We start from the raw sequence: 115,343 nt of genomic DNA on the forward strand, positions 1-115,343 counted from the left end.
GCGAAAGATCAGCCAACATTGTCTCCCCGCCGATGGTCCGCTGGCCGATAACCACCGTGGGTACGGCGCCGACCGGAAGGTAGGTGTCAACCCGCGAACCGAATCGAATCAGACCGTACATCTGTCCGGCGCGAACCTTTTCACCCTGATGGACGTCGCACACAATCCGGCGCGCCAGCAAACCCGCGATCTGGACGACCACTATTTCTGTGCCATCCGCGGTGGTGATGAGAAGTGAGTTGCGCTCGTTGTCCTCAGAGGCCTTATCGAGGTCGGCAGAGAGAAACTTGCCGGGATGATAAGCGGCTTTGGTCACAGTGCCGCTAATGGGAATTCGTTGCACATGTACGTCAAGGACCGACAGGAAGATCGACACTCGGGGCCGCGGGGCGGCGCCAAGATTGAGCTCGGCGGGTGGCACCGCGTCTTCAATCAGCGACACAACACCATCGCCCGCGGCGAAGACGAGGTCAGGGCGCTGCGGCGTGACCCGCACGGGAGCGCGGAAAAATGCGGCGCAGCCAGCGGTTGCCAACAAGCCCAGTCGAGTCCACACCTTTCCCGCTGTTTTAAGGCCCACCGCGCGAAAGAGGCTGCGCACCAACAGGGTTGCTCCTGCGACGCCGAACACGATGGGTCGACCACCCGGATGCATCGGCGGAACCGACGAGCGAACCAAAGAGGCTATATGGGCGATGGAGCTGGGTGTGTGGTCGTCGGCCATGGTTGGTCCGGCGGTCCTTTCTTTCGCTGCAGGGGAGATCCTCGAGTAGCGCGCGCGCACCCGCGGATACATCCCCGCGGGTACATCCCGCGGATAAAACACGGCGACCGAAGACGGCCGCCACGCCTAAGCGCACCTCAGTGTCCCACCATTGGCACGCTCGTGCGCGAGACTCGCGCCGCCGATTCCATGCCTAGGCCATTCGGGCACTACCGTTTGTCAGCATGGCAGCCGATCCGCAAATTCTCACCGCAGTGCAGGCCCGTGGCGTCGTTATGCCGATCGGCGGTGCCGAAGACAAGGTCGGCCGCATGACGATCCTGCGTGAAGTGGTGCGGCTGGCTGGGGGGCCTGCGGCGCGGATCGTTGTTATCTCCACCGCGTCCTCGTTGGGCGATGAAATCACGCACGCTTACCTACAGCTCTTTGCCCAGATTGGTGTCACCGATGTGGTGGGGATCCGTCCGGAGAGCCGCGATCAAGCAGGCGACCCGGGCTTGGTGGCCGCGGTCGAACGCAGCACGGCTATTTTCATGACGGGCGGAAACCAGGTCAAGCTGGCCACCGTCGTCGTGGGCACAGCGTTGGGAGCGGCCATCGTCGAGGCTAACTTGCGCGGCGCTGTCGTCGCAGGAACCTCAGCAGGAGCCAGTATCTGCAGCCGTCACATGGTCTCGTTTGGGCCTGGGGGAACCACGCCCAAATTCCGAATCGCGCACGTGTCTGAGGGTCTCGGCCTGCTCGCCGACGTGATTGTCGACCAGCACTTCACCCAACGCAACCGATTTGGTCGGCTCTTCGCCCTCGTTGCGGCGAATCCGGGGCAGTTGGGTGTGGGCGTCGACGAGGACACGGCGGCCATCATCGATTCAGCCGGCGTCCTCGAGGTGAAGGGGCGCGGGGTGGTGACCGTGGTGGATGGCGGTGACGTTGTTACCACTGCCTATACGGCCACCGGCACGCAGCCGCTGATGATTTCGGGCCTGGTGCTGCACACGTTGCCCCGCGGTGCGAGATTCGATACCCGGAGCCGAAAGCTATTGACCGCACCAGGTTTGCCGGACCAGCAGGATCTCACCGGGACCCCTGTGGTGACGACGCTGGCCGACGTCCCGGTGGGTACTCGCCCGCGGACGCGCCGGATCGCGGCTGAGGGCGCGCATATGACGACCGAGCAGTTGCGTCGCCGCAGTGTCTGACCTTTTTTCTAGCAACGACGCTTCCAGCGAGCTAGCGGCCCCCTCTGGCCAGGTACTGTCGCCTCAACGACGATTGCAATCTGCCTGAGAGGTTTGCGCAATGACCGATCTGCCCCGCGCCATCACTATCCGTGAAACCAGGGTGTATCGGGGGCCGAACTACCATTCATACGATCCGGCTGTGCATATGACGGTCGACATCGGCGCTTTGGAATCGGAGCCGACTGATCTGCTGCCCGGCTTCACCGAGGGCCTGGTCGCGCTGCTGCCCGGTCTAGCTGAACACCAATGCTCGCGGGGCCGCGATGGCGGATTCCTCGAGCGTCTCGTCGAAGGCACGTGGGTAGGTCACGTCGCGGAGCACACCGCTTTGGAGATCCAGCGGACCGCTGGCCACGAGATCACCAGGGGTAAAACACGTTCCACCGGCGAGGTGGGCGTGTACAGCATTGTTTACGGATACCTCGACGAAACCGTAGGCACGCTCGCGGGCAAGTTGGCGGTGCGCTTGGTCAACTACCTTGTGGACCCCAACACCGAGGCAACCCACGGTTTTGACTTCCATGCGGAGCACGAAGCGTTTCTGCTGACGAGCCAGCGGGTGGCATTTGGACCCTCGACCCAAGCAATCCTCGACGAGGCTATTGCTCGCGACATCCCTTGGCAGCGAATGAATTCCGCATCACTCATTCAACTGGGACACGGTGTCCACCAGCAGCGCATTCGCGCGACGATGACCTCATTGACATCGTCGCTGGCAGTAGATATTGCCTCCGATAAAGAACTCACCAATCGACTTTTGGCTGCGGCTGGCCTGCCGGTGCCAGCCTCCGATGTGGTGCGCACCGTAGATCGTGCTGTCGACGTCGCAGCGAGCATCGGATACCCGGTAGTGGTGAAGCCACTCGACGGCAACCATGGTCGTGGAGTAGCCATTAACCTGCGCAACGAAGCCGAAGTTCGCGCCGCATTTGACGAGGCCTACGACCAATCGCGGCGGGGCTATGTGCTCGTCGAGTCCTTTGTCACCGGCAAGGATTATCGCGTGCTGGTGGTCGGCGGCAACATGGTGGCCATCGCCGAACGGGTGCCCGCACACGTGATCGGTGACGGAATCCACAGCGTCACCGAGTTGGTTGACATCACCAACTCGGACCCGCGCCGCGGTGTGGGGCACGAAAAGGTTTTGACCCGAATCGAAGTCAACAACGGGGCCATTGAATTGGTGCGCGCCCAGGGCTTCGAAATGACCGATGTGCCCAAGGTCGCCGAAATGGTGAAGCTGGCGTTGACCGGGAATATGTCGACCGGAGGAATCTCGATCGACCGCACCTTCGAGGCGCACCCGGATAACGTTGATATTGCAGAGGAAGCGGCTCGCGTGGTCGGGCTCGACATCGCTGGCATCGACTTTATCTGCCCGGATATCACGGCTCCGGTCCGTGAAACAGGCGGCGGAATATGTGAAGTCAACGCCGCGCCCGGCTTCCGAATGCACACCCATCCCACCATTGGCGAAGCGCAGTACGTAGCAAAGCCGGTGGTGGACTTGATGTTCCCACCGGGAGCCCCGTCACGCATCCCGATTGTTGCGGTGACCGGCACCAACGGAAAGACCACCACCAGCCGGATTATCGGCCATATCTTCCGCGCTATCGGGAAGAAGGTGGGCATGACGTCCACCGACGGCGTCGTCATTGACGATCGGTTGGTGATCCGTAGCGACGCCTCCGGGCCGCGCAGCGCCAAAATGGTATTGCAAAACCCGCGCGTCGATTTTGCCGTGTTCGAGGTCGCTCGAGGCGGAATTTTACGTGAGGGTCTGGGCTACACCAGAAACGACGTTGCCGTTGTTCTGAACGTGGCCCCCGATCACCTGGGTCTGCGCGGCATTGACACCGTAGAACAGTTAGCCAGAGTCAAGCGTGTAGTGGTGGAAGCAGTGCCCAAGAGTGGCTCCGCGGTGCTGAATGCGGACGACCCGTTGGTGGCCGACATGCGGCGGCACTGCTCGGGCGAAATCGTTTGGTTCTCCGTCAAACCCGATAATCGCATGGTCGCCGACCACAGCCGCCGCGGTGGCAAGGCGGTGATCCTGGAAAAGGGTGAGCTGGGGGACCAAATTGTGTTGGTTCATGGCCGCCGGCGGATGCCGTTGGCCTACACGCACTTGCTACCCATCACCTTCGGTGGCAAGGCGCTGTTCAATGTGCAAAATGCGATGGCGGCTGCCGCTGCCGCCTATTGTGCTGGCGCGAATCTGCACGATATCCGGAGTGGGCTCAGGTCTTTCACTTCGTCGTTCTACCAAGCGCCGGGTCGGATGAACTTGACCGAGGTTCAAGGCATCAAGGTCATTGTCGACTACTGCCACAACGTCCCCGCGATGGAAGCGCTGGGCGCATTCGTCGACAGGTTCTTCGAAGATTTGGGGTCCATCGAACGTCCGCAAAAGATCGGCGTGATCGCCACCGCTGGCGATCGCCGGGACCAGGATATGCGCGACCTTGGATACGAGGCGGCTAAGCACTTTGACCGCATCATCATCCGCGAGGACGAACGGGGGCGTGGCCGGAAACTAGGCGCCACCGCCGACTTGATCCTTGAGGGCGCCCGGCACTGCCAAGCAGAAGCAGGCAGGGTCAAGGAAGTCGAGATCGTGTTGGATGAAATTGAATCCACGAAAATAGCGATGCAGTGGGCGAACCCGGGTGACTTGGTGGTCCTATGTGTAGACCGCGCCCGCGCGGTGTGGGACGAACTGCAGTTGATAGGCAACCTCGCACAGGCAGGGACCGACGAAACCTGAGGAGGGTGGGGCGCAGCCGAAACCTGAGGAGGGTGGGCGCAGCCGAAACCTGAGGAGGGTGGGCGCAGCCGAAACCTGAGGAGGGTGGGGCGGGAGCCGAAATGGCCCCCGCCGCGCAGCGTTATAGAAGCCAGACCTCTGCCTGCTCGCCAACTTCTAGCCGTGTCACGTCTTCACCCAGCACGAGGATTGCGTCAGCGCCGGCAAGCCAGGCCAGCAAATGCGAACCTGGGCCGCCCCACGGCTTCACGGTGCCCGCGACGGTGTCCAGCAGCGCCCGCCGAAACTGGCGTTTGCCTGGGGGCGAGTCGACGGCTTCCGAGACAGGAACGGTAATAACGGGTCTGGCGGCGCTCCTGTGCCCCATGGCTTTGCAGATCGCAGGACGCAGGAAAACCTCGAACGAAACGTACGCCGAAACGGGATTGCCCGGGAACGTGACAACCGGCACTCCACGAACCATCCCGGCGCCTTGCGGCCCACCCGGCTGCATGCGGACTTTGACAAAGTCGACGCCTTGGCCAGTGAGTGCGTCCTTCACCACTTCGTAGGCGCCAGCAGAGACGCCCCCGGTGGTAAGCACTAGATCAACGTCGTCTGCAGCGGATGACAATCGCGAGTTAAATTCCGCGGCATCATCAGGAACAAACTGCAGAACCGTTGGAACACCGCCGATTTCGCGGATGGCGGCCGCGAGCATGGTGGCGTTGGATTCGTAAATTTGACCGGGGCCAAGTGGATTGCCCGGTGCGACGAGCTCGGTGCCGGTAGACAGGACCAATACCCGGACCGGTCGGAACACGTCGACGGACGTCAGACCCAAAGCTGCCGCTACGCCGATCTGGGTAGCTCCCATCACCGTGCCGCTGGTCAGCACCACCGCGCCGGCGGTGACATCTTCGCCGCGGCGGCGGAAATGCTGGCCAGCGGGGGCAGCGTCATTGATGGTGACGAAAGCCGTTCCACCATCGGTGAACTCGACCTGGACGATGACCTCGGCGCCCTGGGGGATCGGCGCCCCCGTCATTATCCGGGCTGCTGTCCCAGGGGTCAATGGCGTGGAGTCTGTCTTCCCAGCGGGGATGTCGTCGGAGACAGGCAAGGTCACCGGCAACGCGGTGATGTCGGCCGAACGCACGACGTACCCGTCCATCGCAGAATTATCGAAGGGCGGGAGGTCAATAGGGGCAAGGAGATGAGTTGCCAGGACCAGCCCAGCGGATTCGGCGAGCGACACCGAGATGACGGGCATCCGGGGGAGGAGGTCGGAGATGACCTGTTGGTGTTCTTCAACGGAGCGCATAGATTTTCCGATCCTCGTGCGGGGCAGGTCAACGACGGCAGGTGTGGTGCGCGCGATTACTGCTGGGGCGCGGGTTGGTTTTCGGCAGCAGATTCAGCGGGTTCCGGCAACGTGGGAATAAGGGCATTTATCAGGGCAATTGAGGCTGACGGTGCACCACCGCGCGCAGCGGCGAGGCCGAGTAGATAGCAGGTGAGAGGCCCCGCAATGCGCGTCACGCCGTGGGCGATATCCCGCGTGAGGCCCAACAGGTCGTTGCGCAGGTCTGCTGGGATCGAATCAGGTGGCAGCTCCAGCGCAGAGGTTGCATCGGCTAGCCAGTCTTCAAGGGTGCTCATGCGAGTCAACCTACCGCCGCGCCCTTCCTTGCTCAGACCCGGAGGCGGTCGGTGATTTCTGCAGGTGTCATTTCATGGCCCCCGCGCCGCAGGATTTCGTCCGCCATCTCCCCCCGTTGCTCCAACGCGCAGACAGCAACGGTGGATCCGGGTGGCAAAACCCCTCCCGGGCTCTGGCCGTCAAGAACTGCTTGCAGGGCAAGGAGCTCGTCGTCATAGACGGGAAGCTCAGTGAGACCGCCTTCCGCGGCGCCGGCGCGCCAGAGTGCGGGCAATTCGCCGACCTCTCGCCCTCGCAGGTATTTGGACTTTTCGGCGATCAGCACTCTGTCAGCCGCGTCTGCGGCAATTTTGCCCATAGCGTGGACGGCGTCGTCACTGCGGTCTCCAGGCGTCGAAACGAGCGCGACCAGTTCGCCGCCCGTGCGCGTAAATGCATGGCCGACAGCGAGGAGGGAGGCCACCGAGGCTTCGTTGTGCGCGAGGTCCAGGATCAGAGCTGTTTCGCCCAGGAGGTAGGTGTTGAGTCGTCCGGAATTGTGCGCAACGTCGCCGGCGAAGGTGGCCAGACCCGCACGGATGTTCTCCATATCGCAGCCGATTCCGAGGGCGGCCGCAATCGCTGCGAGAACATTCGAAACGTTGACCTTCGAGGAGCCACCCAGGGTTAGAGGTACCTCATTCACGGGTAACACCGTGCGAGGGTCCAGCCCGTGCTCCAGGACGACGATGGTCCCGTCGACGACGGTAATACCGCGCCCACCAGCCTCGAGAGCCTCTGCGAGATAGGGGTTCTCGCAATCAAGAGAATAGAACCAGGGTCGGGCGCGGCTCACCAGCCGCATCGCGGCGACTAATTCGTCATCGGCGTTAAGTACTGTCCAGCCACTGGGTTTGGTGATCCGAGCGACCACCGACTTGACCTCCGCCAGTTGTTCGATGGTGTGCACCCCGAGGGTGCCGAGGTGGTCGGCGCTGATATTGGTGATGACCGAAACGTCGTTGTAGGGGACACCGATACCGCGGAGAAGGATGCCGCCGCGCGCTGTTTCGGTGACGGCTACCTGGACGGTGGGATCGGAGAGCACTCGCGCGGCGCCACCGGGACCAGACCAGTCGCCGGTTTCGACGGTGACCCCGTTGATCACAATGCCATCGGTGGAGGACCATCCGGGCACGCGTCCGTCGGCCTTGATGAGATGCGAGATCAACCGGGTGGTGGTGGTTTTGCCATTGGTTCCGGTGACCGCGACGATCGGGACCTTCGGCCGCAGCACGGCGAGCACGGGCCCGGGGTTTAAGCCGCGAATCTGGTCGGCTGCGGCGCTGAGGGCAGCGGCCGGCTCCATGCGGCCACCGGTGACGTCAGAGAACACCTGCGCCACCGCGTTTCCGAATGCTTCGGCGATGTCTTGGTGGCGAAACGGGAAGGCGGCGATGACAGTTTCGTCGTCCCCGGGCCTGGAAACGGCAGCGAGCCTGCGCCGAGTCTTGGACGCCACTTTGCGAACGACAGCCGCGGCAAGTTCAGCGGCAACCTCCAGCCGAGCGGGAGTTCCCGGCAGTCCGACGGCGTGGCCGCGGACGCCCAGAGCTCGCTGCCAGCCCAACATCACCTCGGAATCAGCGGCCATCGCTGCGGATGCGTCAAGGGTGAGCTTGACCGCCGGCCGCGGAAAGTAAAGGTTCGGGCCGGTGAGGACGCGAAGTTCCACAGGCGAGCCAGTGGGCGTCATCGGCCTGCCTCCCCATCTGGCTGTAATCCCGAATCCATCCGGGACCGCGAATACTCCAACAGGAAACCAAGCGCGCTCATGCTGATCCTGACTCGTCCATAGCGCGTGACTGTAATGAAAGTCGCCGACATTGTCAGCAGTGGGCGGCACCGAGCTTCCTGCGCAGTTCAAAGGTGCTGATCAGACGGGGAGGTAGCAAGGCCTTTCGTCATTGGGCGTCTCAGGACTTCCGCCACCTTGCACTCTCACCCCTCGAGTGCCAGAATTGGAACTGGCACTCTCCTTACGTGAGTGCCAGTTGAATCGATGAGGCAGCACACCGGCGCGGCGGTTTGGAGTTCGCGTCCAGGGGCCGCCGTCCGTCGCGGGCATCGGCTCAACTGCATCAACACACAAAAATTATGGTGTCACTCCGCCTTCGGCAGTTCTGTCGGATGCGGTCACCGAACCTGGAGGACTAAACCTCATGGCAAAACTGATTGCCTTCAACGAGGAAGCGCGCCGCGGCCTCGAGCGTGGGATGAACATCCTCGCCGACGCTGTCAAGGTCACACTCGGGCCGCGCGGCCGCAACGTCGTGCTGGAAAAGAAGTGGGGCGCCCCGACAATCACCAACGATGGTGTGTCGATCGCCAAGGAAATCGATCTCGAAGATCCCTACGAGAAGATCGGTGCCGAGCTCGTCAAGGAAGTTGCCAAGAAGACCGATGATGTGGCTGGCGACGGCACCACCACCGCGACCGTCCTGGCACAGGCTCTGGTCCGCGAAGGCCTTCGCAATGTCGCAGCTGGCGCCAACCCGCTAGGACTCAAGCGCGGCATCGAAAAGGCAGTGGCGGCCATTTCGGCTCAGCTACTGGCCGATGCCAAGCCGGTCGAGACCAAGGAGCAGATCGCTGCTACCGCCTCGATCTCCGCTGCTGACACCTCCATCGGCGAGCTCATCGCCGAGGCGATGGACAAGGTCGGCAAGGAAGGCGTCATCACCGTCGAAGAGAGCAACACGTTCGGCCTCGAGCTGGAGCTCACCGAGGGTATGCGCTTCGACAAGGGTTACGTCTCCCTGTATTTCGCCACCGACCAGGAGCGTCAGGAAGCGGTTCTCGACGACCCGTACATCCTGCTCTTCGGCGGCAAGATCACCAACGTCAAGGACCTCCTGCCGATCCTGGAGAAGGTCATGCAGGGCGGCAAGCCGCTGCTGATTATTGCCGAAGACGTCGAAGGCGAAGCCCTCGCGACCCTGGTCGTCAACAAGATCCGTGGCACCTTCAAGTCCGTCGCCGTCAAGGCACCGGGCTTCGGAGACCGCCGCAAGGCCATGCTGCAGGACATCGCGATCCTGACCGGTGGCCAGGTCATCACCGAGGACTTGGGCCTCAAGCTCGAGACCGCCGACATCTCCCTGCTGGGCTCCGCCCGCAAGGTTGTCGTCACCAAGGATGAGACCACCATCGTCGATGGTGCAGGCGATGCAGAGCAGATTGCTGGTCGCGTCAACCAGATCCGTAGCGAGATCGAGAAGTCAGATTCGGACTACGACCGCGAGAAGCTGCAGGAGCGCTTGGCCAAGCTGGCCGGCGGCGTTGCAGTCATCAAGGCCGGAGCTGCCACAGAGGTGGAGCTCAAGGAGCGCAAGCACCGCATCGAAGATGCAGTGCGTAATGCCAAGGCAGCCGTCGAAGAGGGCATCGTCGCGGGCGGTGGTGTCGGACTCCTGCAGGCGGCAAACCGTGCGCTCGCAGATCTCAACCTCGAAGGCGACGAGGCCACCGGCGCGAACATCGTTCGCGTTGCAGTCGAAGCCCCGTTGAAGCAGATCGCGATCAACGCTGGCCTCGAAGGTGGAGTAGTGGCCGAGAAGGTCCGCAACCTCCCCGCCGGACAGGGCCTCGACGCCGCGACCGGTGAGTACAAGGACCTGATCGCGGCTGGCATCATCGACCCGGCCAAGGTCACCCGCTCGGCACTGCAGAACGCTGCATCCATCGCCGCGCTGTTCTTGACCACCGAAGTTGTGGTTGCGGAAAAGCCGGAGAAGGCACCGGCCATGCCGGGTGGCGACGGCGGCGGAATGGACTTCTAAGTCCAACCAGCGCTGCGAGATTCACCACGAAGCGGGCCCGGGTTCATCACGAACCCGGGCCCGCTTTGCTGTGCTGTGGGTTGCGGGCCGAGCGGGGGTTGCGGACCGAGCGGTGCGACGTGGGTAAGAAAGACGGTGGTTGCGGGCTATAGCCCACCGCTCGGCGGTCAGAAAGAGACGCACCTAGCTCCAGTACTTCTCGATATTCTCCGCCGAGATTAGCCCGGTGAGGGGTGTCATCCCGCTGGGCGCAGTGGGGTCGGCTTGGGCCAGCGCCGAGGTCACGGTCGCCGGCCTGTTGGCGGAAACCACCCGGCCCGGGTCAGACGCCCCGAGCATGCTCTCCAAAGAAGCCGGTCCAATGGTGCTGAAGGCACTCCTAATACCCTCTCTGGTCAGCGAAGACCCTTCGCACGCGGCGGTGAGGAGTCGTTGCCAGGCTGCGCCAGCCGCGTACCCGGAGAAGGTCATCGGTCCCGGGGAAGATATCCCCTCCGCGAGCAAAACTTTCGCCACGGCAGCCGCGCCCGGATGGTCTGAACCGTAAGCGGGTGTCGGGAGCATCACCTGCAGATGAGCGGCCGAAGCGGCCGAAAGCAGGGTCGGGTCGTACCCATTGACGTCAGTCACGACCAAGGTCGAAGCGGGCAGCGCAGCGGCCAGGTCCGCAGTGGTTGCCGGAGCGGCAAGGGAAAAAACAACAGGCAAGCTCGGAAAATTCGGGGGTGGCGTCTTGCCAGTCGCAGCAACAATCACGTCGATTCCGGCCGAGGCGGCATACCAGCGCAGACCCGCGAGCGCATCCTGCGCTGCCGGGCTTTCGTCGCTGATGACGCCAATCGACTCTGCCGCACCCACCGCCTTCGCCTGCACCAAGTGATCAAGCGTGTTGATAGCCATCACATCTCGCGTCGGGCCGATCACCACTGGGCTGGTCTGGAAAAGGTCAACGGCGATTCCGGCGACCGCCACAGCGGGAATCTGATCCGCACTCATGGTGCGGGCAACGCTCGACCGCGCGGATTCATTTTCCACGCTCATGACGAACCCTAAAACTGACGGACCCATCTCCAGGTATGCCGCCTGCACGTCAGACCCACCGGTATCAATCCTGACCTTCCGCCCGCATACGCCGCCATCGTTGTTAACGGAGCTCGCCCACAAGCTCAATCCGCTTGAAAAGCCTCGGTCTCCGCCAGCGTCCACGAGGGCGCCAATGGCAATCTCGGTGTTCGAAACACCCGGACCAGTAGCCACACCCGGCTGCGTCACCGGTGCCTGAGAGGTCGGGCTGGCCACTGGACCGGGCTGCAACTCGCTTGGCAGAACCGTGGAGGTCGCGAGGGGGTCGCCAGCATCGCGAGGCCCGGTACATGCGCTGGTCGACATGGCTGCCGTAATCACCAGGGCAGAACACATCAGCATCGTCTTCCACACTCGACGGCGCGGGAGCGTAATCACGTCCTCACGGTAGCGTGCTGACCGCTGTCGCAGGCGCCTGCAGCTGCTCAAGCGCCGACGTAGGTGGCCAAATACTGCGCCGTGGTGGTGGACCCAGCAGCTATCAAATCTGCCGGGGTTCCCTCGAAGACCACCCGACCACCATCGTGGCCAGCCCCCGGTCCAAGGTCGATGATCCAATCCGCGTGCGCCATTACCGCCTGGTGGTGCTCGATGACGATGACGGACTTTCCGGAGTCAACGATTCGATCCAGCAACGCCAGCAGGTTTTCGACATCTGCAAGGTGCAGCCCGGATGTCGGCTCGTCCAGAATGTAGACCGCGCTGGCATTGCCCTTGTCGACCAGCTTGGCGGCCAGTTTGAGTCGTTGCCGTTCGCCGCCGGATAGAGTCGTGAGCGGCTGACCAAGGCTGATATACCCCAAGCCCACGTCTACCAGACGTTGCAGGATGCTATGTGCAGCAGTGAGTTTCGCTTCGCCCCCGCTAAAGAATTCCTCCGCTTCGATCACGGACATCGCCAACACCTGGCTGATATCCCTTCCGCCGAAGGTGTATTCGAGCACAGATGCTTGAAACCGATTGCCTTCGCACACCTCGCAGATGGTCGACACCCCGGCCATCATTGCAAGGTCGGAGTAGATGACGCCCGCGCCGTTGCACTGGGGGCACGCACCCTCCGAATTCGCGCTGAACAGTGCGGGGGTAACGCCATTGGCTTTGGCGAATGCTTTGCGGATGGGGTCGAGTAGACCGGTGTACGTCGCGGGGTTACTGCGACGAGAACCCTTGATGGCAGCTTGATCAACCGACACCACCCCGTTCCGATGAACGATCGACCCGTTGATCAGCGAGCTCTTCCCCGATCCAGCCACACCTGTGAGAACTACCAACACACCCAACGGAATGTCCACGTCAACATCTTGAAGGTTGTGGGTGCTGGCCCCGCGAATTTCGAGTGTCCCCGTCGATGTGCGCAGGAGTTCCTTCAGCCCCGCCCGGTCGTCAAGGTGTCGGCCAGTGAGCGTCTTACTCGATCGGAGCGCGGAGACCGAGCCCTCGAAAACAATCTCGCCGCCTTCGGTTCCCGCGCCGGGGCCGATGTCGATCACATGGTCGGCGATGTCGATTACTTCCGGCTTGTGTTCGACGACGAGCACCGTGTTGCCCTTGTCCCGAAGTTGCAGCAGCAGCAGGTTCATTCGAGCAATATCGTGTGGGTGCAGACCTATGGTGGGTTCGTCGAATACGTAGGTAACATCAGTGAGTGATGAGCCAAGGTGTCGAATCATTTTGGTGCGCTGGGATTCTCCGCCGGACAGCGTCCCCGAAGGGCGGTCCAGTGACAGGTATCCGAGACCAATGTCGACAAAAGAGTCCAACGTGTGTGCCAGGGATTTCAACAGCGGAGACATCGATGGTTCGTCGAGCGATCCCACCCACGCAGCGAGGTCGGTGATCTGCATGGCGGAAGCATCCGCGATGTTGACGCCGGCGATTTTTGACGATCTGGCGGCCTCGGAAAGCCGCGTTCCCGAGCATTCGGGGCAGAGGGAGAACGTGACCGCCCGTTCGACGAACGCGCGAATGTGCGGCTGCAGCGAGTCGATATCCTTGGTGAGATAGGACTTTTGGATCGCTGGAATCAATCCCGAATACGTGAGGTTAATGCCATCCACCTTGATCTTGGTGGGTTCTTTATGCAGCAGGTCCGACAGTTGTTTCTTCGTAAAGTTTCGAATCGGCTTGTCCGGATCGAAGTATCCGCAACCGCGAAAAATCCGGCCGTACCAGCCATCCATGCTGTACCCGGGAATTGTCAGTGCACCCTCGTTGAGGGACAACGCGTCGTCGTAGAGCGCGGAAAGATCGATGTCTGTGACGCTGCCACGGCCTTCGCAGCGGGGGCACATGCCACCGGTGATGCTGAAGCTCCTGCGTTCCTTGACGGTTTCGCCGCCTCGTTGGATGGACACCGCGCCAGCGCCGCTGATGGACGCCACGTTAAACGAATACGCCTGCGGTGATCCGATATGCGGTGTGCCCAGGCGGCTGAACAGGATGCGCAGCATCGCACCGGCGTCCGTTGCGGTACCGACCGTCGAGCGGACGTTGGTCCCCATTCGCTGCTGATCAACGATGATCGCGGTGGTCAGTCCGTCCAGCACGTCCACATCGGGACGATCCATCGACGGCATGAACCCTTGAATGAACGCACTGTAGGTCTCGTTGATCATCCGCGTGGACTCGGCAGCGATCGTGGCGAAAACAAGCGAGCTTTTGCCGGAACCGGACACTCCCGTAAAGACCGTCAACCGACGTTTTGGGATGTCGACGTTGATATTTTTTAAGTTGTTGACTCTGGCGCCCTGTACGCGGATCCGGTCGTGGCTATCTGCCAGGTGAGGTGCCTGGCTCTCAGCGATCGCCTTCGTCATCATCAGTGCGCGTGATGTTTAATGGCGTCAGAGTCGCGGTCCACCACCAGAGTGAACTTCTGGTGGTCGGCTAAATCGGTAATTGCCTCGGCCTCCATGGGACCGAAACGGTCTGCTGTTAAACCCGATTCGCCGCTGGCGATGATCCCGGCGAGGATCAACCTGGCCATCTCTGGCGCCACATCCGCCTGCTGCGCCAGCTTTCCAATCGTTGTCACCATCGTGGACTCGTCCGAGTGATAGATGAACGCGTGCAGCACCCCGTCGACGAGCTCGAAATCCGATGGCTCTCGGCTCTCGAGGAGTTCGTCCTTCTCTGGGTTTGTCAGCGGCAGCAGATCAACCGGGTCGGGTACTGGGTCGAGCAATTCCAGCACACCGTCGGATTCGACCAACAGGTTCCAGTCGCACAGCAGGTCAATAAACTCATCCACGGTGGTGACCGCGAGCTTCGGGGAGCGACTACCGAGCTCACCCCAGTTCGCGCGCTGCGTACGCTCACCTTCCAAATACGCGTCGTACCCGCCTTCTTCGGCGAGTTCAAGGTCTGCCGCAGTTTCCGGATCGGCGACCAACCACAAAGGGTCGGAGTCGAGTTCGCGGTAGCCGTGCTCTTCAATATTGAGGGCGATGGACTCGGCGAGTTCGGCGCGGGTGAAGTGCAACCCGCGAGCAGCTTCCGTGATGCTAAACAGCACGCTGGGCGCGATGCTGAACCAGCCGAGCGCCAGCCATTCGTCGAAAATGCCCTCCGCGGCAAGGTCTTCCTCGGTTACTTCGTCATCATCATCGAAGTTCTCGTCTGTGGTGTCCTCGTCCACGGTGGCCTTATTCACAGCCGCGTCATGAGAGTCGTTGGTGCCTTGGCTCATCGTTACTGCTCCTTCGGTGCATCGGGATCGGGTAACGCTGGTCCGAGAAGATCGTCAGCGTCAACAATCCGATAGGCATAACCCTGTTCGGCAAGGAAACGTTGTCGATGAGCAGCGTATTCGGTGTCCAAGGTGTCGCGGGAAACTACAGAATAAAAGTGTGCCTGCCGACCGTCACCTTTGGGGCGGAGCAGCCGGCCCAGCCGTTGCGCTTCTTCCTGACGCGACCCGAACGTCCCCGAAACCTGAATGGCCACAGTCGCTTCCGGAAGATCGATGCTGAAGTTCGCAACCTTGGACACGACAAGGGTGTTGATCTCCCCGTTCCGGAAAGCGTCGAAGAGCCGTTCGCGCTCGGAATTGCGCGTGGATCCTTGGATGATCGGAGCGTCCAACTCGGCGCCCAACTCCTCCAACTGCTCCAAATAAGCGCCAATCACCAGCGTCGGTTCACCCACGTGACGATCCAGAATCGATTGCACCACGGGCATTTTCGTCCGGGCCGTGGCGGCGATGCGGTACTTCTCCTCCGGTTCGGCGATGGCGTATCCGAGTCGCTCGGCATCGGTCAGCGTGACCCGTACCTCGACACACTCGGCTGGAGCTATCCACCCCTGCGCCTCAATGTCCTTCCAAGGGGCGTCATATCGCTTGGGTCCGATGAGCGAAAAGACGTCGCCCTCGCGGCCATCTTCGCGGACCAGAGTCGCGGTCAACCCCAGGCGACGCCGAGACTGCAGGTCCGCCGTCATCCGAAAGACGGGCGCAGGTAACAGGTGCACCTCGTCATAAATGATCAGGCCCCAATCGCGGGAGTCGAACAGATCCAGATGACGATATTCGCCGCCCGACTTGCGCGTCATCACCTGATAGGTCGCGATGGTGACAGGGCGGATTTCTTTGCGTTCGCCGGAGTATTCGCCGATTTCCTCGTCCGTGAGTGATGTGCGGGCAATGAGCTCGCGACGCCACTGTCGGCCGGAAACGGTGTTGGTCACCAAAATAAGGGTGGTGGCACCGGCTTTCGCCATTGCGGCCGCTCCGACCATCGTCTTCCCGGCGCCGCACGGTAGGACCACCACACCGGAACCACCGGCCCAGAACCCATCTACCGCCTGCGACTGGTAATCCCGAAGCTTCCACGTTGATTCGTCCAGCCGAATGTCGTGCGCTTCGCCGTCGACGTAACCGGCTTCGTCCTCGGCGGGCCATCCGACCTTTAGAAGAATCTGCTTGAGGTTGCCGCGCTGCGAAGGGTGGACCACAACGGTGTCGGCGTCGATCCGGGCGCCCAACATCGGAGCAACCTTTTTGTGCCGCAAGATCTCCTCGAGCACCATCCTGTCGTTCGAGACCATCACCAAACCCTGACCGGGAACGGTGCGAAGGACCAATCGGCCGTAACGCCCCATGGTGTCCACAATGTCGACCAGCAACGCTTGCGGCACGGGGAATCTCGACCAGCGGACCAACGCGTCCACGACCTGTTCGGCGTCATGGCCGGCGGCGCGGGCGTTCCACAGGGCGAGCGGCGTGATGCGGTAGGTATGGATGTGTTCGGGGGATCTTTCCAACTCTGCAAAGGGCGCGAGCTGTGCCCGAGCGGCCGAGGCGTCGGGGTGGGAGATCTCGAGGAGAACGGTCTTGTCGGACTGAACGATCAGTGGTCCGTCGGTCACGGGCTTCCTTGCTTGATATCGATCGAACTTGGATTGACGCGGCGAGAAAGGTCCGCGCTGGTGCATGCGCTGCCAGCAGGTTCAACACCGCGGGGTGTCGGATCATTACCGGCGATCTTCCAGTGTGCCCTAAACGGCGCGGCCCAGCTGCGCGAGAGTGTGGTGGTGTCGCACCTACCTATCCACGGCAGCGCCACTGCCATCGCGGCAGCGCCAGCGCCATCAGCGCCATGGATATATTGACGACATGGAAAAGGGCGGGATTACTGGCGGCCCCCCGCGCGCCGAACTAGGCGCGTCGCCTCGCTCGGGCCCCGGATGGAAGGCCATCGAGATTGGTCCCGGCGGCCTGGACCCGGCGCGGATGCGACCTATCTACTCTGCTCCTACCAACCCTGTTGCCGTGCATTCTGTTACTGCCGCACCGAGCGGGGATGCGCCAACGGTTGCGCGGCACGAGAAGTTTGCCCTGTACGCCCACGGCAGCCAGGAGCTGGCGCCGCTCTCGCGCTGGCAACGAATCCGCAGCTCCGAACACCTGGCGACCGGCGTGATCGCGTCGATCGTCCTCGTGTTGGTAGTCGCGGTCGTCTGGGCAACCGCAGCCGCCTCCAAGAAGGTGGTGGATAAGATCGCGGTCGGAGAGTGCCTCTCTGATGGGGGCTTCTCAGTGTCGGAGGTCGGCTGCGAAACGGTCGATGCCTCCTACCGCGTCGTAGAGCGGATAGACGACAGCTCCGATTACACCCGCTGCGACAATGCGTTCGCCGACGCGGTCCTCTCGGCCGAGTCGGCGATCTTGTGTGTGAACTACGTGGTGCGCGTGGGGGACTGTCTGCAAATGCGCGAGCGATCCAAGCTGGGAACCCTTCCCTGCGGCAGCGCCAATGCCAGTGATGTGTACGAGGTGACGGCGGTTCTTGGCAATACCGTGGACTCCGCCGATTGCCCGGCTGTAACGGATCAGGTGCTGGTTCATCCCAAACAATTTGAAGTGATTTGCCTGCGGGCCGTGAGGTAGCGGGCTTCAGGCCTCGTCGGCTGGCCCAGCATCCTGGATGCCCACGATGCGGTGAACGGCGAAGGTTCTCATCTGCTTGCTGAGCCGGTCGAAAGCCGAAATGGTGCCGCCCGAAATGGCGAGGGGTTCTATGAGTCTGCGACTGGTAGCGCCCTCGGTGTTGACATACTCGATCCATACGCTGCCCCGGGCAGTCGCTGCGGCTCGCAGCTCTGCCAAAGCCTCCGTCGGTGATTGGACGCTGACGAGGTTGGAGCTTTCGGCAAATCTCATCCGGGCGACCAACGCGGCGAGCTGTTCGTCATTGGGCGTTGCAGGTTCGCGCCACCGTTGATGCGTCACGAGAGGGGGTTTGGCTCGTGTCACTGTCGCTGGCTTGGTCAAGATGGCGCCGAATTCGTCCTCGGCGGCGGGGGCGAGCCCAGCCTTGCGCAGCTCGACGATCAGCTCATCGAGGCTGGTCCTGGTGATGGCGACGGTGGGGGCGAGCTTACGCAACACTATTCCCACGCTGGCCATGTGCGCGATCGCTTGATCCACCATGACGGTGTCGTCGCATCGCAGGTATGCCTCGCTGTGGCCTGTTCGCAGGACGCCATGCCGGCGGGCCACATCATCAATCAAATAGGTCAAAGCCTGTGGAATGGGGGTGCTGGAATGGTGGTCGAAAAGTTGGTGCAACTCCCCGCGCGAGAGGCCGGTGTCGAGCGCGCGGCGGATGCTCGCGGGGGTCACGCGGTACACGGTGGCGGATCCGGCGGATTCAACTTCGGCTGCCGCGGCCAGCCGGAGCGCCAAGATCGAGGTCAGCCGCCCAGGGGCGATAACGGTGAGGTCGGCTTGCACGAGGAAAGTTTCCAGCGGAACGGGAAGCGATTTCGCCAGCGTCGATGCCACATTCTCTGAACCCTCCAGGAGCGCCCGGCCCGCGCTGCTCAGACTGTTGAATGCCACGATGCCCATAGTGGTGGCTTGACCCAGCACGGTACTGACCACCCGATCACGCCGGTCCGCTCCGCGCAGCGGCGCCTCCCAGGCAAGAACTTGGCCGAGTTGCTCTGGGGTCCACCCGGAACCGGACGGCAGAGCGGCCAGCGGCGCCAATACCCAACGGCGGTCGGCTGGTCCACGCAGCCATGTCAGTTCAGGCGTCAAGATCCCCAAGATCTTGTCGTTGATATCCCTCTTGCCCGCCCGCGCGGGGTCGCGCCGCAAATCGAGCCAGACCTGGACAATTGCCGACCAAGCCTGTTCGTCGGGGGAGGCGAGCCACTCGTCTGCGGTACTGGTGGCAGCCCAGACTTTTAAGCCGCGATTGACCAGTGCGGGGGCGCCAGTGATCAAGCCGCCTGCAGCGAGTACTTCCAGGTAAAGGCTGACCTGAGATTCGTCGGCGCCGAGTTCTTTGGCCAGCTTCTTGCTCTCGCGGATGCCGAGGCCGCCCGCCTTCAGCACCGCGGGCGGCTGCGCAGCCAGCAGGTCTAAAGTGCGATGAAGTTGCCGCAGCAGCTCCAGTGATTGACCCGCCGCGGTGCCGTCAACCGGGTCCTGACCCACAGTGGCCGGATCGGGGCGCACCGGCGCAGCGACAATGGCACCCAACGGGGACTTGCCCCGAAAATGCAGGCCAACTTCGCGAGGGAGTTCAACGCTCCCCGAACCCCTGCTGATCAACAGATCGATGTTTATCAAGTCTCGAACGATGGGCCCGATAGCCGCGCCCGCGCCGACGGATCCGACTGGGGGTCCTTGCGCAAGTCGCTCCAAAATTGCCAACCCGCGTTCGGGGACCGAGGTGAGTTTGGTAGCGACCGATGCAAAGTCCAATGACGTTTCAGGCCCCAGACCCCCGGGGTACGGGCCGAGCGCCTCAGCTACCGACGCGGGAACATATTTGTACGTGCTGCCCCTTGCGAGCGCTAACTTTTCCAGCTCTACCAGCGCCAGCGTGATCTGCTTTTTAGCGGCGCTGCGCCCCAAGAACGCAGCCACCTGAGCTGGCGTCACCGGCTTCGTTGGTGCGCCGAGAACAACGAGCGCGGTCAGGATCTGCACTTCGAACTGGTTGAGATTCTCCATCGCCCGCCACACCGACGGCGGGGTATCGAGTCGCCTAGCCAGGGAAGCCAAGTCGGTGGGTGCGGGCACGGCAAGATCCGGCCGGGCGCGCAGCAACCCAATCAGCTCTGGTTCACCCAGGCCGCGCAGCCAATCTGTGGTGGTGGACATCAACGTCAACGATAGTGGGCCGTCGCCGGAGTGGGTGACTGTGCAATCCGGGCAACGCCCGTCTGGCACCAGGCAGTGGAGTAGGGGACACTGGAAACACGCAGTGCACGAACAAAACTTTGGAGGACTCGGTGGCAGGTAAGCGCAGCAAGGCAGCGGGCGTCGGAGTCGACCCGACATGGCCGGCAGCCGATGACGGTTCGCATCCCGTGAGCGAACTCAATACCGATCGCCAGGGCGCGTTGTCCCCTTTCGGCGACGTCACCTTTCCACTTGACCCGGCGGATCTGCCGTACGTTCACCCCACCACGGTTATTAACCGCTAAGTCCAGCGCTTGGCCCGTGGACCGCTCAGGGCGCGTGTTGCAGTCCGATGTGCGCTGCCCGAACGTGTTGGTGTGACAGGTGCGCCTGCCGATGCCGACTACTATCTTCGGCAGTGCTTGCGGCGTCATCAACTTCGGAAGCGTCGCGCTTTCACACACAAGGAGAACAACTCGATGGCCGTTCCCGGTCCTGGATATTCGATCACCATGCGGATTGCAGCCCCGCCGTCGGCGTCTGCGGCCGGAGATCTGACATCCGAGGTGGGGCGAGCTGGTGGCGTTATCACCGCCTTCGACGTGGTGGAGTCGACCGGCACCCTGATGGTGGTCGATCTCTCGTGCAACGCGCTCTCGCAGGAACACGCGGACGAGATCAAAGCCGCCGTCAACACACTCGAAGGCGTCACTGTCCGCAAGGTCTCTGACCGAACTTTCCTCGTGCACCTCGGCGGCAAGATCGAAGTGACGTCGAAGGTGCCGCTGCGAAATCGCGACGACTTGTCCCGCGCTTACACCCCCGGGGTTGCTCGCGTGTGCATGGCTATTGCGGCCAACCCCGATGACGCGCGTCGGCTGACGATCAAGCGCAACACAGTCGCGGTGGTTACAGATGGCACCGCCGTTTTGGGCCTCGGAAATATCGGACCGGCCGCAGCCCTTCCCGTCATGGAGGGGAAGGCCGCGCTGTTCAAGCGTTTTGCCAATGTGGATGCGTGGCCGGTCTGCCTGGACACCACCGATGTCGACGAAATCGTCCGAACCGTGGAGATTCTCGCGCCGGTGTACGGAGGGATCAACTTAGAAGACATTGCGGCGCCGCGGTGTTTCGAAATCGAAGCCCGCCTCCGCGCCAAGCTCGACATTCCTGTCTTCCATGACGATCAGCACGGCACAGCGATCTGCGTGGTCGCCGCTTTGCGCAATGCACTGCGTGTGGTTAAGAAGGACATTTCGAACTGCAAAATTGTGGTTTCTGGGGTCGGCGCTGCCGGAAACGCCATCATCAGGTTGTTGTTGCTTCAAACACCTGCGGATGTTGTCGCGGTGGATATCAAGGGCATTGTGTATCGGGGTCGGGATGGAATGGATCCGAATCTGGCCGACGTCGCCGCAAAGACGAACCACACCAACCAGTCTGGGACGTTGAAGGACGCTATTGCTGGTGCCGATGTGTTTATCGGCGTCTCCGCCCCGAACATTTTGGTGGGCGACGATATCGCGACCATGAATTCGGATGCGATCGTGTTTGCCCTGGCAAATCCGGACCCCGAGATCGATCCATTGGAAGCGCAAAAACATGCCGCAGTTGTTGCAACCGGCCGCAGCGACTTCCCTAACCAAATCAATAACGTGTTGGCATTCCCCGGAGTATTCCGCGGGTTGCTGGATGCGGGTGCCCGGATAATCACCGACAGCATGCTTCTCGCGGCGGCAGAGGCGATAGCCGATGTCGTTCAGCCGGAGCAGTTGAACGCCTCCTTCATCGTTCCCAGCGTCTTCGATGCAACCGTTGCTCCCGCTGTCGCCGCAGCAATCGTCCGCGAAGCCGCCGACGCGCGCGAACACGTGACGCACGAGGGATTGTCGTCGGTTGCGCACACGAGCGGCGCTACTCCTGACGTCGAGGGCTTCCTCGAATGACGAGCCCTGGCGCGCCGCCAGTGGGCGGGGCGCCAGCGCTTACCCACGTGGATTCCCACGGTGCGGCGCGGATGGTGGACATCACCGATAAGCAGCAGTCAGCGCGACAGGCTGTCGCGACCGGCGTGGTTCGGACTACGACGGAAGTGGTTGGACTTTTGCTCACTGACGGATTGCCCAAGGGCGACGCGCTGATGACGGCGCGCATCGCCGGCATCATGGGTGCCAAACGGACTTCGGATCTGATCCCGCTGTGTCACCCGATCGCTATTTCCGGTGTGACGCTTGACCTTTCGGTGGGTTTAAGTGAGATCGTCATTACCGCCACGGTGAAAACCACCGGGCAAACTGGAGTTGAGATGGAAGCGCTCACAGCGGTGTGTGTTGCCGGGCTGACGGTCCACGACATGATCAAGGCGGTCGACCCGGCCGCAGTTCTCGACGCGGTTCGGGTTGACCGCAAAGAGGGCGGAAAAACTGGGCTGTGGACCCGACCGGAAGGCCGCTGATGGCGCACCGGGCTGTCGTTATCATCTCCTCCACCCGGGCCGCTGCCGGCATATATGACGACGCGACGGGTCCGAAGATCAGCTCCTGGTTGCGCGAGCGCGGCTTTGAGGTCGAAGACGCTCTCGTGGTTTCCGACGGCGCGCCCTTTGGTGCCGCGCTGAAAACCTCGGTGCTGCAGGGTCCCGCGGTGATCATCACCTCCGGCGGCACGGGGATCAGCCCCACGGACGTGACCCCCCAGCTGACGGCAGCGCTGCTCGACTACGAAATCCCAGGACTGGCAGAAGCTATCCGTCGCTACGGGGTGGGAAAGGTTCCCACTGCCGTACTTTCGCGGGGCGTCGCTGGGGTCGCGGGTCGCACACTCGTAGTGAACCTGCCGGGCTCGAGCGGCGGCGTTAAAGACGGTCTTGCCGTCCTCGACCCAGTCCTCGTTCATGCCGTTGATCAGTTGGCCGGTGGTGATCACCGGCGCACCGAAGGCCAGGACACTCCGGGCGGCGTTGATGGCGATGGCGGTGTAGCGATACCCGGTGGCCGCGCCGAAACTGAGCAGCGCTGATGGCGGGACGGGTAGCGCTGTCAGGTGTCACGGACAGCTTGCTGAGCCTCACCGATCATGTCGACGCAGTTGCTGACCCCGCTGCGGGCGCGACTGTGTCTTTCTCCGGAGCCGTTCGAAACCACGACCACGGGCGCGGCGTTGCCGAGTTGGAGTACCAGAGCCACCCCACGGCCGCCGCGATCGTCGCCTCGGTCGCCGCCCAGATCGCGGCCCGAGAAGGTATTATCGCCGTCGCCGTGACCCACCGGGTCGGCAGGCTGAATATTGGTGACATCGCCATCGTCGCAGCGGTTTCGAGCGCGCACCGGCGTGCGGCGTTCGATGCCTGCGCCGACCTCGTGGATGAAGTGAAGAAGCAACTTCCGGTATGGAAGAGGCAGATTTTCAGCGACGGCAGTGACGAGTGGGTCGGCAGCGCCTGAGATTTAGGCCCTGCGATAGGGAGGTTAACAGGCCTTGCGCTGAAACATTTCTCGCCGACGCTTTTGTGGATGCTGTGCGCGGGGCCTACGGTCAATGAGTTCAAGACTCGCTCCGTAGGCGGAAGCACCACCGAACTACAGTGACCGCCGCCTCAGGAGGCGTAACTGCGGGTGCCGTTACGCGTATTTCCTGTCCATCGAACGGTGCGAGAGTAGCGGTGATCCACGCCCATGGAGCAAATCCGTGGTGAGAATGAGAAATGGCCGTAACCCATTGGGGTCACGGCCATTTCTCGCTACGAGAGTTACAGTTTTGGTCCAGGAATGGCGAACGGCAGCTTCTCGCCAGCCTTTTGGGCGTTGAGAGCTACGAAGTAGAGGAACGCAATCGACAGGACGATCGAGGCCCAGATACCAAAGCCCGGTCCGCTGGAAGAATTCGAGCCCATGTCCAGCATGGAGCCGTAGGTGATCTTGCAGGTGGCCAAATCAGTTCCGCTCATGCCGGAGCACACGGAATCCAAAGCGTCTTGCGCCGCGCTGCTCGCGCTGTAGCTGTAGCTGGCAAAGATTTGGATCAACGCAATGATGTACAGCAGTACTGCGCCGGCGGCTGCGAATACAAGATAGAGCGGACGGACTTCCTTTTTCAGCAAGCCCATTGTCAGCTGCAGTGCGTAGACAACGGTGACGGCAACGACCAGCAAAGGTGCAAGCCACCACCAGTTGTGCCAGCCTCCAACGCTGTAACTGGCAGAGGCATAGCTACTCGACACCCAGCCAAAGAAGCTGAAGATGAGCAATAACAGACCTAAGCCGACGACAATCCAGTCACCGGTGCCTACTCGAGACAGGTCGACCGACATCTGCTTTCCGGAGGGAGGTGGGTACCCCTGGCCGGGTGCGGGGTACCCCTGGCCGGGTGCGGAGTAACCAGCTTGGCCGGGAGCGGAGTAACCAGCTTGCGGGGGCGGGAAGCCCTGGCCGGGTGCGGGCGGCGGGAAACCCTGTTGTCCCTGCGGGGGCGGGAAGCCCTGGCCGGGTGCGGGCGGCGGGAAACCCTGTTGTCCCTGCGGGGGCGGGAAGCCCTGGCCGGGTGCCGGCGGCGGGAAACCCTGTTGTCCCTGCGGGGCGGGAAGCCCTGGCCGGGTGCCGGCGGCGGGAAGCCGCTGGGGTTAGAAGCGGACGGATCAGGCACTTGCCCGCCCGTCGCCTGCCAGTCAGACGGCGGCTGAGACATACGTACCTCCAGTTTGTGGGGCGTTACCCAATGGTCTCTTAAGGTCCGATTGATGCGCTTTGCGTACATCAGTCGAGGCTAAGGATAGACCGCCTAGTGAGGTTCGTGTGAGAAGTACGCCAAACCATTACAAACAGTTCAACAAGGAGTACAAGCGTGTTGCTGGCGCTACCGCAACACTCCTGCCCTAGCCGCCAGCGAAGGGCGGCAGTACATCGATGGCTTGGCCGTCGAACACAGGGCTCGTAACCCCATGCACCGCCACCTCATCCAGCAGGAAACTACACCGGGTCAGCACTTCTTTCAGGTCAAGCCCATGGCGCCGCACTGCGACGGCGAGCGCGGTTTCGACAGTGAACGGGGCATGTACGACGACGTATTCTTCGTCAAAACCCACTGCCGCGCGTGCGGCGGCGAAGTAGCGGATGAGAACCTTCACATCCGCGGTTGCAGCAGTCATTTCTCAACCCCCGATCGCGGACATCGGACGGTCAGGCTGGAGAAAAGACGGGTCGTTGATCCCGTGACCTGGAAGTTTGGTCCACATGCCACCGCGCCAAGCAGCGGCGATCTCTTCGTCATGAGCGCCGGACCGTAGGAGTGCGCGCAAATCGGTTTCGGTACTGGAGAACAAACAGTTGCGAATCTGGCCGTCGGCGGTGAGCCGGGTCCGGTCGCAGTCTCCACAAAACGGTCGCGTCACGGACGCAATGATTCCCACGGTTCCACGATCACCGTCCACAGTGAACAGTTCGGCAGGAGAGCCTCCCCGTGCCCCGGCATGCGGTGCCAGCGTGTACCGCGCAGAAAGCAGTTCGGTGATCTCATCAGCGGTGACCATGGTGCTGCGGTCCCAACCGTGTTGCGCATCCAACGGCATCTGCTCGATAAATCGAAGCTGATACCCGTGCTGAAGACAAAATTCGAGTAGGTCAAGAGCCTCATGGTCGTTGACGCCGCGCATCAAAACCGCATTTACCTTGACCGGCAGTAAGCCGGCGTCGGCCGCAGCGGCAAGCGATGCGATGACGTCACCGTGGCGAGGACGACGCGTGAGTTTCGTGAAAGTCTCCGGGTTCATTGTGTCCAAGGAGACGTTAAGTCGATCGAGCCCGGCGTTCTTCAGGTCTACCGCTTTGCGCACCAATCCAAGACCGTTGGTCGTCAGAGACATCTCGGGTCGGTTTGTGAGCGCTGCCACCGATGCGATGAGTTCCACAATGCCCTTGCGCAGCAATGGTTCCCCGCCCGTGAAGCGCACTTCGTTAATGCCCAGCAGATCAACGCCGAGCTGGATCAGTCGCAGTAGTTCGGCGTCGTTGAGCACTGATTCGTTCGGCAGCCAATCTAGGCCTTCGGCTGGCATGCAGTAAGTGCAGCGAAGGTTGCAGCGATCGGTCAGTGATACCCGCAGATCCGTTGCCGCCCGGCCGAATCGATCGATGAGCCCGTCCGATGGTGGCCTGTCGGCGGTGGGTAGATCCTCGAAAAATCCCGGATCGGTGCTGCTGGTGCCCACCGGGCCGCAACTCGTCGAGGAGACGGGATGTGCTGGTGCGCCAAAAGTGGGGACACCCAACGCGACAGCAGCCATAACCCCACACTAACCGGTACCCGGGACTGGACTGATGCATGGCGAGGTTCCGCATGCCCGTGGACGAGCAGGCGTGCCCGAGACGAAGGCCCGACCCGGCACGGGAATTTTCTGTCCCCATGCGCACCATCTGGTCTCGGCGAGGCCTCAATCCCGGGTTGGGTGGGGTATTTGAGCCCGATCAGGGATAACGTGAGGAGTATGTGGACCGAAGCTGACCGTGACAATTGTTTTCGCCGTGTGACAGGTCTGGTGGCTCATCTGCCCCAAACGGAGTCCGGGCGCTGGCACTCGCACTTCAAGGTCTCTGTTGCGGGGAAGCGTTTTGCGTCAGTGCTGGTAGATCACCACGGCGATGGCCGCCTCGCACTTACCTGCAAGGCAGCTCCAGGCGAACAGCAAGCCTTGGTAGAGGCAGACCCTGCCCGTTACTTCGTCCCGGCCTATGACGGCGCCCACGGCTGGGTTGGCGCCTTGCTAGATCCGGAAACCGACCCCGATTGGGATGAGATTTCGGCCCTCCTCGTTCAAGGCTGGCGTGAGGCCGCACCGGTGACGCTGGTGCGGACCTTGGACGCCAGCTCTTAAACCTCTGCCTTCCGGCGCTACGAGGGTTTCCAGCGCTACGAGAGTGCTGGAATTACCTCTTTCTCAAACATTTCTATTCCCGACGTGTCGTAAGCAGACTCGGCGAAGTAAGTGATCGCGTACGTCATCCCCGCGTCCTTGAGCGCGGTGAGGTTCTCCACAATTTGTTCCGGTGTACCAAAGGCGGGCATCCCTCTGAGTCCGGCGATCGTCTCTTCGATTTTCGCAGACGGCAAGAACCCGTCCATTCGATCCCGCATCCGCGCTAACCGGTCTTCGACCTCGCGCTCGGTGGCGCCGATCACCACGTTGTAGTTGGACGAGCGAGTGATTGCAGCAAAGTCTGTTCCAACGGTTTCGCAATGCTTGCGCAAAAGAGCCGACTTGTGTGTGAACCCCTCTAGCGTGCCGTCGAAGTTCGTGTACTGGGCGTACTTTGCTGCCAGCTTCAGCGTCACTTTCTCGCCACCGCCAGCGATCCACAGCGGAACCCCGCCGGGCTGCAAAGGCAACGGATGACAGAGCGCGCCGTCGACCTGGTAGTGCTTGCCAGCGAAGGTCGCCTCGCCGTTTTCCCAGGCCTGCTTCATAATCTGGACGCCCTCATCCAACATCTGAAGTCGGATTTTGGCCTCGGGGAAGCCATAACCGTAGGCGCGCCATTCGTGCTCGTACCAGCCAGCGCCAATGCCCATCTCAAGGCGACCACCGCTGATGTGGTCGATCGTTGCCGCGACCTTTGCCAGGTACATCGGGTTTCGATAACTCATGCACGAACACATTTGCCCGAGTCGAATGCGATCTGTGACGGCCCCGAAAGCCGACATCAACGACCATGCCTCGTGTGTCGCCTCGTGCGTGGGCTGTGGCACCGTGTGGAAGTGGTCGTACACCCACAGCGATTCCCACGGACCCGCATCTGCCCGCTGCGCCAGCCTTTTCATCGTGGGCCATTGCTCGGCAAGGTCGATTCCGACGAGGTCCATCCGCCAGCCCTGCGGGATAAAGATTCCAAATTTCAGTGAGGTCATAGCCACACGCTAGCGCGCCGGGGCGTGTGCGCGTCCGGTGCGGTGCCCTCCCTGCCGCCTGCCCCTTTGGCGTATACATGGCCCATGACATTTTTTCGGATCAGCGAAGCAGCTGGCTTGCTCGGCGTCAGCGACGATACCGTTCGACGATTAGTCGAAAGTGGGCAGCTCACGGCAACTGTGCCCGAAGGTGGCGGCCCGAAGTTACTCGACGGCGTAGAACTTGCCGGCTATGCCCAGCGCGCCGCGTCGGCGACGCAGGATCCCAGCGCGGTCGGCCGTAGTGCCCGAAATCGTTTCGTGGGTGTGGTCACCAAAGTGACTGCGGACACGGTGATGGCTCAGGTCGAGATGCAGTGCGGCCCACACCGGGTGGTCTCGCTAATGTCTAGCGAAGCCGTCCGCGAGCTTGGCCTGGAGGTCGGAACGCTGGCCGTGGCCGTCGTGAAGGCCACCACCGTCATCGTTGAAACTCCCTGATCCTGCTTGTCGGTCCCAGCGTCGATGCCCACGTGCGAACGGTCGATGCCCACGTGCGAACGGTCGATGCCCACGTGCGAACGGTCGATGCCCACGTGCGAACGAGAGAGCCCGAGTGCGGTGCCTCGCTTATCGGGTACAACCTAGTTTTGTCATCGGCGCAAGAAACTCGGTGCGCTCTAGGCGCGCAGTTCGCGCCCGCTAGGGGGTCGCGGACGCGGGCCGGACTACTGCCTTGGTTTGATACCCGCCGACCCGTTCGGATCGGCGGCAGGGGCTGTTGGGTAGCTCGACATATCTGAATGCGTGATGGTTCTCACGCCGACCGTAACGTCTCGGTCTCCGTCTGGTCTCAGGGCTTACCTATTCGGGTCTGCGCACCCCACCCGAAGGTACGTTCTGAGGGTGAGTTTCACCATCGGCTTTGACCTCGATATGACGTTGATCGACCCCAGGCGGGGCATGATCGCGCTTTTCGACGTGATTGCTGCCGAGAGCGGCATCCCATTGGACGGAAAGGCTTTCGCCGCGAGACTAGGGCCGCCTCTGGAGCAGGAGTTCGCCCGCTATGACCTCCCGTCAGCAACCGTGACTGCCCTAGTCGAGCGATTCCGCGAGCTCTACATCGACATTGTGATCCCGCAAACCATCGCTTTGCCCGGTGCGCTGGCCGCAGTCCAGGCGGTGCACGACCGAGGCGGGCGCGTCATCGTCGTGACCGGAAAGTACGGGCCCAATGCCATCGCGCACTTGGATGCGCTGGGAATGAAGTACGGCGCCGTGATCGGCAAGCTGTGGGGCGAAGGCAAGGCCGCAGCATTGCGTGAACATCAGGCTGAGGTGTACGTCGGTGATCATATTGGGGATATGGCTGGTGCCCGGCAGGCGGACGCGATGGCTGTCGCCGTGGCAACCGGTCCCATCAGCGCTGAGAACTTGGCAGCAGCCGGGGCGGATGTGGTGCTGCGCGACTTAACGCAGTTTCCCAGGTGGCTTGATTCCTACCTTCTGGCCACGGTTCACTAAATCTGGCGAAGCCTGCATTTCAGTGAGTCGAGCCATTCGAGTCCCGGTCGTCGTTCCGGTTCTCGCCCCTAAGCGCTTGCGAAGCGCGCCTTTTCGCGCCAAATTTCCTTCTGTTAGCTTTGTCTTTCTGGTCAGCAGCTACCGCTGCCTCGGCACGAGCTACCAACGCGGGGCTGGCTCGTCGCGTTTCCTTAACTACCCCGACCAGGCACACGCCTAGGCCGACGGGCGCGAGCATACACATCACGTTGAGCCAGACCGGAAGGTTCTCGCTGCCGGTGAAAAACAAGGCTAGATCCACCGCGATGGCGACCAATCCCACCGCGAAAACAGCGAGTCCAACCTTGACCAGCGGCGTCGCGTTCCCTCGTCCGGCAGGCCTGTCATGGGTACCTGGCGGGGGTGTACTCGAGGCGCTCACACCGGCCAGCCTAACCGAGAAAACTGGTCGCCCACCCGAGCGCCGGAGCATTACTGTTAAGGAAACGCAGCACACAAGTAGGCTGCGTCGGATTGACCCCGAGCGACGTCTCAAGGGTTGAGTTCGTATCCGCAATCCACTGATAGTCAAGAAGATAGGTGAGCATCGTGCCCAGCGGCCGAGTGAAGTGGTACGACGCCGAGAAGGGTTTCGGCTTCGTATCCCAGGAAAATGGCGATGATGTGCACGTTCGTGCCTCTTGTTTGCCAGCTGGCGTGGCGGCTCTGAAGCCTGGCCAGAAGGTGGAGTTCAGCGTTGCCGATGGACGTCGTGGTCCGCAGGCGCTGCAGGTCTGGCTGGTGGACGCCCCGCCGTCAGTCGTAGCTGCTGTGGCGGCTGCCAACAGGAGGCCGGCCGACGAACTGCATGGCGTCCTCGAAGACGTCATTAAGCTGATCGATTCCAAAATTTTGCCCGAACTGAGTCGAGGCCGGTATCCGGACAAGGCCACCGGAAAGCGAATCGGCGACCTGCTGCGCGCTGTCGCGGGCGAGCTGGACATCTCTTAGCGTCATCGAGCTATCAGCGCCGCCATCTCCCCGGGAGAAGGCGGCGCTGACTGCGTTAAGCGGCTCTCACCTAGGCGGGAGTTACTTCCAGGACCCACAGCTGCGCGGGGGTGTACTCAACACCCCCATCAGTGCCAGCGATGGGGACCAACACCTGAAGGTCAATTTGCGTGATCGACTTGCCCCGCGGCGGCTTGACTACGTAGCTGTAGGTCTTCTCCGTGCGCGTGATCGAGGTGCGCTCGGACTCGTCGCCGTAGGTGACCACCAAAGTCCAGGGGGCGTCGTACAAGCCGCTGGGAATGTTGACTTGGACCCCGTCGCCCGGCCGCAGGGCCAACTTCGCGACAGGACCGTTAAAGACTGGGCAGTCGGGTTCAAGGGTGGCGTTGATATTGCAGTACAAGGCGGGCCCAACGTCGACGGCTTTACCGTTGGCGTACCAGGTCACGGACGGTATCGACGGTGTGCACGCGGTGAGACCGACACTCGCCGCGGCCAGGAAAACCGCTGCCAACGTGCGGCGAATTCGAAGCATCACTACCTGTACCCGTCCTTTCCAGAACGACGAAGTCTCTTGGGTACGCGCCCACCGGCGGGGCGTGGTTCCCGGGACGTGGGCGGCATCACCGAGGGGGGTAGCGCAACGGTGGACGGAGACGATGTTGCACGCGGCGACTTCCCTCGGCGCCAGGGCAAGGTGATCGGTGGGATCAAATAGCGGCCACGCCGCAGGAGCCAGGTGTGGACAAGGCCGATTGTGAGCAGGACAGTCGCGACAGCAAACCCGATGGTGTAGATGGTGTCGTGGGGAAGGTTCAACAGGCCGCCCAGCAAAAGGCCGATAACCCCACCGAACACCCACGCCAATTGGAGCGCAGTCTCCGAGCGACCGAAGGCAGAGGCGCTACTCGCTTCCGGTAAATCGCGCTGAATGATGGAGTCCAAGCAGACCTTGGCAAGCGAGGAGGCGGCGGATCCCACCAAGCCGACCAGCGCAGCAGAGGCCAGACCGGGCATAATCGCGGCGATAATCACCATCACCAGCACCGCCATCAAAGAGAAGATCGATATCGATTCAGGCGAACGCAGGTTCAACTTCGCGCCGAGGGCGTTGCCGATAAATCCACCGACTCCCGCCGCCACACCGACTATCCCCAAAAGCATGAGCTTGGTCAGCCCGCTCTCTGCGGCGTACTCCTGCATGACGACGAACGCGATGAACATTGCCAAGAAGCCGGTTTCGATCCGAATGACGCTGTTGGCCCACAACGTGGTGCGCACGGAAAGCGGTAGCGCGATGGGTCCGGATCTGGTGCCAGGTGCGAGCTGAACGGGAACTTCGCCCTCGGTGGACTCCACCCAAGCCGGGATCTTGATGCACAGGTAGGCGCCTGCAGCGCCGATAATGGCCGTGAACACCAGCGCTCCGGGGGAGCCGAATGCCCACGTCAGCGACGCCGAAACCGCGCCCGCCACGCCTCCAGCGATGAGACCGAAGACGGTCAGTCTGGAGTTGGTGGCAACTAACGTGATCGCCTCCGGGAGTACGCGCGGTGTGAGCGAGGCTTTGAGTACTCCAAAAGATTTACTGAAAACCAACGACGCTAAGGCGCAGGGATACAGCGCCCACGAGGCATCGCCATCTTTGAACGTAAAAATCATCAAGATCGCGAAAACGCCACGACCTGCCAGGGTCGCTGCCAAGGTCAACCGACGACCGGATTGCAACCGGTCCAGGAACGGTCCAATGATGGGTGCGATGAAGGCAAACGGAGCGACAGTGATGAGGAGGTAGAGCAATACCCGGCCGGCACCCTCCTCCGGTTTGACGAGGAATAGCGTGTTGGCCAGTGCTACTGCCAGCGCCGCATCAGTGGCGTAATTCGCCATCGTTGCGTAGGTGAGATGGGAAAGGCCCGACAGGTCTGCGCCGTCTGCGGTGGTGGCTTTCCTGAAGAGCTGGAACCCGCGCTCGGTGATTTCGCGGCTCCGCATTGCTGCGACTCTGGTGACGGTGATCTTGCGGGGCGTGCGACGCGCAGTCCCGTCAGTAGTAGGCCTTCCTACATCCCCCTTGCCAGCAGCGAGCGGCTCGGAATACGGAGGCAGATGCGCACCTCGTGGGCGCGGCGGGCGAGGGCGGCGCGCTGGGTCGGGAACGTGTTGCGGGAAGTCGTTTCCAGCATCGTTGTAACGCGGAAAGTCATCTCCCGCGTATTCGTCCCTGCTGTACTCGTCTTGCCGGTAGTCGTCCCTGCGGTAGTCGCCTCTGGGGTAGTCGTCCCTTGGGTAGGGCGGCTGCAAGTACGGAGCGCTTTCGGCCGGATCCCGTCGGGAATTACCTCGTTGCGGCCGCTGCAGCTGCTGCGGGGCGTGCTGGGGGTCTGAACGCGGATCCTGGTACTGGGAGTACTGGGGCGCTAGCGGTGGTTTCGACGGTTCGTACGCGGGCGCAGCTGTTCGCGGACGCGGCGGGTAATGGTTTTCAGCCGTGGGTTGGTAAGACTCGTAGGTCCGCCCAAGGGGCCTCCCGTGGGGCGGAAGAGATTGCTCTGGCGCGCTGCTTGGCAGTCCGGCTGATGGTTGAGCAGCATTGCGAGGCGGAGTGTCGTGAGCACCGCCGTACTGTCCGTAGCGGGGTCTGGGAAGCGCCGCCGTGTCCTGCTCGGCAAGCGGCACGTGTGCGGCCGGCCTGCCCAGCACAGTGGTGGGGCGATCGCTGTTGTCACTGAGGGGTGCATGGGGCGAGGCTGCTGCCGGGCTGGCGTGGCCGCTGGCGAGTTGATCCGCGTGGTGGGCTTGCTCCTGACGCGTCCAGTCCGCACGACGCCGAGCTTCCTGCTCGGCTGCGAAATCGGGGTCAGGGACATTCACCTTGCCTATCCTGCCTCACAGATCCAACAATTGTGCGTTCGGATGTGGCCGTGGTGCTCGTGGTGCACTCAGGGGCGCGTGTTGTGAAGTCGGATATGAGCCATACGGCATCATGGAGGCTGTGACCTTCGCAGTGGTAACCGCAGACAGCGCCGCCGATCCGCACCCCACGGAGAGCGTGGCCGCGCCGTTGCATCCCCGGGCGAGTGTGCAGATATCCGACACCGCAAGAGATTTGGCGCGGGCTGCGGCTACGGAGGAAGCTCTGCGACCGAGTTCAGTGGGTGATTTTCTCGACGCGGTGAGTGAGGACGACGTAGCAATTTCGGTCCGATTCGCCGTTACCGATGCCGGGTACGCAGGCTGGGCGTGGACTGTCACGGTGGCGATAGTGCCTGATGCGCAGCCCACCATCAGTGAAGTGGTGATGTTGCCGGGCGATGGCGCGCTGCTGGCGCCGGAGTGGTTGCCGTGGAATGAAAGAATTCGGGCAGGGGATCTGGGTGTTGGGGACGTGCTGTTGCCTATCGACAACGACCCTCGACTGGTTCCCGCTTACCTGCAGTCCGACGATCCGGCAATTGAGGACCTCGCCCACGAGCTCGGCATTGGCCGAGTGCGCGTAATGGGTCGTATCGGCAGACAGGACGCGGCGGCCCGCTGGCGCGAGGGCGAATTCGGACCGGACAGCGAAATGGCCAAGGCTGCTCCCGTGACATGTGTGCAGTGCGCGTTTTATCTCCCGCTCGCTGGCTCGCTCGGTGCGGTCGCCGGCGCGTGTGGCAACGAGATGTCGCCGGCAGACGGCAGAGTGGTGGATTCGGCTTACGGGTGCGGCGCCGGTTCGGAAGTGCGTGTGGAGTTGATTCCGTCGGGCTTCGGGGATTCGATGATTGATGAGAACACACTGGACGTGCACCCCAAAATGGTGGTCGATGGGCCGCAGCCCCTGGACGTGGACCCCCGTGAGCGGTTCCCGATTGACGAAGAGCCTGCGGGCGGGCAAGACGAGAACGGCGGCGGCGAGAGCGGCGACGGCGAGAGCGTCGACGCTGCGGAGTGGACAGCTGAGGCTGAGCTCGCCGCCGAAGCTCATACCCATGATGAGGCCGTCCATGGTGCGGGCAACGAAGATTCCTGACTTTGCTGCAGTGGCTGACCCGTTTGGCACAGCCGAGCTTCGGGCGGCGGTGGTGGCCACGTGGCAACGTTCCGTGGCTCGGTTGCGAGAAGACGCTAACGCCGAGGAGTCGTTGGCTTTCGTCGGCTACGCCGGCCGCGTGGTGGTAGAACTGGCCGCGAACGCTGCTGACGCGGCGATCGCTGCGGGAGTGCCCGGACGCATCCGGTTCTCGGTCGTCGACGGCGAACTTCGAGTGGCTAACACCGGAGCGCCGCTGACATCCGAAGGCGTGGCCGCACTTGCCTCCCTGCGGGCCTCAGCCAAACGCGATGCACTGGGGACGGTAGGGCATTTCGGCGTCGGATTCACTGCGGTGTTAGCGGTCTCCGAGGCACCTTCGGTGCATTCGGTGGGCGGGGGTGTGCAGTTCAGCGCGGCGCGAACCGCACAGTGTCTATCTGAATTGGGCTCTGCTGAACTTGACGCCGAAATCGATCGGCGCGGGGGGCACGTCCCGATCCTTCGGCTGCCGTGGCCGGCTGAGAATGTCGCCCTTCCAGCCGGTTTCACCACCGAAGTGCGACTGCCACTACTACCCGATGTGGACGTTGCGGGGTTACTTGCTGGCGTCGGGGATCATCTGTTATTGACGCTGCGAGGCCTCGACATTATCGAGCTGCCTGATCGAGTACTGACCAAATTGGAGCACAACGCCGACGAGATAAGCATTCTCGACGGTGATGTTGAAACGCGATGGCGGCTCAGTACCCGCACGGGACGACTCTCGCCCGAGCTCCTCGGCAGGCAGTTGGTCGAGCAACGAGGCCACGATCGATGGTGGGTGACCTGGGCGACGCCGGTGGGCAAGCGCCTCGGCGACGACGTCCTATATGCGCCGACGCCAACGGATGAGCCTTTAGCACTGCCTGCTCGATTGATGGGTTCGTTCCCCGTGGACGACACTCGTAGGCACCTAGCTGCTGGGGATCTGGCGGACTTTCTGCTGGCAGAAGCCGCCGAGGGTTATCTTCAGCTGATGCGCTCTGCGGAACCTGAGGATAGGTTGGATCTATTGCCCGCAGGCGGCTTTGGGATCAGCCAGATAGACACCGGCCTTCGGTTAGCGATTGCGAGCAAGGCTCGAAGCACTCCGTTGCTGGTGACCGTGAGCGGCGACGCTATTCGGCCAGAGGCCGCGGTGATGATGCCGGGGGCGGCGACGCAATTGCTGGAGCTTGTGGCGGACGCGGTTCCACACCTGCTGCCGGCGCCACGCTCGCTCAGCGATACCGAGGCGATGCGCACGTTGGGTGTTCGCACTCTCACGGTTGCCGAGATGTCCTCGGCTCTTGGGAGTTTGGGCCGCGAGCCGCAGTTTTGGGGCACGCTCTACGAACTGCTTGATTTTGCCTCGCCCGATGATCTTGCGGATCTGCCAGTGCCGACTGCCGACGGTCGTACGGTGCTGGGGGCTAAGAGCGTGCTGCTACCGCCGCCGTCTGGTTTGCCGGCGGGTGGCGCACTTGATGCTTTCGCCGATCTAGCAGCAGCCGTACCTTCGCTCCGTGTGGTGCATCCGGACGCGATAGTAAGCCAGGGTGCCCGACATCTGTTGCGGCGCCTGGGGGCTCAGTCTGCAGACGCGACGCAGATCCTTGCCCAACCTCCGGTCCTCGCGGAGATTGGGCAGCTGCGCTCGGAGTTGGAGGACTACGACCCCGAAGAGGATGACGACCGTTACCTCACGGTCGCGCACTCAGTACTCGGGGTCGTGCTTTCTGGTGGTCGACCCGAGATCGGTACCCTGGCGGATCTGCCGCTAACAAGTTCGGACGGACAGTGGTGGCCCATCTCTGAGTTGCTGGTGCCGGGTTCCTCCTTTGATGAGCTGGTAGACCCGGACGCGGGCGTGCCTTACGTGGACGCCTCGTGGATTCAGACCTACGGACGTGAAACCGTCGTCGCCGCAGGTGCTCTCGCTGAGTTTCGCATTGTGGCAGACGCTGCGGCAGTGGGACCGGACCATAATCTCCCCGATGAAGACCTGTGGTGGGACGAACAGGAAATTCACCACGGACCGATCTATTTCACGGCCATCGCTGATCTCGACCTGGTGGCGAACGAAAAATGGCCGCAAGCACTGAGATTGCTGGGTCAGCGCCGGGATTTGCTTGATTGCCTGCGCGGGCCGCATAGCTATTCTCGGTGGTGGATTTCGCACCATGCCATCCTCGACGGCCGAGCGCCCCGGGAATGGCGGCTGGCTAACGCCCATGATTTAGCCGGTCTTTTCGACGTTTTCCCGCTGCCTCTCGAGCCCGAACTTGCTACAGCCGTGGGAGTCCGTGCTTCTTTGCAGCAGCTGTTGATGCAAGAGCCGCAGGTGCTGCTCGACCGCTTCATTGATCCCGAGCGCACGGTGGCCAGCGCGCTCATCCCGGAGATTACCGCCGGAATCGTTCACGCACTAGCCGGGAATCCGGATATCGACCCGCCCGAGTGGATGCGCACGCTCAGTGGGAAAGTCATCGCGGCAGAGGAGGCCCTGGTCTTGGACCTTCCGTGGCTTGCGCAGGTGCTTGCTCCCGACGAAGTGGTAGCGGGCGGAAGCGACCCCCAGGAGGTCGCGAGGTGGTTGGATTTGGATCTTGCATCGGTGGCGCTTGATGCCGATGCACTGCGGCCCCTAGCTCGTGCTTGCGTGGGGGAGAGTCCGGCAACCAATGCCATCAATTCGGATGCGATTCTGCGGTGCTGGCGCGAACTGGGGGGCGCGGTTGAGACCGACATCCTCACGCGAGTAGGGGTTATCGAGTTCTTGACGGTAGTCGTGGAGGGTGATTCTCACGCGCTCACCTGGTGGGTAGCGGGCGATGAGATGTGGACCGACGGCAGCGCCGCCGGATGGGGAAAACTTCTCGCCCACCTGTTGGGTAAGTGGGAGTTGCGGTCGTGGGCCACCGCAGTGCTGGGCGGTGACCGCGTTGCGTTGAGCGAGTTCGGGTTCGGGTCTGTCACGAAGTAGTGGGCGTGCCCCGGGGGCCACGTAAGAAAATGGGCAACGTAAGAAAATGGGCAACGTAAGGATGGCGTCATGCGGACTTGGCTGACCGAGCAGTTCGATCTCACGGTGCCGGTAGTGAGCGCACCAATGGCCGGGGTCGCTGGCGGCAGGCTTGCCGCCGCGGTGTCCGCCGCGGGTGCATTAGGGATGATCGGCGTGGGTTCGAAGTCAGATCCTGCATGGCTAGACCATCAGATAGATGTGGCTGCCGCCGGCGAAAAGCCTTATGGCATCGGATTAATGGCGTGGTCGTTGAGCCGGGACGCCACCCCGGGTATGGCAGTACTCAAGGCCAGACCAGACCTGGTGTCGATCAGCTTCGGTGATGTTGAACCGTGGGTAGCGCCCATGCATGACAACGGTGTCGCGGTCGCTGCGCAGGCGGGAAACCTCCTAGAAGCTTTCGCCTTGGAGGATATGGGCGTGGACATCATCGTGGTGCGGGGCGCCGAAGGTGGCGGCCATGGGCGTAACGAAGTGGCGACACTCCCGCTGCTGCAAGCAGTTCTGGATAACGTGGATGTGCCTGTGCTGGCTGCCGGCGGCATCGGCACCGCACGAGGCCTTGCCGCTGTTTTGGCGGCGGGCGCGGCGGGCGCATGGGTGGGGACCGCCTTCACGTGTTGCCCCGAGGCGGATACCTTTGCTGCGGCGCAGGACGCGATAGTGGCGGCGGACCTTCACGACACAACGTACGGCCGGATATTTGACATTGTGCAGCATGTGCCGTGGCCCGCAGAATTTGGCGGCCGGTCCTTGCGCAACGAGTTCACTGCCGCGTGGGCAGGCCGCGAACACGAGTTGGAGGCCGGTTCGGCCGCGGCGTTAGCGGCGGGGGATCAAGTGGCCGCAGCCAAGGTGCTGGGTGATACCCGTTACGCGCCAGTGTATGCCGGTCAATCCGCGGGTTTGGTCCAGTCGCGCCGTCCCGCAGCAGAGGTGGTTGCTGACCTAGCCTGTGCGCAAGAGTATCTGCGGGCTGCAGCGGCGTTGGTGGGCTGAGAAGCTACCCCAGGGCGCTTGTCTGGGCGCCGCGTCGACCGCGCCTGGCAGCGCTGCGCTGCCAGCCGTAAATGCCCAACCCCACGAGGCCCAGAATCCAGCCCGTCATGCAGGTCCACAACCAGATCATCGCGTCGCTGTTGCGTAAATCGTCGATAAAAAACAGCAGCACCACGAACGCCACAAACCACAAGATGGTCCCTGGCACCACTACTCGGGTCAATTCGGCTTTGTAGACGGGTAGCGGCGGTGGTCCGGATAACGGCGCAGGAAGGCTGGGCACGTGTGCGCTGTGGGACGTTTCTGGAGGAAGATCGGCGCCGGTCACAGGCTTACTCTAACGGCCCGGACTCGTGAGGGGTGAGTGGTACCGGACCCCGCTCATCCAGCGACACAGGCGTAGGCGCTACAACATGGTCAGCTGAGGATAAAAGTGCTGAGATAGGCTAAACACATGCCGGAAATTGGACCGCTGGCCGCTGATTTGCGGTTTGCGTTGAACCGCATTAACCGCCGATTACGGCATCAAGTCGCCGCCGACGACCTCACGGTGTCGCAGCTTTCCGTGCTGGCCATCCTGAACCGCGAGGGCTTCCAGACTGCCGGGGAGCTCGCAACAAAAGAAAATGTACGACCCCCGTCGATGACGCGAGTGATCGGAGCGCTGGAAGCCGCCGGATTAGTGATGCGCAGCGACAACCCTGCCGATGGTAGGCAGGTGCTGGTGGATCTGACGTCGGAAGGACGGGGGAGGATCACCCTCGAAGTGTTGGCCCGCGAAAAGTGGTTGGCACAACAACTCTCGGAGCTCAGCATCGACGAGCGCCAAACACTTCAAGCCGCAGTCTCCATCCTGAACACGTTGGCCAGCGGCTGATGTCGGTCCGCGAGCCCCGCTAACAATGGCCGAGTTGGTGGAGATTATTGACCCGATGGACCCGCGCCTCGACGATTTTCGGGACCTGACAGTGGCTGATCGAAGGCCGGATCGACCCGGTGGGAGAGGTTTGGTGATCGCCGAGGGGGTCGTCGTGGTCCAACGGTTGCTCGCCTCGCCGTATCCGATCAGATCGCTCTTGGGGGTGCGTCGGCGCTATCACGAGTTGGCCGGGGACCTGGCGGATGTAGCAGTGCCGTACTACTGCGCGAGCGCTGAGGTGATGGCGCAGGCAGTGGGATTCCACCTCAATCGCGGCGTTCTTGCCACTGCGGATCGAGTGCAGTTTGCCGATGCCGGGTCACTTCTTGCACGCTCCCACACGGTTGCAGTCCTCGAGGGGATCGGTGACCACGAAAATATGGGATCGATCTTCCGCAATGCCGCGGCATTGGGGGTTGACGCGGTTCTCCTTGCTGAAGGCTGCGCTGACCCGCTGTACCGGCGCAGCGTTCGGGTGTCGATGGGCAATGTGTTCAAGGTTCCATTCGCAGTTCTGCACGGGTGGGTTGATGACGCCTGCTCGATGCTGCACGCCCATGGATTTACCATCGCGGCGCTGAGTCCCGCGGCTGATGCGATGCCACTTTTCACAGCCGGGCTTGCGGGCGCGCGAGTGGCGCTGTTGTTGGGCTCGGAAGGCCCTGGGTTAACGGACCAATCCATTGCCGCCAGTGACATCAGAGTGCAAATTCCGATGGCCGACGGCGTCGATTCATTGAACGTGGCTACCGCTGGCGCCATTGCTTTTGCCGCCGTCGCGCGGCAGCGATGATGACGCAGGCACCCGATGTGGGTGGGGCGACGGCGTTTTCTCGCAGTGCTACAGGCAAACTATGAATATGCCTGAGAACGAAGTCACACCACGGGGCCCCAACGAGACTTCGTCCGTCGACTGCGCGCTCCCCACACCGACACTTCCGGCGACTGCCGACGGCGTGATTGCAGGAGAAGCGGACAGATTTTTCCTACCCGGCGACTTGGAACCGGGGCCTGCTGTGGCAGAAAACCGACAGCCCGCCGCCGACTGGGAGTGGGTAGAGCAGTGGCGAGCGGGCGGGGAACGAACCCCGTGGGGTCCTGGTCTGGTCCTGGCTGCGTTCGCTGCGGCCATCGTGGCCATCGCGATCTACGTCATTACCGCCGGGCTTTCCGATCAGGTGATATTTGCCATTATTGCCAACGTTGTTATTGCCGGCGGCCTATCACCCGCGCTCTGGGTCGCCAGGACCCTGCCCGTGCTGCGGTGGATATCGCTCGGTGGTGCATGCGGCGCGGTCGTTGCGTGGTGCGCAGTCCTGTTCTTCCCGATTGCGACGTAACCTGCACGGCTTGAACGCTTGTCGTGATCAGACGAGGGAATCTTTCCATGCGGTGTGCAAACCGGCGAACCGCCCGGAACCGGCGATGAGGTCGTCAGGTTTACCATCTTCCACGATCGCGCCCCCTTCCATGACGAGAACGCGGTCGGCAATGGACACGGTCGAGAGTCGGTGGGCGATGATCACCGCGGTGCGCCCCCGCAGCACTTGCTTCAGCGCAGCCTGAACGGCTTGTTCGCTGGGGATGTCCAACGACGCCGTGGCCTCGTCCAGGATAAGCACAGCCGGATCAGCGAGAAACGCCCTGGCGAAAGCGACCAGCTGACGCTGGCCCGCAGATAGGCGTCCGCCGCGCTTGCGGACGTCGGTATCAAAGCCGTCGGGTAGTTTTCGGATAAACGTCGCTGCGCCGATGTGCTCGGCGGCATTTTCGATTTCCGCGCGGGTTGCTTCGGGCCTGCCCAGTGCGATGTTGTCGGCGACTGAACCGGAGAACAAAAATGACTCCTGCGTCACCATAACGATTCCACGCCGCAAGTCGGCAGTGGACAGCTCCGATAAGGCAATTCCATCGAGCATCACGCGGCCGTGGGTGGGATCGTAGAATCGCGCGAGCAACTTGGCAACCGTCGATTTCCCCGCTCCCGTTGCGCCGACAATGGCGACGGTCTGGCCCGCGGGGAGCGTGAGGTCGAACACCGGAAGCACCTCAGTGTCCGAGGTGTAGGAGAAACGGGCCTGCTCGAAGACAACGAGCCCGCGAGGGTCTGTGAGCTCTACCGGGTTGGCGGGTTCGGCGACCTGTGGTTCCTCCTCCAGGAGCCCGGAGAGTTTTTCCAGTGCAGCTGATGCCGATTGGAACGAGTTGTAGAACATGGCCAGCTCATCGAGCGGGTCGTAAATGCGCCTCAGGTAGAGCAGGAATGCAGTGAGCACGCCGATTTCAGTCGCGCCATCGATGACGCGCATCGCGCCGAACACCATGACGATAGCGAGCGAGAGATTGCCGATCAGGCGGACGCCGGGAGTGAAGACCGCCATCGCGATGAGCCCGTCACCGTTGGACTTGGCGTACGCATCGTTTTCTATCCGGAAGATCTTCTCGTTACGCGACTCTCGGCGAAATGCCACCACCGCACGCAAGCCGTTCATTGACTCGGCAAATTGGACGATCAAGGCGGCTATCGACGTCCGGGTTCGCCGGTAGATCGTCAGTGATGTGCGTTGGAACCAACGCGTCAAAAAGAAGATGGGGACGAACGCGACCAACGCTATGAGCCCAAGGGGGGCATCGAGAATGATCAGCGCGACCGACATAACAACCACCGAGAGCAATCCCGATACGAGGTTGTCCACACCCTGGGCGAGCAACTCGCCCAAGGTGTCCAGGTCGCTCGTCATCCGCGAAATGATTCGTCCCGACGTGTACTTCTCATGGAATGACAAGCTCAAAGACTGGGAGTGGTTGAAGACCCTGCCGCGCAGATCCAGCAGCAGGTCCTGAGAAATCCGGCCGCTGATAGCGGTAAAAAGTGCGCGAGTTGCGGCGCTGGCGATACCGGCAGCAAGGTAGGCAAGCAACGCGAATGTGAGTGGGGCTCGATTGCCCGATAGGAGCGCGGGCACCGCAGTGTCGATGGCGTACGCGATCAGCAACGGGCCGGAGAGGGCGGCGACTTGTTCGACGATCACGACTAGGAGCACCACGAGCGCAAGTTTGCGGTGTGGACGAAGCAGCATCCCGAGAAGCTTTCGTGACCGGGCTTGTAAACGCACTCCGACTGTCCTGGTCAGATCGTCGGAGTCCGTGTCCTCCGTCGCTACGCCCCGCCAAGAACGGTCGTCCAGCAGTGGCTTTGCTTGATCCGGGGGCTCGTTATTGCCGCCGCCGTAGTGAATTTCCGCGCTCATCGCTGCTCCTCCGCGAGCTCAATGGACCCGCTTGCGGCAGTTGCGAGGCTCCATTCGTCGACTTCGTCGGGCATGGTGGTGGTCAGTAGCTTGCGGTAGGCGGGCACCGTGGCCAGTAAATGAGAGTGTGGACCGATTGCCGTGATCGCGCCGTCGACCAGCAGCGCCACTTGGTCCGCCATCATCACGGTAGAGGCCCGATGGGCAACCATTAGACACGTGGTGCGCGCCAACACGTTTCGCAGGGCCGCTTCGACGGCGGCCTCCGTATGGATATCCAAAGCCGATAGCGGGTCGTCGAGGACAAGGACCCGGGGGTCCCCGACGACGGCGCGCGCAAGAGCCAACCGTTGCCGCTGCCCCCCGGACAGGCTCATGCCCTGCTCGCCGATCCGGGTATCCAGACCCCACGGCAGGTCGTGCACAAAGTCGGCCTGCGCTACCGAAAGTGCCTGCAGCACGTCATCTTCGGTGCTGTCGGGGCGCCCAAGCGTCACGTTCTCCCGGACGCTCGCTGAAAACAACGTGGGTTCCTCAAAAGCGACGGAAACGGCGGAACGCAGGTCGGGCAACGACAACTCGCGGACGTCGACCCCGTCAAGGGTGATCCGGCCACCGGTGACGTCGTAGAGCCGGTTGACCAATGACGTCAGTACCGTTTTGCCCGACCCCGTTGCTCCCACGACTGCTACGGTCTGGCCAGCGTGCAGGTGAAGAGTGACGCCGCGCAAGAGATCTGGGCTTTCGGGTTTTGCGTCGGCGAATCGGAACCGAACGTCCTCGAAACGCACCTCGCCAGAGGGAGCGCCCGAGTGTTTCGGTGGCAAAGGTACGGGTGTGCCGGGCGATTGAACGGTGATTTCCGCATCCATCACCTCGAAGTACCGCTGGGATGTAGCAGCCGCATCGTTCAACATGGCAAGGAGCCAGCCGATGGAGTCCACCGGCCACCGCAGCATCACGGCGACCGCAAAGAACGCGGTGAGCGTCCCAGCTGACATGGTCCCGTCCGCAATGAGCTGGACACCAAAGAACAACGCGAGGGCAATGGCGATCTCCGGTAGCAAGGTGATCACCGACCACCACACAGCGATGACGCGCACTTTGGCGAGTTCGGTGGATCTCAACTGTGCGGCTTGCGTGAGAAACACTCGTCCGAGATGTGCGGATCGCCCAAACGATTTCAGGATGCGAATGCCGAGTACGGACTCTTCAACAATCGTTGCCAGGTCGCCTACTTGATCCTGGGACCGGCGAGCCAGCAGTCGGTAATTGTTCTCAAAAAATATGCACAGCACTACCAAGGGCAGTGCCGCGCCAACGAAGATAAGTCCGAGTTGCCAGGCCAAGGACAGCAAGATGAGGACTCCGACGACGAGCGTGACGAGATTGACGAACAGAAAAATGAAGCCGAAGGCGAGAAACCACCGGATTCTGGAAAGGTCTGAAACTGCACGCGAGAGTAATTGACCTGATGACCATTTGTCGTGGAAGGACATCGGGAGCGACTGCAATCGGCAGTAGATGTCCTGCCGCATCTTCGCTTCAACCCGCATCGTTGGCCTACTTGAGAGCACCCGCCGGATACCGAAGAGGGCTGCCTCCAGAACGCCGAGTGCGACCATCAACAAGCCAGGACCCCACAACGCTGAAAAGTCTTTCGCTGCAATGGGTCCGTCAATGATCTTGCCAATAACGAGCGGGATGAACAGGCCGCACAATGTAGCTATGAGCGCCGTGATCGCAGACGCGATGAGCGAGGGAAGTGCGGGGCGTACGTAGGGGAGCAGGCGCCTCAGATTTGCCAGGGTGCTGGATCGTGCAGCTACAGGGGCGTTCAAAGGTTCGGTGGCGGGGGTGTGGGAGACATCAGACATAACTTGTTTGAGGCTACGCCGTAGGGCCGACAGTGCTCAACGGATTATCGGCGGCCGCGCTACTCACACCTTGCTACTGGAGGGAGCTGCTGAATGCACCCAGTGCACGCATCTAGTGCCCGGAGCTGCGCACTCCAAGGAGGACGTCTTCCCAGGACGGCATCGCGGGTCGTGCAGGTTTCTTTGCTTTGACACCTTGCTGATCCTCGGTGTGGGCGGGGGCCTTGGAATGCGCGCGATCCGTTGCTGTTGTGCCGTTGTCGGTGGTGTGAGCCAGCGCTGCGGCTACCCGGTTGGCGCCAGCACCAGAACCAGCACCGTCGCTCAGGCTGGCGGGCATGAGCGGCATGGTGGGCGCGGACTCTTCGGCTGCAGTCAGCTGTAACGGATTGGGCAGAGGCCGGCCCGCAGGTGCGGCCGGGACGAGTTGTTCGCGCACCGTCCGGAGCGGCCGAGGAGCTGGATCCATCAGTTCGGTCGCGTTTTCGTCAGCCGCGTTCAGGGATCCCGAGCTAGGACCGGAGAAGGTCCAGCGCGCGGTGTTATCGCTACGGCCAACCTGCCAGGTCAGCTTCAAAATCCAGCCACTGCCCTCTTCGCGGTAGGAATCCCACAGCAGCGGGCCGCCGTGGCCGCGCTCGTGCAGGATTTCGGTCACCATCGCCTCGATGCTGCGCGGGGACACCTCCCCACCAATCACCGGGTGTGCTGATTTCGCCACATCGGCCATTGCTGCGCGCTCCATCAGGACCGGATAAGCGAAACGTTCAATGCGGCTCACATCGCTGCCCGCGAGGGCGGCAACTTCTTCGATACTCGCGCCGGCGCGAACTTTGGCTTGGATATCCCTCGGACGCAGCTGCGGTTCCAATTCAATCTCCAGTTGGCCAAGTCGGCTGACGTCCCCGCGGGCGGCGGCCCGGAGTCGCTCGTCAGCGGGAATGGCGAATTGATCGCCGGACTCGGGCTCTTCGCACACCAAACTGACGCCATCGACAGCAAGGCCGAGCACTCGTAGCGCGCGCATGAATCCCTCCTCCCCACCGGTGCATCCGACCTGCTTTTATCCGGTGTAAGGAAAAACTTAGTCGCGAGAGATGCCACCACCGTCCAGGCGCGCCGTAGGTGTGGCCAGCAGCTGTTGTGGTAGCTGACACCACCGGGTGTCGGGCCCCGGTGGTAGGACTATGAAGATGACACACCACCATGGCGCCCCCACCACAAATGGATGTGACGAGAAGCTGAGTACGCCATTTGACGACCTTGACGCGTACATGGCCCTGCCGCGAATGAGCGGGCTGACGCTGTCCCCGGATGGGACGCGGTTGGTCGTTGGCTGTGCGAGCCTCGACGCAAAATCCACGGCTTACCGCACAGCGTTATGGGAGGTTGACCCAGCGGGCACAGCGCCGGCGGTAAGGCTGACACGAGGGGCCAAGGGCGAATCCGGCGCAGCCTTCACCTGCGGTGGTGACCTGTTGTTCACGGCTGCCAGACCAGATTCTGACGGCAACTCCGAGGACGACGCACCCGCCGGGTTGTGGAGACTGCCCGCAAGGGGCGGGGAAGCCGAACTGGTGGCGTTAATGCCGGGCGGTGTGTCGGGGCTGCGCACGGCGCGCTCGGCTCCCGTACTGCTGGCCAGTACATCGATGCTGGCATCGGCCGTGGATACGGATTCAGACGAGAAACTCCGAAAAGCTCGCAAAGACAACAAAGTTTCGGCCATTTTGCACTCCGGGTACCCCGTCCGCTACTGGGACGCTGACCTCGGACCTGACGCCCCGCACCTCGTGGTGGCAGAGCTGGCCAGAGATACCAGCGAAATAGCGGGCGTGCGCTCGGCGCACCTGACGTTTGCGGACCTGGCACCGGCGCCTGGACAGGCACTGCGCGAGGCGCACTATGACGTCAGCGCGGACGGCTCGATGGTCGCGACCAGTTGGCAGGTTGCCGAAGCCAGGGGCTCTCAGCGCTCGGATCTTATGCTGTTCAACCGGTCCTCGGGTGCGAAACAGGTTCTTGTCTCGGGCGGGAACGCAAGTTGGGGGGAGCCCGCCTTCTCTCCCGACGGTAGCTATGTCGCCTGCGTCAGCGAGTCGGTATCCACTCCGTTACAGGCGCCCGTTATCCGCGTTCATCTGGTGAATGTGGCGGACCGTTCAGTGCGCCAACTGGCGGCGTCCTGGGATCGTTGGCCTGCGAGCATGGCGTGGTTACCCGACGGCACCGGCTTGTTGATCACCGCAGATGACAACGGGCGGTCGCCGATCTTCCACCTGGATCTGGCTTCGGATCACGTCACCCGAATCACCCACGACGACGCGGCATACACCGACCTGCAGGTGGCCCCCGATGGCTCGGCGGTGTACGCGCTGCGATCCTCCTACGCGGCCCCGGCACATCCGGTGCGCGTTGTGTTGGCCGGCGACTGCGGGGTAGTCACCCCCCTTCAGGCTCCGGCACCGAATCCCGACCTTCCAGGGGCCCTGACGGAGGTAGCCACGCACGCCGCGGACGGTCATCCGGTCCGCGGCTGGCTCGCGATGCCCGCCGGCGCCAGTTCCGCGACGCCCGCACCGCTGTTGCTCTGGATCCACGGCGGCCCGCTCGGCTCATGGAATGCTTGGTCGTGGCGCTGGAACCCGTGGCTGATGGTCGCGGCAGGATATGCGGTTCTCTTGCCCGACCCCGCGCTGTCGACCGGTTACGGTCAGGAATTCATTCAACGCGGATGGGGTGCATGGGGTGGCGCGCCTTATACAGATCTGCTGGCCGTCACCGATGCCGCAATTGCTCGGGCCGATATCGATGCGAGCAGAACAGCCGCGATGGGTGGGTCGTTCGGTGGCTACATGGCGAACTGGGTGGCGGGACATACCGATAGGTTCTCTGCCATCGTCACCCATGCAAGCCTCTGGGCGCTGGACCAGTTCGGACCGACAACCGACGCGTCGTACTACTGGGGCCGCGAGATGTCACCGGAGATGAGCGAAGCGAATTCGCCGCACCACCATGTTGGCAAAATCGTGACCCCCATGCTGGTGATCCACGGCGATCGGGACTATCGAGTACCAATCGGTGAGGGGCTCCGGCTCTGGTATGAGTTGATTTCGAAATCTCAACTGCCCATTGACGACGACGGGAAGACTGCGCACAGGCTGCTGTACTTCCCGAACGAGAACCACTGGGTGCTCTCACCACAGCACGCCAAGATTTGGTACGAGGTGGTGCTCGGGTTCTTGGCCGAACATGTTCTTGGCCAGGGCGCGCCCACGCTTCCCGAGCTACTCGGTTAGCGGCGCTCGAACAGCGAGTACACAAGAGCCGCACCGTGCGGCGTAGAGCGCCGCACGGTCCGGCTTGGACGGTTCAGTGTTCGGGTCCTACAGAGCAGCGACGATGTAGTCGATGCATGCTGTCAGGGCCTGCACATCTGACGGGTCTACTGCGGGGAACATGCCGACTCGAAGCTGATTGCGACCAAGCTTGCGATATGGCTCGGTATCAACAACACCGTTGGCGCGCAACACCTTTGCCACCGCAGCAGCGTCCACCGACTCGTCGAAGTCGATGGTTCCGACCACCTGTGATCGCAGCTCCGGATTGCTGACGAACGGGGTGGCGAAAGGTGAAGCCTCGGCCCAGTTGTACAGGATCTGCGACGACTCGCGAGTACGCCCGGTGGCGAAATCAAGGCCACCGCCCGCGTTAAGCCAGTCGAGCTGCTCCGCCAACAGGAACAAGGTGGCGACCGCCGGCGTGTTGTAGGTCTGGTCCTTGGTGGAATTGTCCAAAGCTGTTGCCAGCGAGAGGGATTCCGGGATCCAGCGGTCGGTGGCGTTGATCTCGGCAACCCGGGCCTGTGCGGCCGGCGACATGAGCGAGATCCAAAGGCCACCGTCCGAGCCGAACACCTTCTGCGGCGCGAAGTAGTAGACATCGGTTTCTGAAATATCGACTGGCAAGCCGCCAGCGCCGGAGGTGGCATCGATCAGTACCAGCTGGTCAGCTGTGGCGCCGTGGGGGCGACGAACCGGAACGGCTACCCCAGTCGATGTTTCGTTATGCGCCCACGCATAGACGTCGACATCGGCCTCAAACTCGGCGACGGGAGCGCTGCCCACCTCGGCCGTAATCACCGTGGGATTGCCCAGGAACGGGGCGCCCTTTGCCACTGACGCAAATTTGGCCGAGAACTCGCCGAATGTCAGGTGCTGGGAGCGCTGCCTGATCAAGCCGACTGCGGCCGCGTCCCAAAACGCGGTGCTGCCCCCGTTGCCCAGTACCACCTCGTAGCCTTCGGGCAACGAAAAGAGGTCGGTGAGGCCTGATCGCACCCGGTGAACCACATTCTTCACCGGTGCCTGCCGGTGCGATGTCCCCATCACAGAGGAACCGGACGCTGCCAACGCAGCCAAGGCCTCGGGGCGGACCTTGGAGGGTCCGCAGCCGAAGCGGCCGTCAACGGGTAACAGTTCGGTGGGCACTACGATGGTGGCGGCCTCGGCCATGGATGAAACTCCTCGTCACAGTGATGACAAATGGTGGCGGCTCCGAGCTCGAAGTCGCTAGAACAGTGTCCCACTGGTGTGTGAGGCAGATGTGACTGGTGCCAGCAGGGGCTTAGTCGGCCCTAGCCGAGTTGGCCTCGGTCAGCGGTCCAGCGATGAGAATCTTGATCACCGGTTCGCCCTCTTCGTCGGAGGCGGCAAGGTCGACCTCAGCGTCGAGGCCCCAGTCCCGATCGCCGTCTGGGTCGTCAAAGGCCTGCCGTACTTCCCATTTTTCGGGGAATTCGGTGATGGTGACCAGACCCGCACTGCGCGCCACCGGGCCGATGCCCATCTCGTCGTATTCCTGCCAGTACTCGTCCATCGCGTCTTCCCAATCCGCTTGAGTCCAATCCTCATCCAACAGCGCGAGTGCCGAGTATCGTTCCAGCGCAATGAGTTCCACCCGGCGAAAGAGCGAGTTGCGCACCATGATGGCAAAGGCGCGGTGGTTAGCGGTAACGCCGCGATTGGCGCTCGGCGGGCGCGGACCCGAGTCGGAGTGAGTAAAAAGATCCTCCGGGTGAGCCAGAGATTCCCATTCGTCGAGCAGCGATGAGTCAACACCGCGAACAAGCTCGCCGAGCCAACTAATCAAGTCAGAAAGCTCCTCGGTTCGGGCTTCGGTGGGGACGGTGCGGCGCATCGCCTGGTAGGCATCGGAGAGGTAGCGCAGCACCACGCCTTCCGACCTGGTCAAGCTGTAGAAGGCCACATACTCGGTGAAATTCATTGCCCGTTCGTACATATCGCGGACTATTGACTTCGGCTCCGGCTGGAAGTCGTTGATCCAGGGGTGGCCGATCCGGTAGGAGTCGTAGGCAACCTGGATCAATTCGGCCAGCGGTTTCGGATACTCGATGTCCTCAAGCAGCGCCATGCGCTCCTCGTATTCGATACCGTCAGACTTCATCTGCGCCACCGCTTCGCCGCGGGCGTGGTGACGTTGCGCGGACAGCACGGTGCCCGGGTTGTCCAGGGTGGCTTCGATGAGCGACACCACGTCAAGTCCGTAGTCCGGTGAGTCGACGGCGAGGAGCTCAAGGGCAGCCAACGCCAGCGGCGAGAGCGGCTGATTCAGCGCGAAATCCAATTGAAGATCGGCGGTGAGTTTCCACCGTCGGCCTTCGGAGTCGGGCGCGTCAAGTTTCTCCACGATCCCGGCCGCGAGGAGTCCCCGCGAAATTTCCAGCGCACGTTTGGCATGTTTGAGCTGCCGGACGCGCGGCTCGTGGGACTCCTCGATCAGGTGGCGCATCGATGCAAATGCATCACCGGGCCGGGAGATCACGCTCAGCAGCATGGAATTGGTGACGTTAAAATGGGAGGTGAGCGGTTCGGGCTGGGCGGCAATCAACCTATCGAAGGTGGCTTCCGTCCACGAGATGAAGCCCTCCGGTGGCTTCTTTCTCACGACTCGTTTGCGTTTGACGGGATCGTCTCCGGCCTTGCGCAGCAGCCGCTCGTTTTCGATGGCGTGTTCGGGAGCCAGGATCACAACATCACCTGCCACGTCGAACCCGGCGCGGCCAGCGCGGCCGGCGATCTGATGGAACTCGCGGGCGCTGAGCATCCTGGTGCGAACCCCGTCATACTTCGACAGCCCGGTGAACAGGACCGTCCTAATCGGTACGTTGATCCCGACGCCCAGCGTGTCGGTTCCGCAGATCACCTTGAGTAACCCGGACTGCGCAAGCTTTTCGATGAGCCGACGATATTTAGGCAGCATGCCCGCGTGGTGGACTCCGATGCCGTGGCGAACGAGGCGGGAGAGAAGGCGGCCAAACCCTGCCGAGAATCTGAAATCGCCGATCAGATCAGCGATTTGGTCTCTTTCGGCGCGGGTTGCCACGGTGATGGACAGTAGCGACTGTGCGCGTTCTAGCGCCGCGGCTTGGGTGAAGTGCACGACGTACACGGGCGCGCGGTGCGTAGTCAGCAGCTCTTCCAGCGTCTCCTGGAGCGGCAGCGATACGTAGGAGAACTGTAGCGGGACCGGGCGTTCCACGCCGGTAATGACGGCTGTCTCGGCTCCGGTCTGCTTCGTCAGCTCCTCGGCAAAGAACGTGACGTCCCCCAGGGTTGCGGACATAAGGACGAAGCGCGTCCGGGTGAGTTCCAAAAGTGGAATTTGCCAGGCGACACCCCGCTGTCGGTCCCCGTAGTAGTGGAATTCGTCCATGACGACCATGCCCGCGTCGGTGTCTGGTCCTGTGCGCAACGTGACTGATGCGAGAATTTCTGCGGTGCAACAGATGATGGGCGCATCGGAGTTGACCGAACTGTCGCCGGTGACCATGCCAACGTTGTCGGCGCCGAAAATGGCAACGAGGTCGAAGAACTTTTCGGATACCAGGGCCTTGATAGGGGCCGTGTAGTAGGACCGGCGCCCCGTCGCGAGCGCGGTGAAGAGTGCGGCAGTGGCGATCAGGCTCTTGCCGGAACCGGTGGGGGTAGCCACGATCACGTTGGAGTCGGCCACAATTTCCAGTAGCGCCTCTTCCTGATGGGAGTACAGGGGCAGCCCGCGCGCCATCGCCCAGCGGACAAATATGTCGTAGAGGGCGTCGGGATCGGTGCCGCCGACCTCGTCCACATGATGGGTGGGCGTGGGGATGAGGTCAGCAAGAGTCACGCCGCCAACCCTGCCACACCGATGATGGAGGGTAGGCGGCTCTTCCAGCGCTTCTGCTGCGCCGCAAGGCTGACAATGAAATTGGGCTTCGTGGGTGCGTCGGCTCGTCGTCGGTGGACCCGCGTAGCGTCCTGCGGAGGCGTCGGCGCTGACTCGGGCAAGCTAGCTGCCTACGCAAAGAATGCCAGCAGAGCCTGCAGGCATCACAGGAAAGGTAGTGAGGATGAGCGCTCCGAATGATGATGGCGTGGACTTGGCGAGGATGCGTCGCAGCTACGCCGGCGCAGGATTGGCCGAGGAAGACTTGGCGCAGGACTGGTTAGTGCAATTCCAGTTGTGGCTATCCCAAGCCGTCGCCGGCGGTTTGACGGAACCCAACGCGATGGTGCTGGCCACCGTCGACATTAATGGTGCGCCGTCGGCGCGGACCGTTTTGTGCAAAGGCGTCGACCACACGGGCGTGGTGTTCTACACGAATTACACCTCTACGAAATCGGCGGATCTACGGTCCAATCCCGCGGCAGCGGTGACGTTTCCCTGGATTGATCTACAGCGCCAAGTGCACTTTCGAGGTCTCGTCACCAAAGTCGATGCAGCCACCACCGCTGCCTACTGGCGGACGCGTCCGCGCGGATCGCAGTTGGGTGCGTGGGCCAGCCCCCAGTCCACCGTGCTTGGTTCCAGGCGCGCACTGGACGATCTTCAAACCGCGCTGGAAGTTCGGTTCGGTGGCGGCCCGGATGCTGTTGACGCACCCGCTATCCCTGTCCCACCACATTGGGGTGGATGGCGGCTGATGCCCGAGACTGTCGAGTTCTGGCAAGGCAGACTTTCCCGCATGCACGACAGGCTGCGCTATCGTCTCAACGGCCAAAACACGGACGGCACCGCACGCTGGGTGATCGAAAGGCTGGCGCCCTAACTAGCACCTCGGCACCTGCGGCCCTTCGCGAGCTGCAGGTGCCGGAGCCTGGCTGGTTAGGGCACAATCAGCGCTGGCGGCCGTCACAAACACGGCGAACTGATTAAGGGAGGTTTGTCCATGACGCAGGGCTGGAACGGCGGCACCCAGGACCCGAAGATTGGGCATACCGATGCGGCCTCCCCGACCATGGGTGGGGAAGGGCCGCAACGGGGGTACCCCCACATGGGAGTGCCAGCGGGGAATTCACCGCATGGTGGCCACTCACCAACCGGATACCCTCAGCAGGTATCTGCCCAACCGGGGACAGAGCAGCACCCTTATGCCCAGCCCGGGTATGCCCAGCCCGGGTATGCCCAGCCCGGGTATGCCCAGCCCGGGTATGCCCAGCCCGGTTATGCTCCCGGGTATCAACAGGCGGGGTATTTGCACGCTGCTTACGGACAGCAGTATTCGCCCCTTCCGCCCGAGGCCAGGAAGCCAGGTGTGGTCAACGGCGCCGCGGTGCTCGCTTTTGTTCAGGCTGGAATCATCATCGTTGCTGGAATCGTCGCAGTGAGCGGCGGTAGCGCCTTAAGCAACCTCGACTACAGAACACGCAACTGGCAGGACACCCAGTTGCTCATCATGGGTGTTCTCACGCTGGTTGCGGGTGGGCTGCTGATCGCTGGCGGAGTAGCTGCGTACAACAAGAAATTCGCCCTACTCCTCGGCGGTGCGGGGCTTTCCCTGGCCCTGTCGGTGTGGTGGGCGATTCTCGTCAGCAAGATGCCTTTTGCCAGCACCTGGTTGGTCTGGGTACTGCTCTTGGCGGTGATGCCCATCATCTCCACTGCATTGGTTCTGGGAACGACGGCCCAACGTTGGTCGAAAACCCCCACTGCTTAAGCTCGATAGCGTTTCCAGGACGACAGCCTGCGACACTTTCAGGCACGGAAGGTTTGTGACATGAGTGACCCAGTTCCGATGTCGGAAGATTGGGCGGTCTACCAGGGGGTGGAAGACGGTTTGCGCGCGTATCTGCGCGACGCCGATCTTGCATTGGACGCGATAGCGGGCGTCATAAACCTTGCCGATGTCCAGGCTTTCACCTGCGAGCGGGTTGCGACGACCCGAAGCTGGGGTGAGTCGCTGTGGCAGGAAGTGGCGCTCACTGACGGTCAGCGCTTGATCCTCTGGCACGGGGATGACGAAGAAAGCGACGAGGCTCCTGGCTCGCTGATGTTCACATCATCTGTGCGGACTGTTCCGCTGACAGCCATTGTGGATCAAGGACTTCGGACCCGATACAGCGTCGAGCCCAATGGCATGAGATCCCTTCACGCAGTGATGTTGTACTTGGCGACGCAAACGCCGGAGCGGTCTTTGACCGAGCTCACCGATGAAGCCGGAACGAAGACCGTGCAGTTCGTTGAGACATATCGTTTCTCAAAATCGGTGACCGACGGAGGTAGGGGACAAATGCAGCGACTCACGCAGTTCGGGAGAGCGCTGTCTCGTTTCTCGGGCCAAGGCAGCTGATGGGCGCGGCCACGGGAGCGCAGTTTGTCCTGACCAGAGGTGATGCCCGTGCGCGGGTGGGAGCCGTCGCGGCCGTGCTACGCGAGTTCTCTGTCGCGGGAGTCAATTTCACCGAAACGTGGCCGGAAAACGATCAGACGCCCCACGGTTGCGGCATTGTGTTGGTGCCGTGGCCGAACCGGATCGAAGCGGGTGCGTGGCTGCACGAAGGGAAAAAGCTGCAGCTCGACATCACAGATGTGGGCAACAACTGCGCCATCCACGGGCTGCTTCGCAACACCGCATATACGGCGGTGGAACAGAGCCCGGAATCGGTAACACTGCACGCCAACGTTTTCCCTCAGCACGGCTATCCATTTCAGTTGGATACCAGCGTGACCTACTCGCTCAGTGATCAGGGCCTGCAGGTTACTCACCGCCTACGCAACGAAGGGGCCGCTCCTGCGCCGTTCGGGGTGGGCGCCCATCCTTACCTGAGGGTGGGCGCGTATGACACAGCTGATCTCACGGTGGTGGTCGATGCCGCCAGCTACTTGCCGCTCAACGAGCGGAAGGTCCCGCTGGGTGCGCAACCGGTCAGCGGGACCGAGTGGGATCTGCGGCCTGGGAAGTCGCTTGCCTCGATAGATCTCGATACTGCCTACACGGACCTCACCCCCGTAGATGGCCGCCAACAGGTCACGTTGGGCGCGCCGGACGGCTCCGGAATCCTGCTGTGGGCAGACAAAATCTTTGGCTACATACAGGTCTTCACTCCCCGCGATTTCCCTGTACGTGGGCACGCTGTCGCGGTAGAACCGATGACCTGCCCGGCCAATGCCTTCAACTCGGGCAACGGGCTGCTCTGGCTAGAGCCGGGGGCAAGCTTCGAGGCATCGTGGGGGCTCGCCCCATTCGGTTTCTGATCCAGCCTGGTGGGGTGCTCTAGCGAGCGCCCGTCTTGCGGCCGTGCGCGCTAGTGCTCCACGTCTTGCTGGATGCTCCACGAGCACATGGAACTTCACTCACATGGAACTTCACTTACGAGGTGGAGCTTGCAGGCGAGAAGTGGGGAAACGGATCAGGAAGGGTGATCGGTCGCCCGTTCGGCTACTTCCTTCGCCGCTAATCTGGCAGCGTGTTTTGCGGCCTGCTGAACCTGCTGGCTCGACAACGGTTTGGGCGGACGTGCCGCCCAGCGGCGCAGCGTTTCCTCGCGTTCGGCTTGGTGGTCGATGATTGGCATCGGATAGCCGTTGGGCGGGCCCCCCGGTAGGTCCCAGGGGGTGTGGATCATGGCGCCGGGGATATCGGCGAGCTCTGGAACGAACTTGCGGACGTAATCACCATCCGGGTCGAACTTCAGTCCCTGGGTTATGGGATGAAAGATCCGGAAGAATGGGGACGCCTGCGGCCCGCCCCCAGCGACCCACAGCCAGCCCTGATTGTTGGAGGCAATGTCCCCGTCCACCAAGTAATCCATGAAATGCGCGGCGCCCAACTGCCAGCGCAAATGCAGATCTTTGACGAGAAACGATCCGACGGACATCCGGAGCCGGTTATGCATCCACCCCTGCGTAAGCAGTTGGCGCATCGCGGCGTCGATATAGGGGAATCCGGTTCGTCCTTGTTTCCACGCCTCGAAATGTTGATCTGCCACGGTGCCGGTGTCCCAGGGAAGATCGTCGATGATGGGGTTGAGTGACCACTTCAGCGATTCGGGCTTATGAAACACCAAGTCCGCGAAGAACTCTCGCCAGGCGATTTCACGTCGGTAGGACGCAGGTCCCGTCCCTGGAAGGCCCTTGACATCAGCCAGCAAGGTCCGAGGATGGATGCAGCCCCACTTGAGGTAAGGCGACAACCGGCTGGTGCCTTCATGATCGGGGCGGTTGCGGTCGTCGTGGTAGTCGGTAATAGGCCCGGCGAGAAATTCCTTCCACGTCGCGGCTGCTGCTGCTTCGCCAGCCACAGGAAGTTCGGCGACGGTGCTTAAGTTCGCGTTTGGAACACCGGAAAGCTGGTGCTCCAACAGATCTGCGGGCAGGACGCGGTCAGGAAAGCCTGCCGGATCGAAGACACCATCGATATCAGCCCAGACAATGCCAGAACCCGACCCGGCGGGGCCGCGGTAACCGTGTTCGGTCCAGCCGCCGAAGTAGGGGGTGAACACCGAATAGTTGCTACCGTCCGGCTTGCGAACGCGCCCGGGGGCCACGGCGTAAGGGGATCCCGTTGCCACGAGGGCGACGCCGGAGGTGGCGAGTGCATCGCGGACGCGGTCGTCGCGTTTGCGGCCGTACGGCATGTAGTCAGCGCTGATGTGCACCTCGTCGGCAGCTACCGCGGCGGCGACGGCGGGAACCACCACCACCGGGTCGCCAGTGATAACGAGGAGTTTGCCGCCGATTGCCGCGTCCAAAGCTGCAAGACACCGCAACAGGAACACGGTGCGTGGGCCACCGGCGTCGCGCAGTAGCGTCGGATCGAGGACGAAAAGGCCGACAACATCGTGATTTTCGCCTGCAGCAAGCAACGCTGGGTGATCGTTGATGCGCAGGTCCCGTCGAAACCACAGAATCCGGCGGGGGCTCTCTGTCATCTGCCGCGTCTTTCTCGTCAGTAAAAATGAATCGGTAATTAATTCACTGCAAAATGGTCACCCATGGTGCGCCAGCGACATCGTTCAAGAGGACTCTTGCTGGCGAAATTCCTCCTGTGAAGTGGCACCAAGAAGCTCGTGCCACAGAAATCCTTGGTTCGGCCGGGACTCGTCTCATTGAGCGGAGGTCGAAGGCAATCTGCAATCTAGCCCCGATTCAGTTTCCGGTAAGTCACCAGATCTTCCGGCTCAGCGACCGTCGATCTCCGTGTAATCACGCGCGGTGGAACCGGTATAAACCTGGCGAGGTCGGCCAATTTTAGTCGCCGGGTCTTTGATCATTTCCTGCCACTGGGCGATCCAGCCGGGCAACCGGCCAATAGTGAACAGGGCGGTAAACATGCGATCAGGGAAGCCCATCGCGCGGTAGATCAGCCCGGTGTAGAAGTCGACATTCGGGTAGAGCTTACGTGAAATGAAGTAGTCGTCCGAGAGCGCGATTTCCTCGAGTTGCTTTGCTAAATCGAGCATCTCGTCGTTTCCGCCCAGCTTGGACAACACCTCGTCGGCCGTTGCCTTTACCAGTGTGGCCCGCGGATCGTAGTTTTTGTACACCCGGTGGCCGAAGCCCATCAGCTTGACGCCCGGCTCCTTATTCTTGACCCGGTCGACGAAGGATTTGATGTTGCCGTCGGAGCTCTTGATGGTTGCCAGCATTTCCAACACCTGCTGGTTCGCGCCACCGTGCAGCGGACCCGACAATGCCTGGATACCAGCAGAGATCGAGGCGAACAAATTAGCGTGTGACGAACCTACGAGGCGCACCGTGGACGTTGAGCAGTTTTGCTCGTGGTCGGCGTGCAAGATCAGCAGCTGGTCCAGCGCCTTCACCATCAACGGGTCTGCTTCATAATCCTCGGCCGGAAACCCAAAGCTGAGTCGAAGGAAATTCTCCACCAGGCCGCGGCTGTTGTCCGGGTAGAGCAACGGTTGGCCAACGGACTTCTTGTACGCGTACGCAGCGATCGTCGGGACCTTTGCGAGTAACCGAATGGTTGAAAGCTCCACCTGCTCCTCGTTAAACGGATCCAGCGAATCTTGGTAAAAGGTAGACAGGGCAGATACTGCCGAAGAGAGCACTGGCATGGGATGCGCATCGCGGGGGAAGCCGTCGAAGAAACGCTTGAGATCTTCGTGCAGCATCGTGTGTCGGCTGATGCGTTGTGTGAAGTCTTCTAATTCTGTAGCGGAAGGCAACTCACCCTTGATCAGCAGGTAGCTAGTCTCCAAAAAAGTGGACTTGGCTGCGAGCTGTTCGATCGGATACCCGCGGTAGCGCAATATGCCCGCGTCGCCGTCGATGTAGGTGACGGCAGACGTCGTCGATCCGGTGTTGGTGAAACCGGGGTCCAACGTGATGAGGCCGGTGGTCGACAGTAACTTCGAAATCTCGACACCTGACGACCCTTCGGTGGCGGGCACGACCTTGAGCGGCAGCACCTCGGAACCGTAGGTGAGCGTTGCAGCGTCTGGGCGCTGTTCGGGGGCTGCGTTGACCTCGGACATATGCGTCAAGCCTTTCGTTGGACGACCCACGCTTGACCGGGCTGGCGCGGGGGGTTGCCCAGCGGCCACGGATGAGCGCAACTGCATTCTCTTGGCCTCGAGGTTACTTGCCCGTAGCTCTCCCTGTCGCCGTGGGAGTGCCCAGAGGGGGCTGGGGGAGACCCGAATCACCCCCAGTCTGCAATCGGAGGCCCAAGACTGCCAGAGCCAGCGTCGTCACGTACCGTGGAAATCTGTGACGTGGACCATATTCTCGGGCACCTCACGGAACCTGAAGAGCACAAGATCAAAGGAGCTTCGCATGGGGTTGTCATTGGCCAGCATCCTTGCCGAATCGGCTGCGCGCTTCCCGAAACGGTCCGCTGTCGTGATGGGGCAGGACACCACCAGTTACGAGGACCTGTGGTTGCAGACCCGCAGGTACGCGGCTGTCTTGCGGGATAAAGGCATCAGGCCGGGTGACAGGGTGGCGGTACTGCTGCCGAATGTGCCGGACTTCCCCCGCGCCTATTATGCGATTTTGTCGCTGGGGGCGGTCGTGGTTCCGATCCACGCATTATTGATTGCGCGCGAAATGGCATACGTACTCAGTGATTCCGGCGCAAAGATGCTGATCGCAGCAGGGCCGTTGTTGGCTGAGGGCGCGCCAGCTGCAGAGCAGGCTGGGGTCGACCTGATGGCCGTCATGGGCGGGGAAGGCGTCGATCGGCTTGATATCCTGGCATCTGACGCGGGCCCCATCGACAGTTACGTGGCTCGCGAACCAGAGGACGAAGCTGTCATCCTCTATACCTCCGGTACCACCGGCGCGCCCAAGGGCGCCGTGCTGACACAGCTCAACATGCTGATGAATGCGCAGATTAGCGCATCGACGGTGATCCAGCTCGCGCCGGATGACGTGATCCTAGGGTGCCTGCCGCTCTTCCACTCGTTCGGTCAGACCTGCGCAATGAACGCCGGCTTCTACGCTGGCGCGACGCTGGTATTGCTGCCGCGATTCGAGCCTGCCGCGGCCCTCGACACCATGATGACCGCGGGGGTTAACGTCTTCATGGGTGTCCCGACCATGTACATCGGACTGCTCGCGGCAGCGCGAAATGACGACAGGCGTCCGGTGTTGCGCACCGCTGTGTCCGGTGGTGCGAGCCTGCCGGTGACCGTGATCGACAAATTCGCCGAAGTTTTTAGCGCCGACATCTACGAGGGCTACGGCCTCAGCGAGACCTCCCCGGTGGCAACGTTTAACCAACCCGCCTTCGGCCGGAAGCCGGGCACGGTGGGGCGCGCCATTTGGGGTGTTGATTGCGATATTGCGGCAGCGGAAATCGAGGGCCGGATTGAACTGATGCCACAAGGGGAAATCGGCGAAGTGGTGGTGCGGGGCCACAATATTTTCGCCGGATATCTGAATAACCCGGAGGCCACAGCCGCTGTCAAGGTAGACGGTTGGTTTCGCACGGGCGACCTCGGAACGAAAGACGAAGACGGCTTCATCACCATCGTGGACCGAAAGAAAGACCTGATTCTGCGCGGTGGTTACAACGTGTATCCCCGCGAGGTGGAGGAGATTCTGCTGACCCATCCCGGTGTCGCCCAGGTTGCGGTAGTAGCGGTCCCTGATGCCGAGTACGGCGAGGAAATCTGCGCTGTGGTGGTCCGCAGCGCAGAGGGCAGCGACCTTGACGAATCCAGTTTGATTGCCTGGTCCCAGCTCAATATGGCCAAATACAAATACCCTAGGCGCATCGAATTTGTCGACGCTTTTCCGCTCGGACCGAGCGGGAAGGTGTTGAAACGGGAGATCGTCAAGGGTCTGTGAAGGCCGACGTGAGCCCGCGCACCTAGACAACTCTCATTATTGCGGCGTAGGAGTTGTAGCTGTATTTGCCCAAGGTGGGCAGAGGATGAGGGTTTCGCTACCGATGAAGCACACAAAGTGGTTGGTGTTGGGGTTGGTTCTGGCCTTAGTGGCTGTGACGGGGGTGCTGATTTATCAGAACCGCTCCACGGACACGTCGGCAGCCGGCAGTGACCTGGTCACTGAGACGGTTGTCGTCACGCCCACCGCGGAACTTTATGGCAAGCCGAGCGCGGACGGTACCGAATCGCTGGCACCGGACGCTCCGACGAGCGTGCCCGGGACGTCCATCTCGCCGGTGCCCGCGAGCCCCTCTGCCACTCCCGCCTCCTCTGCCACTCCCGAGGTGTCGGCAGCGCCCTCGTCGCTGGCACCCGGTCAGGTTCCGGCCGATGGATCGCGCAAACCCACGAACATCCCGATGACGAAACTGAAGCCGGGGGAGAAGGCTCCGCAGTTCATCATCTTCTCTTTTGACGGAGTAGGTAGTTCCGAGAAAATCAACGCCTTCATGGATGCCGCTGCGCCCACCAACTCGCGAATGGATGGCTTCCTCACGGACCTCTACCTCCTGACCGACGATAAAGCTGATCTCTACACCGCCCCCGGCGGCACCAAGGGCAAGGCGGCTGCTGGATTCGGGGGCGACGCGGCTGAAGTTATCAAGCGGGTCAACGACCTCAACAAGTTCTATGCGCTGGGCAACGAGGTGGGCACCCATTACAACGGGCACTTCTGCGAACTGGGTGCGAACTGGTCCACCGATCAGTGGAACAACGAAATTGACCAGGCCATGGATTTCTTCCAGAACTGGAAGAAGCTCGATAACCTGCCCGATGCACCGGACCTTGCTATCCCCGTCAGCGAAATCAAGGGGGGGCGTACGCCATGCCTGGCCGGTCGCTTCGACCAGCTGACTCCGGCGTGGAAGAAGCATGGGTGGACGTACGATTCCTCCGGTGAAAATAAGTTCACCGGCATCGCCTGGCCGCAGCAGGAGGACGGCATCTGGCAGTTCCCCATCCCCACCGTGTATTCACCAGGTTTCGACGTTCCGGGCTGGAAAAACCCGCTCGTAAAGGCGATGGATTATAACTTTTGGGCCAAGTTCAACAATGCGGTGAACGACCCTTCGAGCCAGCCCCAGATGACCAAAATTGTGGCTGACACTTATAGCTACATGTACGACCAGGCATATAATGGCAACCGCGCTCCCGTCATTGTGGCTAACCATTTCAACAATTGGAACGGCAACTCCTTCAATCCCGCCGCCCTGCAATTCATGTCTGAGAAATGCGGCCAGCCCGATACGTACTGCGCCACATTTGGCGATGTCATCTCCTGGATGCAATTGCAGGATCCCGCGGTACTCAAGTCGCTGCAAGACGCGGCCCCCGTGGCCGCTGGCCCCTGAGCGAATCGGGCCAGCGCGCCCACATTCGCCACACCGTCTCGTCCCGCGATTGCGCCCGCTCTCTCCATTTAATGGCGATAGCGGCCACAATCGTGCGAAACTGAGGTCCTTCTATAGCTGCGGTGTCGTCGAGCGAAGGATTTAAGAGAGATGAAGCAGTCCAAATGGGTCATCCTGGCGTTGGTGATGGCCTTGGTTGTGGTCACGGGAATTTTGATTTATCGCAACACGGCCACTGATAATTCCGCCTCTGGCCCGCTCGTGACTGAGACTGTGATGGTCACTCCCACACCAAATATCTACGACAAGCCGACAGAAACGGTGTCGTCAGAGCCGCCAGCCACCACCCAGGCGGCCGTGAGCTCAGTTCCTGTTCCCAGCGCCGAGACAACGCCGATTGCATCGGCCGAGACCTCCGCTGCCACGCCGGTTGACGGCTCGCGCAAACCCACCAACATTCCGATGACGAAGTTGGCGCCGGGCGAAAAGCCGCCGCAGTTCATTATTTTTAGCTTCGATGGGGTGGGCAGCAGCCAAAAACTCAACGAGTTTATGGATGCCGCGGCCCCGAATGACGCACGCTTTACCGGATTTCTGACCGGTCTTTACTTGTTGACCGACGATAACAACAATGCCTACACGGCCCCCGGCGCCAGCCAGGGCAGCTCACAGGTGGGTTTCGGTGGCCCCGCCAGCGAAGTCATCAAGCGCGTGACGGATCTCAATACCTTTTACCAGCGCGGTAACGAGGTGGGCACCCACTACAACGGGCATTTCTGCGAATTAGGCCAGAATTGGTCGACCGGTCAGTGGAACGGTGAGTTGAGCCAGTTCTTCGACTACTTCACCAACTGGAAGACCATCAACGGGTTGCCGGATGCTCCTGATCTGGTGATCCCGGCCTCCGAGGTCAAGGGCGGGCGTACCCCCTGCTTAAAGCACACGTGGAACCAGGTCGTGCAGTCCTGGAAAGACAACAACATGACGTACGACTCCTCCGACCCCGCCCCCCGCGACGGTATTTTCTGGCCGCAACGCGTTGATGGCATCTGGGAGTTCTACATGCCGTATATCTACTCACCAGCATTCGGCGGCAAGGTGACCGCGATGGACTACAACTTCTGGGTCAAGTTCAACGGTGCCAAGGAAGAACCGCAAACCCAGCCCGAGCTAACGCAAAAGGTCATTGATACCTACAACTTCATGTACAGCGAGGCCTATAACGGCAACAGGGCGCCCATCTTGGTGGCCAATCACCTGAACAATTGGAACGGCAACTCATTCAACCCGGCTGCCAAGCAGTTCATGTCGGAAAAGTGCGGGCTGGCCAATACTTTCTGTGCCACCTACACCGACGTGATTGCGTGGATGGAGATGCAGGACCCCGCAGTGTTGGATGACTTGCTGAACTCGTTCCCGGTCGCCTACCAGGCCCCCTGACCGCACATCGGGAACTGGCGGCCCCCGTTGGGCGCGTCCTTTGCGTTGGCACGTTAAAGCCGTGAGAACCTGAAACCTGAGCGCTTCACCTGCATGAACCTGAGAAGCGCCTGCCGATTCGGCGCTCGCTGGGCATGTGCGGCGCTGCTTGATCAGGAGCGAAGAGGGTTATGAACCGGGACAGCAACCGCGATACCGATTACCGGGATGAGGATTACGAGCTGGGTGCGTATCCGGAACCGCGGCCCGGTGATTACTTCGGTAGGCCAGGGCGTGGCAACACTGCCGGCAGCGCTGTGGGCGGCGGCCGTCGTTGGTTGGCCGTTGCGGTGGCCTTTGCGCTAGCTGTGACAACAGGCATTCTCATCTCCCAGAGTTCGCGCGAGCCAGAAGCTGTTGCGGCGTCGGATCTTTCTACAGACCCAGTGTCCCTGGCCGCCGATGAATCTCTCGCCGAGCAGCCTTCTGGGGCTGCTGTTCCTGTTGCAGGTGCCCGCAAGGCCACCAACATCCCGATGACAAAGTTGGCGCCGGGCGATAAGGCCCCCCAGTTCATCATCTTTTCTTTCGACGGGGTCGGCAGCCACACCAAACTTGTCGATTTTATGGCGGCCGCTGCGCCTACAAATTCGCGCTTCGTCGGATTCCTCACGGGCCTTTACTTACTCGAGGACAGCAAGGGTGGTCTTTACCATGCGCCCGGGGCCGACCCGGGGTCCTCCGATGTGGGGTTCGGTGGAAATACGGCGGAGGTTCTGACCAGGGTGGACGATTTGAACACGTTCTACCTCGGCGGCAACGAGGTCGGCAGCCACTACAACGGTCATTTCTGCGGTCTTGGAGCCAACTGGTCAACGGCTGAGTGGAACGACGAGCTCGACCAGTTCTACTCCATCGTTGCCAACTGGCAAAGCATGAACGAGATCCCCAATGCGCCTGCCCTCGCGTTTACCGGTGCCGATATCAAGGGCGGCCGAACCCCTTGTCTTGCAGGCAAGTTCGACCAGCTGACGCCTTCCTGGAAGGCGCACAACATGACGTACGACTCCTCGGGCGAAAACGAGTTTAGCGGCATGGCATGGCCTGAGCAGCGAGACGGCATCTGGCAGTTCCCGATTCCGACCATCTACTCTCAGGCCTACGTCGACGCTGGCTGGGGCAACGGCATGGTGAAGGCGATGGACTACAACTTTTGGTACAAGTTCAACGATGCCACCGACGACCCGGCTTCGGCGGCGCAGCTCACTCCCATGGTCCTGTCGACCTATGAGTACATGTACCAGCGGGCCTTTGAGGGCAACCGAGCACCCATCATCGTGGCGAACCACTTCAACGACTGGAACGGCAACTCCTTCAACCCTGCGACCCTGCAGTTCATGACGCAAGCGTGCGGGCAGCCCGAGACCTACTGCGCCACTTATCAAGACGTGATCGCGTGGATGGAACTCCAAGATCCGGACGTGCTCTCGGGGCTGCAGGAACAACGCCCAGTCGCGGACTCCGCCTCGTCCTGAGCTGGCGCAGCTAGCTCGGGTACCTAGGCTTCTGCGGTACGTCACGGCAATGCTGGGAACTGCACGCAGTGCTTTCGTGGAAAGCTAGAGACATGCGGAAATCTTGGTTGCCGAAAGTGCCCGCCAGCACTGCTTCTTGTATGGAAAGCAAACCTGCTACGGCTGGTGCTGGTGATTCGGGCGGGTTTGGACCGCGCGCATCCGCGATGGACTTCAATTCTTGGTTCAAATGCCGCAGCGTGGCCGGCTATGTTCTGGCGGCCGCTGGAGTCGCGGCTGCCGGCTTCGCTAGTTACTTTGTCGCCTCGCTGTGGGGATCACCGCGAAATCAGTTCGATCTGAAGATTTACTACAGTGCGGTGAAATATTGGGTCGGTGGCGGAAACTTGTATTCCTATGCGCAGCCTGACGCAGTGATGGGCACTTTGGGGTTTACCTACCCCCCGTTCGCTGCGACGCTGATGACGCCTATGACTCTTCTCAGTTTGGGCGGGGCGCGGCTGTTTGCAGTGTGCACAATAGTTTTGGCCGTAGTGCTGTTGACTTGGGCCATTCTTGCCCAAAGCGCAGACCTTCGGGGCCCGAGGGGCATTCTCATTGTCGGTACGGTAGCCGCCTTCGGTCTAACGTTGGAGCCTCTTCGGGAAAACGTCACCTACGGGCAGGTAAACACCTATTTGGTGCTGCTTGTTGTAGTCGATCTTGCGGTGGTCTCCCGATACGCCCCACGATGGGGGGGGGTAGGTATAGGGCTTGCGGCGGCCATCAAGATTACACCAGGCATCTTCGTCTTGTACTTGATTGCCACAGGTAGGTGGCGTGCAGCGGGGGTGGCAGTTGGGGCTGCCGCAGCGGCAACACTTCTCAGTGCCATCATCGCGCCTGCGGAAACGTGGGAATACTTCCTGCGCACATTGTGGGACACCTCCAGAGTGGGCTTCCCAGATAGCTTGTTCAATCAGTCGATCAACGGCTTACTCGCGCGCCTAGTTTCTCCCGAGGTGCCAAACAAAATTCTGTGGATCGTTTGCGCTGCATTCATTTTGGCATTCGGATTGTGGAGAGCTAGGCATCTTTTCCGTCTGGGGGATGACCTTGCCGGGGGTGTCATAGTGGGCACAACGGGGTTGTTGATTAGCCCCGTTAGCTGGACCCACCATGCGGTGTGGGCGCTGCCAACCGTCATAGTGCTAGTCATCGTGATCAGTCAAAGGACGAAGGGCTCCCATCCTAGTAGGGGCGGGTGGCTCGGTTCGATTGGCTTGGCCTCATTGGCCATCGCAGCATTCGGATGGATCGTTGAGCCAAGTCGCTACGTTGACGACTTGATACCAGACTGGTCCAGCGCAGGCTGGACATCGCAGCTGTTGGCGTGCCTTCCGACGCTGTGGATGGTTCTCGTTGTCGTGTTTCTTCCCGCGCGCTCATTCGATCGCTATGGGGAGGGTCCTAGTACTCCTCGGCGGTCAGCAGCAGCCACTGCGCCAAGTGCGCCGCGAACGATGCCCGCACCAAAACCCTGACCTGGTCGGCATCTTCGCCCGGTGCGAACCCATCGGTAATCAGGATGACCGCGCACTGGGCCAGCATGGTCTGAGCGCAACCGGTGCCCGTCATCATCGCCAGGTCGAGTGCGCAACCGTGGGCCAACACCCGCCGTGCGTTGCGACCGGAAATCCGGAGTGTGGTGCGGGAAGCCGAAACGTCAGTGACGGCAAACAGTTCTGCTTCGTCGCGGGCCAACATGCCCAATCGCGACGTCAGCTCCGCGGTCCGACCAGGGCCGGCCAACATCAAGAACTCATTGGGACCCAGAGCGAGAAACTCGACGTCGGCGCCCTCGGAGATTTTCCCGGTGCTCGTCGGTAGAGCAGCACCGAACTCCGCTTCCAGTGCGGCTGCGGCACTACCGCCCCGATAAAGACGCAGGTTCAGCATCGTCGTGAGAGGCTGCTCTGCTACCCGGACACCCGTGGCGGGACGTCGAGAAAGCGCTGTGAGGCTGCGATTCCACTCCATCAGGGGTGACTTCGGCAAGCTAGCGGGGCCGTGGAACGGCGCGAGCGGCTCGGGTTCGCCAGCCGGGTCTCCATCTCGACGTAGACCCTCCGGGTCGAAGAGTACTGACGCTGTGACGGTCGCTGGCACGGGGACTCCATCGACCACCGCGTACACGGTGCTGCCCATCCGGTGGTGCCCGTTGATTAACAGAGCGAGAGCAAAACTGGATGCCAAGGCCGCGGAGGGGTAGGAGGACGTGATGTGGCCGAGCATTGCCACTGGCGGCGTCAGTGGGCCCCGGTCATCGACCAGCTGGGAGCCTTCGGGGAGGATCCGAGCCCGGTCGTGGGGAAGGAGCCCCACCAGTTGTTTCCGGTCGGTCCGCTGGTTCTCCGGCCGCGAGTGTGAACGCTTGCCGAGATAGTCGACCTTTTTCTTAGAAACAGCCCAGCCCATCCCCAAATCCTGCGGTGTGATGGTGCCATCGGTGTCCTGACCGATGATGGGGTAACCCTTCTCAGCGCGCAGCACGTGCATGGTCTCAGTGCCATAGGGGGTGAGGCCAATCGGTTCGCCAGCCGCCCAGACACTTCCCCAGAGCGCCGCGGCGTCGAACCACGGCACGTTGATCTCGTAGGCAAGCTCGCCGGAGAAGGAAATTCGCGCCACTCGGGCGGTAAGACCCGCAACCACCGCGTCCCGCCATGCCATAAACGGAAAGTCGACGTTGTCGACGGTCAGATCGGGGGCAAGTGCGGCGAGAAGTGAGCGCGATCGTGGTCCGACCAACGCCATGGTGGCCCACTGCTCGGTCACTGAGGTGCACGCAACCCGAAGGTGCGGCCACTCGGTCTGCAGCCACTCCTCCATCCAGTCCAGGATTTTCGCGGCGTTGCCAGTGGTCGTGGTGACGAGGAAGCGTTCGGTGGCGAGCCGGAACACGGTGCCATCGTCGAGGGTCATCCCGTCGACGTTGCACATCACCCCGTATCGGATGGAGCCGACCTTCAGGGTCGACATCATGTTGGTGTACAGCATGTCCAGGAAGAACCCGGCATCCGGTCCCGAGACGTCGATCTTGCCGAGAGTGGAACCGTCCATGAACGCGACGGTGGTGCGTGCGGCGATGGTTTCGCGGCGAACGGCCGCGTCCATGTGTTCGCCGTCCTTCGGGTAGAACCATGGCCGCTTCCACTGCCCGACGTTCTCGAACTCCGCACCGTGTTCCACGTGCCAGCCGTGGGCGCCCGTGGTCCGCACGGGGTCGTACAGGTCGCCGCGCTCACGCCCGGCAAGGGCGGCAAACGAAATGGAGGTGTACGGGGCCCGAAACTTGGTCACACCCAGCTCGCTGATGTCAACGCCTTGCAGCGCCGCCAATACCGCGCTGGTGACCACTCCGGAAGTCTTGCCTTGATCATGTGCGGTGCCGGCGGTGGTGTACCGCTTGACGTGTTCTACCGAGAGCAACCCGGCGCCGCTAGCGACGGCAATCTCGGCCACGGTGACATCGCGCTGGATGTCGACGTAGTGGCCGTCAAGGGTGCGCGGGTCGACACCCGCCGGGAGCACCGCGTAGAGGGCGGCGGACGGGGCGGAAGCTTCTGGCAGGGTGTCTGCGAGGATGCCCACATCAACAGCATCACCGGCGAAAAGTGCTTGTGCCGCAGCTATTCCCGCTCGGACGGCTTGAGCGTTGGTCCGAGTGCCGGCGACGGAGCCCGCCACCGAGATGGCCTGGGTGGCCTCGCCGGGCACAAAGGCTCCGGTTCCGGGATCGAAGACCGTGTTTCCACCCGATTGGGAGAACAGCTGGACTGCTGGGTTCCAGCCGCCGCTGATAGCCAAAACCTCAGCCGTAATGCGTTGGTAGGAGGCGTTATCCGATCCGGAAGCTGCGCCATTCGCACCGACGAGCACCGCGGACAAAGTCCCCGAGCTGTCGACCTCGGTGCCGGTCACCACCGAATGCGCCAGGACCGTGCCCGTGAAACCCGCGGGCACGGTTGCCCCGGAAGCGCGCGGGTCCACCACACTCACGTTGGCGCCAGCGGCTTGCAGATCTGCAGCAACCCAATAAGCGTCGTCATTTTCGGTGAATACAACGATATTGTCGCCAGCGAGAACGCCGTACCGGTGCAGGTAAACCCGAACAGATTCGGCGAGCATGACCCCGGGCACGTCGTTGCCGGCGAAGGCGATGCTGCGTTCGTGGGCGCCGGTAGCCAGGATCACGTGGCCGGCGCGAATGCGCCAGATGCGTTCGCGGACAGCGTCTTCGCCAAGTCCATGACCGGGATGATCGGTGCGGTGTTCAACGGCGATCAGGTAGTTCTTGTCGTAGTACCCGGTAACGGTGCTGCGCTGCAGGTGCGTCACGGAGGGCAGAGAGACTAGCGCCGACGTCATGTCTGCAACCCAGGCGAGCTCGGCAGGCGTGAGCAGGGCGCCACCTGCTTCTGGTCGGTCGTCGATCAGCAAAACTCGCACGCCTTGGCTGCCTGCCTGCAGAGCGGCGGCGAGACCGGCGGGGCCAGCTCCGACGACCAGCAGCTCGCAGTGGAAGTGAAACGCGTCGTAGCTGGCGGGGTCTGCGACCGTGGCCAGTCGGCCCTGTCCGCGGAGGGACCGCGCGACAAGACCCTCTCTCAGCTCCACGGTGGTGGCAGTCAGCATCGGCTCGGGAAACGGCTCTTCGATCTGAATGATGGCCGTACTTTCCTCGGGGCCCGCGCTGGTGATGCCGCGCGGACGGCCTTTCATGATGGAACTTCCAACGATGCTCACGCCGTTGCCGAGCAAGGCGGAAGCTACAGTGTCGCCAGCGAAACCCTTCAATGGGGCGCCGTCAAACATGAAGGCCAGCGGCTGGTTTCGGTCGATGCGGCTACCGAAGGCGGGAAGGCGGGAGGCGCTCATGCTCGTGCTCCAGGTTGCGGCGTGCCCGCGGGGTAGATGGCGGAGAACTCGTAGGTCACGGTGTCGCGAACAGCGTTGAACCAGCGGCGGCAGCCGGCGGAATGGACCCACCGTTCGGCGAAGGGCCCCCGCGTGTTGTCGCGGTAGAACAGAAACTGCGCCCACTCCTCATCCGTAAGTTCCGCCGAGTTTTCCGGGTAAGCCACATGCGCGGCGCCGCCGTAGTGGAACTCTGTCTCGTCCCGCGGCCCGCATTCGGGGCAGTCGATGAGCATCATGATGTGGGATTCCCCTTTTGCAAGAGCAGTGAAGTGAAGAAACTAATGAGCGACGGCAGCGGCGCCGTGCTCGTCAACGAGGAGCCCGGTGGTGAACCTGTCCAGGCTGAACGGCTGGGCGAGGGGGTGCACAGACCCAGCAGCAATGGTCGCAGCCAGAACGTCGCCTATTCCGGGGGTTGCCTTGAAACCGCCGGTGCCCCAACCGCAATTGACGTAGAGGTTTTCGACGGGCGTTTCGCCGACGATGGGGGAGGCGTCGGGGGTGGTGTCGACGATGCCGCCCCAGGTGCGGAGCACGTGGGCGCGCGCAAAGATGGGGAAAAGTTCGACGGCGGCCGACATTTGACGCTCGATAACGTGGAAGGCGCCGCGCTGGCCGTAGCCGTTGTAGGAGTCGACCCCGGCGCCCATCACGAGTTCGCCCTTATGGGCCTGCGAGACGTAAACATGCACCGCGTTGGACATGACGACGGTGGGATGAACCTGCTCGACAAGTTCAGAAACCAAAGCCTGCAACGGATGCGACTGGATAGGCAGCCGGAAGCCAGCCATTTCCGCCAGCACCGAGGAATTGCCCGCACCGCACAGCGCCACCACGTCGGCAGTAATAGGACCGAGGTTGGTCTGCACCCCGGTCACTTTGCCGCCCGACTGGTCGATGCCTTGCACCTGGCACCCTTGAATCAAATCGACACCGGCTGCGTCGGCGGATCTGGCGAAACCCCAAGCCACGTAATCATGTTTGGCGATGCCGGCGCGCGGCTGATACGAGCCACCCATCACGGGGTAGCGGATGTTATCCGACGTATTAACGATGGGGCATAGCTCGCGAACACCGTCGAGGTCTACCCATTCGGCATCGACCCCGTTCAGCTTGTTGGCCTCGACGCGTCGCTTGGAGTCGCGGATGTCTTGCAACGAGTGGTCCAGGTTCAACACCCCGCGCTGGGAGAACAGGACCGGGTAGTCGAGCTCTTCTTCGAGGGTCTCCCACAGTTTCAGCGAGTGCTCGTAGATGCCGGCGGAGGCGTCCCAGAGATAGTTGGACCGAATAATGGTGGTGTTCCGCGCCATGTTCCCGCCGGCTAGCCAGCCCTTCTCCAGCACCGCAACATCATGAATGCCATAGCGCGTCGCGAGGTAGTGCGCGGTTGCGAGACCATGACCGCCGCCGCCGACTATCACTACCCGGTAGTGCTTTTTGGGCGCGGGGTTGCGCCAGAGAAAGTCGGGATGACCCGGTAGATCTGCCCCGGGGGGTGGTGTCGACATCACGTACTCCTTCACAGCAGTAATCTTTAGTGCAGGAATTTTCACAGCGGGGAACTGGCGAGCTAGCAGCGAATCTTCTTCATCTCCGGGTCGAAGCCGGGTTCGGCGGTGACCACGGCCGAATAGCGGTGTTCGAAATAGCCTACTTCTACAGCGGTTCCGGGTTCCGTGAGCGCTACTGGTAGCCAGGCAAGGGCCAGCGAAACGCCGAGGGTGTAGCTGTACGCGGCGCTCGTGACGTACCCGACTGGTTCGCCGGAGCAGTAGACGGGTTCGTTACCCAGGACCAACGCGTCGGTGGCCGCTGTGTTCGACGCGTTTTCGAGTGCGAGGAGCACCAACCTGCGGGTGACGTGTTTTGCGCGCTCGATCAGCGCCTCGCGGCCAATGAAGTCGCCTTTGTCGAGTTTGACCGCGAACGCCAACCCGGCCTCGTACGGATCGTGTTCGAACGTCATGTCGGTGCCGAAGGACCGGTATCCCTTTTCGATCCGCAGCGAGTTGAACGCACCGCGGCCCGCGGCAATAATTCCATGGGGTGCACCGGTTTTCATCAATAAGTCCCAGAGCGCGAGACCTTGGTCGGCGGTGGTGTAAAGCTCCCAGCCCAGCTCGCCGACGTAGCTCAGGCGCATCGCCGTCACCTCAACGGCGCCGAGGTAGGCCTGCTTGGAGCGGAAGTATGTGAAACCGTCATTCGAGAAGTCGGTGCTCGTGAGGGATTGCACCACATCGCGGGCCTTCGGTCCCCAGATTCCGATACAGCACGTGCCAGCGGTGATATCGCGTATCTGGATGGGAGAGTTCGCGGGCAGGTGGCGCCGGAGCCAATCAATATCCATCGCGCCGTTCGCGCCGATTTGGTAGAGCTCGGTTTCCAGCCGGGCGACAGTAATATCAGACCGGATCCCGCCGTCGGTGTCTAGCATGAGGCAATAAGTCACGCCGCCAACGGTTTTGGCAATATTCGCGGTGACGAGACCTTGCAGGAAATCGGTAGCACCCGGCCCGCTGACCTCGAGGCGCTTGAGGGCTGTCATGTCGTAGATGGCGACATCGTTGCGAGTAATTGCGGCCTCGGCGGCGACGGTGGGTGATGAGAACATGGCAGACCACGGGTCGGGATTCGGGACATGCCAACCGGTGTTGCGATCGGACCTAACGAGATCGTCATTGGCGGTATACCACTGCGGGCGCTCCCAGCCGCTGGCCTCGAGAAACTGCCCACCCAATTCAATCTCGCGCATGTAGAACGGCGAGGTACGCAGCGGCCGCGAATGTTCCATGGGTTGCAACGGGTGCAAAATGTCGTACACCTCGACAAAGTTCTGGCAGTCCTTTGCCAGTACGTAGGCGGGGGCGAGTTGGTGGCGCTCAAACCGGTTGACGTCCAAGGCGTGCAGGTCGAAGCTGCTGCAGTGGCCGTCGATGATCCATTCGGCCATCGCTTTACCCACTCCCGCCGAGTGCGTGACCCATACTGCTTCGGCGACCCAAAACCCTTCCACATCAGGCGACGGCCCGAGGAGCGGCAGGTTGTCCGTCGTGAAGGAGAAGACGCCGTTAATTGCTTCGGCGATCTCGATACCTTGAGCTTCTATGCGGACGGCGGACGGGATGAGCGCGGCGGTCTCGGCGAGCGGGAACTCGAAATCTTCCTGCGTGAACGGCAGGACACTGGGCATCACTTCGCCGCCCCAGGGCAGGAGTTCCTCAGCGGTGAGCGGCATCGGACGGTGCCGGTAGGAGCCAATTGCGATGCCCTCGAAGTTCTCGCGGTAGTACAGATCCGCGTCTTGATGCCGCAGCACCGGCCGGGTGGCTTCTCGCGTGTGGCCGGTGAGACTGGGCAGCGGCTTCGTCCACGCCAATTGGTGCGCCAAGGGAGTAAGAGGCAGCGCCATCCCGACCATCTTGGCGATCTTTGGACCCCAGATACCAGCGCAGCACAGCACGATATCGGCAGGTAGGAATCCGGTGCTGGTTTTTACTCCCGTCACCTTGCCAGCTTCGACGAGAATGTCGAGTACTTCGCAGTTGTCCTTGATGGTCACGCCGCGACTGCGGGCCCGTTCTACCTGCGCTGCAACAGCATTGACGGCTTTTGCGATCCCATCGGTGGGGACGAAGAGGCCGCCGAGCACCATCTCCGGGTTCAGCAGATCCCACATGTGCACAGCCTCTTCGGCGGATAGCAGGCGCGCATCGGGGATACCCCACGACTGGGCGTAGCCAAATCTGCGGTTCAATTCAGCGAGACGTTCTGGTGTGGTGGCGATCTCAAGCCCGCCGACGGCGAGGTAACAGGGCTCGTCTTCCCACTGAAGTGCGGTGAACTTCTCGACCGTATACATGGCGAGGTCGCTCATCACCTTCGTTCCATTCGTCTGGAACACGACTCCGGGGGCATGTGATGTCGAGCCCCCCGCGGCTGGCAAAGTGCCTGCGTCGACAAGCGTCACGTTCGTCCAGCCACGTTCAGAAAGTTCGTCGGCCGTAGAGGCGCCAACGATCCCGCCACCAATGATGACCACCTGCGGTCCAGCCATGATTCCTCCGGGTTACAACGCGTCTACGAGACAACTAGATGGCGTGGTGCGAGTCTGCTTTAACTACGTTCGTCATTGATGTCGGGGAGGGCGGGTTCAGCGGGGCGAACCAGTTCTGTACGGAAGGGGCGATGTTGTGCCAGATGTGCTTGATTTCGCGGTACTCGGCCAAGCCGGTGGGGCCGAGTTCACGCCCGTTTCCCGACTGGCCGAAGCCACCCCACTCTGCCTGCGGCAAGTAGGGGTGGTAGTCGTTGATCCAGACGGTGCCATGCCGCAGGGCTTCGGCGACGCGTTGGCCGCGCCCGGCGTCATTCGTCCAGACCGCGCCGGCAAGCCCGTAGACGGTGTCGTTCGCGATGTGGATGGCCTCAGCCTCGGTGGTGAAAGTCTCCACTGTCAGCACTGGTCCGAAGGATTCGGTCTGAACCACGTCCATTGCAGTGGTGCAGCCGTCGAGCACTGTTGGCAAGTAGAAGAACCCGCTCTCGAACTCCGCTCCTTCGGGCGCCTTGCCGCCGCAACGCAGGATCGCGCCTTCGGCAACACCAGCCTGCACGTAGGCGTCGACCTTGGCCCGGTGTGCAGCCGAGATGAGGGTGCCGGTTTCGGCGTCGTTATCGAAGGGGCCGCCAAGCCTGATGTGCTCGGCGCGGGCGACGACCGCGTCAACGAATGCGTCATGGATTGATTCGTGCACAATAAGCCGTGCGCCAGCGGAGCACACTTGGCCGGAGTGCAGGAATATCGCGGTAATCGCGAAGTCCACCGCGGTATTAAAATCCGCATCCGGAAAAACAATGTTCGGGTTTTTGCCACCGAGTTCCAGCGCGACCTTCTTCACGGTGGTTGCTGCGGCAGCCATGATGGCTTTGCCGGTTTCGAGGCCGCCCGTGAATGAGATCAGGTCGACGCCTGGGTGTTCTGTCAGAGTTGCACCTACGCCGCGACCGGTTCCGGTCACTAGGTTCGCAACCCCGGCGGGCAGGCCCGCCTCTGCGAGGGTATCCATCAGCAGCATGGCCGTTGACGGGGTGAGTTCGCTCGGTTTCAGGACAAAAGTGTTGCCTGCCAACAATGCTGGTGCAACTTTCCAACTGACCTGGAGGAGCGGATAGTTCCACGGGGTGATGAGCGAGCACACGCCGACGGGTGCGACCGTAATGCGGCTGATCGCGTCCGGCCTGCCGGTGTCGACCACTCGGCCCACATCGACGCCTGCACTGGCGGCGTAATACCGGAAAGAGGCCGCGATGTCGTCCATGTCGTACTCGGCTTCGACGAGACGCTTGCCCGTGTCGAGGGCCTCGGCCCGCGCGTAAATCGCCTTATCGCGTACGAGGAGGTCGGCCACGCGCGAAAGAAGTGCTCCCCGTTCGCGTTCCGGGGTACGTGGCCACGGCCCGTCGTCGAAGGCTTTGCGCGCTGCTGCAATGGCAGCCACCCCGTGCTCCGCGGTGGCGTCTGCGACGACGCCTACCAAGGTTCCGTCTGCGGGGCAACGGATCTCGCGGGGTATCGCGCCCACGGCCTCCACCCAGGATCCGCCGATGTAGACCTTCGACACGTCATCTGCTCCTGTTCCAGGTGCACTTGGGCGGCTGCAAGCCGTAGCCAGGAGAAGCATACGTTGCGTATTACGCGACGCATGTGCCTCCAGAGCAACAGCATCCAATCCAGATCAGGGAGTGTCAAGGGGTAGGACAGGTTTTTGACGAAGCTGTAGCCAAATGCGCGAGCCTCTGGCAAGTCAGGTGCGGCGGCCCAAGCGGGGCACAGCGAAACCCATGCGGGCTGAAATCTGGCCTGCAGCTTCCACTACCAGGGCCGCGGTTGCGTCTATACGGTCGGCGGTTAACCGGAAACTGGGTCCAGAAACTGAGAGCGACGCGATTACATCGCCGTCGCCGCCGCGAATGGGCGCGGCAATCGCGGTGAGCCCTTCCTCGAGCTCATCGATGGCGACCGCGTACCCGCGCTTGGCGACGGTGTCGAGTTTGGACCGAAGGGTCTCGGGGTCCAGAACGGTGTGGCTGGTCAACGCTGTGAAGTGTCCGGCGTTGTCGAGAATGGAGTCGATCAGCTCGTCCCGGGCCCGGAGGGATTGGTGGGCCAAGAGCACCTGGCCGTTCGCCGTGGCGTGCAGCGGGTTTCGGCGCCCCACCCAGTTGTGTATCTGAAGTGCGGATGGCCCGGCCACTTGGTCAAGGTAGAGAGTTTCACTATTTGCAAGAATCACCAGATTCACGGTTTCGCCGATGCTGTTGGCCAGATCACCTGTCACATATCGACTTTCCCGAACAACATCGAGGCGGCCGCGAGTGGCTCCGGCCAGTCGAAGGACCCCCACCCCGAGGCGGTACCGACTGTTGTGGGACACCTGTTCTACCAGGCCATGATTTTCGAGCGTGGCCACCAGCCGGAAGGCGGTTGACTTGTGCACCTTGAGAATCCCGGCCATTTCCGTGACGCCCAACTCCCCGTCGGCAGCGAGCAGCTGCAGGATAGTAAGCGCGCGGTCCACCGACTGTACGGAAGCGCCGTCGTTGGTGGAGGCCATGGAAAATATCGGTGTTTTGGCCAGGGCAAACCCTGCTGGCGCGGGTGAATCACTGTTCGGTGGAGGGGTCGCAGGTGTCGCGTTCGGACTGTGGGTCCCGGGTGGCATTCGGGCAGCATATCGCCCCTTGACCGATCCGGAAGGAGACGGAATCATCAGACGGAAGTTGCGCATTGTGCTGTTCGTTGCACGGTGTGCACTGTGGTGTCACGCTGTTTGGACGATCGCAGCGTAGAAAAGTTCGTCACTGCTCCGTCCGAATCTTTTGGAGGTCCCATGTCCCCCGTCCCGCCGCTGGGCGTGAATACATACTGACGCTGACATGCACGGACGGCCCAGGGCTGGTGCACGCCGTCACCGGGTATCTGATGAAGTTCGGCGCAAACATCATGGCCAGCCAGCAGTTTGACGACAGGCTGACAGGAAAGTTCTTCATGCGGGTGCATTTCGACGCGATGGGTGCACCCGTCACATTGGAGGAATTGCGGCACGGCTTCGAGGAAGTATCGCAGGCTCACGCCATGGAGTTCGCGCTCGTCGACGTCGCTACTCCGACTCGGACGTTGATTATGGTTTCCAAGTTCGGTCACTGCCTCAACGACCTGCTGTTCCGGGCACGCGTTGGCACCTTGAATATCGATATTGCGGGGATTGTTTCCAACCATCAGGACTACGAGTCCCTTGCCGCATCCTACGAAATCCCGTATCACCACATCCCTGTTACCGCTGATACCAAGCCAGCTGCGGAGGCTGCGCTGCTTGATCTCATCGACACGGAAAACGTCGATCTGATTGTGCTCGCTCGGTACATGCAGGTGCTGTCAGGGTCTGCCAGTAGGGCACTTTCCGGCCGCGCCATCAACATTCATCACTCGTTCTTACCTTCCTTCAAAGGCGCCAAGCCGTATCACCAAGCGCACGAGCGCGGCGTGAAACTCATTGGTGCCACGGCGCATTACATCAATGACGACTTGGACGAAGGACCCATCATTGAGCAGGACGTGGTGCGCGTGGACCACTATTTTGATCCCGAGGAGTTGGTTGCCGCGGGCCGGGATGTGGAAACCCAAGTGCTCTCGCGCGCGGTCAAATGGCATTGCGAGCGCAGGGTCTTTCCCAACGATGGCCGAACTGTGGTCTTTCGCTAGAACAATCCCGCCGAGCGGTGCCCTATCGCGCAAACGCCGCGCGTTTTCGGTCAACGTCCCACCGCTGAGCGAAATTTTTGGCCGCCATCAGGCGCCGTGACGGTAGAACGGCTCGTGGGAGGGGGCCAGCGGTGCGGCGCCGAGGATTATATCGGCCGCCTTCTCCGCGAGCATCATCACGGGAGCGTAGATATTGCCGTTGGTGACGTAGGGCATCACGGAAGCATCAATCACCCGCAGGCCAGCCGTCCCATGCACGCGTAGGGACTCTGGGTCCGTGACCGCCATCGGATCCGATTCCGGTCCCATCTTCGCGGTGCACGAAGGGTGCAGTGCGGTCTCTGCATCCTCAGCCACCCACCTGAGGATCTCTTCGTCAGTTTCCACTCGCGGTCCGGGGGAGGTTTCGCCGCCGTTGAAGGGCGTCATCGCCGGCTGATTCAAGATGTTGCGCGCAACCCGTATCGACTCGATCCATTCGCGGCGGTCTTGGTCGGTCGACAAGTAGTTGAAGCGCAGCGCCGGGTGCACGCGCGGGTCCTGTGACGTGATCTTGAGGCTGCCACGCGCATCGGAATACATCGGCCCCACGTGGACCTGATAGCCGTGGCCGGTCCGCTTCACCTCCTGGCTGACGCTGCCGTCATAGCGGACGGCGATAGGTAGGAAGTGGAACATCAGGTTGGGGTAGGCGACATCATCATTGGAGCGGACGAAACCACCGCCCTCAAAATGGTTGGTGGAAGCGGGGCCCTTGCGCTGCAGGATCCATTTCAGACCGACGAACGGTTGCCGCCACTTCGCCAGATAGGGCTGCATGGTGACGGGCTGGGTGCACGCGTACTGGATGTACACCTCCAGGTGGTCCTGCAGGTTCTCGCCGACGCCGGGCAGGTCGACCACCGAGGTGATCCCCAGCGCCGAGAGTTCAGCGGCATTACCGATTCCCGAAAGTTGCAGCAGCTGCGGGGAATTGATCGCACCCCCGCACAAAATTACCTCGGCGGCCCTGACGACATGGTTTTTACCGTTGCGGTGGTACTCCACTCCCGTCGCTGTGGTGCCCTGGAAGACCACTCGGTTGGCCCGCGCGCGCGTGAGGACGGTCAGATTCTTGCGACGCATCACTGGGCGCAAATAGGCGCGTGAGGCCGAAAGTCGTTGCCCTCGATACACATTGCGATCGAAAGCGGCGAAACCCTCCTGTCGAAACCCGTTGACGTCGTCTGTGAGGGGGTAGCCGGCCTGCTGCGCGGCAGCAAAGAAGGCGCCGAACAGTGGGTTGGTGGCGGGACCGCGTTCCATGATGAGTGGCCCGGACTTGCCGCGGAACTGATCGTCCGGGGCGGCGGCCAAGCAGTTCTCCATCCGACGGAAATACGGCAAACAATGAGCGAAATCCCAGTTCTCCATACCCTTTTCAGCGCCCCAGCGCTCGTAGTCAAGCGGGTTGCCACGTTGAAAGATCATGCCGTTAATCGATGATGAACCACCGAGCACCTTGCCGCGGGCGTGCGCTATCCGCCTATTGTTCAGGTTCGCCTCTGGTTCGGATTTATAACGCCAGTCGTACAGCGGGTTGCCGCTGGGGAATGTCAACGCCGCCGGCATTTGGATGAAAAGGTCCCAGGGATAGTCGCTGCGGCCAGCCTCCAACACCAGCACCGAGGTTTCAGGGTTGGCGGAAAGCCGATTGGCCAGCACGCTTCCGGCGCTGCCTCCGCCCACGATGACGTAGTCGTAGCTGTTCTTCATCGACGCACTCCCCAGGGTGAACGAGCGGGAAAACTTCTGGCTAACTTTGCACCGGGCAACCTGGTGTTGCCGGTCGGCGCACAGAGGTGATCGCCTATCGTTGCGCTATGGGCAACGACAGCAGCGCGGGTGGTGTGCAGTCTGTAGACCGGGCGATCACCACTTTGGAGATTTTGGCGCGTGACGGCGAGGCCGGGGTGGGCGAGGTCGCTGCGATCCTGGGTGTGCATAAGTCCACAGCCTCCAGGCTTCTCGGCGCTCTCGAGGCTCGTGGCTTGGTCGAGCAAGCCGGTGACCGGGGCAGATACACGCTCGGATTTGGCCTGCTGCGCCTGGCTGGCGCCATTCCGGGGCAGCTCGACCTGACCAAGCAGGGCTCCGCTATTTGTGCCGAACTTGCCGAACAGGCCGGCGAAACGGTCAATCTGGCTGTGCTGCAGGGCAGCCAGGTGGTCAACGTGCACCAGGTGCACGGGCAGTCCACCATTACCGTCAACAATTGGGTCGGCCGACCTACGCCCCTGCATGCAACCTCGTCGGGTAAGGCGCTGCTCGCCGAACTGAGCCACCGCGCGCGGGCCGCACTTCTGGGCCCCGAACTTCAGGCCTATACGCCAGCTACCCTGACTGATCTTGTTGCCCTGCAACAGGAAATAGACGTCGGGCTGAGTAACGGATACGCAGTGACCATCGGCGAGTACGAAGCGGGCCTGAACGCCATTGCCGCGGGAATCCGAAGCTTTGGCGGCGCGATCATAGGGGCGGTTTCGGTGTCCGGCCCTGCCTATCGACTCGGACCGCAAGAGCTGTCCCAGGTAGCGCCCGCCGTAGTCGCGGCCGCCGCCAAGATCAGCGAGCGAATGGGGTATCTGGGCTGACACGGGGTCCACCGCCTCAGGCCAGCGCTTCGGTCACCCAGTCGTGAAACGCGCCGATGTGGTGTTCGTTCGGAACCAATACCCCGCCGTCCTTGTACATCCGGGACGACATCGCTGGCTGGCACCGTTCGCAAGCGTCGAAGTCCTGTCGGTTGACGCGGTCGAAGAGTTCGACAGACTTGGTGAGGTCTTTGCCCGAGGCGACAACGCTGGGAAGGTAGAGCCAATCGCATTCGACGATGGTGCGGTCTGCTGCAATCGGGTACATCCGGTGGAAAATAATGTGGTCGGGGACCATGTTGATGAACACCTGCGGCTTGACGGTAATCGCGTAGTACTTGCGGTCTTGATCCTCGTCGATGCCGGGAAGTACGTCGAGTCCAACAGAGCCGTCAATCGTGAAACCCTTGATTTCAGGGCCGAAGTCGGCGCCGTGGTTGACGTAGTACTGGGCTGCGTAGCCATCGGCGAACTCGGGCAGCACCTCTGTGAGTTCCGGGTGGATGGTTGCGCAGTGATAGCACTCCATAAAGTTTTCGATGATGAGCTTCCAGTTCGCCTTGACGTCGTAGACGATCCGGCGGCCGACGGCGAGCGTGTCGACTTCGTAGTGGTCCAAGTTAGCGACTTCGCCGAGTCGGTCCACCACTTCTTTGAGGACGGTGTCCTCGAACGTCGGTGGGGTATCAGCGAGGCACACCCATACGTATCCGAGCCATTCGCGCACCGCGATCTTGCGCAGGCCATATTCGACACGGTCGACGTCGGGCATCTTCGTCAGATTGGGGGCAGCGATCAATTTGCCCTCAAAGTCATAGGTCCACGCGTGATACGGGCACTGGAAAGCGCGCTTGGCCTCGCCTTCCGGCTCGGTGCAGAGGGTGGCGCCGCGGTGCCGGCAGATGTTGAAGAAGGCATTGATATTTCCATGGCGGCTACGCGTGAGCAGTACTGATTCCGAACCAACCTGGACGGTTTTGAAAGAACCGGTTTTCGGCATGTCGGTGGCGCGGGCGGCACAGAACCACATGGCTTCGAAGATCCGTTCCTGCTCCCGGGCGAAGTACGCCGGGTCGGTATAGGTGTGGCCCGGCAGGGTGGAGATCAACGATTCAGGGAGAATGGTGCTTGGCATTGCGCGCTCCGAAAGTGTTGGCAGAACCTATCGTGGTTGGCTGAAAACTGCTTGCAAAGCTTTGCGGTGCTTAGTGAATGCCCGGGGCTGGTTGAGTCCCAGAACAGCGACGATGCGGCCCTCGCGCCGCCATGTCGCCAGCATATTGTCCGAGCCGAGCTCCCCGTCTTCGATGACGAGTTCGTCTGTGTCGAGTCGATGGCCAGCGAACTGAATCGTCACGCCGTACTGATCGGACCAGAAATAGGGTGCCTTGAGGGTGGCTGGTTCTGCAGGATTGGCCCCGCTCAGCCAGCCCTTGACCGCTAATGCTGGCCGCTGCTGTGAGTCGGTCCAGTGTTCAACGCGATGCGCCCGGCCAAGAGTCGCATCGAACCACGCTGAGCAGTCGCCGACGGCGAACACCCCCGGTGCCGAGGTGGCGCCCTGGGCATCGCACAGCACGCCGTTACCTACACTCAGACCAGAGCTGACCAGCCAGCCCGTCTCTGCGTCCGCCCCAATGCCCGCGACGACGACGTCCGCTGGCAGCACGCGTCCGCTGGCCAGTTCAACTGCGTGGACGCGGTCGGTGCCCTTGAGAGCAACGACGGGGTCGCCGACGAGTAGGTTGACGCCGTTGCGCGAGTGGAGCCCTGCTACGGCCGCTCCGACCTCGATCCCCAACTGGCGAAGCAGTGGTGCGGGAGCAGCTTCGAGTACGGTGACATCGAGGCCGAGACCCTTTGCGGTGGAGGCAACTTCGGCCCCAATAAATCCAGCACCGATGACGACCAGTCGGGCGCCCGACTGCAATTCGGCCTTCAATGAGCGGGCATCGGACAGCGTGCGCAGCGAGTGCACTCCGGACAGTTCGGTGGCCATCCGCCGCGCGCGCGAACCGGTGGCAATGAAGACAGCAGCGCCGCTCACCTTGTCCCCGCTGGCAAGGCTAACAGTGGTGGTAGCGGGGTCGAGAGCGATTGCCTCGGCGCCGAGAATCCAGTCAGCGTCAATCGTTTCGCCTGCCGTCTCTAAACTCAGGTCCGCCTCGGTGGCGGTGCCCGCGAGGTATTCCTTCGACAACGGCGGTCTGTCGTACGGTCGCTCGGTTTCGGCCCCGATGATGCGAATGACGCCCTCAAAACCCTGCTGCCGCAGCGCCTTTGCGGTTGCGTGCCCGGCAAGTGCGGCGCCGACGATGACGGCTGAGGCCTTGGCCGTCATGGCGCCGGCAGGGTGGATAGCTCCACGTAAATCTCGTCGTTGGTCACGGTGACGAGGTGGGTTCGAACCCCGCGCTTGGCCGGAGGTGCGTCCACGACGCCGGTCCGAAGGTTGAATTTGCTGGCGTGCAAGGGGCATTCAACTTCGCAGCCCTCGAGCCAGCCATCGGCGAGGGAAGCATCTTGGTGCGTACAGGTGTCGTCGATGGCGAGCACTTCGCCATTCTCGGTATGGAAAATGGCGATTGGCGGATCGACCTGGGTAATGCGCAGCGCCTCGCCGCGGGGGAGGGCGGCGAGGGAACAGATATGTTGCACGGTGCACACCTCGTTACTGGTGAAGACGTTTTCGGCGTGGTGATGAGGGTTTGAGTACGGCGCACTTTGCGTAGAGCACAACTCGATTCGTAGTACGCAACAGCATCGACTGAGGACACCTTGTCTGTCAAGACGTTTGCGCTGATTGTGACCTGCTGGGAACCGCTCCTCTTGGAGGCCATTGACGGTCTAATCCCCGGTCGGGCCTGAAATCAGGGTGTCGGTCGGAATAGTGCGCAGGCACAGAGCCGTCATACTTGCGCCATGGTTCCGGATCTTGGCAAGTGGTCTTTTCGGCTGCCGCGGGTATTTGCATCGTTGTCGACGGCGATTCCAATTTTGATTCTGGTGATCCTGGAAACTTTGGCCGAAATTTGTTCGGTGATTAACCCATGCAGGCCCGGGCTGGATTCAGTGGGTTACTGGGTAGCAACTCCGACCGTGATGGCGTTGACAGTTCTGATGGTGCTGTGCTTCTTCGCACCCTGGATGGCGGTGTGGTCCAGCTCCGTGTTGTGTGTGGTCGTCGCGGTGACGCCCGGCTTTAGTGTGTACTCACAATGGTGGCTTCTTTTGACGCTGGGACTCGTCGTCATGGGGCTCATCGGTGTCGACGATCGGCGACGTCAGCGGTTCCATGTGGCCAGTTGGGGTGCGCCCCTCGAAAGTCCGCGCCTTCCTGCTGAGGTGGTTCGACGCAACATCGGGCATCGGCGGCCCTGGGGTATCACCGGCTTCCTCATTGCCTCTTGCGCTTTGCTCCTGACCGTTCACGGCGAAGAGCTCGATGCTCAGAGGCTGTTTGAATCCTCTTTCCAGCAAGTTTCCGGCACCGTTGTAGAGCAGGGGGCGGATGGGACCCTGATCGTTGAAAGTGCGGGGGAAAGCTTTACCATCGAGTCTTTGAACGAGAGCTATCCAGTCGGTTCGAAAGTACTTTTCCGGGCCGACCCGGCAACCGGACGCGCAGAGTTGGTGGCCGAGCCTAGCGACCCCAGCTACCTGATGGGGCTGGGCCTGGTCGCACTAGCGGCTGCCGCCTGTCTCGCTGGCCACGAGGCTCTTCGAAGACGGCGCCGTGCATCGCTTCTCCGGGACGGCGGAACGGCAGTGCAGCTGTATAGGCGCACCGACTCGGCCACCACACTCACCTTCTCCTTGGCCGACTCTCCGGAGGCAAAAAAGCACCGTTTCCTCTGTGGCGAGGTGGTGCCGATCGCGACACGGGGCGCCGGAATTGGCGCTGCAGAGTGGCAAGAGTGGCAGCCACCGGAGGTGGATCGGTCCGACCCGGGTGCCGCACCAGAGTCAGGGTGGCCGCGCGATCGCCGAAGCGCCGAATCGGAGGATGTGACGTCCACACCTCTTGGAAACCCCGAGTTGGTGACGGTGATCGGCCGCCTCACCGATGGCTACCCAATTCTTGTGGTGGATGGCGACACGCTGTTCATTTCCGCAGGCGTGGTGCGAGATCCGTGGCGTCTGCGGCGTTTGTTGCCTTACCTCTTCGAACAGGTCCTCAACCCGTTCACTTGGTGGAATTAAATTCATTCGGAACAGGGAGGTGGCTCCGTTAGCGTCAACGGTATGACGACAGCCGAGCACTCCGGGGATCGCGTAAGTGATCCGCTGCGCGTCGCCCCATTTTTGACCCTTGGAGTCCAAGAGCTGTCGTGGCGGTTTTCTCGCTCTTCGGGTCCTGGCGGGCAGGGTGTAAACACCGCGGATTCCCGGGTTGAGCTCAGCTGGAACCCCGCCTCGTCAGCGGCGTTTTCTCACCTCTCGCCGGCGCTGCAGGCACGGTTCTGGATGCAGATTGGGCCCGCCCTCGTCAACGGTGAGGTAACGGTGGCGGCGTCAGAGTTTCGCGCGCAGCTTCGGAACCGGGAGGCGGCCAGGAAACGCCTCGCACAAATCATCGCCCGCGCATTCGCTCCGCCGTCGGCGCCGCGCCGCGCGACGAGACCGTCACGCGGCGCGGTGGAACGCCGGCTTGCGGGGAAGCGGGCACGCGGTCAGACCAAAGCCGGGCGCACAAAACCGTTGCAGGACTAAACGTTTCGGGTCTTCGCATTGGCGATGATGCCATCATGCAGCCACTGGGTGAGCCCGGGCGCCAGGTCTTCATATGTCTTTGTAAACCGCTCGTCCGCGAGATACATGTGCGCCAAGTTGACTTGCATATCGTAGCCACAGTCGTAAAAGACGTTGATGCTGGCGCGATGCTCCTCGGCTATCTCGTTGGCCTCGTTGCTGCCGGGTAGCGCACCAGAATTGAAGACAGCAACCATCCGGGCATTGCCCGCGTCTGTGTCAGCTTTGACCTTTTGCCAGTCGGCTTTGCTGAACGTCGCGGTACGAGCGCTCGACTGCGCCCATGCCTGAGTGTCGCTCCACCTCTGTTTCGCTTCGACCTCGTAAGCGGGGTCGTAGGATTGGCCGAAAATTTCGAACTTCTCCTCGGCGGTGAGTTCAATTCCGCTCATGTGTGTGTTCCTTTCTCGTTCTACGGCTGCGATCATGGCCTGTACGCGACGCAGTCGCTCGGAGAGCAGTGCGTGTTGCCGGTTCAGGTGCTCGATGGGGTTGCTGGAAGCGTCATCGAGTAGGGACGCGATTTCTTCGAGGGGGAATCCGAGTTCCCGGTAGTACAGGATCTGACTCAGCCGGTCTAGCTCTGCAGTGGTGTACTGCCGGTAGCCGGCGGAGTTGCGATTCTCGGCAGGCAGAAGGCCGATCTCGCCGTAGTGATGCAAAGTCCGCACCGTGACACCGGAAAGCTTCGCCACCGCGCCGACGGACATCAGTGTGGGTTCCATTTCTCTCCTCGAATCCGGACCGTTCGGTAGGGCCGGGCAATTGCCTACTGTGCTGCCTGACGTTAGGTCAGGGTCAAGCACAAGGGCAGAAAAGAAATTTCAGTCGTCAACACCGCGCGCCGTCAACGCTTCGCCCAGGGAGTCGGCCGTGCGCAGCGCACGCACCACCGCTGGGGCGGCCAGCGCCACCATCGTCCCGCGGATCCCCGTAATGCCGCGAGCCTTTCGCGCCTGCGAGACGTCGTGCACGATTCCGGCCACCAATGGAATACATCGAATTGTCAGGGCCAACATCAGGCCGACGCGGTCAGGGTCCAGCCCGAAGCGGCGCAGCGGACGAAGAACCCGTTGCACCACATCGAGTATGGCCGTCACCTTGGTCGTTACCGTGACCAGCGCGGCCAGCGCAACGTTGATTACGAGCGAACCCGTAGTCATTACCGCGGTGTGCCAAGTGGCCAGAATCAGCTGAAAGGCCAGTAGTGCCAGCACAACCCAGAGAAGTGGTCGGAGCTGGGCCAGCGCTGTCCGCCAGCCAATTCCCGCCACCCCGTACATCGCCCCCACTACGAGCAGGGCAGCGCCAACCTGCCACGGGCGATCCAACCAGATGACGGCAAAGATCCCGGTAGCGAGCAGCAGCAGTTTTAGTCCGGCCGACATCCGGTGGATCACGGAGGTGCCCGGCTGGTAGAGCCCGATCATGACGGGAGCTCCAAAAGCGCCCGGTAGCGCGAGATGGCTTTTGCTGGAGCGTCATCGCCGGCGACCTTGCCCTCTTCGATAACGATGACGCGGTCGAAATCGGTGAGCAACTCCAATTGATGGGTCACCACCACAACTTGCTCTGGCAGGTCGGTCAGCACCTGCGCGATCATCCTGGCATTGCGGGCATCCAGCAGGGTGGTTGGCTCGTCCGCGACAAGCACCGCCGGCTCACCGACCATCACCGACGCAAGCGCCAGCAGTTGCTTTTGCCCCCCGGACAACAGGTGCGCCGGATGTTCCAGATGGTCGGTGAGCCCGAAGCGGTGCGCAATCGCCGAAACCTTCGCCGAAACTTCGGCTTTGGACAGCTTGGTCCGCCGTAGCGTGAACGCGATATCTTCGCCGACCGTCGGCATCACGATCTGGTTGTCGGGGTCGGTGAAGATAAAACCCACCTTGCGGCGAACGTCTTTTCCGTGGTGTGCAACATCCATGCCGTCGAAGGTGACACTGCCCTCGGTGGGGGTTACCAGGCCGTTAATCATCCGAGCGAGAGTGGATTTGCCAGAGCCGTTTGCCCCTATGATCCCGATGCGCTGTTCACTCAGACGCAAGTCGATGCCATCGAGCACCACACGGGCACCGTAGGCGTGTTGCACTCCGGTGAAGCAGATCTCGCTCATTGGTGAACCTTCTTGACCAGGACGGCGATGCCTTGGCCACCGCCAATAGCGCAGGCGGCCAGGCCTAGCTCGGGTCCATCGACGCGCACCATCCGGCTGAACAACCGCACCATCAGGATCGCCCCCGACGCGCCCCATGGGTGGCCCATCGCGATGGCGCCGCCGTCGCTGCACACGAGGTTCTCCTCCAAGCCCAGCTCGTCAACCACCGCAATGATCTGCGCGGCAAAGGCTTCGGTGATTTCGATGGCGCCGATGTCGTTTGTGTGAAGCCGGTGGCGCTGCAGAAGTTTACGAATGGCGCCGATGGGTCCGAGGCCGGGAAGGGCCGGATCGCAGCCGGAAACGGCGGAGCCCACCACCTGCAGACCCGGCGTACCGCCCGTGGCCCAGTGATCGAACGAGGTCAGGGCAACCGCGGCCGCCCCGTCGGAGATCCCGCACGAATTCCCTGCCGTCACCGTGCCCGTTGCGCTTAAGCCGGGCATAAAGGCGCCGGGTAGCCTCGCCAGTCGCTGCGTCGTCATCCCGCTGCGGGGGCGTTCGTCACGCGACAACCGGCCAACAGTCACCATTTCGGCGTCGAAAACTCCGTGTTGTTGCGACCGGACAGCGCGCTCATGGGAGCGGACCGCCCACTCGTCCTGCCGCTCCCGGCTGATGCCGAGTGCGACGGCAAGAGCCTCGGCAGCTGGTCCCATTTCGGGGTCCGGGTACCCAACAGGAGCAAAAGGTGCTCGGGTATAGCGAGTCTTGGGGGTCGCGGGGTGTTCAGCTGTCGCCGGAGCTGCTGGCCAGTAGCGATGCGGGGCCGTTGAGGCGGATTCGGCGCCGCCGGCCACGATCAGCTCCGCGTCACCGCCAGCGATCCGGGAGGCCCCCTGCATGATGGCGTCGAGACCCGAACCGCACTGCCGGTCCACTGTCACGCCGGGCACCGCGTCGCCGAGATCTGCGGCAAGCGCGGTGATTCGGCCGAGGTTCCCGCCGGGGCCAAGGCAGTTTCCCAGCACCACGTCGTCCACGGCAAGACCAAGGAAGGCGGCGTCGGCAGCGACAGCCCTCAGTATCGGAGCGGCCAACTGGTCCACACGCAGGGTCGCCAGGCTGTGTCCAGCGGTTCCGATCGGGGAGCGGCGTGCAGCAACAATGACGGGCCTCGCGCGGTTGGAAGTTGCCACGTTGTCCTACGCTAGCCTTCTCGCGGTGGGCGCCGCCCCCGAAATCGCGGCTCGAATCTCACCTCGCGCTAGCTTGCCGCTGCCGGTTCGCGGCAGCTGGTCACACTGAAACCACAGCCGGGGGAGAGCCGCTGGTCCGAGCACCTGACGCGCCGCTGTTCGGATACCAGCGAAGTCTGCATCGACACTTAACTCTAGGACGGCGGCGACCACGTGCCCGAATCGCGGATGTTCGACTCCCGTCACTGCGGCGGCGGTGATTCCGACAAGCTTTTCCAGCGCAGCCTCGACGTCCTCGGCGATGACGGTCGTCCCGCCGGTGGTGATGGCGGCGTCGGCGCGGCCCACAATGCGAAGGCCGCCGCCGGGGGCGTGCGTTGCCATGTCTCCGACGCTGGCAAAACCGTTGGCGTCGCGGGCGAGTGCGCCCGTAGTCTCGCCCGCAGTCTCGCCCGCGTAACCGAGGCTGAGATACGGCGAACGTGACCACAGCTGCCCCTGGCGCAGCTCGATCTCGACGCCGGGGAATGCCGTCATAGGCGCGGGCACGCGGCTTGCAGCAACGAACGAGAGCTCGGCTGCGCCGTAGTACTCGACTACCGCGATCCCCCTGCTGACGGCCTTAGCCGCCAATGCGTCCGGCAGGCCGGCGCCTGCCACGATGGCGCGGCGCAACGAATCCGGCGGGTCAATCAGGATCTCGGAGAGTTTGGTCGGCACACAGTGCACGGCGGATGCCTGCGTCAAGTTATCCGTCACCTGTGCTCCGATGCTGAGCGCGTGTACCGCCGCGAACAGGTGCATCGTTGCGTGCAGCGGGCCCGTCAGACAGACCTGATCTGAGGCGGTCAAGCTGGTGATTTCGGTGAAGGGTGCGAAGGAATCGCTCCAGGAGGCGGCGGTTCTGGCGATGGTGCGCGCTCGACCAGCCGACCCGGAGGTCTGAGCGAGCAGAAAGGTGCCCGCCGGCAGGCTATCTGGAACGCGGGCGGGTGATCCGGGCTCGGCCACCAACACCGGTAAGCCAGCGGCGAGCGCGGCGTAGAAGGCAATGAGAGTTTCGAGCGGATCGGGCGACGCCGTGATGGTCGAAGCTTCGGGTTTCGGAACCCCAGCTATGTGTCCCCGTAATTGGCCGTAGGTCAGCTGCCTACCAGCCAAGTTAAGAGCCGCAGTGTCATCGGCGCCGCCCAGCCACGCGCCCCACCTGACGTTCCCTGCCATCTCGAAAGCTCAGCTTCGGCTGGTGCCGAATGCGGGCGCCATCGTTGTCGCACCAGCGATGAGGCCGGGGTAGGCGCGGTGGACCTGCCGGGCGATCAAGACGGTCACCGCGACCTTGACGGTATCCAGGAGGACGAACCACGCGGACTGCCCGAGAACGAACAAAAAGGTTTTATCGTCCGCGGGGCTCGCATTTCTGGAGATATTGATCCAGTTCACCGGGATACCGACGGCGTAGACCACCGCGATCCCGCCCAGAGCGGTGATCAACAGCGCCAAGGGAAGCGGGTAGCGCGGCAAAATCCTCGCCGTGAAGTAGCCGATGAACAGTGCTCCCAGCAGCCAGCCGTAGGGGTATCCGGCCGAAGGCGCCGTGGTCAGCCAGGTCAGACCGCCTCGACCGCCGGAGAGCAGGGGTAAGCCCGCCGCGACGAGCACCATAAACAGGAGCACCGCGGCGGCTGCTTTACGGGCGCCCAGAATGGCGCCAGCCAACATCACCCCCAGCGTTTGCAGGGTGATCGAAACCCCAATCGGACCGATGAGGATGGCGCCGGGCAGACCGAGCGCGGCGATGAATGCGGCAAAAATTGCGATGTGGGCGAGGTCACGGGCAACGAAACGCTTCTGTGGCACGAGCATCCTTGTCCGAAATTGTGGCGCTGAATCTCGCAGCGGGGGCTGCGAACGAGAAGCTGGCGCAGGGCTAGCAGCTCTCGCTACTGGCACTCGGTCCGAGACTATTACCTACCGCTTGGTAGGTCGAACTACTGGGATCTGGGTTGCCGGGTGGTTCACGCGCAGCGCGAAGTTTGCAACGATGGGGCGGTGACCTCGCCTCTTGCCGTGTCTATGTCGTGGCACATCGCTGTTGCCGCCGATGGCATCTCGATTCGCTACGGCGTCACGAATGGCGCGCAGACGGGTGTCCCGATCTTGCTGGTGCACGGCTTTGGTACCGATGCGACTACCAACTGGGTGATCAGCGGTTGGGTCCGGACGTTGCACACCAGGCTGGGCCGTCCGATCATCGTGGTGGACCTGCGCGGCCACGGCGGCAGCGGGCGGCCGAGAGATCCGGCTCTTTACCGGATTCATGAGATGGTCAGCGACCTCCGGCTGGTGCTGGACGCGAGCGTTCCGGCAAATACCGAATTCGACGCGATTGGCTACTCCCTGGGCGCGCGCCTGGTCGCAGAACTTGCGGCCGTGCTGGAGGCGGAGGCTCGCTCCACAACTGTTCCCCCGCAACGCTTACGGCGCATTGTGCTCGGAGGTAGCGATGGGGAACCGTTGCTGCAAAGCGTTCGTATGGAGCAGTTTCTTGCTGCTTTTAATGGTGGCGAGGTGCCCGCAGACACCGAGACCAGGCGAGTGGTGCGGATCGCTCACGCGCTGCCGAGCAACGATCCGGCCGCGTTGTCGGCTCTGGTGCAGGGTCTCTCGGTATCGGACCCGCACATGGCTCGCCGGGCGCCGGACCCGAGTCAGCCGACACTGCTGGCTCTCGGAGGTAAGGACGATTACCTGCCACGGGCTCGGCAGTGGGCTGCGGACCTTCCAGCTGGCGCGCTCGTGGAAATCCCAGGGCGCGACCACTTGACAGCGGTACCGTCGGCGATCTTCCGAACTGCGGCGGCGGAGTTTCTCCGCGTAGCTCGCGAAGTTCATGTGATCCTGCCGGAGCCACGGGCGCCGCGGCCACTAGGCTGAACTTCGCAGCATATTGTGTGCTGAGAACCGCCGATCCGGGCTCGATCAGCCCGGTGCGACCGCTATCCGCGAAAGGCACACCATGCCCTCCACCATTGCAGGTCACGCTGGCCGCGCCCTCATCGTGACAGTCTCCGACAGGCTTTTTCACGGTGAGGAAGACGACGGCATTGGCGCGCTAGTCACGGAATTGCTGGTCGAGGCCGGTTTTGCTGTCGATGGGATCGTGGTGGTGCCTTCGGATTCTGTGATGGTGCGGAATGCATTGAACACCGCCGTTATCGGCGGTGTCGACCTTGTGATCACCACCGGCGGCACCGGGGTGTCGGCGCGAGATGTGGTTCCCGACGTCACCAGCGAAGTGCTCGATCGCGAATTGGACGGTGTCGCGCAGGCGATCCGCTGGTCCGGTACGACGGCAGGGGTGCTGGAGGCTGTGGTTTCTCGCGGTGTTGTTGGTGTTTCCGGATCTACCCTGGTGGCAAACATCGCCGGTTCTCGGGCCGCAATTCGCGACGGGCTCGCTACTTTCTGTCCGTTGGCCCGGTATTTGATCGGCGAACTGTCCACGTTCCAAGAAATCTGAAAAATCTACCGGAATGTTGGAAGAACACGGGATCAGCGATACCGAAGACTGGGAGGTCGCTCCTGATGGCCTGAGCGAAGGGGACGCCGGCGGCCATATCGCCCAGAATCCGTTGAAACCGCCACTAGATCAGCAGGAGCTGGACCGTATCTTTGGCGAAGTGCTGCCGGAAAGCACCAGTGACGATAGAGACGTCGATCGGCGTGGGAGTGGCGGCTTGGACGACTGGTATCGAGCGAACCGCCCACCACACCACGGGGGCTGAGATTTTAACCCTGGTTTGTTCCCCTCTGCGCCTTGAGCAAATCCCGGATTTCTGAGAGCAGCTCGCTGTCGGTCGGAGCCACTTCGCTTGGCTGCATGTTGCGCTTGCGTCGTTCTGAGATCTTGTTCATCGGCACCACAAACACGAAGTAGACGACAGCGGCGGTAATCACGAAGGTGATGCCTGCGGTGATGAGGCCGCCGAAGTCGATGAACTTGGTCTTGTCGTCCTGTGATCCCAGCTGAATGCCAAGTCCCAAGCTGTTGGTTCCACCGACGGCTGCAAGGATCGGGTTGATCACGTAGTCGCTGAACTGCTTGACCAGAGCGGTGAAGGCAGTTCCAATCACCACAGCGATCGCAAGTTCGATGATGTTGCCGCGCAGGATGAAATCTCTGAAACCTTTGAGCATGGCGAGCCTTTCGAGGTGCGGAGGGAGCCGGGCAGGCTTGCCTGCGGCAGGACTGCCGCTGGGCCATCCCAAACGGTACTCACCACGAAGGCGTCAAGTCGCGAAGCGCAGCGCGATTTCCCCCGTTAGGGTGGCGGCGGTAACTCGGTCCGCGTCAGGTTCCGCGACAGAGAGCAGGACAGGCTCGCTCCGGTTACTCGCTGACCCGACAGCGGGCATCCAAAGGACGATGGCCTGCGGGGTCAGCACCACCGGCGCACCCGTCTGATCGATGCCGATTACAGCAACTCTGGCTCCTGCTGACAACACCTCGGCGATGGCGGGGTCTGCGGGCCGGACAGCGACCGCACGTCGGCCGGGCCCAGCGCGGGGTCCGTCTGTCGGCACCAATCGGGCGTCGGTGAGAATCTCCCCACGACGTACAGGGCTGGAAAGCACTTGACCGACAGCTCTCTCGACGTCGGTGATCACGCCGTCCGGTGGATCCAGGGTCGCCAACGTGGTGACGTCCGCACTTTCTAAAACGCTGCCCACGGCCAGCTCTCGGGCTGCGATGACCACGTATCCTTCGGTGGGTGTCGCGGTCTGCCACGTCGCGGCAATACCTGCTGCGACCAGGAGAAGGAGAGCGCAAACGCGGCGCAATACACGCCTTTTGCGAGCGCCCGTGCGCCCGGACCAGCGCGAGTTTGCTGGCGACATCGCAGCACCTGCCCGGTCCTGCCATGTGGGTTGAAGTGGCCGCGCCGAGCCGCGGGTCGTACTGACCATGTGTCCCCCCTGGGTGTCCGAACGCCGGATTCCCAGTAGATGGCCTCTTACCGGTGCAGTGGGCTGCAGAGCAGGCGACTGTGGATAAATTCAGGCTTGTGGATCAGTGCAGGCTTGAAGCTGGGCCTACTTGGCAGGCGAAGACGAACTGGTCGAGCCGCTCGACTTGCCGGAGCCAGGAGCGGCGGCAGTGGAGGAGCTTGTGCTGGTAGTAGCGGGCGCGGGTGCTGGCGTCGAGGCGGCGGTTGAGCCTTCCGACTTGGCCGCGGCGCCCTCCTTGGCCGACTCCTTCTTAACCGGATTCAAGGTTTCGCTGTTACTGGTCCGAGAGTCGTTGCGGTAGAAGCCACTTCCCTTAAAGACGACGCCGACAGAGCCGTAGACTTTACGCAGTTTGCCCTGGCAAATGGGACATTCGGTGAGGGCGTCATCAGTGAATGCCTGGAACGCCTCGAGCTCGTGGCCGCACTCGGTGCAGATGTATTGGTAAGTGGGCACTGCTTTACCTCCGGGCGGCGGCGATCAACTCCGGCATGGCCGGCGATTCTCGATGGTGGTTCAGATTAATTGGCACTCGTCACTGCAGACTGCTAATCCGATAATGCGCCAACGGTCCTGCCATGCGCAAACGATGGCGCTGTGACGTCTGTGAAACGCGTCGGCTCAGTTCAGCACTTTCAATCCGCCGTCAGGACTGACCACATGCGTCACCGGTGCGTCCAGAACTCCGCTAGGTACCTCGTCGAATAGTTCGTCATCGAAGACCACGGCTATCAGCGCCGGAGCGTAGTCAAGGTTGGCCATTTCGATCAAGGCAAGCGTGCGGTCATAATGACCGCCACCGCGTCCCAGCCGATAGCCCTGCCGATCGACAGCCAGCGCTGGGACCAAAACCGCAGCTGCCTCCAGGACGGCTAACTCTCCAAGGCGTGCGCCGGTGGGCTCGCTGATTCCAAGTCGGCCGACGGCGATTTCGTCTGGGGAGTAAGCAGACCACTCGAGCGGAGCTGCTCCGGTGACGACAGGCACCAACACGGTGACGCCGAATTTCACGAGAAGGTCGAGGAGTTCGATTCCCAGCGGCTCGCTGGCCAGCGGAAGGAAGGCGCAGACGGTGTCCACTTCCGCCAAGGGGGCAGCGAGGTGTGCGAGAACCTTGTTGCGGGCGACAGTGCGGTCCGCGTTCGATCGGGCCTTGCGGGCAGCGATCAAACGCTCACGCCAGGGCCACTTTTCCTCCTCGCCGAGACCTTCAGCGCCTGAGTCAAAGCTGCCCGGACCAAAGCTGCCCGGGTCAAGGTTGCTAAAGCCCAGTTCGTCCAGTTGATCCGGCGTCAGGTCCGCTAGCATCGGGTCGGCAGCATGCCATTCAAACTCAATGCCGTGAGGTACGCCCGCGTCTTCCTCAGGCCGGTCTGCGGTGTCATCGGTGTTGCTCATGGGACCACCGTAGGCAATCGCGCCGACACTTGCAGACTGTGATGGCGCAGACTCGCGGGCGTTTAGTCTCCGAGCTTCGTCCAACCAAGCCGTTGCACCCAGTAGGTTGGGGTGTCATGTGGACTATCACCGTCATCGGATGCTGCTCGTGGGGAATGAGTTCCCGCTGATGCGCTCGGTAACCGAACAACTTGACCTCGTCCTGTCGGCATCGCTGACACCGGCGCCGGTACGGACGGCCATCTCGGAGGCGCAGGGGTTGCTCTGCGCCGAGGAAGTCGTTGCTTCGGCCGCCCTGCCGTCATTCGACCAGGCAGCGGTGGATGGGTATGCCGTCCGCAGCGTCGACGTTGCCGGCGCGAGTGAGCAAAATCCCGTGGTGCTACCGGTTGTGGGCGAGATTGCGGCTGGCTCACGGACCGCGAACAGGTTGCAGCCAGGCCAGGCTGTCTACGTGGCGACCGGTGCTCCACTGCCGACTATCGCCGACGCTGTGATTCCGCGTTATTCCACCGACGGGCATACTGCGCGAGTCACCATCACAAAAGCGGTGCCCGGTGGTGGGTATGTGCGCCGGACTGGCGAGGACGTGCAACCGGGGGACGTGGCCGTTCGATCTGGGGCGTTCATCGGCTCCGCTCAGGTCGGCCTGCTCGCGGCGGTGGGTCGCGACAAAGTTTTGGTGCATCCTCGGCCGCGGCTTTCGATCATCTCCATCGGGGAGGAGCTCGTCGATGTGGCCCGCACGCCGGGGCCCGGCCAGGTGTACGACGTCAACTCGTATGCGTTGGCTGCTGCGGCCCGCGACGCTGGCGCCGATGTGATTCGAGTCGGTATTGCGCCGAGCGATTTGCGTCGCCTGCGGGAAATGGTGGAGGCACGATTGCTGGTCAGCGAAGCCGTCATCATCTCCGGAGCAGCTGGTGGGTCGAATGCCGAACTGGTAGTGGAAGCGTTGGCCGATCTGGGGGTGTTGGATCTGACCAGAGTCGCAATGCAGCCCGGTTCGGCCCAGGGCTACGGCGTCCTCGGCCCGGATAAGGTGCCCACATTCCTGCTACCGGCTAATCCGGTCAGCGCGCTGGTCATCTTCGAGATCATCGTCCGGCCCGCGCTTCGGGTGATGCTCGGTCGACGAAACCCCTACCGTCGCACCGTTACCGCCCGCACGCTGGCCCCTATCAGCTCGCCGTTCGGTCGGCGTTCGTTCCTTCGTGGCCAGTTGATGCGTGACGATGACGACGACTATTTGGTCCACATACTCGGCGCGGGTGGCACTCACCTGCTTGCCTCCCTTGCGGAGGCAAACTGCCTGGTGCTGATTGATGAGGACGTCACCGACGTTCCAGTCGGCTCCGAGGTAGCAGTGTCCTTCCTCGCGCAACGGGCATAACCAATCATGTCGACCTTCGATCGACTGTTCGGTACCGCGAACCCGGGGTGGCCAGCCCACTTGGGATCAGTCAGCACGCCGATTGGTGACGTTGCTCTCCGGCCGCTACGACGATCAGATGGTCAACTCTGGCGCGCGGCGCGCACTCGCGATCAGTCGCTGATTCAGCGGTGGGATCCGTCATCGGTGCTGACTTGGCAGCAACGTCATACGGCCGGGCAATGGTCGATACATCGCCGGATGCTGACCCGCGGCGCGCGGCTGGGGAGCGCCTTGCCCTTTGCGATCATCGTTGACGGACATTTCTGCGGCCAAGTAACAGTGGGCGGGATCGCGCGCGGGCCGCTGCACTCTGGCTGGATCGGGTATTGGGTTGATTCCGAATTTGCTGGCCACGGCGTCGCAACCGCTGCCACCGCACTGGCTGCCGCACATGCATTTGGTGCAGGCGGCTTACATCGCCTGGAGGCCACAGTGGCGCCGGCCAATGTGGCCAGCCAAAAGGTCCTGGCGCACCTGGGCTTTCGGCAAGAAGGCCTCTTGCAGAGGTATCTCGATATAGACGGAGCCTGGATGGACCACCAGCTCTGGGCCATGACGGCCGAGGAAGTACCGCAAGGGCTCGATTCGCTATTGCAGCAGTGGCGCCGTTAGCGAAGAGAAGTTGCGCGGGTCTGATGGGCTTCCGCGTGTCCTACGTGGCCTTTGGTACTGGTGTGGCTAGCGTGACAACTTGAGGGTTTGCTCTGACGCACGGCTGCTTCTGGCCGGGTTGATGCGACTTACTACCGCGCTTTCCATGCCGATTCTGCTCTCAGATTCTCACCACACAGGTGTAGTCACAACGTTGTTTCCAATTCTCGCGTGGGTTCGGAAGGGGTGGGCGGTATGACTGTTCCGCAGTCGTTGCTCGTCGTCGGCCTCGCGCTGGCGTGGTTGATCGTTTTGGTGCCGATGATCTCCCGCAGGTCCCGCGAAGTGAACGAAAGCGTTGAGGGCAGAGGGTTTCGAGTGCTGCAACGCAATAAAGCCGTCACCGGCCGTAATCGATTGCGCCGCAACTCGTTTGCCAGTGAGATCAACTCGGACGCTGGTGAACCTGTGGGCTCCGATCACCCGGAAACGGTGGCGGCCAAGTACCGGCTGACGCAGCAAACGCAGGCGGAACGGGATATGGCCGGGGAGTTTGGTATGGCAAAGAAGAACGAGACGAGTGAGCAGGCAACAGCTTTCATGAACGCAGAAACGCACCAGTTCGCCCGGATTTCCGGAGATGTCGAGTTCGAAGCCGACAAATTGGCTCCCTCGGATAGTACGGACTCTGACGGCAGCAACTCTGACGGCAGCAACTCTGACGACAGCAACTCTGACGACAGCGCCTTTGATGGCAGCGCCCCCTACAGCGGTGACCCCGAAGAGGAAGAGGCCGTCGATTTCGAAACTGTTGACGCTGACTTCGGTGACGACGACCCCGATTACCATTCGGGCACTGAAGATTTCGAATATGACGAAGAAGCCGTGGTTTCCCACCAAACCCATCGTCGTCAGGGTCGCGGTGGATTCGATCCGGAGGCGGCGGAAGCGGCCCGTCGTTTCCGTTACGCGCAGCGTCAACGAGTCGCGCTGATCCTCCTGGTTGCAACAGTTGCGTTCACTGCCACGGCAATCATGCTGTCTCCGATGCTGTGGACCGGGGCCGGTGTCAGCGCGGTACTGCTCGCCCTGTACTTGACGTATCTGCGTCGCCAGGTGCGGGTCGAGCAGGACGTGCAGGAGAGGCGGCTGGCAAGAATGCGGCGTGCTCGGCAGATCCGGCCAGGACGCTACGACGGTGATTACACCGAGTTCGATGCCGCGCACGAGGACGCGCCGTCCTATGCCGGGGTTGGTCACGGGCACATGGTGAGCCAGGTGCCTTCGCCATCCCACGATCGACGCGGCCGTGTGGTTGTTGACCTCGAGGATGACGACCCAGGATTCGACGACCTGGAGTACTACGAGCCGATCGTGTACAAGAAGGCTTCCGGCCAGTAGCGTTTGAGTGTCGCCACTTCGCTGAGCGTCGGACCGCCGTTCAGCGCCGACCCCGTCCCCCAAGAAAGCTGAGGCTCCGTTCCGTATGACAGCTCATGCGCGCGGGGTGTACAAGCAGGGCGCCTCCGACATCCGCTTCGACTGGGGACTTGAGGGCGCCGGAGTAATTTCTTCCGGAGCCGGAATAGTGGTGGTCGTGGACGTTCTTTCGTTCACCACAACGCTGTCTGTAGCGATGGATTACGGAGTCGACGTCTATCCGTATCGCCTGCGGGATGCCTCCGCCGCAGCGTTTGCCGCGTCCAAACACGCGATCCTTGCCGTGGGCCGGAGCGAAGCAGGCGCATCAGGTGTGTCGCTATCGCCGGCATCGGTTCGGGCGTCCGCATCCGGCGCAGGTCCGCTGGCTAAGTCGCGGCGGCTAGTGCTGCCGTCACCTAATGGTTCGGCCATTTCCAAAGCGATGGCCGAGCAGGGGGCTGTAGTCCTTGGAGCCAGCTTGCGCAACGCTGCCGCGGTCGCTGCTTGGATCGATAAGAATCGGCAGGGGCAGTCCGTGGCAATCATCGCTTCCGGTGAGCGTTGGCCGGGAGATCTCCTGCGGCCCGCCATCGAAGATATGTGGGGCGCGGGCGCTGTAATCGCTGAGCTGCAATCGTTCCGGAAGATTACGTGTTCGCCCGAGGCTTCCGCTGCTGCTGCCGCGTATCTGCACGTGAAGGGCACGCTCTTAGAGTCGTTGCAGCAGTGTGCTTCTGGCCGCGAGCTGATCGAAGATGGCCACGGTAATGAGATCGAGGTTGCTGCCGAAGCTCGCTCATCGATGGTGGTTCCGGTGCTCCGCGGGGAAGCGTTTACCGCTGCCTGACGTGCTTTCCGCCAGCTTTCTGATGTGGTTCGGCTACGGCTGCGGCGGCTAGGCCAGCGGATTCGGAGCACCCGCCTCTGGCTGATACTCTAATCTTCGCTCGTGGGTAACTCCACGTGCGGGGCTGTAGCGCAGTTGGTAGCGCGCTTCGTTCGCATCGAAGAGGTCCGGGGTTCGATTCCCCGCAGCTCCACCAAAAGACCGTTCGAGCCAGCTTTATCGGCTTGGGCGGTCTTTTGATTTAACCGGTGAATCGAGTGGGCCCACGGCGAGCGTTAGCGAGGTGGGGATCCCCGCAGCTCCACCAAAAGACCGTTCGAGCCAGCTTTATCGGCTTGGGCGGTCTTTTGATTTAACCGGTGAATCGAGTGGGCCCACGGCGAGCTTTAGCGAGGTGGGGATCCCCGCAGCTCCACCAAAAGACCGTTCGAGCCAGCTTTATCGGCTTGGGCGGTCTTTTGATTTAACCGGTGAATCGAGTGGGCCCATCCGCGAACCCTCTTTGAACCCGAACAGCGGGTCGCCGCCAGCCCAGCGGATCCAGGAAGATGTGATGTTGTGGGCACCTACGCAGTCCAGTCGCCGGCGACAAACCCAGAGCCCACCGTGTGGAGCTTCGACGTCACGGTGAGCACGAATGAGGCACTCACCCGCGGGGTGACGGCAGTGCAAGCTCACGGATCCGAAACGACCCACCACAGGGTCGTCATCGGTGGTGAAGCCTCGCTTGAGGAAGCCCACCTCATCGCAGCCCAGATGTCGTCGTGTCAGGGCATGTGCACCGGCGTTTATCTCCGCTTGTAAGGGCTTCCAAGCTCGGTGAAGTGCTGATCGGTAGTGAAAGGGGCGTTAGTCCCAGGGCGCAGCGCGAATGGGAGCCGTTCGACCCTGTCTACCACCCGTTGATTCAGAAATTATTAGCACCTACAGGTCGTCCGGATGGGATGGCCGCTTCTGCGTCTGAGTGGTGTTTGAATGCAGTCAAAGATCCTACTTAGCAACAACATTCAATGACGCGTACGGGCCAGGTGCGCCTGATCCAGCGAACCACCAGCAACGATCTCATGGCGTTGGCAACCGAATCTGCGGTAGCCCCGATGCAGGTCGCGGCCATCCTTGTGGTGGATCGTCTGATCACGGTGTCAGCGCTGCGCGTGGCTCTTGCCGAGCGGATCCTCGCTATTCCTCGGCTCCGGCAGCGGCTGCAGCGGGCGCCTTTCGGGTGCGGCCGCCCGGTGTGGATCGACGACGCAAACTTCGCCATGGACCGTCATGTTGATGCTCTGGCATGCCCAGCGCCGGGCACAGAAGACGCTCTGCTGGCAGTTGCGGCAACTGCTGCAACTCGCCCCTTGCCGCGGGACCACCCACTCTGGTCGCTCACCCTCGTCACAGGATTAGAAGGTGAGAAGAACGCGGCGATCCTCGTCATCCATCACGTTCTCGCCGACGGCATCGGGGGGTTGGCCGCACTTGCGCTGCTCATCGACGGTGCACCAGCACATCACAAGATCCCGTTCCCGACGCCGCCGCCAACCCGTAGGGAACTATTTGCCGATGCGACGACCACGCGAATACGTGCGCTCGGGCACCTGCCCGCTGGCATCCGGCTGGCTCTGGATGCCGTTGCCGAGCTGCGCGGGGGCAAAGTTGGCCGCCTCGCTCGGTGCACCCTCAACCAGCCGACGGGTTCGCGTCGGCAACTAGCGGTGGCCCGTACTGATATGGCCGGGATGGCCGCCGTCGCCCATGCGCGCGGTGCAACGATCAACGATGTCCTGCTGACAGCCGTCGCCGGTTCGCTGGCTGCTGTGCTGCGGCAGCGGGGCGAATCGGCCGAGACGTTGGTGCTGTCTGTCCCCGTGTCCAGTAGGGGGGAAAAGGTTTCAACCGCACTGGGAAACCACGTCGGGGCGATGCTGGTCCGGGTATCGACTCGCGGCGAACCGATCCCTCGGCTACAGGAGATCGCGTGCACCACGCGCGTTCGCCGCCAAGCGGTAGGGCGGGGCGCATCGGCCATCTTGTTGGCCCCCGCCTTTCGGATGCTTCGGATGGGCCTTTTCCGCTGGCTGGTAGACCGCCAACGGCTGGTGACCACTTTCGTGACGAACCTGTCAGGTTTTCCTTCGCCACTGACTCTCCTTGGAGCCGTCATCACCGACATCATTCCCATCACTGCTATCACTGGGAATGTGACCGTTGGTTTCGCCGCTCTTTCCTACGCGGGCACCTTCGCGGTAACGGTGGTCGCAGACCCGGAACGCTGCCCTGACCTACCCTTTTTAGTGAGTGAGCTGCAGAACCAGCTGACCGATCTCACCGCAGATCGCGGCTATGCCTCAACCTCCGCCCGCCCGGTCCCCGAGGTGTTCACCCATGAATAGTGCGCCGCATGACGCAATCGCCCACCCGTGGATTCAGCGTCACCAGTTCGTCACTTTCGTAGCGCTCGCATACGCGTTCTCCTGGACGCTGTGGTTGCTGGCCGCGGTGGGAGGTGGGCAGGTGCCGTTCTTGATCGGGGGGCTCGGTCCGATGGTTGCCGCAGCAACGGTCATTCGATGGACCGGTGGTTCGTTGCGCACCTGGATCAGGCCCGTCTGGCGTTGGCGGGTACCCGTGCGCTGGTGGGCATATTCACTCGGCCTGCCGGCTTTGTTGTACGGCGTTATCAGCCTCGTTCTGCAGTTGACCGGCGCGCCGGTCAACTGGTCGCTAGCGTTCTCCCGACTGCCTGACTACGCCGCCGCCTTCGCCTTCGTTCTGATCCTCGGCGGGGGATTGGAGGAGCCGGGCTGGCGAGGCTTTGGTCTCCCGCTGCTGCAGAAGCGGCTCCCGCCGGTCCGCGCGACTTTGTTGCTCGGCTTCGTCTGGGGCGTATGGCATGTGCCGCTCTACGGGCCCGCCGGGTTCGTCATTCCCATGGTGCTGGCCTTCTTCTACACGGTGCTGTGGAACCGTACTCGGAGTGTGGGATTGTGCATTTTGCTGCATGCCAGCTTCACACCGGCCCAAGACCAACTGATCCTGATGGCGCGAGACAGGGCCTACACGCAGGCGTTGGACGCGCCGGACTTCGTCATCCTCGGTGTCTATGCCGCGGCGGTCATTGTCCTCATTGCACTCACCCAAGGCCGCCTCGGCGCAGCGCCAGCTATCGTCGAAGCGCTCTCATCACCGAACTCCGAAGAAGCCTGACTATCCCGACTTCCTTGCCAAAGCTGTTTTCAGCGAGACCTTTTTAGTGTACGAGATGGACCCGTACTGGAACAGGGTTACCGCTAGCCGCAGCATCCCGCCCGCGCAGACGAATAGGAGGGCGATGACTGCAATCGACTCAGTAAGACCCAGGGTGCCAAGGCCATTGCGCAGCAGCGCGGTGGTGGGCGCGGAGAACGGGAAATAAGTGAAGATCTGCACGATGGCCGAATGCGGATCCGAGACCACCAGTCCGGCGACGTACAGGGGCACGAAGATCAGCGCCATCAAAACGCCGATAAAGCTGCCAGCTTCTTTTGCGGTCGGCATGGCTGCTCCCACAGCCACCAAAGTAGTGGTGTACAGGGAGAATCCGCCGAGCAAGAGGAAAAACCCAACAGTGACTCGGGCGGGGTCAATGATGAGGTGCGATAAATCCACAGACGGAAGACTCAGCGCATCGCGGAAAAATAGGTAGCCGATTACCACTGGCACAGAGAAGACAATTGCTTGGACAAGTCCCACGAGAAACAACGTAATCACCTTGCCGGTGATGAGCGTGGTGGGTTTTAAGGTGGTCAGAATCATCTCTGTGACCCGATTTTCCTTTTCCTCCAGCGTAGAATTTACCATTTGGCCTGCCAGCAGCATCATGAGTCCGTAGAAGATCAAGATGAACATCAAGGGCGGTATGGCGGAATTGAGACCGCCCGACTCTGTGGCGCCCTGAAAGGTAATGACAGTAATAGCCGCAGGACGCTCGGCGATGAGGGCCAACTGCGCCGAACCGATCTTTTGCTGCACCGCTTGGCTGAGCATTTCCTGTGCCACCGCGGAGTATTTTCCGTTTTCGAAAATTCCCCGGTCCGATGCGTAGACCTCGATGGTGTCGACGGTCGGATCGGCGGGGAAGGCAAAGTACGCCTCCGTGGTGCCATCCTTCACGCCTTCGATGCCCTGGCCAGGGCTACTGGCCAGTGTGGCCCCGAATCTCAAGGCGATTTGGTCCGAGATCAGGTGAGAATCATCTGTGTACGCAACACTAAACTGGGCGCTTTTCTGAGCGTCGGCGGTGCTGCTGGTGGTCGAGTTGCTGATGGAGATCAGTACAAAAATAACCGCGATGGCAGCGGGGAAGGCCAATGTCCCGATCCAAAATCTTTTCCTGGAGATGGTCCTAAAAAACTCGAAGGAAATGACAGTGCCTAGGTTGTGGTGGGCCATCGCTTTATACCCCCGAAAGTTCGCGCTGGTAGGCGACGTTTTGATCCCCGTAGACCCGCAAGAAAACATCGTCGAGCGAGACTTTGGTGACCTCGAAGCCGCGCACCGTCACTCCCGCATCGAGCAGTTGCCGCAGGATGTTCGATTCGTCCACGTCCGTGGTCAGGACTAACTCCGCATAGTTTTGCTCCACCAGAGATATCTCGTAGGCCGGAGACGGCGGGATGCGGCCGGAATATTTGAGCCGAACGATTCTGCCTCCGTAGCGATTCTGAACCTCGTCGACAGTGCCGTAGGCCTCCGTTGTTCCGTTCTTCAGCAAGAGAACTCGATCGCAGAGCCGTTCCACCTCTTCCATCTGGTGGGTAATCATCACGACTGTCGCGCCAGCCGTTTTCTGGTCGGCGATGATGTCCATCAAAAGGCGACGATTAACCGGGTCAAAACCCTTGGTGGGCTCGTCCAGAATCAACAGTTCGGGGTCGTTCATAATTGTCACTCCGAGTTGGATCTTTTGCTGCTGGCCGCCGGACAGCTTGTCCAATTGAAGGCTGGATTTATCCCCGAGAGCCACACGATCCAGGTAACTCAGGGACCACGCTTTGGCCGCGTTGCGATCCATTCCTTTGAGCCGACCGAAATACGTCATGATGTCGATGACGGGTTCTTTCTTGTACAGGCCACGCTCCTCGGGGAGGTAGCCGAGACGGCTTCCATTCTCGGGGCTAAACGGCTTGCCATTGATGTGGAGCGTGCCGGACGTCGGCCGGTAGATACCCAGTAACGCCCTGATGGTCGTGGTTTTTCCGGAGCCGTTGCTGCCGAGGAAGCCGAAGGTCTCGCCCCGCCGGACATCGAAGGACAAATCACTGATCACGGTGTTGTCCCCGAAATCCATCCGAAACCGGTCAATGTGAACAAGTGCTTCGTCCATAACCCCCACCGTCGTGTTCAGTCGCTCGTCGGGCACCGCCGAGGGCGAAACCTTGGTTCTGGCATCGCATCCCGCGACGGCCATGTGGGCGGCGATCCTGTCTGTGGCGACCTGACGCTGCCCCGTGCGTCCTTAAGTTTCGCAGGGACGGGCACGTGAGATCAGAGGCAAAAGTCCCCAACGGCGGCGCGTTGTCGCTCGCGCCGAGCAGACAACCGAGGGTGTCTGACATATTCGGCGGGCAACAAGGCGCCGCTGCTTTTTGGGGATCCGCGCCGAGAGTTCAGTCGCCTTTGACGTTGAGAATCTGGTGGAGTGTGTGCTCAATTGTCACGAGGTCGGCCGCATCTGCCATCACGACGTCGATATCCTTGTACGCCTGCGGGATCTCGTCGATAAATGCATCGGTGTGGCGGTACTCGATTCCAGCCATGGCCACTTCGAGGTCGGCGGCGGTGAACATCTTTTTTGTTTCGTTGCGGCTCCGTGAACGGCCTGCGCCGTGGGGTGAGGAGTTCAAGGACAACGGATTACCCTTACCGACGACAACGTAACTGGCGGTGCCCATGCTGCCTGGAATCAGACCCCTATCGCCCTTTGCCGCTTTGATGGCGCCTTTGCGCGACACCCACACCTTCTTCCCGAAATGTTGTTCCTGTTCGGTGAAGTTGTGGTGGCAATTGATGGTTTCCTTTCTGCACACGGCCACCCCGGTCAGATGTTCGATCTGGGCGCAAACGCGGTCCATCATCTCCTCCCGGTTTTCACGGGCGAACTCCTGGGCCCACCGAAGTTCCCGGATGTATTTCCAGAACTCGTCGGTCCCCTCTACCAAGTAGGCAAGGTCGGGGTCCGGCACGCTGATCCACCATTTCGTCATCTGTTGTTGCGCAACTTTGATGTGATGCTGGGCGATCTTGTTGCCGATTCCGCGGCTGCCGGAATGTAGGAACAGCCACACCCTGCTCGCTTCGTCGACTGTAACTTCGATGAAGTGATTGCCGCTGCCGAGTGTTCCGAGTTGCAGTCTCCAATTCGCGGCATATGTTTCAGGGCTGAATCTGGCTGCCACGGCCGCTTCTTCCAGGGCCAGGATCCGGGCCGCGGTGGATTCGGCGATGATCTCGCTGTTGTACTGGCCAGCCGAAAGTGGGATCGCCGACTCGATGCTTTCGCGGAGCTGGGTCATAGATGGCCCGGTTCCTGGCCCGGTGGAAGGTCCGGGAAACAGGCCCCGAAACTCGGTTTCGGTCCATTGGGTGCGGACGGCGATCATCCCGCACCCGATGTCGACACCGACCGCGGCAGGGATGATAGCGCCGAGCGTGGGGATGACGCTTCCCACCGTGGCCCCCTTCCCCAGGTGCGCGTCGGGCATTAACGCGACGTGCGGGTAGATGAAAGGCATGGTTGCCGACGTGATCGCTTGGTCGCGAGTGTTGTCGCCGATGATGCTGGCCCAGTTGATGAGCTTCTTGCTGAGGTGTTCTGGCATGGTCTTCCGTTCCGAGTGAACGGTCAGTCTCGCGCCGAAGTGGCTGAGGGGCAACTGGTTTTTCACACTTAATCAGCTCAACGGTGCCTAGTACGGGCCGAGTCGCCGTCCTGGATGGCTGCGCCAACGGGGTGTGTCGCCTGCCTTCGGCCTGGGCGTGGCCGGTGAGTGTCAAGACTGAGTGGCGCAGGTGCGTCACTTCAAAGCCTTCGTGCTGTGCAGCGCTCGAAAATTCGAAACTTCAGAGCAGCCCGAACCCCACTAGACCCGCGGACGTACGCTGGCGAAATGGACATCGCCGATACCACCGCCGCATTTGCCGAGCTCGATAATCAGCTTGCCGCTGTGGCCAGCTGCGAAAAAGTGTGGGCAGCGACCAGTGTGCGACGACGACGCGAACTTCTCCTTGCTGTGCGTGATCTTGTTGCACGCGATGCAGAGTTGTGGGCGCAGACGGCAGCAGGCCTGAAGCGGTTGCCGTCCCGCTCGCCGCTGGTGGGGGAGGAGTGGACCAGTGGCCCCTACGCGTTGATCACGGCATTGACGACTCTGGCGGAAAGTGCTGCTGCTCTCGAAGCCGGTCGTAGCCCGGTTGATGAGTACAAATTTTCTCGTGCGCCGGGTGGGCGAACCGCAGTAGATATATTGCCGCATCAGGTCTTTGACCATCTTCTGTTCAGTGGATTCAGCGCCCAGGTCTGGATGCCGCCGGGCGTCACACAGCAGCAAGTGCGGGAGCAGGCTGGCTTAGCTTTGCGTGATCCCGTCCAGACTCACGGTGTCGGAGTAGTTCTCGGCGCGGGAAACATCACTTCCATTGCCCCGCTTGATGTGCTCTCCGAGCTTTATGCCAGCAATCGCGTGGTGGTTCTCAAATTGAACCCGGTGATGGACGCAATGCTGCCCGTGTACCAACGAGTGTTTGCGCCACTCATCGAACTTGGGGTCCTCTTCATCACGACCGGCGGCGCCGACGTCGGTCAGCATCTGGTGCAGCACCATCTCATCGACCATGTTCACATCACGGGCAGTGCAGCGACCCACGATGCCATCGTGTGGGGGACGGATGCTGCCGACGTCGCCGCGCGCAAATCCGCTCACAACCCGGTCTTGTCGAAGCCGATCACGAGTGAGCTCGGCGGCGTGTCGCCGATCATCGTCCTCCCCGGCACCTGGTCCAAAGCCGACTTGAGGTTTCAAGCCGAACACGTCGCTACAATGCGCCTGCATAACAACGGTTACAACTGCATCGCCGGGCAAGTGGTACTGATGGCCGAAAGCTGGCCGCAGAAAGAAGAGTTCGTCGAACAAATCCGATTGGCCCTTCGCCGCACTCCGGACCGCGATGATTACTACCCAGGTAGTGGCAGGCGCGTGCAAGCTGCTCGCAGCGCCTACCCAGAAGCCGAAACAATCTCGGGCGTCACGCTTATTAACGATCCAGCCGACACCGAGTATTTGCGCCAGCAGGAGACGTTCGCGCCCGTCCTCGGCATTATCGAACTGCCGGGCGCCGATTTCTTGCAAACGGCGGTTCGCAGCGCCAACGACGATTTCGTTGGCACACTCGGCGTCAACATTATTGCCCACCCGCGCACCTTGGCGGCGCTGGGCGACAGGTTCGAAAACGCTCTGGCAGAACTGCGTTATGGCTGCATCGCCGTTAACGCCTGGACCGGCGTTGGATTTCTCAACGCCGCCGCTGCCTGGGGTGCGTTCCCCGGCCACACGCTCGCCGACGTGCAAAGCGGGATCGGCGCGGTGCATAACGCGTTGCTGCTGAAGGACCCAGAGCGCACCGTTGTCCGCGGACCTTTCCGGCCGTCGCCGCGGTCCATCCTGCAAGGGGAGTGGTCCATCAGTCCTAGGCCCCCATGGTTTGTGACCAACAAAACGGCGGCTCGCACCGGGGAACTGTTGACCGCATTCGCCGCTTCGCCGAGCTGGGCAAAACTGCCCGGTATTTTTGCCTCAGCCTTGCGAGGCTGAGTCCCTCAGATTCGCAGGCAGTTCCAGCGGCACCCTTGTGGGTTGTGCGGGCTGGATTCCGAGCCCGTTCATAGCGACACAGCATCTAGTGCTCAGGTGAAAGCGCATCAGACTCGATATTTCGGATCAGGAGAACCTCGCCCTAACCGGCGTAGTTCAGCCGTGGGCCAAGCCGGAAAATGTGGGCGTGCGGGAGATCGCGACGGCAGCCCCGAGCGGTCAAGTCTGACCCCGAAAGTCCAGAGGGTGACCGCAATCAGGCCCCAAACACCCCCTTCATGCTAGGGAGGCGCCCGCCGCATGACGGCCCGGTCTTGGCGCTGAGGATGCGGCTGCCGGCGGCTCGCGGCGTTACGGTGTGAGGGCCATGGACACGCCCGCCCCTGATGCCCCGCAGCCAGCCGCCGAATGGCGTTCCGCGCTGGACGGGCTGCTGCGGCCCGCGCAAAATACCGAGCACGTCGAGCAATCCGCGACTGCGATGGCGCTCCAGTTCGAGCTGCGGGAATTGGTGCCCCGCACGGCAAGTCGGTGGAATGGTCCGCCGTCCAAAGCCGCCACCTCCGTCAAGGCGGGAGTCGAGTATCGACTGGGGGTTCGGCCGGTGGCGCGAACCAGCCGCGGGTGGGCCCGTGGAACCCTGACATGGTCCAACATCGCTCGCCTGCGTAACCGGCTCAACCTGGAACCCGCCCAGCATCTGTGGTTCTGCCAGTTCGTGGCGCTACATCGGGCGGCGACGCCCGCAGCTGCCGGCCATGATGCCGACTGGGTGTTGCTCGACGAATTCGCCAACCCCCTGTTGTGGGCGATGCTGGCGCAAGCCTCGTCCTGTGGCGTGCAGTTGGTGGCTACCAAATCCGACACCGCCGTGCTGATTGGCGACGCGGCAACGTTGACGCTGGATGCGGTGGCAGCCGGAAATGCCATCATCATCAGCCCCTCCCTGACAGTTGACGGCCTGGCCGTGCCCGTGGAGTCTGCGGGTCCGATCGGTAATCATGGCGTGTACGTTTTCGCGTTAGCCAGGCCGCGCAGCTTTCACTTGGCCCCCACCGCCGAACAGATGACGAGAGAGCAAATCTCGATCCTGAACAGTGGATTTTCGCTGCGGATCCCACAGCAGAACTTCCAAGAATTTATTCAGACCGACCTCGACCAACTCCGCGAATCGATCGATATCGGCAGCAGTGACACCTCTGTTACGTTGCCCCAGTGCGCCCTCCGGTGCTGGTCCTCACGGCGACATTTGGCCCCAGGCATATCCTTTCGCTTGAGTGGCGCTGGGAAGAAGGCAGGAGGTCAGGAGCGCTTCCAGAGCTGAGGACTGTGATCGGGCAGGGCTTGTTGCCTGAAGAGTGGCTTCAAAACGGCGCGATTCCAGATTCGGCCATCCTGCGGGACCTAGAAGCAGCCGAATTCGCGTCCACCACACTGCAGCTGCTTCGGGGGTTGGCCGGTGTACGCGTCCAGACCCAGGGCGATATTCCAGATTATCGTGAGCTCACGGGCGTGCCACTTCTCACTGTCACCACAGTGCCGTCAGAGCGCCACGACTGGTTCAACTTGGGCGTCACCGTCACCGTGGACGGCAGGACAATTCCGTTTGTCCCGCTGTTTCGAGCGCTCGCAAAAGGCCGCCGCAAGCTACTGATGGTGAACGGCAGTTATATGACGCTCAACCACCCGGCTTTCGAGCCGCTGCGGGAGCTGATCAACGAAGCCAAAGATATCGCCGAGTGGGAAACCGGCCCCGTCATTAGTCGCTACCAGACCGAACTGTGGTCTGATTTCGAGGATCTCGCCGACGAGGCAGTACCGGCGGTGACCTGGCGCGCCCAATTGGCCGAGGCCAGGAAAGATTCACCCCACCGCATCGATACGCCCCAAGGTCTACGCGCAGAGCTCCGTCCCTACCAGGCGGAGGGCTTGGGGTGGCTGGCATTCCTCTGGCGGCATCAGCTGGGCGGGATCCTCGCTGACGACATGGGCTTGGGTAAAACTGTGCAGTGCCTGGGGCTTATCCAACACGCAACCGAAACTGGTTCGGCCTCAAGCCCATTCCTGGTAGTAGCCCCGACTTCGGTGGTACCGAACTGGGTTTCCGAATCGATGCGGTTCACGCCGGGTCTCGTGGTGCGAGAAATTGCTGCCACCCAAGCGAAGTCCGGTGTCGATCTAGCAGCGGTCGCCGCCGGCGCCGACATTCTGGTCACCAGCTACGCCCTGCTGCGTCTTGACTTCGATGCCTACCAGTCGATTGCCGTAAATACGGGGTGGGCCGGACTCATTCTGGACGAGGCGCAGTTCGTCAAGAACCCGGCTTCCAGAGTGCATGAGTGCGCACTGGATCTGGATATCCGGTTCAAGCTCGCCGTCACCGGCACGCCCATGGAGAATTCGCTGACCGAACTCCGCGCGCTGTTCACCATCGTTGCGCCGGGCCTTTTTGCCTCGTCAGCGCGGTTTGAAGCCGAATACGTGCGACCCATCGAGATGCCCGCCGTCGGTATCACCCGCGGCGTCGGAGCCGGCAACAGCGAACAGGTCGCGGCGGGCCTGCGTAGCAAGCGCCTCGCTAAATTGCGCAGCCGAATTAGGCCATACATGATGCGCCGCACCAAAGAATTGGTCGCCGCGGAGCTGCCGGCCAAACAGGAGCAGACCTTGACTATCCACCTGGCACCCGAGCACCGCGCGCTGTACGACGTGTACTTGCAGCGCGAGCGGCAGAAACTCCTTCACTTGCTTGACGACATGGAACGCAATCGGTTTGTGGTTTTCAGGTCGTTGACCCTGCTGCGGATTCTGGCTCTCGACGCCTCGCTGCTGGACGAGGAGTACTCCCACATCCCGTCAAGCAAGCTGGACGCGCTGTTCGAACAACTCGACGAGGTCCTAGCCGAGGGCCACCGTGCACTGGTCTTCAGTCAGTTCACCTCGTACCTGAAGAAAGCGGCGGCTCGGCTGGACGCGGCGGGCGTCGCATATGTCTACCTGGACGGCAGCACGCGGCAGCGGGCCGAGGTGATCAATGAGTTCAAATCCGGTACCGCGCCCGTGTTCTTGATCAGCCTGAAGGCGGGCGGTTTCGGCCTCAACCTGACCGAAGCCGACTACGTGTTCTTGCTGGATCCGTGGTGGAACCCGGCAACCGAGGAACAGGCCATTGACCGGACACATCGCATCGGGCAAACGAAAAACGTGATGGTGTATCGACTGATCGCCGCGGACACCATCGAGGAAAAGGTCATGAAGCTGAAGCAGCGCAAAGCCATACTTTTTGATGCCGTCATCGACGACGAAGCGCTGTTCAGCTCCGCGCTCTCAGAAACAGATATTCGCGAACTACTCAGTTAGTCGGCGCAGGGGTGGCCACCGCGGTGGCCTAGAGCACCGCGGCACTCACGAGCGTCCTAGCTGTCGATTTCGAAGACGTACTGAGAAGACGACCTGCTCCTGGGTCAGCGCTTGCGGGCTCGCACCTGCTCCGGCAACTCGAACACTGCTTCCGGAACCAGCGTCATTCCGCTGGCGCCCCGAACCCGTGTGACGCTGCCGTCATCGCCGAATTCGAATTTCATCAGTTCGCCGCGTGCGCCGAAGCCCGACCCACCAATGATTTTCAGAGTGGCAGAGTCGACCACTTCGAGGAGCGCTGCATCGGTAGCCGGGTCCACATTGACAGGGTTGATGGCATAGAGCCTGCCGCCAAGAAGTACGAGGTCGAGAACCCCCCACAGGTGGACGTAGCGGCCCGTGAAGCGCGAGAGATCTACAGCAACGACATCGGGGGTGCTCAGGGATTCAGCGAGGTCGAGCAAGGTGAAAAATGCCCTCACACACTGCTCGGCGGGTCCGTCGATGCAGTTGGTTAACACCGAGACCGCAAGACCGGTGGCGGTATCTGTCAAGGAACGTGTGATGTGGCCGGGGTAGCCGCCGCCGTGCCCTATGAGGGTGCGGTCTCCGATGTTCTCAATCTCGAGGCCCAAGCCGTACTGGCTCTTCGTACCTACTACGGTCGAAACAGGTTGCTGCATCATTCGTTTGTGTCGGTCGTCGAGCAGGCGGTCGTCACCAATGGCATGGGCGGCAAAGTAGTTGACCAGATCGCCCGCCGTGGAATAAAAGCCCGTCGCTGCGGCCATGGCTCGCGTATCGACGTGGTCGATGCGAACGCGATGCGGTGAATACGCCAACGAGGAGTGTCCTGCGGCGTAGTCAGCAGCCCGGTCCGGGGCGAATTCTGGACCTGTATTCGGTAGGTGCAGGCGATCGATGATGTTGCACTGCACATAGTCTGCGTACGTCTGGCCGGAGGCCGCTTCGATAATGAGACCCAGCAGCGAGTAGCCGATATTTGAATACTTAAACTCGACGTTCGGCTCGAAAACGTCAGCGCCCGGATCCGCCGACTCCACGAGAAGAGCTGCCTCGTCGAGAAACTCGCCAACGAGTTGCCAGTAGTCACCGTTGCGGCCGTCTCGGATAACACCGCCTTGATGCGCTAGCAACTCCCGCACGGTGACTCCCGCTATCGGCGACGCTGCAGAAGTCAAAGACGGCAGCCACCGGCTTGCGGGATCGTCCAAGGCGAGGGTTCCGCCTGCAACCAGCTGGAGAACCGCGGTAGCGGTGAAGGTCTTGGAGTGCGAGGCAACGCGGAACAGGTGTGCGGGCGTCAAGGCAACACCAGCTGGGCCGCCCGAATCAGAGTCGTCCAGGCTTGCGCTGCCAAATGCCACATCCAAGAGGAGCTCGCCGCTGTCCAGCACCGCAGCCTGAATGCCCGGTATCTGCAGGTACCGCTGCCGAAAGTTCAGCCAACTTTCGAAGTAAGTAACGACGTCCGCAAGCCCTCTCCCGGGCGAGACGCCTCTCATTGAAGCTGACATCGCTTGCGGGTGTGCCGTCATCACAACTCCTCATTTCCTTTGAACCGCAACGTGGAAGCGCTCAAGATCCCACTATCTCGCCTCGGCGGACAGTGCTGAGCTGCTGCGCGATTTTGCCGATCTCAACCGGGCCGACCCGGCAACAGCCACCGATGACGGCGGCGCCCGCGGCAACCCACTCCTCAATCAGCGCGGGGCGGAAAGCGGCGCTGCCCTGCCACGAACGTCCGATGGCATCCCAGGTTTCGCCGCTATTGGGGTATACAACGACCGGCTTCCCAGAAGCCTGTCCTGCCAGGGGGATGAGGTCAGCGAGCAATCTCGGGTCGGTGCAATTGAACCCTACGGCGATGATCTCGTCGACTTGAGCCGCGAGCTCGAAGATGGCTTCCAATGGCTCTCCCGCCCGCGTGGTTCGCGCATCACAGGTGAGTGCGAGCCAACTAGGTTGGCCCGTTCCGGCGATCTCCTCAAGGAGCGCGGTCGCCTCCGCGCGATTCGGGATGGTCTCAAACGCCAGCAGGTCGGCGCCGGCATCGCGCAGGACCTCCAGTCTTGGTCGGTGCCACTCCCGCAGGGCGGTGACGGTGGCGCTGAAATTGCCGAGGTGGTAGTCGCCCCGGTATTCCGACCCATCTGCCAGCATCGCGCCGTACGGTCCAACGGAGGCGGCAACCCATCGCTCCCGACCGTCGGCCGCCAGCCCGTCGCGCGCATCGCCGACCAGCGTGACGCTCTCGCTGATTGCCGCTGCGGCCTCAGAACGAGCGAGACCGAGTGCGGCGAAACCCTCGAAAGTTGCTTGGTACGAACCAGAAATGACGATCTCGGCGCCAGCGGCAAAATACTCGGCATGCGCGCGGGTGAGGGATTCTGGGTCTTCCAGCAAGAACCGTGCGGACCACAGCTCGGATGTCAGATCGTGCCCGTGGTGCTCCAGAAGACTGCCGAGACCGCCGTCAAGGACCACATTTCCACGGGCAATTCGATCCGCAACCGCGGTCTTGATGTGAGGCATGGGTTCAGCATATTGGCTCTACCCACTCGGGGACGACTCGCAAAAGCCGGGTGCTAACCTCAGAAATCACCTCACCCCAGAAGGGGATGCTCCTAGTTTTTATACAAACTGTTGAGTAGTGACATGTTCTGTTGCTCAACGGTTTTACGTCGGACCTTGAGTGACGGAGTGATGGATCCATCTTCGATGGTGAGGTCCTTGGGCAGGATTTCGAACTTTTTGATGGTTTCCCAACGCTCGAGCTTGCTGTTGAGTTCTTGGACTTGGCCGTCGATGAGGTCGCGGACCTGCGGCGCCTTCGTCAGCTCTGCGTAGCTCTTACCCTCCAGCCCGTTGGTCTTTGCCCAGTCGGTGATGGCGTCCGCATCCACGGTGATCAAAGCCGATACGAAGTTACGTCCCTCACCGTGCACCACGATCTGACTGGCATAGGGCGAGATGGCCTTGAAGAGGATCTCGATCTTTTGAGGGGCGATGTATTTGCCACCGGATGTTTTGATCAGGTCCTTCTTGCGGTCGGTCACCATCAACTTGCCGTCGACCATTTTTCCAATATCCCCCGTACAGAACCAGCCGTCGGCGTCGAGTACTTCTGCGGTGACGTCGGGGAGGTTGTGATAACCGCTCATCACGCCCGGTCCACGAACCAGAATCTCGCCGTCCTCGGCGATTTTTACTTCGGTACCTGTCAGCGGCGGGCCAACGGTACCGAATACCAAATCGTCCGGTCGCCCCACGAATGTCGCGGCGCTGGTTTCGGACAGCCCATATCCCTCCACGAGTGGCATCCCCACTGCTGCGTACCACTGAGCCACCGGGCGTGAGAGGGCGGCGGATCCGGAAACGAAGAAGCGAATCCGACCACCCAGTCGAGCCTGAACCTTGGCAAACACCAGCTTCTGGGCGACCCCGTGCTGCAGCTTCAGAGTGGCCGGGACAGACTCGCCGGCGAGCGTGCGCCTTGAAACCTCGTGTCCGATCGTGAATGCCCAGTTAAAGATCTTGGTCTTCAACCCACCCTCGCCCTGCGCGGTGAGCATGACTTTGGCGCGAACCTTCTCGAAGATCCTCGGTGCGCCAGCCATGAAGGTCGGTTTTACCACCGCTAGATTCTCGACGATCCGATCGAGGTTGCCGTCGACAGCGGTGCTGAAACCGAGCCTCAGTTGCACGGCCAGCAGGACCTTGCCGAAAACGTGGGACAGCGGCAGCCACAGGTATTGCACATCGCTGTCGTCGAGGATGTTCATCTTCTCGACAGCCCAGCCCTCGTACGTCCAGCTGCTGTGCAGCAACCGCACCCCCTTGGGCTTTCCGGTGGTCCCGGAGGTGTAAATCAGGGTGGCCAGGCTATCGGGTCGGATCGCCGCGATAGCCTCGGTGACCAATGCCGGGCTAGAAGCGAGCAGTTCGCGCCCGTGTTTTTCCAGCTCTGCGAGCGTGATGACGAGGTCGGAATCGCCGACGCCGTCTATCACGATGATTTTGAACAGGTCCGGCAGGTCCGCGAGCTTGGACTTGACCTTGTCGACCTGGGTTTGGTCTTCGACGATGACGATGCGCGAACCGGAATCGAAGGTTACGTACGCGACGTCTTCGGCGGCAGTAGTCGGATAGATGGTGGTGGTGGCGGCGCCCGCGCACATAATCCCGAGGTCGGACAAGATCCATTCGATCCGGGTGCTGCAGATGATGGCGACCCGCTCTTCGGGCTTGATGCCGAGGCCGATCAAACCGGCAGAAATTGCGAAAACCCGGTCCTGTGTCTGGGCCCATGTCAGTGATGACCAGTCGCCGCCGGACGGATAGCGGAAGGCTTCTCGGGTCGGCGTGGCCCTGACGCGGTCGGTGAACATCTGGCCAAACGACGTCTGGCGATCAGCGACTGCGGGTGCGGATGGGGGCATGAAAGTCCTCCTTGACAGGGTGAACAACAGGTAGAACCGAGCGTCAATTCGTATCGAAAAAACTAGCGAGCAGAACATCGGGCCGCCACCAACGACCACAGCGGGGCAGGTCGCGCGTGCAGCTATGTGTGATG

The 115,343-nt window shown here is 61.9% G+C and carries 96 protein-coding genes, 1 tRNA gene and 1 pseudogene (1 of these 98 cut by a window edge); 48 read left to right on the top strand and 50 right to left on the bottom strand.

Features of this window, described 5'->3' with window-relative positions:
- On the bottom strand, window positions 1–724 hold the 5' portion of the coding sequence (locus EH165_RS02765) for a phosphatidylserine decarboxylase (protein ID WP_124797924.1). 32 nt of this gene lie to the left of the window's left edge; only the first 724 of its 756 coding nucleotides appear in the window; its start codon is at window positions 722–724; its stop codon lies off the left edge, out of view.
- 224 nt (window positions 725–948) lie between these two features.
- Here EH165_RS02765 and EH165_RS02770 point away from each other — a divergent pair, with 224 nt between their 5' ends.
- The gene (locus EH165_RS02770) at window positions 949–1,923 is read left to right on the top strand and encodes a cyanophycinase (protein WP_124797925.1); all 975 of its coding nucleotides are present in this window, start codon (window positions 949–951) and stop codon (window positions 1,921–1,923) included.
- Between the two features lie 100 nt (window positions 1,924–2,023).
- Complete coding sequence (gene cphA, locus EH165_RS02775) at window positions 2,024–4,732, top strand: cyanophycin synthetase (RefSeq protein ID WP_124797926.1); 2,709 nt, start codon at window positions 2,024–2,026, stop codon at window positions 4,730–4,732.
- Window positions 4,733–4,853: 121 nt separating this feature from the next.
- Here cphA and moeA read toward each other — a convergent pair whose 3' ends face one another.
- The 3 genes from moeA to EH165_RS02790 are packed head-to-tail and all read right to left on the bottom strand — an operon-like array spanning window position 4,854 to window position 8,109.
- A complete protein-coding gene (gene moeA, locus EH165_RS02780) occupies window positions 4,854–6,035 on the bottom strand; it encodes a molybdopterin molybdotransferase MoeA (RefSeq protein WP_124797927.1) in 1,182 nt (393 codons plus the stop codon).
- 56 nt (window positions 6,036–6,091) lie between these two features.
- On the bottom strand, window positions 6,092–6,373 hold the full coding sequence (locus EH165_RS02785) for a DUF6457 domain-containing protein (RefSeq protein WP_124797928.1): 282 nt from the start codon (window positions 6,371–6,373) through the stop codon (window positions 6,092–6,094).
- A 32-nt stretch (window positions 6,374–6,405) separates the two neighbouring features.
- Window positions 6,406–8,109 (bottom strand): Mur ligase family protein, encoded by a 1,704-nt coding sequence (locus EH165_RS02790; RefSeq protein ID WP_124797929.1) that lies wholly within the window; start codon window positions 8,107–8,109, stop codon window positions 6,406–6,408.
- A gap of 466 nt (window positions 8,110–8,575) precedes the next feature.
- Here EH165_RS02790 and groL point away from each other — a divergent pair, with 466 nt between their 5' ends.
- Window positions 8,576–10,195, top strand: a complete 1,620-nt coding sequence (gene groL / locus EH165_RS02795) for a chaperonin GroEL (protein ID WP_124797930.1) — start codon at window positions 8,576–8,578, stop codon at window positions 10,193–10,195.
- 183 nt (window positions 10,196–10,378) lie between these two features.
- Here the strand turns inward: groL and EH165_RS02800 are convergent, their stop codons facing one another.
- From EH165_RS02800 to EH165_RS02815, 4 genes are read right to left on the bottom strand one after another with little or no spacing between them, the layout of a single operon-like run.
- Window positions 10,379–11,656 (bottom strand): ABC transporter substrate-binding protein, encoded by a 1,278-nt coding sequence (locus EH165_RS02800; RefSeq protein ID WP_124797931.1) that lies wholly within the window; start codon window positions 11,654–11,656, stop codon window positions 10,379–10,381.
- 47 nt (window positions 11,657–11,703) lie between these two features.
- Entirely contained in the window at window positions 11,704–14,097 is a 2,394-nt protein-coding gene (locus EH165_RS02805; RefSeq protein WP_124797932.1) for an ATP-binding cassette domain-containing protein, read from the bottom strand.
- A complete protein-coding gene (locus EH165_RS02810; RefSeq protein WP_124797933.1) occupies window positions 14,097–14,966 on the bottom strand; it encodes a DUF6042 family protein in 870 nt (289 codons plus the stop codon). Before EH165_RS02810 ends, EH165_RS02805 begins: the two co-directional genes overlap by 1 nt.
- Window positions 14,967–14,968: 2 nt before the next feature.
- Window positions 14,969–16,645 carry a DNA repair helicase XPB gene (locus EH165_RS02815; RefSeq protein ID WP_124797934.1) on the bottom strand — a complete coding sequence of 559 codons (1,677 nt, stop codon included), beginning with the start codon at window positions 16,643–16,645 and terminating at the stop codon, window positions 14,969–14,971.
- Window positions 16,646–16,892: 247 nt separating this feature from the next.
- Between EH165_RS02815 and EH165_RS02820 the strand changes: the two genes are divergently transcribed.
- Complete coding sequence (locus tag EH165_RS02820; protein WP_124797935.1) at window positions 16,893–17,666, top strand: LppU/SCO3897 family protein; 774 nt, start codon at window positions 16,893–16,895, stop codon at window positions 17,664–17,666.
- Window positions 17,667–17,672: 6 nt separating this feature from the next.
- Here EH165_RS02820 and EH165_RS02825 read toward each other — a convergent pair whose 3' ends face one another.
- The gene (locus EH165_RS02825; RefSeq protein WP_164479096.1) at window positions 17,673–19,895 is read right to left on the bottom strand and encodes a helicase-associated domain-containing protein; all 2,223 of its coding nucleotides are present in this window, start codon (window positions 19,893–19,895) and stop codon (window positions 17,673–17,675) included.
- A 131-nt stretch (window positions 19,896–20,026) separates the two neighbouring features.
- Here EH165_RS02825 and EH165_RS02830 point away from each other — a divergent pair, with 131 nt between their 5' ends.
- From EH165_RS02830 to EH165_RS02850, 5 genes are all read left to right on the top strand, one after another.
- A complete protein-coding gene (locus EH165_RS02830; protein WP_124797937.1) occupies window positions 20,027–20,221 on the top strand; it encodes a hypothetical protein in 195 nt (64 codons plus the stop codon).
- A gap of 174 nt (window positions 20,222–20,395) precedes the next feature.
- Entirely contained in the window at window positions 20,396–21,862 is a 1,467-nt protein-coding gene (locus EH165_RS02835; protein WP_124797938.1) for an NAD-dependent malic enzyme, read from the top strand.
- The gene (moaC, locus tag EH165_RS02840; RefSeq protein ID WP_124797939.1) at window positions 21,859–22,371 is read left to right on the top strand and encodes a cyclic pyranopterin monophosphate synthase MoaC; all 513 of its coding nucleotides are present in this window, start codon (window positions 21,859–21,861) and stop codon (window positions 22,369–22,371) included. Before EH165_RS02835 ends, moaC begins: the two co-directional genes overlap by 4 nt.
- A complete protein-coding gene (locus tag EH165_RS02845) occupies window positions 22,347–22,934 on the top strand; it encodes a MogA/MoaB family molybdenum cofactor biosynthesis protein (protein ID WP_239020672.1) in 588 nt (195 codons plus the stop codon). Before moaC ends, EH165_RS02845 begins: the two co-directional genes overlap by 25 nt.
- Window positions 22,934–23,359 (top strand): molybdenum cofactor biosynthesis protein MoaE, encoded by a 426-nt coding sequence (locus EH165_RS02850; protein WP_124797940.1) that lies wholly within the window; start codon window positions 22,934–22,936, stop codon window positions 23,357–23,359. The genes EH165_RS02845 and EH165_RS02850 overlap by 1 nt, the downstream gene beginning before the upstream one ends.
- A gap of 305 nt (window positions 23,360–23,664) precedes the next feature.
- On the opposite strand, the gene EH165_RS02855 is transcribed toward EH165_RS02850, so the two are convergent.
- The 3 genes from EH165_RS02855 to moaA all read right to left on the bottom strand — a co-directional run bounded on the left by EH165_RS02855 (window position 23,665) and on the right by moaA (window position 26,193).
- On the bottom strand, window positions 23,665–24,225 hold the full coding sequence (locus tag EH165_RS02855; RefSeq protein WP_124797941.1) for a hypothetical protein: 561 nt from the start codon (window positions 24,223–24,225) through the stop codon (window positions 23,665–23,667).
- A gap of 561 nt (window positions 24,226–24,786) precedes the next feature.
- Window positions 24,787–25,059: a MoaD/ThiS family protein gene (locus tag EH165_RS02860; RefSeq protein ID WP_124797942.1), complete on the bottom strand. Its 273-nt coding sequence runs from the start codon at window positions 25,057–25,059 to the stop codon at window positions 24,787–24,789.
- A 3-nt stretch (window positions 25,060–25,062) separates the two neighbouring features.
- Window positions 25,063–26,193: a GTP 3',8-cyclase MoaA gene (gene moaA / locus EH165_RS02865; RefSeq protein WP_124797943.1), complete on the bottom strand. Its 1,131-nt coding sequence runs from the start codon at window positions 26,191–26,193 to the stop codon at window positions 25,063–25,065.
- Between the two features lie 201 nt (window positions 26,194–26,394).
- On the opposite strand from moaA, the gene EH165_RS15310 reads away from it, so the two are divergent.
- Complete coding sequence (locus EH165_RS15310; protein WP_164479097.1) at window positions 26,395–26,781, top strand: MmcQ/YjbR family DNA-binding protein; 387 nt, start codon at window positions 26,395–26,397, stop codon at window positions 26,779–26,781.
- 35 nt (window positions 26,782–26,816) lie between these two features.
- On the opposite strand, the gene EH165_RS02875 is transcribed toward EH165_RS15310, so the two are convergent.
- On the bottom strand, window positions 26,817–27,803 hold the full coding sequence (locus EH165_RS02875; RefSeq protein WP_124800258.1) for an LLM class F420-dependent oxidoreductase: 987 nt from the start codon (window positions 27,801–27,803) through the stop codon (window positions 26,817–26,819).
- Between the two features lie 93 nt (window positions 27,804–27,896).
- Between EH165_RS02875 and EH165_RS02880 the strand changes: the two genes are divergently transcribed.
- Window positions 27,897–28,292 carry a TOBE domain-containing protein gene (locus tag EH165_RS02880; protein ID WP_124797945.1) on the top strand — a complete coding sequence of 132 codons (396 nt, stop codon included), beginning with the start codon at window positions 27,897–27,899 and terminating at the stop codon, window positions 28,290–28,292.
- Window positions 28,293–28,697: 405 nt separating this feature from the next.
- Complete coding sequence (locus EH165_RS02885) at window positions 28,698–29,318, top strand: HAD family hydrolase (RefSeq protein WP_124797946.1); 621 nt, start codon at window positions 28,698–28,700, stop codon at window positions 29,316–29,318.
- Between the two features lie 19 nt (window positions 29,319–29,337).
- Here the strand turns inward: EH165_RS02885 and EH165_RS02890 are convergent, their stop codons facing one another.
- A complete protein-coding gene (locus EH165_RS02890; RefSeq protein ID WP_124797947.1) occupies window positions 29,338–29,739 on the bottom strand; it encodes a hypothetical protein in 402 nt (133 codons plus the stop codon).
- 167 nt (window positions 29,740–29,906) lie between these two features.
- On the opposite strand from EH165_RS02890, the gene EH165_RS16630 reads away from it, so the two are divergent.
- Entirely contained in the window at window positions 29,907–30,308 is a 402-nt protein-coding gene (locus tag EH165_RS16630; RefSeq protein WP_124800259.1) for a cold shock domain-containing protein, read from the top strand.
- A 70-nt stretch (window positions 30,309–30,378) separates the two neighbouring features.
- Here the strand turns inward: EH165_RS16630 and EH165_RS02900 are convergent, their stop codons facing one another.
- Window positions 30,379–30,846: a DUF2771 family protein gene (locus EH165_RS02900; RefSeq protein ID WP_239020766.1), complete on the bottom strand. Its 468-nt coding sequence runs from the start codon at window positions 30,844–30,846 to the stop codon at window positions 30,379–30,381.
- 2 nt (window positions 30,847–30,848) lie between these two features.
- Complete coding sequence (locus EH165_RS02905; RefSeq protein ID WP_124797949.1) at window positions 30,849–33,185, bottom strand: MFS transporter; 2,337 nt, start codon at window positions 33,183–33,185, stop codon at window positions 30,849–30,851.
- A 121-nt stretch (window positions 33,186–33,306) separates the two neighbouring features.
- Here EH165_RS02905 and EH165_RS02910 point away from each other — a divergent pair, with 121 nt between their 5' ends.
- The 3 genes from EH165_RS02910 to EH165_RS02920 all read left to right on the top strand — a co-directional run bounded on the left by EH165_RS02910 (window position 33,307) and on the right by EH165_RS02920 (window position 38,374).
- Window positions 33,307–34,326 (top strand): DUF3027 domain-containing protein, encoded by a 1,020-nt coding sequence (locus tag EH165_RS02910; protein WP_206426066.1) that lies wholly within the window; start codon window positions 33,307–33,309, stop codon window positions 34,324–34,326.
- Window positions 34,286–37,333 carry a sacsin N-terminal ATP-binding-like domain-containing protein gene (locus tag EH165_RS02915; protein WP_124797951.1) on the top strand — a complete coding sequence of 1,016 codons (3,048 nt, stop codon included), beginning with the start codon at window positions 34,286–34,288 and terminating at the stop codon, window positions 37,331–37,333. The genes EH165_RS02910 and EH165_RS02915 overlap by 41 nt, the downstream gene beginning before the upstream one ends.
- 69 nt (window positions 37,334–37,402) lie before the next feature.
- Window positions 37,403–38,374, top strand: a complete 972-nt coding sequence (locus EH165_RS02920) for an NAD(P)H-dependent flavin oxidoreductase (protein ID WP_124797952.1) — start codon at window positions 37,403–37,405, stop codon at window positions 38,372–38,374.
- Window positions 38,375–38,378: 4 nt separating this feature from the next.
- On the opposite strand, the gene EH165_RS02925 is transcribed toward EH165_RS02920, so the two are convergent.
- Window positions 38,379–38,702, bottom strand: coding sequence for a DUF2530 domain-containing protein (locus EH165_RS02925; RefSeq protein WP_206426067.1), 324 nt, complete (start codon window positions 38,700–38,702; stop codon window positions 38,379–38,381).
- Window positions 38,703–38,828: 126 nt separating this feature from the next.
- Here EH165_RS02925 and EH165_RS02930 point away from each other — a divergent pair, with 126 nt between their 5' ends.
- The 3 genes from EH165_RS02930 to EH165_RS02940 all read left to right on the top strand — a co-directional run bounded on the left by EH165_RS02930 (window position 38,829) and on the right by EH165_RS02940 (window position 40,633).
- The gene (locus tag EH165_RS02930; RefSeq protein WP_124797953.1) at window positions 38,829–39,251 is read left to right on the top strand and encodes a MarR family transcriptional regulator; all 423 of its coding nucleotides are present in this window, start codon (window positions 38,829–38,831) and stop codon (window positions 39,249–39,251) included.
- Window positions 39,252–39,276: 25 nt separating this feature from the next.
- Window positions 39,277–40,086, top strand: coding sequence for a TrmH family RNA methyltransferase (locus EH165_RS02935; protein ID WP_124797954.1), 810 nt, complete (start codon window positions 39,277–39,279; stop codon window positions 40,084–40,086).
- Window positions 40,087–40,153: 67 nt separating this feature from the next.
- Window positions 40,154–40,633 (top strand): DUF2537 domain-containing protein, encoded by a 480-nt coding sequence (locus tag EH165_RS02940; protein ID WP_164479098.1) that lies wholly within the window; start codon window positions 40,154–40,156, stop codon window positions 40,631–40,633.
- Between the two features lie 27 nt (window positions 40,634–40,660).
- Here the strand turns inward: EH165_RS02940 and EH165_RS02945 are convergent, their stop codons facing one another.
- From EH165_RS02945 to sepH, 3 genes are all read right to left on the bottom strand, one after another.
- On the bottom strand, window positions 40,661–42,544 hold the full coding sequence (locus EH165_RS02945; RefSeq protein WP_124797956.1) for an ABC transporter ATP-binding protein: 1,884 nt from the start codon (window positions 42,542–42,544) through the stop codon (window positions 40,661–40,663).
- Window positions 42,541–44,421 (bottom strand): ABC transporter ATP-binding protein, encoded by a 1,881-nt coding sequence (locus EH165_RS02950; RefSeq protein ID WP_124797957.1) that lies wholly within the window; start codon window positions 44,419–44,421, stop codon window positions 42,541–42,543. Before EH165_RS02950 ends, EH165_RS02945 begins: the two co-directional genes overlap by 4 nt.
- A gap of 112 nt (window positions 44,422–44,533) precedes the next feature.
- A complete protein-coding gene (gene sepH, locus EH165_RS02955; RefSeq protein WP_124797958.1) occupies window positions 44,534–45,448 on the bottom strand; it encodes a septation protein SepH in 915 nt (304 codons plus the stop codon).
- A gap of 166 nt (window positions 45,449–45,614) precedes the next feature.
- Between sepH and EH165_RS02960 the strand changes: the two genes are divergently transcribed.
- Entirely contained in the window at window positions 45,615–47,720 is a 2,106-nt protein-coding gene (locus tag EH165_RS02960) for a S9 family peptidase (protein ID WP_124797959.1), read from the top strand.
- 87 nt (window positions 47,721–47,807) lie between these two features.
- Here EH165_RS02960 and serC read toward each other — a convergent pair whose 3' ends face one another.
- Both serC and EH165_RS02970 read right to left on the bottom strand, forming a co-directional pair.
- Window positions 47,808–48,935, bottom strand: coding sequence for a phosphoserine transaminase (serC, locus tag EH165_RS02965; protein WP_124797960.1), 1,128 nt, complete (start codon window positions 48,933–48,935; stop codon window positions 47,808–47,810).
- 112 nt (window positions 48,936–49,047) lie between these two features.
- Complete coding sequence (locus EH165_RS02970) at window positions 49,048–51,609, bottom strand: DEAD/DEAH box helicase (protein WP_239020673.1); 2,562 nt, start codon at window positions 51,607–51,609, stop codon at window positions 49,048–49,050.
- A 223-nt stretch (window positions 51,610–51,832) separates the two neighbouring features.
- Between EH165_RS02970 and pdxH the strand changes: the two genes are divergently transcribed.
- The 4 genes from pdxH to EH165_RS02990 all read left to right on the top strand — a co-directional run bounded on the left by pdxH (window position 51,833) and on the right by EH165_RS02990 (window position 54,957).
- Window positions 51,833–52,531 (top strand): pyridoxamine 5'-phosphate oxidase, encoded by a 699-nt coding sequence (gene pdxH / locus EH165_RS02975; RefSeq protein WP_124797961.1) that lies wholly within the window; start codon window positions 51,833–51,835, stop codon window positions 52,529–52,531.
- Window positions 52,532–52,651: 120 nt separating this feature from the next.
- Complete coding sequence (locus EH165_RS02980) at window positions 52,652–53,419, top strand: hypothetical protein (protein ID WP_124797962.1); 768 nt, start codon at window positions 52,652–52,654, stop codon at window positions 53,417–53,419.
- A gap of 60 nt (window positions 53,420–53,479) precedes the next feature.
- Window positions 53,480–54,052, top strand: a complete 573-nt coding sequence (locus tag EH165_RS02985) for a hypothetical protein (RefSeq protein WP_124797963.1) — start codon at window positions 53,480–53,482, stop codon at window positions 54,050–54,052.
- A complete protein-coding gene (locus EH165_RS02990; RefSeq protein ID WP_124797964.1) occupies window positions 54,052–54,957 on the top strand; it encodes an aldose 1-epimerase family protein in 906 nt (301 codons plus the stop codon). The genes EH165_RS02985 and EH165_RS02990 overlap by 1 nt, the downstream gene beginning before the upstream one ends.
- 155 nt (window positions 54,958–55,112) lie before the next feature.
- Here the strand turns inward: EH165_RS02990 and EH165_RS02995 are convergent, their stop codons facing one another.
- Window positions 55,113–56,633, bottom strand: coding sequence for a cryptochrome/photolyase family protein (locus EH165_RS02995; protein WP_124797965.1), 1,521 nt, complete (start codon window positions 56,631–56,633; stop codon window positions 55,113–55,115).
- Between the two features lie 249 nt (window positions 56,634–56,882).
- Complete coding sequence (locus EH165_RS03000) at window positions 56,883–58,199, bottom strand: citrate synthase (protein WP_124797966.1); 1,317 nt, start codon at window positions 58,197–58,199, stop codon at window positions 56,883–56,885.
- A 301-nt stretch (window positions 58,200–58,500) separates the two neighbouring features.
- Between EH165_RS03000 and EH165_RS03005 the strand changes: the two genes are divergently transcribed.
- From EH165_RS03005 to EH165_RS03025, 5 genes are all read left to right on the top strand, one after another.
- Window positions 58,501–60,018 (top strand): long-chain-fatty-acid--CoA ligase, encoded by a 1,518-nt coding sequence (locus EH165_RS03005; protein WP_124797967.1) that lies wholly within the window; start codon window positions 58,501–58,503, stop codon window positions 60,016–60,018.
- 103 nt (window positions 60,019–60,121) lie between these two features.
- Window positions 60,122–61,471, top strand: a complete 1,350-nt coding sequence (locus EH165_RS03010; RefSeq protein WP_124797968.1) for a polysaccharide deacetylase family protein — start codon at window positions 60,122–60,124, stop codon at window positions 61,469–61,471.
- Between the two features lie 150 nt (window positions 61,472–61,621).
- Window positions 61,622–62,911 carry a polysaccharide deacetylase family protein gene (locus tag EH165_RS03015; protein ID WP_124797969.1) on the top strand — a complete coding sequence of 430 codons (1,290 nt, stop codon included), beginning with the start codon at window positions 61,622–61,624 and terminating at the stop codon, window positions 62,909–62,911.
- Between the two features lie 170 nt (window positions 62,912–63,081).
- Window positions 63,082–64,425: a polysaccharide deacetylase family protein gene (locus EH165_RS03020; protein ID WP_239020674.1), complete on the top strand. Its 1,344-nt coding sequence runs from the start codon at window positions 63,082–63,084 to the stop codon at window positions 64,423–64,425.
- Window positions 64,426–64,565: 140 nt separating this feature from the next.
- A complete protein-coding gene (locus EH165_RS03025) occupies window positions 64,566–65,948 on the top strand; it encodes a glycosyltransferase 87 family protein (protein ID WP_164479099.1) in 1,383 nt (460 codons plus the stop codon).
- Here the strand turns inward: EH165_RS03025 and EH165_RS03030 are convergent.
- The 6 genes from EH165_RS03030 to EH165_RS03055 all read right to left on the bottom strand — a co-directional run bounded on the left by EH165_RS03030 (window position 65,875) and on the right by EH165_RS03055 (window position 76,007).
- Window positions 65,875–69,345 (bottom strand): 2Fe-2S iron-sulfur cluster-binding protein, encoded by a 3,471-nt coding sequence (locus EH165_RS03030; protein WP_124797971.1) that lies wholly within the window; start codon window positions 69,343–69,345, stop codon window positions 65,875–65,877. The genes EH165_RS03025 and EH165_RS03030 overlap by 74 nt on opposite strands.
- On the bottom strand, window positions 69,342–69,623 hold the full coding sequence (locus EH165_RS03035; protein WP_124797972.1) for a sarcosine oxidase subunit delta: 282 nt from the start codon (window positions 69,621–69,623) through the stop codon (window positions 69,342–69,344). The genes EH165_RS03030 and EH165_RS03035 overlap by 4 nt, the downstream gene beginning before the upstream one ends.
- A gap of 42 nt (window positions 69,624–69,665) precedes the next feature.
- Window positions 69,666–70,898: a sarcosine oxidase subunit beta family protein gene (locus tag EH165_RS03040; RefSeq protein ID WP_124797973.1), complete on the bottom strand. Its 1,233-nt coding sequence runs from the start codon at window positions 70,896–70,898 to the stop codon at window positions 69,666–69,668.
- A 62-nt stretch (window positions 70,899–70,960) separates the two neighbouring features.
- Window positions 70,961–73,447 carry a GcvT family protein gene (locus tag EH165_RS03045; RefSeq protein ID WP_124797974.1) on the bottom strand — a complete coding sequence of 829 codons (2,487 nt, stop codon included), beginning with the start codon at window positions 73,445–73,447 and terminating at the stop codon, window positions 70,961–70,963.
- A 34-nt stretch (window positions 73,448–73,481) separates the two neighbouring features.
- On the bottom strand, window positions 73,482–75,014 hold the full coding sequence (locus EH165_RS03050; protein ID WP_206426068.1) for an aldehyde dehydrogenase family protein: 1,533 nt from the start codon (window positions 75,012–75,014) through the stop codon (window positions 73,482–73,484).
- A 183-nt stretch (window positions 75,015–75,197) separates the two neighbouring features.
- Window positions 75,198–76,007 (bottom strand): IclR family transcriptional regulator, encoded by an 810-nt coding sequence (locus tag EH165_RS03055; RefSeq protein WP_124797976.1) that lies wholly within the window; start codon window positions 76,005–76,007, stop codon window positions 75,198–75,200.
- Between the two features lie 260 nt (window positions 76,008–76,267).
- On the opposite strand from EH165_RS03055, the gene purU reads away from it, so the two are divergent.
- Window positions 76,268–77,155, top strand: a complete 888-nt coding sequence (purU, locus tag EH165_RS03060) for a formyltetrahydrofolate deformylase (protein WP_422392124.1) — start codon at window positions 76,268–76,270, stop codon at window positions 77,153–77,155.
- A gap of 87 nt (window positions 77,156–77,242) precedes the next feature.
- On the opposite strand, the gene betA is transcribed toward purU, so the two are convergent.
- Window positions 77,243–78,910: a choline dehydrogenase gene (gene betA, locus EH165_RS03065; protein ID WP_124797977.1), complete on the bottom strand. Its 1,668-nt coding sequence runs from the start codon at window positions 78,908–78,910 to the stop codon at window positions 77,243–77,245.
- 107 nt (window positions 78,911–79,017) lie between these two features.
- Between betA and EH165_RS03070 the strand changes: the two genes are divergently transcribed.
- On the top strand, window positions 79,018–79,788 hold the full coding sequence (locus EH165_RS03070) for an IclR family transcriptional regulator (protein WP_206426069.1): 771 nt from the start codon (window positions 79,018–79,020) through the stop codon (window positions 79,786–79,788).
- Window positions 79,789–79,804: 16 nt separating this feature from the next.
- Here the strand turns inward: EH165_RS03070 and EH165_RS03075 are convergent, their stop codons facing one another.
- The 3 genes from EH165_RS03075 to EH165_RS03085 are packed head-to-tail and all read right to left on the bottom strand — an operon-like array spanning window position 79,805 to window position 82,446.
- Window positions 79,805–80,923: an aromatic ring-hydroxylating oxygenase subunit alpha gene (locus EH165_RS03075; RefSeq protein ID WP_124797978.1), complete on the bottom strand. Its 1,119-nt coding sequence runs from the start codon at window positions 80,921–80,923 to the stop codon at window positions 79,805–79,807.
- 27 nt (window positions 80,924–80,950) lie between these two features.
- Window positions 80,951–82,129: an NAD(P)/FAD-dependent oxidoreductase gene (locus EH165_RS03080; protein WP_124797979.1), complete on the bottom strand. Its 1,179-nt coding sequence runs from the start codon at window positions 82,127–82,129 to the stop codon at window positions 80,951–80,953.
- The gene (locus EH165_RS03085) at window positions 82,126–82,446 is read right to left on the bottom strand and encodes a bifunctional 3-phenylpropionate/cinnamic acid dioxygenase ferredoxin subunit (RefSeq protein WP_124797980.1); all 321 of its coding nucleotides are present in this window, start codon (window positions 82,444–82,446) and stop codon (window positions 82,126–82,128) included. The genes EH165_RS03080 and EH165_RS03085 overlap by 4 nt, the downstream gene beginning before the upstream one ends.
- Before the next feature lie 264 nt (window positions 82,447–82,710).
- Between EH165_RS03085 and EH165_RS03090 the strand changes: the two genes are divergently transcribed.
- Together EH165_RS03090 and arfB are read left to right on the top strand one after the other, a co-directional pair.
- Window positions 82,711–83,991, top strand: coding sequence for a hypothetical protein (locus tag EH165_RS03090; protein ID WP_124797981.1), 1,281 nt, complete (start codon window positions 82,711–82,713; stop codon window positions 83,989–83,991).
- Window positions 83,992–84,033: 42 nt separating this feature from the next.
- Entirely contained in the window at window positions 84,034–84,501 is a 468-nt protein-coding gene (arfB, locus tag EH165_RS03095) for an alternative ribosome rescue aminoacyl-tRNA hydrolase ArfB (protein WP_124797982.1), read from the top strand.
- Here arfB and EH165_RS03100 read toward each other — a convergent pair.
- From EH165_RS03100 to EH165_RS03125, 6 genes are all read right to left on the bottom strand, one after another.
- Window positions 84,498–85,265, bottom strand: a complete 768-nt coding sequence (locus EH165_RS03100; RefSeq protein WP_239020676.1) for a MerR family transcriptional regulator — start codon at window positions 85,263–85,265, stop codon at window positions 84,498–84,500. The genes arfB and EH165_RS03100 overlap by 4 nt on opposite strands.
- Before the next feature lie 99 nt (window positions 85,266–85,364).
- Window positions 85,365–85,970: an energy-coupling factor transporter transmembrane component T family protein gene (locus EH165_RS03105; protein ID WP_124797983.1), complete on the bottom strand. Its 606-nt coding sequence runs from the start codon at window positions 85,968–85,970 to the stop codon at window positions 85,365–85,367.
- On the bottom strand, window positions 85,967–86,656 hold the full coding sequence (locus EH165_RS03110) for an energy-coupling factor ABC transporter ATP-binding protein (protein ID WP_124797984.1): 690 nt from the start codon (window positions 86,654–86,656) through the stop codon (window positions 85,967–85,969). Before EH165_RS03110 ends, EH165_RS03105 begins: the two co-directional genes overlap by 4 nt.
- Window positions 86,653–87,837 carry a thiolase family protein gene (locus EH165_RS03115; RefSeq protein WP_124797985.1) on the bottom strand — a complete coding sequence of 395 codons (1,185 nt, stop codon included), beginning with the start codon at window positions 87,835–87,837 and terminating at the stop codon, window positions 86,653–86,655. Before EH165_RS03115 ends, EH165_RS03110 begins: the two co-directional genes overlap by 4 nt.
- Window positions 87,838–87,843: 6 nt before the next feature.
- Window positions 87,844–89,061, bottom strand: coding sequence for a class I adenylate-forming enzyme family protein (locus tag EH165_RS03120; RefSeq protein ID WP_124797986.1), 1,218 nt, complete (start codon window positions 89,059–89,061; stop codon window positions 87,844–87,846).
- Window positions 89,062–89,070: 9 nt separating this feature from the next.
- Window positions 89,071–89,703, bottom strand: a complete 633-nt coding sequence (locus EH165_RS03125) for a biotin transporter BioY (RefSeq protein ID WP_124797987.1) — start codon at window positions 89,701–89,703, stop codon at window positions 89,071–89,073.
- 186 nt (window positions 89,704–89,889) lie between these two features.
- On the opposite strand from EH165_RS03125, the gene EH165_RS03130 reads away from it, so the two are divergent.
- The 3 genes from EH165_RS03130 (at window position 89,890) to EH165_RS03140 (ending at window position 91,625) form a co-directional block, all read left to right on the top strand.
- Entirely contained in the window at window positions 89,890–90,774 is an 885-nt protein-coding gene (locus EH165_RS03130) for an alpha/beta fold hydrolase (protein WP_124797988.1), read from the top strand.
- Window positions 90,775–90,856: 82 nt separating this feature from the next.
- The gene (locus tag EH165_RS03135; RefSeq protein WP_124797989.1) at window positions 90,857–91,360 is read left to right on the top strand and encodes a MogA/MoaB family molybdenum cofactor biosynthesis protein; all 504 of its coding nucleotides are present in this window, start codon (window positions 90,857–90,859) and stop codon (window positions 91,358–91,360) included.
- Window positions 91,361–91,373: 13 nt separating this feature from the next.
- The gene (locus tag EH165_RS03140) at window positions 91,374–91,625 is read left to right on the top strand and encodes a hypothetical protein (protein ID WP_124797990.1); all 252 of its coding nucleotides are present in this window, start codon (window positions 91,374–91,376) and stop codon (window positions 91,623–91,625) included.
- A gap of 4 nt (window positions 91,626–91,629) precedes the next feature.
- On the opposite strand, the gene mscL is transcribed toward EH165_RS03140, so the two are convergent.
- Together mscL and EH165_RS03150 are read right to left on the bottom strand one after the other, a co-directional pair.
- Window positions 91,630–92,037, bottom strand: coding sequence for a large conductance mechanosensitive channel protein MscL (gene mscL / locus EH165_RS03145; RefSeq protein WP_124797991.1), 408 nt, complete (start codon window positions 92,035–92,037; stop codon window positions 91,630–91,632).
- A gap of 93 nt (window positions 92,038–92,130) precedes the next feature.
- Window positions 92,131–92,739: an SAF domain-containing protein gene (locus EH165_RS03150; protein ID WP_164479100.1), complete on the bottom strand. Its 609-nt coding sequence runs from the start codon at window positions 92,737–92,739 to the stop codon at window positions 92,131–92,133.
- Window positions 92,740–92,938: 199 nt separating this feature from the next.
- Between EH165_RS03150 and EH165_RS16020 the strand changes: the two genes are divergently transcribed.
- A complete protein-coding gene (locus EH165_RS16020; protein WP_239020807.1) occupies window positions 92,939–93,151 on the top strand; it encodes a hypothetical protein in 213 nt (70 codons plus the stop codon).
- 62 nt (window positions 93,152–93,213) lie between these two features.
- Here EH165_RS16020 and EH165_RS16025 read toward each other — a convergent pair.
- Both EH165_RS16025 and EH165_RS03160 read right to left on the bottom strand, forming a co-directional pair.
- Window positions 93,214–93,306 (bottom strand): annotated as a pseudogene (locus tag EH165_RS16025) (FmdB family zinc ribbon protein); the annotation flags it as partial.
- 165 nt (window positions 93,307–93,471) lie between these two features.
- Complete coding sequence (locus tag EH165_RS03160; protein ID WP_206426071.1) at window positions 93,472–94,248, bottom strand: 5-formyltetrahydrofolate cyclo-ligase; 777 nt, start codon at window positions 94,246–94,248, stop codon at window positions 93,472–93,474.
- A gap of 169 nt (window positions 94,249–94,417) precedes the next feature.
- Between EH165_RS03160 and glp the strand changes: the two genes are divergently transcribed.
- The 8 genes from glp to EH165_RS03200 all read left to right on the top strand — a co-directional run bounded on the left by glp (window position 94,418) and on the right by EH165_RS03200 (window position 101,744).
- On the top strand, window positions 94,418–95,641 hold the full coding sequence (gene glp, locus EH165_RS03165) for a molybdotransferase-like divisome protein Glp (RefSeq protein WP_124800267.1): 1,224 nt from the start codon (window positions 94,418–94,420) through the stop codon (window positions 95,639–95,641).
- Between the two features lie 6 nt (window positions 95,642–95,647).
- A complete protein-coding gene (locus tag EH165_RS03170) occupies window positions 95,648–96,295 on the top strand; it encodes a GNAT family N-acetyltransferase (RefSeq protein WP_124797994.1) in 648 nt (215 codons plus the stop codon).
- Window positions 96,296–96,529: 234 nt separating this feature from the next.
- Window positions 96,530–97,675 (top strand): divisome protein SepX/GlpR, encoded by a 1,146-nt coding sequence (sepX, locus tag EH165_RS03175; RefSeq protein ID WP_124797995.1) that lies wholly within the window; start codon window positions 96,530–96,532, stop codon window positions 97,673–97,675.
- Window positions 97,676–97,760: 85 nt separating this feature from the next.
- Window positions 97,761–98,543 (top strand): 2-phosphosulfolactate phosphatase, encoded by a 783-nt coding sequence (locus EH165_RS03180; RefSeq protein WP_124797996.1) that lies wholly within the window; start codon window positions 97,761–97,763, stop codon window positions 98,541–98,543.
- 120 nt (window positions 98,544–98,663) lie between these two features.
- Window positions 98,664–98,739 (top strand) — tRNA-Ala (locus tag EH165_RS03185).
- 362 nt (window positions 98,740–99,101) lie between these two features.
- The gene (locus EH165_RS03190) at window positions 99,102–99,347 is read left to right on the top strand and encodes a hypothetical protein (protein ID WP_124797997.1); all 246 of its coding nucleotides are present in this window, start codon (window positions 99,102–99,104) and stop codon (window positions 99,345–99,347) included.
- 206 nt (window positions 99,348–99,553) lie between these two features.
- Complete coding sequence (locus EH165_RS03195) at window positions 99,554–100,930, top strand: wax ester/triacylglycerol synthase domain-containing protein (RefSeq protein ID WP_124797998.1); 1,377 nt, start codon at window positions 99,554–99,556, stop codon at window positions 100,928–100,930.
- Window positions 100,923–101,744 (top strand): CPBP family intramembrane glutamic endopeptidase, encoded by an 822-nt coding sequence (locus EH165_RS03200; protein ID WP_124797999.1) that lies wholly within the window; start codon window positions 100,923–100,925, stop codon window positions 101,742–101,744. The genes EH165_RS03195 and EH165_RS03200 overlap by 8 nt, the downstream gene beginning before the upstream one ends.
- Here the strand turns inward: EH165_RS03200 and EH165_RS03205 are convergent, their stop codons facing one another.
- The 3 genes from EH165_RS03205 to EH165_RS03215 form a co-directional block, all read right to left on the bottom strand.
- Entirely contained in the window at window positions 101,745–102,968 is a 1,224-nt protein-coding gene (locus EH165_RS03205) for an ABC transporter permease (RefSeq protein ID WP_124798000.1), read from the bottom strand.
- A gap of 4 nt (window positions 102,969–102,972) precedes the next feature.
- Entirely contained in the window at window positions 102,973–103,902 is a 930-nt protein-coding gene (locus EH165_RS03210) for an ABC transporter ATP-binding protein (protein ID WP_124800268.1), read from the bottom strand.
- Window positions 103,903–104,185: 283 nt separating this feature from the next.
- Window positions 104,186–105,397 (bottom strand): RtcB family protein, encoded by a 1,212-nt coding sequence (locus EH165_RS03215; protein WP_124798001.1) that lies wholly within the window; start codon window positions 105,395–105,397, stop codon window positions 104,186–104,188.
- Between the two features lie 288 nt (window positions 105,398–105,685).
- Here EH165_RS03215 and EH165_RS03220 point away from each other — a divergent pair, with 288 nt between their 5' ends.
- The 3 genes from EH165_RS03220 (at window position 105,686) to EH165_RS03230 (ending at window position 110,746) form a co-directional block, all read left to right on the top strand.
- Window positions 105,686–107,386, top strand: coding sequence for an aldehyde dehydrogenase family protein (locus EH165_RS03220; protein ID WP_124798002.1), 1,701 nt, complete (start codon window positions 105,686–105,688; stop codon window positions 107,384–107,386).
- Between the two features lie 367 nt (window positions 107,387–107,753).
- Window positions 107,754–108,710, top strand: coding sequence for a hypothetical protein (locus EH165_RS03225; protein ID WP_124798003.1), 957 nt, complete (start codon window positions 107,754–107,756; stop codon window positions 108,708–108,710).
- A gap of 5 nt (window positions 108,711–108,715) precedes the next feature.
- A complete protein-coding gene (locus EH165_RS03230; RefSeq protein ID WP_206426073.1) occupies window positions 108,716–110,746 on the top strand; it encodes a DEAD/DEAH box helicase in 2,031 nt (676 codons plus the stop codon).
- Window positions 110,747–110,850: 104 nt separating this feature from the next.
- Here the strand turns inward: EH165_RS03230 and EH165_RS03235 are convergent, their stop codons facing one another.
- From EH165_RS03235 to EH165_RS03245, 3 genes are all read right to left on the bottom strand, one after another.
- Window positions 110,851–112,305 carry a serine hydrolase domain-containing protein gene (locus EH165_RS03235; RefSeq protein WP_206426074.1) on the bottom strand — a complete coding sequence of 485 codons (1,455 nt, stop codon included), beginning with the start codon at window positions 112,303–112,305 and terminating at the stop codon, window positions 110,851–110,853.
- Between the two features lie 40 nt (window positions 112,306–112,345).
- Window positions 112,346–113,302, bottom strand: coding sequence for a homocysteine S-methyltransferase (mmuM, locus tag EH165_RS03240; RefSeq protein WP_124798005.1), 957 nt, complete (start codon window positions 113,300–113,302; stop codon window positions 112,346–112,348).
- A gap of 92 nt (window positions 113,303–113,394) precedes the next feature.
- Window positions 113,395–115,209, bottom strand: a complete 1,815-nt coding sequence (locus tag EH165_RS03245) for an AMP-dependent synthetase/ligase (RefSeq protein ID WP_124798006.1) — start codon at window positions 115,207–115,209, stop codon at window positions 113,395–113,397.
- Between the last annotated feature and the right edge of the window lie 134 nt (window positions 115,210–115,343).

The sequence above is a fragment of the Nakamurella antarctica genome (genome assembly GCF_003860405.1).
Taxonomy (GTDB): Bacteria; Actinomycetota; Actinomycetes; order Mycobacteriales; family Nakamurellaceae; genus Nakamurella; species Nakamurella antarctica.

Coding starts and splice junctions, on each gene's coding strand:
- EH165_RS03070 (WP_206426069.1), top strand. CDS start 79,018: ATGGGCAACGACAGCAGCGCGGGTGGTGTGCAGTCTGTAGACCGGGCG.
- EH165_RS02900 (WP_239020766.1), bottom strand. CDS start 30,846: ATGCTTCGAATTCGCCGCACGTTGGCAGCGGTTTTCCTGGCCGCGGCG.
- EH165_RS02850 (WP_124797940.1), top strand. CDS start 22,934: ATGGCGGGACGGGTAGCGCTGTCAGGTGTCACGGACAGCTTGCTGAGC.
- EH165_RS03200 (WP_124797999.1), top strand. CDS start 100,923: ATGAATAGTGCGCCGCATGACGCAATCGCCCACCCGTGGATTCAGCGT.
- EH165_RS15310 (WP_164479097.1), top strand. CDS start 26,395: ATGTGGACCGAAGCTGACCGTGACAATTGTTTTCGCCGTGTGACAGGT.
- EH165_RS03195 (WP_124797998.1), top strand. CDS start 99,554: ATGACGCGTACGGGCCAGGTGCGCCTGATCCAGCGAACCACCAGCAAC.
- EH165_RS02940 (WP_164479098.1), top strand. CDS start 40,154: ATGCCTGAGAACGAAGTCACACCACGGGGCCCCAACGAGACTTCGTCC.
- pdxH (WP_124797961.1), top strand. CDS start 51,833: ATGAGCGCTCCGAATGATGATGGCGTGGACTTGGCGAGGATGCGTCGC.
- EH165_RS02985 (WP_124797963.1), top strand. CDS start 53,480: ATGAGTGACCCAGTTCCGATGTCGGAAGATTGGGCGGTCTACCAGGGG.
- EH165_RS03100 (WP_239020676.1), bottom strand. CDS start 85,265: ATGGAACCCACACTGATGTCCGTCGGCGCGGTGGCGAAGCTTTCCGGT.
- sepX (WP_124797995.1), top strand. CDS start 96,530: ATGACTGTTCCGCAGTCGTTGCTCGTCGTCGGCCTCGCGCTGGCGTGG.
- EH165_RS03220 (WP_124798002.1), top strand. CDS start 105,686: ATGGACATCGCCGATACCACCGCCGCATTTGCCGAGCTCGATAATCAG.
- EH165_RS03140 (WP_124797990.1), top strand. CDS start 91,374: ATGTTGGAAGAACACGGGATCAGCGATACCGAAGACTGGGAGGTCGCT.
- mmuM (WP_124798005.1), bottom strand. CDS start 113,302: ATGCCTCACATCAAGACCGCGGTTGCGGATCGAATTGCCCGTGGAAAT.
- EH165_RS03235 (WP_206426074.1), bottom strand. CDS start 112,305: ATGACGGCACACCCGCAAGCGATGTCAGCTTCAATGAGAGGCGTCTCG.
- EH165_RS03055 (WP_124797976.1), bottom strand. CDS start 76,007: ATGGCCTCCACCAACGACGGCGCTTCCGTACAGTCGGTGGACCGCGCG.
- EH165_RS03015 (WP_124797969.1), top strand. CDS start 61,622: ATGAAGCAGTCCAAATGGGTCATCCTGGCGTTGGTGATGGCCTTGGTT.
- EH165_RS03205 (WP_124798000.1), bottom strand. CDS start 102,968: ATGGCCCACCACAACCTAGGCACTGTCATTTCCTTCGAGTTTTTTAGG.
- EH165_RS02835 (WP_124797938.1), top strand. CDS start 20,396: ATGGCCGTTCCCGGTCCTGGATATTCGATCACCATGCGGATTGCAGCC.
- EH165_RS03150 (WP_164479100.1), bottom strand. CDS start 92,739: ATGTCGCCAGCAAACTCGCGCTGGTCCGGGCGCACGGGCGCTCGCAAA.
- EH165_RS03170 (WP_124797994.1), top strand. CDS start 95,648: ATGTCGACCTTCGATCGACTGTTCGGTACCGCGAACCCGGGGTGGCCA.
- moaC (WP_124797939.1), top strand. CDS start 21,859: ATGACGAGCCCTGGCGCGCCGCCAGTGGGCGGGGCGCCAGCGCTTACC.
- EH165_RS03125 (WP_124797987.1), bottom strand. CDS start 89,703: ATGCTCGTGCCACAGAAGCGTTTCGTTGCCCGTGACCTCGCCCACATC.
- EH165_RS02930 (WP_124797953.1), top strand. CDS start 38,829: ATGCCGGAAATTGGACCGCTGGCCGCTGATTTGCGGTTTGCGTTGAAC.
- EH165_RS02820 (WP_124797935.1), top strand. CDS start 16,893: ATGGAAAAGGGCGGGATTACTGGCGGCCCCCCGCGCGCCGAACTAGGC.
- EH165_RS03025 (WP_164479099.1), top strand. CDS start 64,566: ATGGAAAGCAAACCTGCTACGGCTGGTGCTGGTGATTCGGGCGGGTTT.
- EH165_RS03080 (WP_124797979.1), bottom strand. CDS start 82,129: ATGACGGCCAAGGCCTCAGCCGTCATCGTCGGCGCCGCACTTGCCGGG.
- moaA (WP_124797943.1), bottom strand. CDS start 26,193: ATGGCTGCTGTCGCGTTGGGTGTCCCCACTTTTGGCGCACCAGCACAT.
- EH165_RS03035 (WP_124797972.1), bottom strand. CDS start 69,623: ATGATGCTCATCGACTGCCCCGAATGCGGGCCGCGGGACGAGACAGAG.
- EH165_RS02950 (WP_124797957.1), bottom strand. CDS start 44,421: ATGTCTGATGTCTCCCACACCCCCGCCACCGAACCTTTGAACGCCCCT.
- EH165_RS02915 (WP_124797951.1), top strand. CDS start 34,286: ATGATGAGGCCGTCCATGGTGCGGGCAACGAAGATTCCTGACTTTGCT.
- EH165_RS03210 (WP_124800268.1), bottom strand. CDS start 103,902: ATGGACGAAGCACTTGTTCACATTGACCGGTTTCGGATGGATTTCGGG.
- EH165_RS03215 (WP_124798001.1), bottom strand. CDS start 105,397: ATGCCAGAACACCTCAGCAAGAAGCTCATCAACTGGGCCAGCATCATC.
- EH165_RS02920 (WP_124797952.1), top strand. CDS start 37,403: ATGCGGACTTGGCTGACCGAGCAGTTCGATCTCACGGTGCCGGTAGTG.
- EH165_RS03010 (WP_124797968.1), top strand. CDS start 60,122: ATGAAGCACACAAAGTGGTTGGTGTTGGGGTTGGTTCTGGCCTTAGTG.
- EH165_RS02980 (WP_124797962.1), top strand. CDS start 52,652: ATGACGCAGGGCTGGAACGGCGGCACCCAGGACCCGAAGATTGGGCAT.
- EH165_RS02810 (WP_124797933.1), bottom strand. CDS start 14,966: ATGAGCCAAGGCACCAACGACTCTCATGACGCGGCTGTGAATAAGGCC.
- EH165_RS02995 (WP_124797965.1), bottom strand. CDS start 56,633: ATGACAGAGAGCCCCCGCCGGATTCTGTGGTTTCGACGGGACCTGCGC.
- EH165_RS03000 (WP_124797966.1), bottom strand. CDS start 58,199: ATGTCCGAGGTCAACGCAGCCCCCGAACAGCGCCCAGACGCTGCAACG.
- EH165_RS03225 (WP_124798003.1), top strand. CDS start 107,754: ATGGACACGCCCGCCCCTGATGCCCCGCAGCCAGCCGCCGAATGGCGT.
- EH165_RS03090 (WP_124797981.1), top strand. CDS start 82,711: ATGGTTCCGGATCTTGGCAAGTGGTCTTTTCGGCTGCCGCGGGTATTT.
- EH165_RS03030 (WP_124797971.1), bottom strand. CDS start 69,345: ATGAGCGCCTCCCGCCTTCCCGCCTTCGGTAGCCGCATCGACCGAAAC.
- sepH (WP_124797958.1), bottom strand. CDS start 45,448: ATGCGCGCGCTACGAGTGCTCGGCCTTGCTGTCGATGGCGTCAGTTTG.
- EH165_RS03005 (WP_124797967.1), top strand. CDS start 58,501: ATGGGGTTGTCATTGGCCAGCATCCTTGCCGAATCGGCTGCGCGCTTC.
- EH165_RS02855 (WP_124797941.1), bottom strand. CDS start 24,225: ATGTCGGTCGACCTGTCTCGAGTAGGCACCGGTGACTGGATTGTCGTC.
- EH165_RS03245 (WP_124798006.1), bottom strand. CDS start 115,209: ATGCCCCCATCCGCACCCGCAGTCGCTGATCGCCAGACGTCGTTTGGC.
- EH165_RS02945 (WP_124797956.1), bottom strand. CDS start 42,544: ATGAGCGCGGAAATTCACTACGGCGGCGGCAATAACGAGCCCCCGGAT.
- EH165_RS03180 (WP_124797996.1), top strand. CDS start 97,761: ATGACAGCTCATGCGCGCGGGGTGTACAAGCAGGGCGCCTCCGACATC.
- serC (WP_124797960.1), bottom strand. CDS start 48,935: ATGGCCGAGGCCGCCACCATCGTAGTGCCCACCGAACTGTTACCCGTT.
- moeA (WP_124797927.1), bottom strand. CDS start 6,035: ATGCGCTCCGTTGAAGAACACCAACAGGTCATCTCCGACCTCCTCCCC.
- cphA (WP_124797926.1), top strand. CDS start 2,024: ATGACCGATCTGCCCCGCGCCATCACTATCCGTGAAACCAGGGTGTAT.
- EH165_RS03135 (WP_124797989.1), top strand. CDS start 90,857: ATGCCCTCCACCATTGCAGGTCACGCTGGCCGCGCCCTCATCGTGACA.
- EH165_RS02785 (WP_124797928.1), bottom strand. CDS start 6,373: ATGAGCACCCTTGAAGACTGGCTAGCCGATGCAACCTCTGCGCTGGAG.
- EH165_RS03020 (WP_239020674.1), top strand. CDS start 63,082: ATGAACCGGGACAGCAACCGCGATACCGATTACCGGGATGAGGATTAC.
- glp (WP_124800267.1), top strand. CDS start 94,418: ATGCGCTCGGTAACCGAACAACTTGACCTCGTCCTGTCGGCATCGCTG.
- EH165_RS02990 (WP_124797964.1), top strand. CDS start 54,052: ATGGGCGCGGCCACGGGAGCGCAGTTTGTCCTGACCAGAGGTGATGCC.
- EH165_RS02935 (WP_124797954.1), top strand. CDS start 39,277: ATGGCCGAGTTGGTGGAGATTATTGACCCGATGGACCCGCGCCTCGAC.
- EH165_RS03160 (WP_206426071.1), bottom strand. CDS start 94,248: ATGAGCAACACCGATGACACCGCAGACCGGCCTGAGGAAGACGCGGGC.
- groL (WP_124797930.1), top strand. CDS start 8,576: ATGGCAAAACTGATTGCCTTCAACGAGGAAGCGCGCCGCGGCCTCGAG.
- mscL (WP_124797991.1), bottom strand. CDS start 92,037: ATGCTCAAAGGTTTCAGAGATTTCATCCTGCGCGGCAACATCATCGAA.
- EH165_RS02880 (WP_124797945.1), top strand. CDS start 27,897: ATGACATTTTTTCGGATCAGCGAAGCAGCTGGCTTGCTCGGCGTCAGC.
- arfB (WP_124797982.1), top strand. CDS start 84,034: ATGACGACAGCCGAGCACTCCGGGGATCGCGTAAGTGATCCGCTGCGC.
- EH165_RS03105 (WP_124797983.1), bottom strand. CDS start 85,970: ATGATCGGGCTCTACCAGCCGGGCACCTCCGTGATCCACCGGATGTCG.
- EH165_RS02860 (WP_124797942.1), bottom strand. CDS start 25,059: ATGACTGCTGCAACCGCGGATGTGAAGGTTCTCATCCGCTACTTCGCC.
- EH165_RS02805 (WP_124797932.1), bottom strand. CDS start 14,097: ATGATGACGAAGGCGATCGCTGAGAGCCAGGCACCTCACCTGGCAGAT.
- EH165_RS02790 (WP_124797929.1), bottom strand. CDS start 8,109: ATGACGCCCACTGGCTCGCCTGTGGAACTTCGCGTCCTCACCGGCCCG.
- EH165_RS03045 (WP_124797974.1), bottom strand. CDS start 73,447: ATGGCTGGACCGCAGGTGGTCATCATTGGTGGCGGGATCGTTGGCGCC.
- EH165_RS02770 (WP_124797925.1), top strand. CDS start 949: ATGGCAGCCGATCCGCAAATTCTCACCGCAGTGCAGGCCCGTGGCGTC.
- EH165_RS02960 (WP_124797959.1), top strand. CDS start 45,615: ATGACACACCACCATGGCGCCCCCACCACAAATGGATGTGACGAGAAG.
- EH165_RS02825 (WP_164479096.1), bottom strand. CDS start 19,895: ATGTCCACCACCACAGATTGGCTGCGCGGCCTGGGTGAACCAGAGCTG.
- EH165_RS03110 (WP_124797984.1), bottom strand. CDS start 86,656: ATGAGCGAGATCTGCTTCACCGGAGTGCAACACGCCTACGGTGCCCGT.
- EH165_RS03120 (WP_124797986.1), bottom strand. CDS start 89,061: ATGGCAGGGAACGTCAGGTGGGGCGCGTGGCTGGGCGGCGCCGATGAC.
- EH165_RS03040 (WP_124797973.1), bottom strand. CDS start 70,898: ATGTCGACACCACCCCCCGGGGCAGATCTACCGGGTCATCCCGACTTT.
- EH165_RS03075 (WP_124797978.1), bottom strand. CDS start 80,923: ATGCCAAGCACCATTCTCCCTGAATCGTTGATCTCCACCCTGCCGGGC.
- betA (WP_124797977.1), bottom strand. CDS start 78,910: ATGAAGAACAGCTACGACTACGTCATCGTGGGCGGAGGCAGCGCCGGA.